This is a genomic window from Trichocoleus sp. ST-U2 (genome assembly GCF_039961875.1).
In the GTDB taxonomy this organism is placed as follows: Bacteria; Cyanobacteriota; Cyanobacteriia; order Cyanobacteriales; family FACHB-T130; genus FACHB-T130.
The window spans coordinates 1-115,343 of sequence record NZ_JAMPJY010000010.1; the positions used below are offsets into that span (position 1 = coordinate 1).

At 46.2% G+C, this 115,343-nt stretch carries 60 protein-coding genes and 1 pseudogene; 36 read left to right on the forward strand and 25 right to left on the reverse strand.

Features of this window, described 5'->3' with window-relative positions; translation table 11 throughout:
* Together NC996_RS09175 and NC996_RS09180 are read left to right on the forward strand one after the other, a co-directional pair.
* Nucleotides 1–581: pseudogene (locus tag NC996_RS09175) on the forward strand (IS5 family transposase); the annotation flags it as partial.
* A 247-nt stretch (nucleotides 582–828) separates the two neighbouring features.
* The gene (locus NC996_RS09180; RefSeq protein WP_190689699.1) at nucleotides 829–1,407 is read left to right on the forward strand and encodes a hypothetical protein; all 579 of its coding nucleotides are present in this window, start codon (nucleotides 829–831) and stop codon (nucleotides 1,405–1,407) included.
* Nucleotides 1,408–1,630: 223 nt separating this feature from the next.
* Here NC996_RS09180 and NC996_RS09185 read toward each other — a convergent pair whose 3' ends face one another.
* Complete coding sequence (locus NC996_RS09185; RefSeq protein ID WP_190677397.1) at nucleotides 1,631–2,212, reverse strand: TIGR00730 family Rossman fold protein; 582 nt, start codon at nucleotides 2,210–2,212, stop codon at nucleotides 1,631–1,633.
* A 362-nt stretch (nucleotides 2,213–2,574) separates the two neighbouring features.
* Entirely contained in the window at nucleotides 2,575–5,148 is a 2,574-nt protein-coding gene (gene leuS / locus NC996_RS09190; RefSeq protein WP_190689702.1) for a leucine--tRNA ligase, read from the reverse strand.
* Between the two features lie 433 nt (nucleotides 5,149–5,581).
* Here leuS and NC996_RS09195 point away from each other — a divergent pair, with 433 nt between their 5' ends.
* Complete coding sequence (locus tag NC996_RS09195) at nucleotides 5,582–5,995, forward strand: gamma-glutamylcyclotransferase (protein WP_190689706.1); 414 nt, start codon at nucleotides 5,582–5,584, stop codon at nucleotides 5,993–5,995.
* A 56-nt stretch (nucleotides 5,996–6,051) separates the two neighbouring features.
* On the opposite strand, the gene NC996_RS09200 is transcribed toward NC996_RS09195, so the two are convergent.
* The 3 genes from NC996_RS09200 to NC996_RS09210 all read right to left on the reverse strand — a co-directional run bounded on the left by NC996_RS09200 (nucleotide 6,052) and on the right by NC996_RS09210 (nucleotide 11,563).
* On the reverse strand, nucleotides 6,052–6,615 hold the full coding sequence (locus tag NC996_RS09200; RefSeq protein WP_242030352.1) for a Fis family transcriptional regulator: 564 nt from the start codon (nucleotides 6,613–6,615) through the stop codon (nucleotides 6,052–6,054).
* Nucleotides 6,616–7,001: 386 nt separating this feature from the next.
* Nucleotides 7,002–7,661 (reverse strand): sigma-70 family RNA polymerase sigma factor, encoded by a 660-nt coding sequence (locus tag NC996_RS09205; protein WP_190432034.1) that lies wholly within the window; start codon nucleotides 7,659–7,661, stop codon nucleotides 7,002–7,004.
* Nucleotides 7,662–7,942: 281 nt separating this feature from the next.
* A complete protein-coding gene (locus NC996_RS09210) occupies nucleotides 7,943–11,563 on the reverse strand; it encodes an NB-ARC domain-containing protein (protein ID WP_190689708.1) in 3,621 nt (1,206 codons plus the stop codon).
* Nucleotides 11,564–11,893: 330 nt separating this feature from the next.
* Between NC996_RS09210 and NC996_RS09215 the strand changes: the two genes are divergently transcribed.
* The 3 genes from NC996_RS09215 to NC996_RS09225 all read left to right on the forward strand — a co-directional run bounded on the left by NC996_RS09215 (nucleotide 11,894) and on the right by NC996_RS09225 (nucleotide 14,975).
* Nucleotides 11,894–12,805 carry a peptidoglycan-binding protein gene (locus NC996_RS09215; RefSeq protein ID WP_190689711.1) on the forward strand — a complete coding sequence of 304 codons (912 nt, stop codon included), beginning with the start codon at nucleotides 11,894–11,896 and terminating at the stop codon, nucleotides 12,803–12,805.
* Nucleotides 12,806–13,021: 216 nt separating this feature from the next.
* Nucleotides 13,022–13,981 (forward strand): peptidoglycan-binding domain-containing protein, encoded by a 960-nt coding sequence (locus NC996_RS09220; RefSeq protein ID WP_190689714.1) that lies wholly within the window; start codon nucleotides 13,022–13,024, stop codon nucleotides 13,979–13,981.
* 100 nt (nucleotides 13,982–14,081) lie between these two features.
* On the forward strand, nucleotides 14,082–14,975 hold the full coding sequence (locus NC996_RS09225) for a hypothetical protein (RefSeq protein ID WP_190689717.1): 894 nt from the start codon (nucleotides 14,082–14,084) through the stop codon (nucleotides 14,973–14,975).
* Between the two features lie 31 nt (nucleotides 14,976–15,006).
* Here the strand turns inward: NC996_RS09225 and purU are convergent, their stop codons facing one another.
* The 5 genes from purU to NC996_RS09250 all read right to left on the reverse strand — a co-directional run bounded on the left by purU (nucleotide 15,007) and on the right by NC996_RS09250 (nucleotide 20,927).
* Nucleotides 15,007–15,861 (reverse strand): formyltetrahydrofolate deformylase, encoded by an 855-nt coding sequence (gene purU / locus NC996_RS09230; protein ID WP_190689719.1) that lies wholly within the window; start codon nucleotides 15,859–15,861, stop codon nucleotides 15,007–15,009.
* Nucleotides 15,858–17,033: a DUF4340 domain-containing protein gene (locus NC996_RS09235; protein ID WP_339380508.1), complete on the reverse strand. Its 1,176-nt coding sequence runs from the start codon at nucleotides 17,031–17,033 to the stop codon at nucleotides 15,858–15,860. The genes purU and NC996_RS09235 overlap by 4 nt, the downstream gene beginning before the upstream one ends.
* Nucleotides 16,961–18,826 (reverse strand): Gldg family protein, encoded by a 1,866-nt coding sequence (locus NC996_RS09240; protein ID WP_190689726.1) that lies wholly within the window; start codon nucleotides 18,824–18,826, stop codon nucleotides 16,961–16,963. Before NC996_RS09240 ends, NC996_RS09235 begins: the two co-directional genes overlap by 73 nt.
* A gap of 244 nt (nucleotides 18,827–19,070) precedes the next feature.
* Nucleotides 19,071–19,874 (reverse strand): ABC transporter permease, encoded by an 804-nt coding sequence (locus NC996_RS09245; protein ID WP_190415002.1) that lies wholly within the window; start codon nucleotides 19,872–19,874, stop codon nucleotides 19,071–19,073.
* Nucleotides 19,875–20,927: an ABC transporter ATP-binding protein gene (locus NC996_RS09250; protein ID WP_190415003.1), complete on the reverse strand. Its 1,053-nt coding sequence runs from the start codon at nucleotides 20,925–20,927 to the stop codon at nucleotides 19,875–19,877. It abuts the gene before it with no gap.
* A gap of 113 nt (nucleotides 20,928–21,040) precedes the next feature.
* Here NC996_RS09250 and NC996_RS09255 point away from each other — a divergent pair, with 113 nt between their 5' ends.
* Both NC996_RS09255 and NC996_RS09260 read left to right on the forward strand, forming a co-directional pair.
* Entirely contained in the window at nucleotides 21,041–23,098 is a 2,058-nt protein-coding gene (locus NC996_RS09255; protein WP_190689729.1) for an S-layer homology domain-containing protein, read from the forward strand.
* A 199-nt stretch (nucleotides 23,099–23,297) separates the two neighbouring features.
* Entirely contained in the window at nucleotides 23,298–24,011 is a 714-nt protein-coding gene (locus tag NC996_RS09260) for a hypothetical protein (RefSeq protein ID WP_190427397.1), read from the forward strand.
* 49 nt (nucleotides 24,012–24,060) lie between these two features.
* On the opposite strand, the gene NC996_RS09265 is transcribed toward NC996_RS09260, so the two are convergent.
* Nucleotides 24,061–24,621: a phycobiliprotein lyase gene (locus NC996_RS09265; RefSeq protein WP_190415006.1), complete on the reverse strand. Its 561-nt coding sequence runs from the start codon at nucleotides 24,619–24,621 to the stop codon at nucleotides 24,061–24,063.
* Nucleotides 24,622–24,758: 137 nt separating this feature from the next.
* Here NC996_RS09265 and NC996_RS09270 point away from each other — a divergent pair, with 137 nt between their 5' ends.
* The gene (locus NC996_RS09270; protein WP_190689732.1) at nucleotides 24,759–25,283 is read left to right on the forward strand and encodes a hypothetical protein; all 525 of its coding nucleotides are present in this window, start codon (nucleotides 24,759–24,761) and stop codon (nucleotides 25,281–25,283) included.
* A 64-nt stretch (nucleotides 25,284–25,347) separates the two neighbouring features.
* Here NC996_RS09270 and NC996_RS09275 read toward each other — a convergent pair whose 3' ends face one another.
* Entirely contained in the window at nucleotides 25,348–26,019 is a 672-nt protein-coding gene (locus NC996_RS09275; protein ID WP_190415008.1) for a HEAT repeat domain-containing protein, read from the reverse strand.
* A 66-nt stretch (nucleotides 26,020–26,085) separates the two neighbouring features.
* Between NC996_RS09275 and ptsP the strand changes: the two genes are divergently transcribed.
* From ptsP to NC996_RS09290, 3 genes are all read left to right on the forward strand, one after another.
* Nucleotides 26,086–28,590 carry a phosphoenolpyruvate--protein phosphotransferase gene (gene ptsP / locus NC996_RS09280; protein WP_190689874.1) on the forward strand — a complete coding sequence of 835 codons (2,505 nt, stop codon included), beginning with the start codon at nucleotides 26,086–26,088 and terminating at the stop codon, nucleotides 28,588–28,590.
* Between the two features lie 21 nt (nucleotides 28,591–28,611).
* On the forward strand, nucleotides 28,612–28,977 hold the full coding sequence (locus NC996_RS09285; RefSeq protein WP_190415010.1) for a Lin0512 family protein: 366 nt from the start codon (nucleotides 28,612–28,614) through the stop codon (nucleotides 28,975–28,977).
* A gap of 161 nt (nucleotides 28,978–29,138) precedes the next feature.
* Nucleotides 29,139–30,413 carry a styrene monooxygenase/indole monooxygenase family protein gene (locus tag NC996_RS09290; protein ID WP_190689735.1) on the forward strand — a complete coding sequence of 425 codons (1,275 nt, stop codon included), beginning with the start codon at nucleotides 29,139–29,141 and terminating at the stop codon, nucleotides 30,411–30,413.
* Between the two features lie 118 nt (nucleotides 30,414–30,531).
* Here the strand turns inward: NC996_RS09290 and NC996_RS09295 are convergent, their stop codons facing one another.
* From NC996_RS09295 to NC996_RS09305, 3 genes are all read right to left on the reverse strand, one after another.
* A complete protein-coding gene (locus tag NC996_RS09295; RefSeq protein WP_190689737.1) occupies nucleotides 30,532–31,851 on the reverse strand; it encodes an MFS transporter in 1,320 nt (439 codons plus the stop codon).
* A 110-nt stretch (nucleotides 31,852–31,961) separates the two neighbouring features.
* Nucleotides 31,962–32,804: an iron-siderophore ABC transporter substrate-binding protein gene (locus tag NC996_RS09300; protein ID WP_199303343.1), complete on the reverse strand. Its 843-nt coding sequence runs from the start codon at nucleotides 32,802–32,804 to the stop codon at nucleotides 31,962–31,964.
* Nucleotides 32,805–33,190: 386 nt separating this feature from the next.
* Entirely contained in the window at nucleotides 33,191–34,144 is a 954-nt protein-coding gene (locus NC996_RS09305; protein ID WP_190689743.1) for a sucrase ferredoxin, read from the reverse strand.
* Nucleotides 34,145–34,990: 846 nt separating this feature from the next.
* On the opposite strand from NC996_RS09305, the gene NC996_RS09310 reads away from it, so the two are divergent.
* From NC996_RS09310 to NC996_RS09355, 10 genes are all read left to right on the forward strand, one after another.
* Entirely contained in the window at nucleotides 34,991–40,507 is a 5,517-nt protein-coding gene (locus NC996_RS09310; protein ID WP_190689746.1) for a non-ribosomal peptide synthetase, read from the forward strand.
* Nucleotides 40,500–45,128 carry a type I polyketide synthase gene (locus tag NC996_RS09315; protein ID WP_190689750.1) on the forward strand — a complete coding sequence of 1,543 codons (4,629 nt, stop codon included), beginning with the start codon at nucleotides 40,500–40,502 and terminating at the stop codon, nucleotides 45,126–45,128. The genes NC996_RS09310 and NC996_RS09315 overlap by 8 nt, the downstream gene beginning before the upstream one ends.
* Nucleotides 45,129–45,413: 285 nt before the next feature.
* The gene (locus tag NC996_RS09320) at nucleotides 45,414–52,097 is read left to right on the forward strand and encodes a non-ribosomal peptide synthetase (RefSeq protein ID WP_190689752.1); all 6,684 of its coding nucleotides are present in this window, start codon (nucleotides 45,414–45,416) and stop codon (nucleotides 52,095–52,097) included.
* A gap of 3 nt (nucleotides 52,098–52,100) precedes the next feature.
* On the forward strand, nucleotides 52,101–56,909 hold the full coding sequence (locus tag NC996_RS09325; RefSeq protein WP_190689757.1) for a non-ribosomal peptide synthetase: 4,809 nt from the start codon (nucleotides 52,101–52,103) through the stop codon (nucleotides 56,907–56,909).
* Nucleotides 56,899–62,922: a non-ribosomal peptide synthetase gene (locus NC996_RS09330; RefSeq protein WP_199303345.1), complete on the forward strand. Its 6,024-nt coding sequence runs from the start codon at nucleotides 56,899–56,901 to the stop codon at nucleotides 62,920–62,922. The genes NC996_RS09325 and NC996_RS09330 overlap by 11 nt, the downstream gene beginning before the upstream one ends.
* A 157-nt stretch (nucleotides 62,923–63,079) precedes the next feature.
* Nucleotides 63,080–64,129, forward strand: a complete 1,050-nt coding sequence (locus tag NC996_RS09335) for a TauD/TfdA family dioxygenase (protein ID WP_190689759.1) — start codon at nucleotides 63,080–63,082, stop codon at nucleotides 64,127–64,129.
* Between the two features lie 43 nt (nucleotides 64,130–64,172).
* The gene (locus tag NC996_RS09340; RefSeq protein WP_190689762.1) at nucleotides 64,173–67,652 is read left to right on the forward strand and encodes a non-ribosomal peptide synthetase; all 3,480 of its coding nucleotides are present in this window, start codon (nucleotides 64,173–64,175) and stop codon (nucleotides 67,650–67,652) included.
* Nucleotides 67,649–73,363, forward strand: coding sequence for a non-ribosomal peptide synthetase (locus NC996_RS09345; protein ID WP_190689766.1), 5,715 nt, complete (start codon nucleotides 67,649–67,651; stop codon nucleotides 73,361–73,363). The genes NC996_RS09340 and NC996_RS09345 overlap by 4 nt, the downstream gene beginning before the upstream one ends.
* 150 nt (nucleotides 73,364–73,513) lie before the next feature.
* Complete coding sequence (locus tag NC996_RS09350; protein WP_190689769.1) at nucleotides 73,514–77,965, forward strand: non-ribosomal peptide synthetase; 4,452 nt, start codon at nucleotides 73,514–73,516, stop codon at nucleotides 77,963–77,965.
* Entirely contained in the window at nucleotides 77,952–78,692 is a 741-nt protein-coding gene (locus NC996_RS09355) for a thioesterase II family protein (protein WP_190689772.1), read from the forward strand. The genes NC996_RS09350 and NC996_RS09355 overlap by 14 nt, the downstream gene beginning before the upstream one ends.
* A 94-nt stretch (nucleotides 78,693–78,786) precedes the next feature.
* On the opposite strand, the gene NC996_RS09360 is transcribed toward NC996_RS09355, so the two are convergent.
* The 5 genes from NC996_RS09360 to NC996_RS09380 form a co-directional block, all read right to left on the reverse strand.
* Nucleotides 78,787–80,958 carry an acylase gene (locus NC996_RS09360; protein WP_190689774.1) on the reverse strand — a complete coding sequence of 724 codons (2,172 nt, stop codon included), beginning with the start codon at nucleotides 80,956–80,958 and terminating at the stop codon, nucleotides 78,787–78,789.
* A 377-nt stretch (nucleotides 80,959–81,335) separates the two neighbouring features.
* Nucleotides 81,336–82,169: an ABC transporter ATP-binding protein gene (locus NC996_RS09365; RefSeq protein WP_190689880.1), complete on the reverse strand. Its 834-nt coding sequence runs from the start codon at nucleotides 82,167–82,169 to the stop codon at nucleotides 81,336–81,338.
* Between the two features lie 8 nt (nucleotides 82,170–82,177).
* A complete protein-coding gene (locus NC996_RS09370) occupies nucleotides 82,178–83,221 on the reverse strand; it encodes an iron ABC transporter permease (RefSeq protein WP_190689776.1) in 1,044 nt (347 codons plus the stop codon).
* A complete protein-coding gene (locus tag NC996_RS09375) occupies nucleotides 83,218–84,213 on the reverse strand; it encodes an iron ABC transporter permease (RefSeq protein WP_347277802.1) in 996 nt (331 codons plus the stop codon). Before NC996_RS09375 ends, NC996_RS09370 begins: the two co-directional genes overlap by 4 nt.
* An 89-nt stretch (nucleotides 84,214–84,302) precedes the next feature.
* Nucleotides 84,303–84,536 (reverse strand): hypothetical protein, encoded by a 234-nt coding sequence (locus tag NC996_RS09380; protein WP_190428132.1) that lies wholly within the window; start codon nucleotides 84,534–84,536, stop codon nucleotides 84,303–84,305.
* A 24-nt stretch (nucleotides 84,537–84,560) separates the two neighbouring features.
* Between NC996_RS09380 and NC996_RS09385 the strand changes: the two genes are divergently transcribed.
* From NC996_RS09385 to NC996_RS09420, 8 genes are all read left to right on the forward strand, one after another.
* Nucleotides 84,561–84,965 carry a hypothetical protein gene (locus NC996_RS09385; protein WP_190531335.1) on the forward strand — a complete coding sequence of 135 codons (405 nt, stop codon included), beginning with the start codon at nucleotides 84,561–84,563 and terminating at the stop codon, nucleotides 84,963–84,965.
* A gap of 6 nt (nucleotides 84,966–84,971) precedes the next feature.
* Nucleotides 84,972–85,397, forward strand: coding sequence for an HNH endonuclease (locus NC996_RS09390; RefSeq protein ID WP_190531333.1), 426 nt, complete (start codon nucleotides 84,972–84,974; stop codon nucleotides 85,395–85,397).
* A gap of 60 nt (nucleotides 85,398–85,457) precedes the next feature.
* Complete coding sequence (gene dhaK, locus NC996_RS09395; protein ID WP_190677463.1) at nucleotides 85,458–86,531, forward strand: dihydroxyacetone kinase subunit DhaK; 1,074 nt, start codon at nucleotides 85,458–85,460, stop codon at nucleotides 86,529–86,531.
* A 56-nt stretch (nucleotides 86,532–86,587) separates the two neighbouring features.
* Nucleotides 86,588–87,217: a dihydroxyacetone kinase subunit DhaL gene (dhaL, locus tag NC996_RS09400; protein ID WP_190689779.1), complete on the forward strand. Its 630-nt coding sequence runs from the start codon at nucleotides 86,588–86,590 to the stop codon at nucleotides 87,215–87,217.
* 21 nt (nucleotides 87,218–87,238) lie between these two features.
* Entirely contained in the window at nucleotides 87,239–88,276 is a 1,038-nt protein-coding gene (locus tag NC996_RS09405; RefSeq protein ID WP_190689782.1) for an LD-carboxypeptidase, read from the forward strand.
* A gap of 395 nt (nucleotides 88,277–88,671) precedes the next feature.
* The gene (locus tag NC996_RS09410; protein WP_190415779.1) at nucleotides 88,672–88,812 is read left to right on the forward strand and encodes a hypothetical protein; all 141 of its coding nucleotides are present in this window, start codon (nucleotides 88,672–88,674) and stop codon (nucleotides 88,810–88,812) included.
* A 200-nt stretch (nucleotides 88,813–89,012) separates the two neighbouring features.
* On the forward strand, nucleotides 89,013–90,539 hold the full coding sequence (locus NC996_RS09415) for a glycosyl hydrolase family 57 (RefSeq protein ID WP_190431858.1): 1,527 nt from the start codon (nucleotides 89,013–89,015) through the stop codon (nucleotides 90,537–90,539).
* A gap of 303 nt (nucleotides 90,540–90,842) precedes the next feature.
* Nucleotides 90,843–91,382 (forward strand): retropepsin-like aspartic protease, encoded by a 540-nt coding sequence (locus NC996_RS09420; protein ID WP_190689783.1) that lies wholly within the window; start codon nucleotides 90,843–90,845, stop codon nucleotides 91,380–91,382.
* Between the two features lie 28 nt (nucleotides 91,383–91,410).
* Here NC996_RS09420 and NC996_RS09425 read toward each other — a convergent pair whose 3' ends face one another.
* Nucleotides 91,411–91,605, reverse strand: a complete 195-nt coding sequence (locus tag NC996_RS09425; protein ID WP_190689785.1) for a hypothetical protein — start codon at nucleotides 91,603–91,605, stop codon at nucleotides 91,411–91,413.
* 49 nt (nucleotides 91,606–91,654) lie between these two features.
* Here NC996_RS09425 and NC996_RS09430 point away from each other — a divergent pair, with 49 nt between their 5' ends.
* The 4 genes from NC996_RS09430 to NC996_RS09445 all read left to right on the forward strand — a co-directional run bounded on the left by NC996_RS09430 (nucleotide 91,655) and on the right by NC996_RS09445 (nucleotide 100,566).
* On the forward strand, nucleotides 91,655–94,795 hold the full coding sequence (locus NC996_RS09430; RefSeq protein WP_190689787.1) for a HEAT repeat domain-containing protein: 3,141 nt from the start codon (nucleotides 91,655–91,657) through the stop codon (nucleotides 94,793–94,795).
* A 179-nt stretch (nucleotides 94,796–94,974) separates the two neighbouring features.
* Nucleotides 94,975–96,615 carry an SWIM zinc finger family protein gene (locus tag NC996_RS09435; RefSeq protein WP_190689789.1) on the forward strand — a complete coding sequence of 547 codons (1,641 nt, stop codon included), beginning with the start codon at nucleotides 94,975–94,977 and terminating at the stop codon, nucleotides 96,613–96,615.
* A 480-nt stretch (nucleotides 96,616–97,095) separates the two neighbouring features.
* Nucleotides 97,096–98,499 carry a reverse transcriptase family protein gene (locus tag NC996_RS09440; protein ID WP_190689791.1) on the forward strand — a complete coding sequence of 468 codons (1,404 nt, stop codon included), beginning with the start codon at nucleotides 97,096–97,098 and terminating at the stop codon, nucleotides 98,497–98,499.
* Between the two features lie 228 nt (nucleotides 98,500–98,727).
* The gene (locus NC996_RS09445; protein WP_190689793.1) at nucleotides 98,728–100,566 is read left to right on the forward strand and encodes a VWA domain-containing protein; all 1,839 of its coding nucleotides are present in this window, start codon (nucleotides 98,728–98,730) and stop codon (nucleotides 100,564–100,566) included.
* A gap of 223 nt (nucleotides 100,567–100,789) precedes the next feature.
* Here the strand turns inward: NC996_RS09445 and NC996_RS09450 are convergent, their stop codons facing one another.
* Nucleotides 100,790–102,214, reverse strand: coding sequence for a WGR domain-containing protein (locus NC996_RS09450; protein WP_190689795.1), 1,425 nt, complete (start codon nucleotides 102,212–102,214; stop codon nucleotides 100,790–100,792).
* Between the two features lie 790 nt (nucleotides 102,215–103,004).
* Here NC996_RS09450 and NC996_RS09455 point away from each other — a divergent pair.
* On the forward strand, nucleotides 103,005–108,536 hold the full coding sequence (locus NC996_RS09455) for an ATP-binding sensor histidine kinase (RefSeq protein WP_190430841.1): 5,532 nt from the start codon (nucleotides 103,005–103,007) through the stop codon (nucleotides 108,534–108,536).
* 187 nt (nucleotides 108,537–108,723) lie between these two features.
* Nucleotides 108,724–109,452, forward strand: a complete 729-nt coding sequence (locus NC996_RS09460) for an iron-containing redox enzyme family protein (protein WP_190430842.1) — start codon at nucleotides 108,724–108,726, stop codon at nucleotides 109,450–109,452.
* Between the two features lie 49 nt (nucleotides 109,453–109,501).
* Here the strand turns inward: NC996_RS09460 and NC996_RS09465 are convergent, their stop codons facing one another.
* From NC996_RS09465 to NC996_RS09475, 3 genes are all read right to left on the reverse strand, one after another.
* Entirely contained in the window at nucleotides 109,502–113,572 is a 4,071-nt protein-coding gene (locus tag NC996_RS09465) for a non-ribosomal peptide synthetase (protein ID WP_190689797.1), read from the reverse strand.
* An 88-nt stretch (nucleotides 113,573–113,660) separates the two neighbouring features.
* Nucleotides 113,661–114,059, reverse strand: a complete 399-nt coding sequence (locus NC996_RS09470) for a hypothetical protein (RefSeq protein ID WP_190689799.1) — start codon at nucleotides 114,057–114,059, stop codon at nucleotides 113,661–113,663.
* A 161-nt stretch (nucleotides 114,060–114,220) separates the two neighbouring features.
* Nucleotides 114,221–114,931, reverse strand: coding sequence for a helix-turn-helix domain-containing protein (locus NC996_RS09475; protein WP_190529713.1), 711 nt, complete (start codon nucleotides 114,929–114,931; stop codon nucleotides 114,221–114,223).
* Between the last annotated feature and the right edge of the window lie 412 nt (nucleotides 114,932–115,343).

Sequence of the window (115,343 nt, forward strand, 5' to 3'; positions counted from 1 at the left end):
TTTTACTTTCGTCGTTGGCAGAAAACTGGAGTCTGGCAACAGATGAATCATCACCTGCGGCAAAAGGTTCGTCAACAAGTGGATAGAGACCCTCAACCAAGTGCAGCAATTGCGGATAGCCAGTCGGTCAAAACGACGGAAAAAAGGGGGAGGTGTACGGCTTCGATGGGGGTAAGTTAGTAAAGGGACGCAAGCGGCATATCATTGTAGACACGCAAGGGTTGCTGTTGAGTGTGGTGGTGACTGAAGCAAACGGTCAAGACCGAGTGGGAGCAGCAGCGGCATTGATGGAAGAAAGCTGTGACGCTTCTAGTTTGGAATTAATTTGGGTTGACCAGGGCTATAGTGGTCAACGCTTCGCTTGTACCGTAGCCAGTATTTGCTGTGCCGAGGTAGAGGTGGTCAAGCGTACAGAATCTGAGTTTAGGGTTTTACCAAGACGCTGGGTAGTAGAACGTACTTTTGGTTGGTTAGGACGTTATCGCCGTCTCAGTAAGGATTATGAACTACTGCCAGAGGTCAGTGAAGCCATGATTTATGGCGCTATGGTACGACTGATGCTCAGCCGTCTCGCCTCTTAATATCAACTTTATAAATCAGCTCTCAGGGCCGCTAGAGCAAAATATAAAGTCTATTCTAGGTGACATCACGCTTGGATCGGATCAACTGAAAACACTCTTGATGATTGTTTCCAAGAATGTAACAACTGATGGAGCCTGGTTCCTCGTTAACCATCCAAATAACCAATTCTTCAAGAGTAATAGCGAAATTCCACTCTGGCATATCGTTTGAGCAAGTTCTGCTGCACCAACTTTTTTCCCGCCTCATATGTTTGCTATCGGCAATCAACAGTATGAATTTGTTGATGGTGCTGTGAGTATGTTTAACAACCCATCTTTTCAGTTGTTTGTCGAAGCAACTCAAAAAGAATATGGGATTGGTTGGGAAACGGGTGCCGATAACCTCTTGCTGATTTCAATTGGTACGGGGTTCAGTAACCAGCCGATTAAGTTGGGTGAGGCAAAAAAATACACGCTGCTCAACTGGGCGGGCTATGCAATCGGAGACTTAATGGAAGACGCAAACGTAGAGCAGAACGTTTTAATGAAGCTGATTGGCTATACACCGAGATCGGAGCACATTAATCGTGAGCTGTCAGATGTTTCCGTACCCTCGATTAACGGGATGCAACAGTTAGAAACTGGTACCTCAAATGCTGAAACGTCTCCCCCTCAGCCGGTTGATGACTCCAACCGCAAGTTGCTCACCTATCACCGCTATACAACCTCATTTACAAAGAAACGCTTTGAGCAGTTGAAATTACCGCCAAACATCGACCCAAACTCAGTGACATCTATCGACTGCGTAGATCAAGTTGAAGCCTTAGTTTCCCCGTTCCAGCGCTGATGAGGGGGTGAAAGGGTGAGAGGGTGAGGAGGAGAATTTCACCCTCTGGGTTATTTCTGCCACCTTGGTCTAGTCCTCTTCTCTTTCCAACGCTCTAGCCCCACTCCCTAGTGCATCACGGCAGAAGTAAGTGATCAGTTGATATCACCCCCTCACCCCCTCATCCCCTCGTTTCCAGGAAGTGGTCAGTTACTTTGCTGTCGCTGCACTAGCGCCTTCTTGGTCAAGTCTCGTTAAGACCAATCCACTTATCGATTAAGAGCGGTTGATATCCAGCCAGCGTATCAAGCAGTAGCATCGGTTCCTGCTCTTCCAGCACAAGCGAACGGTGCTGAGGACGCAAAAACGCTTCGCCAACTGCGCGATCGAAGAACGCAATCAGGTGGTCATAATAACCCTCGATATTCAGCAGACCGCATGGCTTTTGGTGTATGCCTAGTTGTGCCCAAGTCAGCACCTCGCAAAATTCCTCAAACGTTCCATAGCCTCCTGGTAGTGCCACAAAAGCATCCGACAGTTCTGCCATTAAGGCTTTGCGCTCGTGCATTGAACCAACAACTCGCAGATCGGTTAGACCCCTGTGAGCAATTTCCTTGTCCACTAAGGCTTTAGGAATCACACCAATGACCTCACCTCCTGCTGCTAGTGCCGCATCGGCAACTATTCCCATTAATCCAACATTTCCACCACCGTAGACTAGACTAATTCCTCGGAGTGCTAGCGCTTCACCCATTTGCTGGGCTGCCTCCGCGTAGGCGGGTCGTAAGCCTTTATTGGAACCGCAAAAAATGCATACGCTTTTCATCCCGATCGCTACCCCAACTCCTAATAAACCTTACCAAAACATTTGATGTGACATCGTGCCTTGCGTAACACCAAATTCTCTTATCCCAGACACTTGAGTACTTCATCCAGCTGACTCACCTGAATGGGTGATTTTTAGACTTGCAACCAGTTTTATCAAAACTTTCTTCTGATTCCAGAGCAATCTAGTCCAGAGCAAGATTGGTCAGGCAGCTGCTGAAGAACAAGTTTCGCCCAAAGACTTTGAGAAGTTCAAGCACGAAGATTATTGAAGAAGACTGGAAGCTTTGATAATTGAATGGAATTGCGATCGCACTCTTTTTCTGAACCGAGATGGCAAGAGGGCGATCGCGTAGTCTCTTTTCAACCCACCACAAAATTCACTAACTTTCCAGGCACTACAATCACCTTTTTAATTTCCTTGCCTTCGATGAACCGCTGAGCAACTTCTGACTCGCGGGCATACTGTTCTAAAGCTTCCCGATTCGCATCAGCGGGCACTTGAATCGCCCCACGGGTTTTGCCCATGACTTGAATCACCAGCGTGATTTCATCGACCACCAAGGCAGCCGGATCGACGGTAGGCCAAGTTTGGGTGTGTACCGAATCGCTGTGACCGATTGTGTGCCACAGTTCTTCAGCAATGTGAGGGGCAAAGGGAGCCATCAAGTGAATCAGAGTTTCTATCCCTTCGGCATATACTGGCGAGTCTTTGCATTTGGCGTCAGCTAAAGCATTGCTCAACTTCATTAACTCGGAAATTGCTGTATTGAATTGATACTCGCCTTCTAAATCTTCCGTAACGGCTTGAATCGCACCGTGAATTGCCCGTCGCAAGTCTTTTTCGCCCTTATTCATCTCCCCGCCTTTGTCAGGGGAGCTAGAGGGACTCTGTGCGACAAATTCTGCCACCAGTCGCCAGACGCGGTTGAGGAAGCGAAATTGTCCTTCAACGTCGGCATCATCCCATTCCAAATCTTTTTCTGGGGGTGCCTTGAACAAGATAAACATCCGCGCTGTATCTGCCCCGTACTTGGCGAGGACTTCCTCTGGATCGATGCCGTTGTACTTCGACTTGGACATCTTTTCATAGAAGACTTGCAACGGTTCGCCCGTTTCTGGGTCTTTTGGATCGGCTGGGTCTACCTGTGCCCCTGGAATGTATTTGTCAGTGACAGGATTTTTGTAAGTAGTGCCCTGCACCATGCCCTGAGTTAGCAGGCGTTGGAAGGGTTCGTCAAAGTTTAAAAGACCGCAGTCTCTCAAAACCTTGGTAAAAAACCGCGAGTACAACAAGTGCAAAATCGCGTGTTCAATCCCGCCCACATACTGGTCTACGGGCATCCAGTCATTGGTTTTTGCTGGGTCGAAAACTTGCTGTTCGTTCTTCGCATCGGGATAGCGCAAGAAATACCACGACGAATCAATAAATGTATCCATCGTGTCCGTCTCCCGCTTAGCTGGGGTGCCGCAAGCGGGACAAGGGACATTGACAAAAGCTTCCATCTGAGCCAACGGAGACGCCCCGCGACCCGTGAATTCTACCTCTTCCGGCAATCGAACCGGCAAGTCTTCATCCGGCACCGGCACCGTACCGCAGCTGGGACAGTGAATTGCCGGAATGGGTGCCCCCCAATAGCGTTGCCGCGAAATTAACCAATCCCGCAGGCGATACTGCACCCGCGCTTTCCCCCAACCCTCTTTTTCCGCGTACTCAACAATCCCTGTCTTCGCTTTAATTGAATCCATCCCATTAAATTGGTCTGAATTCACCACAATTCCTGGTTCGGTATAAGCCTCCTGTAGAGATGCGATATTTCCCGTCTCTACATCATCTCCTGGCGGCACAATTACAACCTGAACGGGGAGATTCTGCTCCTTAGCAAACCGGAAGTCCCGCGTGTCGTGGGCTGGAACACCCATCACCGCGCCAGTTCCGTACTCGTACAATACATAATCGGCAATCCAGATGGGAATCTCTTCTCCCGTAAAAGGATTCATCGCCTTCCCGCCAGTCGGAATACCGCGCTTTGGCTTATCCTCTGCGGTGCGTTCCAATTCGCTTTGTTGGGCGACTTCTTGGATAAATACTTCTACCGCCTCTTCTCGGTCTGGAGTTGTCACTTTGGCAGTAAAAGGATGTTCTGGCGCTAGCACCACGTAAGTCACGCCATAGACGTTATCGGGACGAGTGGTGAAAACCCCAATTTTTTCATCCAACCCGACAATCGGAAATTCTAGGTAAGCGCCAGTGGATTTACCAATCCAGTTCGCCTGCATCAACTTGACTCGTTCGGGCCATCCGCTCAATTTGTCCAAATCGTTGAGCAATTGCTCGGCGTAGTCGGTAATTTTTAGGAACCACTGCCGCAACATTTTCCGTTCGACTTTGGCACCGGAACGCCAAGATTTGCCCTCGCTATCGACTTGTTCATTTGCCAGCACCGTCTGGTCGATGGGGTCCCAATTAACGGCGGCTTCTTTTTGGTAAGCCAGTCCGGCTTTTAAAAACTGCAAGAAGATCCACTGCGTCCACTTGTAATAATCCGGCGAACAGGTAGCAACTTCGCGGTTCCAGTCAATTGAAAGCCCTAACTGCTGCAATTGATGCCGCATCTGAGCAATATTTTGATAAGTCCATTTTCCGGGAGCAATACCCCGGTCAATAGCGGCATTTTCGGCTGGCAAACCAAAGGCATCCCAACCCATCGGATGGAGTACGCGATACCCTTGCATCCGCTTGAGTCGGGCAATCACATCCGTGATGGTGTAGTTGCGGACGTGTCCCATGTGCAGGCTGCCCGATGGATAGGGGAACATGGACAGAGCATAGAACTTGGGCTTAGTGCTATCTGTGGGGGTTTGATCTAAGCTTTGTTCTGCCCAAGTCTGTTGCCACTTTTCCTCGATTGCTGCTGGGTTGTAACGGGACTCCACGGAAAAAACTCCTGCGGGATTAGTAATCGTGTTTGCCTCAATATTCTGACACAACTGTTCACCATAGTCTGGACGGTAGGCTACACTATCGATTTAAATTTTTCTATCTTTTGCTGACGCTGAAGATATCCACATCCTACGCAGATAGGAGCTGAACTGCACTAAGGATAATCAGTGTTTATTGCAATCCTATTTGAGTGAGTGGATATTTTTTGAAAAAACTGCGTTTGCGGAGCCTGCGTTTTGCCCTTAGAACCCACTAGCGATCGCGTTGCCATGCTCGAAGGACGATAGCCTATATGTATTAGCGATATAGAACGTGAAAAAAGAGTAAGAATAGGAGTTAATAAATCATTTTAAATTACGTTACGGTGTTAAGTAAGAGTAATATTTTTTTAGCAGCAATCTTTTACATATCTATAGCAAGTAGATTTTGAGTAATTTACAAGTTTTTGTTTACGGCACTTTGAAACCGGGAGAGTGCAATTACGAGCGATACTGTGCTGGAAAGGTAATGGAAGAAAAAAGAGCGATCGCATTCGGCGAACTTTTTTCCCTCCCAGCAGGGTATCCCGCGATGCTCCCTGGCAATGCAAAAATTCACGGGTTTTTACTCACGTTTCCCGATTCAACTGTGCTACAGACACTTGATAAGCTGGAAGGTTATGACCTTAGCCGTCCAGAAGCACAAAATGAATATAACCGGCATCAAATTGAGACCTATAAACCATCTGGGCAGCCACTAGCAATAGCTTGGGCTTACTTGATGAGCGTTGATCGGGTTAGACGCCAAAAAGGGATTCTGCTGACCTCTGGATGGTGGAGCCGCTTAAAAAACAATGAGTGATGAGTTCATTCCAAAACTCATCACTCATTGCTCAATATTTTTTAAGTCAAAGCGGATTAATTCTGATATCCCTTGGCGTCAGATCCATCTACTGATGGCTTCACAAATTTTTCTGGAGCCGCGACTGCTGCTTTGGGAATCTCCACTGCGGGATGATTCAGGGCAACCATCAAAGGCTCTGCTGCTGTCTCTGAAATGGGAGCTTTTGCTAGTTGGGGACTCAGGGAGTGATTACCCGGAAGAATTCCTGACAAAGCGCCGACAAACAAAGCTGCGATCGCTGCGCCACCCCATGCAGCAACCCGTTGGGAGCGGCGGCGGTTGATGCGTCCGAAAACTTGATTAACAGCCTGTTCTGCTGATTGCTCGGACTCTGGAACGGGAATTGTTTGTAAACCCTGGCGTAATTTCACCAGTCTGGTATACAAACACTGCATTTTGGGGTCACTTTTAAGCCATTCCTGAACTTGTTTGCGCTCGTCAGCGGTTACTTCACTATCTAAGTAGGCACTGAGCAATTCAAAGCGATCGCGTTGCAAAATATCCATCTCCTTAGAGACTTGTGCGTTTGCAGGGCACCGCTGTCCAGAATCCTTACGATTGTTCAAATCAGAGGTCATTTTCACATCACCAGCAAGTCACACAATAGGAAAGCAGAGCAGTCACTAATCTTTGCCACATTCAGTATATACGTAGAAACTTGTATTTCATTACAATCTTAACTGTTTTGCCAAGAAGTAAAACACAAGTAATGGGGAGCTGACTTAATCCGTGACAACCAAGGGTGGACTTAACTATTTATGCTTAGTCTAGTTTTTAGCAAGCGATCGCACCCAGTAAAAATCTACCCTTTTTTCACGACCTATCTGAAATCGTTTCTTGGAAGCCACACCTTGCAGCACTTCAGCGAACAAGGAAGGCTATCCTACTGCTTTAAAGATAATCGGCAACCCCGGAGGTACGAATCCACCGAATAGCTGAAACCAGATTCTATCCCTAAGTTAGATTAATTTCCGTCTAGGTAGTTTTGCAGCTGAGATTGCAGACGCTGACGCGCTCTAGCAATTCTAGATTTTACCGTTCCCAGGGAGACACCTGTGATTTCGGCAATTTCTTCATAAGCCATGCCTTCGATTTCTCTCAGGACGATGGTAGTGCGAAACACCTCTGGCAGATCGGCGATCGCTTCATGCAGCTGCTCATAAAATTCCCGCGTCGTCATGTCTTCGTCGGGACTTGGATTGTCAGATGCAATTTCCCAATCCATTTCGCCGTCATCCATCAGGCGAGGTGCATCTAACGACAGCGGATGAGACACCCGTTTGCGTTTACGCAGCTCATCATAAAACAGGTTCGTGGCAATCCGGCTCAACCATCCCCGGAACTTGACTGGCTCCTGCAACCGCTTAATATTGCGGTAAACCCGAATCCAGACTTCTTGAGCTAAATCTGCCCGATCCTGCCAATCTGGAGCCAGATGGTACAAAATCTTATCGACATGAGACTGATACCGGCGCAAAAGTTCGGCAAAGGCAGCGCGGTCAGGACGCAGCCCCGCCTGACAATGCAGAATTAGATCGTAGTTTGACAGTTTTTCAGGTTGCACCGGCGCTTGAGAAACCGTTGCTTCAGCTGTTGACCAGGATACAGGAATCGATTGAGTCATGGATGGATATAGGGGTTAAAACATCCTAACCCTCCAAGACGCTGCCACTTTGACAATGGTTCCCGCTTGCGGCGGAATGCTAAATGGCGTTCTACACCAATGTAGCGAATCGAAGGATCAACGTCGGGAGTTATTCATATAAATACGAACTTGTGACACTCCATCCGGAAAAGCAGGGCTTTCCAGGCAGAGGGGCAAAGGCGATTTAGGAGAAAGTCATTTCTAGTCGGAGTTACAGGCGAATATAATTACACCCAGGATTGCAGAAGATGAGGAAAATATCATTCCAACGCTACTGCCCCCAGCGCTTTCAGGGTCGCTTTCTGCGCGTCTGTTAAACCTGTAACGCCAGTAATATTCATACCTTCGTAGGGTCTTTCACTTCTCAAGGTGTTCACGCATTCGCCTGTCGCTACATCCCAAAGCTTAATCATTTCATCTTGCCCAGCACTCGCGAGTATTTGTCCATCTGGACTGAAGACAACTGACCAAACTCCATTGGTATGTCCCTGCAACGTTTTCAAGCATTGCCCTGTACTGACATCCCACAACCTGACAGTATGGTCATCGCTAGCACTCGCGAGAATTTGACCATCTCGACTAAAGGCAACAGACCAAACCCCGTTGGTATGCCCTTGCAAAGTTTTCAAACATTCACCGCTACTGACATCCCACAACCTGACAGTCCGGTCATCGCTAGCACTCGCGAGAATTTGACCATCTCGACTAAAGGCAACAGACCAAACCCCGTTGGTATGCCCTTGCAAAGTTTTCAAACATTCACCGCTACTGACATCCCACAACCTGACAGTGCGATCTCCACTCCCAGTCGCCAAAGTTTTCCCTTCCGGGTCAAACACAACTGACCAAACCCAGTTAGTAAACTCCTGCAAAGTTTTCAGACATTCACCGCTACCGACATCCCACAACCTGACGGTACGGTCGCCACTGCTACTAACCAGAGTCTTACCTTGAGGACTAAAAGCAACTGACAATACCCAGTTGGTATGCCCTCGGCATATTTTGAGGCATCGACCGCTACTGACATCCCACAGCCTGATAGTGCGATCGCAGCTAGCAGTAGCCAAGGTTTTACCTTGAGGAGTAAAGGTAACTGACAACACCCAGTGACTATGCCCCTGCAAAGTTTGTAGAGACGTTGTATGCAGGGTCTTTACACCATCCGAAACATTCCACAACTTCACTGTAGCGTCACCACTACCACTCGCTAAGGTCTTACCTTGAGGACAGAAGGCGACCGATCGCACTCGATTCGTGTATCCCCATAGAGTTCTCAAAACTTGACCCATGTGGACATCCCATAACTTTACCGTTCGGTCGTCACTGCCACTCGCTAAGGTACGACCATCGGGACTAAAGGCAACTGACCAAACCTGACTCGCGTGTCCTTGCAAAGTTTTAAGGCATTGTCCGGTAGTGGTATCCCACAGCTTTACTGTCTGGTCGTGACTGCTACTCGCTAGGGTACGACCATCAGGACTCAAAGCAATTGATTGCACTAAAGAAGTATGTCCCTCCAAAGTTTTGTAGGGGCGAGTTTGAAACTCGCCCCTACTCTTACTGACATCCCACAACTTTACAGTGCAATCATCGCTGCCAGTGGCTAAGGTGCGACCATCAGGACTAAAAGCAATTGACTGTACCCAATGAGTATGTCCCTCCAAGGTTTTGTAAGGGTGAGTTTCAAACCCTCTGCTCCCCGTGCTAACATCCCATAACTTTACAGTGCAGTCATTACTGCCAGTGGCTAAGGTGCGACCATCGGGGCTAAAGGTAACTGTACGAACTAAACTCCCGTGTCCCTGCAAAGTTTTTAAAACTTCACCCGTGTGGACATCCCATAGCTTAATCGTTCTATCATCACTGGAACTCGCTAAGATTTGACCATCTGGGCTAAAGGCAATTGACCAAGCCCAACTGCTATGACCTTCCAAAGTTCTCAGGCACTTACCGTCACGGACATCCCACAGCTTCACCGTTCGGTCGTCACTGGAACTGGCTAAGATTTGACCATCCGGGCTAAAGGCGATTGACAGTATCCAACGGAGATGACTTTTACAGGTCAAAAGTGGCTTCATATCTGAAACTTGCCACAGGTGAATCTCGCCAGTCTCACCTGCTGTAGCTAAAAGTTTTCCATCTGGACTAAAGGCAACTGACAAAATGCTGCCGAAGGTTTCAGTAAAAACTGATTTAGCTAAATCGGCATTCTGGAAATTAACATAATGTAAACTTACATTCCTCAGATAAGCTTGCCAAACAGTTAGATAGGAAAGATCGTAACCACTTAAATCTGTCTGTAGTTGACAAAGTAGATTGAGAAGATTTCCCCCTACATATCCTGGTTCTATAGGCAAATTATCTCGCAATGTGAATAAAGTTTTAGATAAACAATCTATAATCTTGTTTTCGTACCGAAAGATAGCCGTCAACCTATCTAGCAGTGGTTGAACTATAAAGTGTAACTGAGCGTCTCTAATGTAGTCTTTTGTTTGAGCCTTAATGAGAGCATAGCTGTTGAATAATTTTATTTGTTTGTTTTTAATTTCTTCGCAGACCTGCTCAATTAAACGGTTGATCATATATTCCATAACCGCAGGCTGTTGCGTAAAAGTTGCTGATTTTTTCTCTATCAGCGATCGCCGTTGTAGAGATTCCAGCGCTTCCAATAGTTCACGTTGCGATACTGGTGGTACAATATCCTCTCGCAGTTCTAGTAGCGAAACCCACTCTCGATTGATTGCCAGCCAGTACATAATCTGCTTTTCTAAAGTACACAAGCGATTAAACTGATGGTCTAAAAGATCCCAAATATCACCAAAAACTGATGTGCCTTGTTCTAGAAATTGAGAAATATTACCATCAAATAACTCTTGAATAGTCGTAGCAACTATCTTCAAGGCTAGTGGATTGCCTCGATAACGAGTCATTAGGAGTTTTAGCTCTTCTTCTGAAACTAAGAAACCTTTGGCATGAAAAATTTTATACCCTTCTACTTCTGTCAAACCAGCTAGTTGCATAGCTCTAACTGGCAATGTTTTGCCTTCCTTGGATGCTATTCCTTTGGGTTTCTCCCGACTGGTTAGCACCAAGCAGCTTTGATGGTTTGTTTCTGCCACACATCTTAATAGCTGTCCATAACCCTCGTATTCTTCTCGGTAATGTCCAGCGCGATCGCCCTCACGTAAAATCAACTCAACATTATCCAGTACCAGCAGACAGCGCGATGAGCGTAAATACTCAATCAGCCGCGATACTTTACCGTCTACGGTTTCTGGTAAATCAGTTTCTTGTTGGTTGGATAGGAATTTGATGATGTCTGCCAGAATATCTTGAACGGGTGGGGCATTGCGGAGACTTCGCCAGATCAGATAATCAAACTCATTGTGAATTTGTTCTACCAGCTTCACAGATAGAGAAGTTTTACCAATACCGCCCATGCCCAGTAATGCTACTAGACGACAGCGATCGCTCACGATCCACTGTTCTAGGGTGGCGAGTTCTTCTGTGCGTCCATAGAAAAGCGATACATCAACCGCTTCTCCCCAATCTTGACGTTTATGAGCGATCGCTATTAAAGGAGCAATCGAATTAGACACCACTTCTGGCATCTGCTGCAATGACAAGACGCGGCGCGAATACCCCTTCAAGACTGACTGCAAATTATTTTTTGTTACCTTCTCTCCAAATGCCTCTGAGAGTAACTTCCACAACTTAGAACCAGCATCCCTAACATAGCCAGGATCGTAAGTATTTTTTTTTGCAATCTCCTCGTAAGACTGCCCTTCCCAAGATTCCTCAAAGACGATTTTTTGAACTTTGTTTAAGCGTCTTTGAGCTAGAACGCTCTCTACAATTTCTAGCGCTTCTTCAACAGTCATTTAATTAAAACTTGCCTCAGAAGTAAATTTGAGCGATTTTAATCCGACAAATAAGAGGTCGTAGCTGCATTGCCCGATTTAGGTCGCTAAGGAATCTAACTTCAAATACTCTCTTAAGGATTACGTGTAAAAGCTTGGAATTCCCTCTATTAAATCAGTCCTGGCTTTTTGTATACGAGATTGCCAGTATATATTCTGCCATTTTTATAACATTTATCTGACATCGATATGACACTTCTCATGACATTTTCCGACTGTCAAGCCTAGTACGGAAAGCTTAACTTGGGCTTATGCACAAACGAAAACCTTGGTCAAGCAAAAGGAGAAGCAATGCGATTTACAGAAGTGAAAGATACTTATCAGCAACTTTGGCGCACCGTTCAAATAACTGATTTAAGCGCCACTGATGCAGTTGTTTCTAAGATTATGTCCAACCGAGGTCGATACGAACAGGCGCAGCGCGAAAGTGGTGTGTGGTGGCCAGTCATTGCTGCTATTCATAGTCTTGAAGCTTCGCTTTCCTTCAATGGACATCTCCACAACGGCGATCCCCTCAGTTCTAGAACTAGGAACGTTCCAGATGGAAGACCAATTTTAGGATCTCCTCCCTTTACCTGGGAAGAGTCGGCGGCTGATGCTTTGGCAATGAAACGCACAGATGAGGTCAATTTCTTAGATACTCCGGAAGAAATTCTTTGGTACTGCGAGAGATATAACGGCTGGGGTTATCAGACAGGTGCAGGACGCAACTCGACACCGCCACGACGTTCGCCTTATCTTTGGTCTAAGACTAATCACTGGACTAAAGGTAAGTTCACCGCAGATGGTCGCTTCGATCCAAATGCAGGTTCTTTGCAGGTAGGAGTCGCTGCCATCCTCAAGCGAATCGAACACCTCGGACATATCAGCTTCGATCCAGTACAACCTGCTGTACCGCCACTGACGAAAGGGCAACGACCGATCCTCCGCTTTGGTGACAAAGGGTTTTGGGTGGGTGTTGCTCAACATACAGTTAATGGCTGTGGGTTTGAGCCTCTCACTGTTAATAACGATTTTGATTCAGCAACAGAGCGCATCATCATGAAGTTTCAAAGAAGCGTGGGACTGAATGACGATGGTGATGTAGGACCGCTGACTTGGGCGGCGCTGGATGCACACAAGAAGCTACCAGGTTGGACGCCATTGAGCGGTTCTTCACAGCCAGCATCGACAACTCCTGTTGCAGCAGCACCCATCCTTTGAATAGTCCTAAGAACTTAGTCCAAAGATCGCTTAGCCATTTTTAGGAATAAAACTCGCCAGAAATAGCGCAGTGGTTTTTGGATATTCCTTCCGCCTTAAGTACAAACTTTGCAATTGATTAAAGCGTTAATCCCAGAGCGTTGATTAGGGATTTAACGCTTGCTGACTATCTTTTTTTAGCACTCATATCACCTATTCTTTTGGAGGTTTAGAGCCATGCGTTTGCAAACTTTCTACCAGGCCCGACTAAATAACCAAAGTGTGGACTATGGCATCGAAGCGATCGCTGCTGACGAAGAATTAGCCACACATATTCAAGAGGTTTTAATTTGGCTTAAGTTTCTCGATCCACCTACTGATGGCAAGTTTGGTCCGATTTCTTCTAACGCTCTGATTGAGTTTCAGGATGCAATGAAGTCGTCTGAGCCAGCAGTGGCTGAGGAAAGAGGGTTTCTTGGGTTAGTAACAGCCAGGTTATTGATTGAAACTCCTCCCTCAGTCGTCCCTAAGCCTGAAGTGGATCTAACCAAAAATAATTTGGAAGCCCGCATCATCCGCTATATGTTGAAAATGAACTACCGCGTTTCGGTAGGACCGCAAAGGTACAACATTGTTTATGTTGAGGACCTGGATGCGGACGGCAGCCTAAATAGCGATGCTCCCAATCATTTCAACGACCGCCGCATGGTGATTGAGATTCCGAATGAAGTGCCAATTCTCAGGCAAAACTGGGAAGGAACCACAGAACCCGGTACTGCTTACACCCTGAATCCAATGAAAGGACGAGCCAAAGAATTCGGAGCCGCTCGGATTGCTTTTGGGCAGTATAAAGCCTGGAAAGTCGGTACTCATTGGGGTAGTGGTGCTGAGCCACATGAAGCCTTGGAGCAGGTGTCACCCGTCTCCGTTTACCGGGACAAAAACAAAGACTTTATTCGTAAAGGCGACTTTCTGGACACAGGGATGTTTGACATCAATCAGCACTATGGGTTTGACTATCCGCGCAATGACATCGGCTACGCTGGTGCTGGTTGTCTTGTAGGACGCACCCGGCAAGGTCACAGGGATTTTATGGCACTGATTAAGCAGGATAAGCGTTACCAGCTCAATAAAGAATACAGATTCGTGACAACAATCATTCCCGGAGATGACTTAGTGAAGCAGTTCCCAGGCTAGCTATTAGGGCGATCGCTGCCCACCTTAGCAAATTCCGTTAAAAGCTTGCGTAGCGATCGCATACCTTCTTTAAAAATTTTGTATCTTATAAGGTTAAAAAATGACGTTAGCAGACAATTCCGAAAATCCTAAGGTAGAGACAAACTCATCTGTCCAAACTAGCATAGTAAATCCTCCTCCGAATAGGAGCGGATTCCGCGAATTTTTCTGGAATACATTTAAGGGGAAGCAGAATCAACAACCAACTCTTTTAGGACATTTTTTAATTACAAGCGGTTTGCTAACCCTAATTGGACTTGGTTACTTTTCGCTGGAGTGGGAAGCAGATAAAACAGCAAATAATTGGCTAAGTCCTCAAAAAGAACTTACCCCAGTTGATAATGGTTTAAAACCCAGCGCCTCTGACAGAGCCAGACTAACCGAACAACTTAATGAAATTCAGTCACGAATTAATCGATATTCGGCGATGATGGTCTTTTTCTACAAGCACTACTACATCTCAATTTCCCTGACCTCAGCTTCTGCTTTAGTGGCTGGAATTTGTTTGTTTTTTATTAGTAAGGTAGGATGGGAGAAAGCAAATAATGGTTTAATTAATGTTTTTATTGTTACTTCTAGTGCTGTAATTTATTTCGGAGATTTACCGGGAATTTTTAAGCATGATGAAAGTAGCGCAGCAAGTCGGGATTTATATCTGGAACATATTTCTTTAAGAAACGAGGTACGCAGCTACTTAGCTACTGGTGGAACTATTGGTGGCGATCCGGAAAAACCCGATGCGTTTAGTCCCACGGAAACGAGTCGCTTTATTCATTATGTAGACAAGAAAATGGCTGAATTAAATAAAATTCCCATTGGCTTTGATGCTACGCGCATTACTGGTATTGAACGTAATTTAGAGAGATTAACTATTCCGGAAAAGGTTACATCTTCGCCTAAAGTCGTGCCAACTAAAAAGCCTATAGCTTCGCCTAAGCCTTTGCCAACTCAATAGTAAAATCCTTGCACCCTTTAAGTGCGATCGCTTACTCAAAGACTACTGTGCGATTCCCGTATACCAGCACGCGATTTCGCAAGTGCGATCGCACTGCTCTCGCTAATACCACTCGCTCTAAATCTTTGCCTTTGCGAATCAAATCGTCAACCTCATCTCGATGGCTGACTCGCACTACATCTTGCTCAATAATGGGGCCTGCATCCAAGTCGGCGGTGACATAGTGAGCCGTTGCACCGATAATTTTGACGCCGCGTTCGTAGGCTTTATGGTAGGGATTAGCTCCTACAAATGCAGGTAAGAATGAGTGATGAATATTAATAATTTGCGGAAATTGACTAATAAAATCAGGGCTGACGACTTGCATATATTTTGCCAGCACAACTAAATCAATGTTGTATTGCCGCAGTAATTCTAATTGTTTGGCTTCCTGCTGTGATTTTGTTTCTTTGGTAATCGGAATGTGATGATAGTCGATGCCAAATTGAGCGGCTACATCTTGTAAATCGGGATGGTTGCTGATAATTAGTGGAATTTCGGCGGAGAATTCTTTTGCTCTATGACGCCAAATTAGGTCAAAGAGACAATGATCTTGTTTGCTTACCCAGATGGCAATACGGGGTACTGTGTCGGAAAAGTGCAGCTGCCAGTTGGCTTGTAAAGGTTGCGCGATCGCGTTAAATGCTGGACCAATCAACTCACGCGGTAGATTAAAATCTTCTAACTGCCACTCAATTCGGGTGAGAAATAACCCAGCCGCAAAATCGGTGTGCTGATCGGCATGAATAATATTACCGCCATTAGCGTAGATAAAATTAGCAATTTTTGCCACCAATCCTCGTCGATCGGGGCAGGAAACTAGCAGCGTTGCGGTGGGGCTGTTCATGGTGAGAGAGAGGGGCTAGGCTGAGGTGACTTTTCGGTTTTTGAAGTCTCAGTTTTACTATTTTTTGGTGAAGGAGAGGGGCTGGGCTGAGGTGACTTAGCGGGTATTGCTTTGTCTGGTTTTTTGTCTAAAGTATCTTTCTGACTTGCTGGGGAAGGAGAAGGAGTCGGCTTATCTGACTTAGACGGTGTTGCTTTTTCAGCAGGCTGGTTTTTAGTAGTTTTTGGAGAGGGGGAGGGACTAGGTTTATTTGACTGAGAGGGTGTTGCTTTGTCTGAGTTTTTGCCGGAAGTATCTTTCTTAATTTCCGGGGAAGGAGAAGGACTCGGCTGAGGTGACTGAGAGGGTGTTGCTTTGTCTGAATTTTTGCCGGAAGTATCTTTTTTACTTGCTGGAGAAGAAGACGGACTCGGCTGAGGTGACTGAGAGGGTGTTGCTTTGTCAGAGGTTTTATCCGGACTATTTTTTTGAACCGCTTCCTTGGCTTTCCATTCTGACAGAGGACGTTTTACACCATACTCAAAGTCTATCGGGACTAAAAGCACCTCTAGCTGCTGAGGGGTCTGTGCAGGGGGGTCAACTTGAGCATACAAGAAACTACTATTGAAGTTAGGCTTACCCAAAATTATCTGATGAGTTTGCTGATTATTTAGCCTTACTTCTACCGTCGCTTGGGGTTTGTCGAGTCCATATTCTTGTAGCTGGTTAGGGAAGATGGAGAGGGTGCGATCGCTCTTGCCATCTACCAGTAAATTTAGCAAGTATGAAACAGATGGATCGCTGGCTGGGACGTCGCTGGGCGATTTCATCTGCCATTGAGAAATACTCGTCTTGTCCACAGCTTCCTGCGTGACTCGCTCAAACTTCAAGGTTTGTTCCTGACTTTTAACTGTCAAAGCCTGTATCTGGTCTTTTTCAAAAGAAAAGATTTCCTTTTGTTTTGCCTGTGCTGCTTCTCGCTGGGGGGCACCTTTAATTTCATAAAAATAAACGAATCCCCCCAAACTCAGCGCCAACAATATCAGAATCCAAGTTGTTCGTTTTAGCTTCATAATCAACACGCGAGTTGATTTTAGATTAAATCCAAAATCTGAAATTACTAACGTCTGAACCACCAAACCAGTCCGGCTGTAAGGAACCCGATTAAGGGCATAATCAACACAGCTATCCAACCCACTAGATTGGCTTGGTCTTGGGACAAGTTGATGCGACGGTCTTTTACTTCTTTGGGACGGATGGATAAAAGTTGCTCATCCTGTTTGCTTAACCAGCTGACGGAGTTGAGGAATACATCTCCATTGAGTTGCTGCTCGAATAAACCATCGCTAGCAAAATCAGAATTACCGAGGACAACTAGACGGGATTCTGCTGGTTTTTGGTCAGCATTTGCCGTCTTTGCCGGTGAGTTGGTTGGGCTTGGGGACGCGCTAGGGCTAGCAGTTGCGGTTGGGCTGGGAGAAGCTGATGTCGTCGCCGTTGGAGTTGGGGACGGGCTGGGGCTAGTAGTTGCGGTTGGGCTGGGAGAAGCTGATGTCGTCGCCGTTGGAGTTGGGGACGGGCTGGGGCTAGCAGTTGCGGTTGGGCTGGGAGAAGCTGATGTCGTCGCTGTTGGGCTTGGGGACGCACTGGGGGTGGGGCTAGCGGTTGCTCCTGGAGTCGCCCCTGGAGTTGCTGTTGGAGTTGGGGATGGTGCAGACACACTTTGGGGAGGATAGACGCGACTTAGGGCGACGCCGAGAATTAAAGGCCCTTGGCGATCGCTTTCGGGATCAAACTGCAAGCGATCGCTTTCGGGATTGCTCTCAGCCCAACTCTGGTCATTTGTCACCAGCAAAGGCGTCGCCTGGATACCGGCGATGGGAGTCACTTCAATCGGTCGTGCAAACGGGTAGAAAGAACGACCATCCTGAAAATCTTTCGTAATCGGATGTTGACCGTAGCGCGTCACCATAATCACCGCCGGACTCAGTCCCGCCTGACCGCCGGACAAGTCAATGGCAAGACGATTATCCAGCCTCACGCCCCAATCTTTAAGCAAGTTATCCAGACCGGGATTGGTATTCCGGTCTACCATCACCAGTAGCCTACCGCCGCGCTTCAGGTAATCGCTCAAAGCGGTGACTTCAGCTGCAAACAGTGCCCGTTTGGGGCCAGCAATGACGATGAGGTCAGCATCTTGGGGGATTCCTGGAGTTTTCGCCAAATCTAGGGGTTGAGTGGTGTAGCTTTTCTCTCCTAGGCTAGTCACCGCCTGAGAGATGCTTCCTTGCGCCGCTTGTAAGGGCCGTTCGCCGTGACCTTGGAGGAAGTAAACCTTGCCAACGCGATCGCTCGTAATTTGGGCGATCGCATTCGTCACCACTGTTTCTGAAAGGCTCTCCCCGCGCTGCGGATTCACTGTCTGGATGAGCTTTCGTCGTCCCTCCGATTCCAGATAAACTTCCCCTAGAGATTGAAGGTTAAACCTTTGAGCCAGTCCGGGTCGCAGTTGCGGATCGACAAATTCAAAACTAAATTGAGAGCCATATCGTCGGTAATTTTCCAACAATTGTTGGTCTTGAGGATTCGGATTTTCTTCAAATACCCACAACTTGACTGGCTGCGATAAATTTTGCACTAATTGCTGCGACTGGGGGGCAAGGGTAAATAGCTGATTTTCCGTTAAATCCACTCGCACAACACGGCGAACACCCAGAAAATTAATCAGCCCCAAAATCACCAAAACCGCCAGTGTTGCTGCTAGAGCATTGGTTCCCGCCTGAGTTGACCGGCGTCCCCAAAAGCCATTTGGCGAACCGCCCAAAGATAGCAGCCATAACCCAATAATTACAACTCCAGCAACGATTAAACCTACGGGCACAGAACCCCAGCTACTGGATACCAATCCAGCAACTAGACCCGTAATTGTTAGAACTGGGCCAAGCAAAAAGAGATATTTTAAATACTTCCAATTAATGGTTTTCATGTTGGCTAATCAGTAATTGGTAATTGGTAATTGCTGCCAATAGATTTTAGGTAAGTGTTTAGCTTAGGTAACAGTTCATCAATGATAGGTTTGCGGGTGCCGATCTGTTCAATCGAGATGCAGGAAACCTCGAAGGCGGTCTTTGTAGGCGCAAGCCCCACCCTTTAAGGTGTGGGCTACTTGCATCTCACGCATTCGGTCTTCTCATCGCAACCACTCCATTCGCGATTCGCCATTCGTCAATTTAAGAACGCTGATAGCGCAAGGCATCGATAGATTGAGCAGTCAGAAACACGCCTAAGATAATGTAGCTTGCAAACATAATCAAACTGCTGGTATCAACCACACCTTGTACTAGGGTGTTGTAATGTTTGACTAAGGATAAATGATTCCATGCTTCTCCTAACACGCCGCCGGTCAGTTTCGCTAAAAGCTCGATCAGCGAGAAACATAAAATTAGCACAAAGGTAAGAATTGCTGCCAAAATTGTGCTTTCGGTGAGGGAAGAAATAAACATTCCCAAGCTAAGAATCGCGGCGGCAACCAAGATTAATGCTGCATGACCCAATAGCGGCACCGCCGGGGGTAGGGGTGGGCTTGATGCATTAAAAGCGATCGCTTCGTATGCCAGTAACGGCAGCACCATTGTGATAAAAAATGTCACTACCCCCAACAATTTACCCACCGCCACCGCCCAGTTGGTGACTGGCGAAGTGGCTAATAGCTCTAAAGTCCCTCGCTTGCGTTCCTCGGAATACAGCCCCATTGAGAGAATGGGCAGAATAAATAACGATAAAAAGAACATTGCCCCAAGAAAGCTTTGGAGGGTGTTATAGGCGACATCAATGGGGGGAACGGGTGCGCCGATTTGCTGCCCTTGAAAATAAATATCCAAAGCGCGATCGCTCTCACTTTGCAATGCAGTGAGGAAGAATAATCCAGCTAAAAACCAGAAAGCACCCGCGACGATATATGCCAGCGGCGAAGCGAAATAGCCCTGCAATTCCTTGCGATAAATCGCCAAAATATTACTAATAATTACGCCCATTTATTCAACTCCTCCAGATTGCTCATCTGTGGCAACGATGGCAGCAGCTTCTGCTGGCGAGGGAGGGGATGTCCCATTGCCATCGGTTTCATCCGTATCCATATCGACGACCTTTTCTTGGGTTGTCAGTTCGATAAACACGTCCTCAAGACTAGCGCGAGTGCGTCGCATTTCATACAATGCCACCCCCGCCCCAATTAAAACCGCAGCAATATCACGCGCCGGTTCTGTACCCGGTTCTGATACTACACGGATAAGAGTGCGATTGGGCGGTAATTCCTGGCTGGGGATGGATTCGACAAAACGAACTCCGGGCAAAACTAAGAGCATATGTTGCACAGCTTCTACATCCCCGTCGATTTCCAACTCATAGCCCGATCCGCCCGCTAGCTGTGCTACCAGATTTTCTGGGCTATTCGTTGCCACAAGCCGACCGCGATTGATAATTGCCACTCGGCTGCAAGTCATGCTAACTTCCGGCAAAATATGGGTAGAGAGAATGATTGTGTGGCTACCGGCAAGGCTTTTAATTAAGTTGCGAACCTCGATAATTTGGCGAGGGTCGAGACCAACCGTGGGTTCATCTAGAATAATCGCGGGTGGGTCGTGGACGATCGCTTGGGCAATGCCAACCCGTTGGCGGAAGCCTTTAGAAAGCTTGCGGATGAGTACCTTGCGTTTTTCGGTGAGGTTGCAGCGTTCCATTGCTGAATTTACTTGGGATTTGCGATCGCGTCCGGGAACCCCCTTTAGCCGCGCCACAAAATGCAAAAATCCCTCCACGCTCATGTCAGGATACAAAGGTGGCGTCTCCGGTAAATATCCAATCCGCCGCCGTACCGCCATTAAATCTTCATGCACATCGTACCCAGCAATCCGGGCAGTCCCACTGGAAGCGGGTAGATATCCCGCCAAAATCCGCATGGTTGTCGTTTTTCCGGCACCATTCGGCCCCAAAAAGCCCAAAATTTCCCCAGGTTCCACATTAAAGGTGACATCCTGAATGGCTGGGGTCGCGCCATAGATTTTGCTTAAATTTTCAACTTCGATCATTATGGGTCATCGGTCATTGGTCATCGGTCATTGGTCATTGGTTATTGGTCATTGGTCAAAAGCAAACAACTAAGGACAAATGACAAAGGACTAAATTCAAAACTCTTTACTTTATGGGTCAACCAATGCTTTATGTCAACCCAGCAACTGGCAAAGATAACAGTGTCGGGAACTCATCTGCCCCACTGAAGACGCTGACTCGTGCCCTGAAGCAGGCTCAAGCCGGAACTTCGATTCAGTTGGCATCTGGGATTTACAATGCGGCAGGGGGAGAAGTATTTCCTCTGGTAATCCCGGCTGGGGTGACGGTGGTAGGGAATGAATCCAGCAAAGGCAAGGGAATTCAAATCGAAGGCAGTGGGGAATATATTAGCCCAAGCTTTGGCTCCCAAAATATTACCCTGCGGCTGGAAACGGATGCCCAACTGCGGGGAGTCTCAGTGACGAATCGGGGGGCGAAGGGGACAGGGGTTTGGATAGAATCGACATCGCCAAGGCTGGCGAATAATACCTTTACCAGTTGCAGTCGCGATGGCGTCTTTGTCACGGGTACTGCGAAACCGGCAATTTTAGATAATGTATTTACCCAAAATGCCTCCACAGGTCTTTCTCTCGTCCGCAATGCCAAGGGGGAAGTGCGTCGGAATGTGGCAGAGAGAACGGGTTACGGAATTTTGATTGGAGATCAAGCGGCTCCCCTAATTACCGATAATAAGATTTTTGCGAATCGGGCGGGGATTTTTCTGTCTCGTGACGCGACCCCGGTGCTGCGTCGCAATCTCATTGAGAAAAATACACAAGCGGGGCTAATTATCAATGATGGGGCAAAACCGCAGCTAGGGAGCCGTCAAGAGCCAGCAGGTAATATTTTGCGGGATAACGGGGAAGTCGATCTGCAAAATCTGACGCGGTTCGCGGTCGTCTCAGCGGGAAATCAGCTGAATCCAGTGCGGGTGCAGGGAACGGTGGAATTTGTGGCGGCGACGGTTGCCGCTACTTTTACAATGGGACCCGCCCAGTTTAGCGATGTTGCCGGTTATTGGGCGGAAGCGTTTATTCAGGCGCTAGTGGCGAAAAATCTGATGAGTGGCTTCCCGGATGGGACGTTTCAGCCAGAAGCGGCAATGACTCGCGCCCAATATGCCGCAGCGATCGCGAAAACCTTTAACTTGCCGCCACGACCTGGAAATCAGAGCAGTTTCAAGGATATTCCAGCAGATTTTTGGGCGGCGCGGGCGATCGCGAAGGCTGCATCGATGGGTTTTATCTCTGGGTTTCCAGATAACACCTTTCGACCGGGGCAAAATCTAACGCGGGTGCAGGCGATCGCATCTTTAGTCAGTGGTTTAGCACTTACGGGGGGTAATTCTAGCGTCTTGGGAGTTTATGGCGATCGCGCTCAAATTCCCAGCTACGCCACAGATGCCGTCGCTGTTGCCACCACGAGGCGCATGGTGGTGAATTATCCCCAAGTTCAACAACTTGAACCGATGCGAGACATTACCCGCGCTGAAGTTGCTGCACTCATCTATCAGGCATTAGTCACCACAGGGGAAGTCAAGGCGATCGCTTCTCCCTATATTGTCAATCCGGAAGTGAATCCCGACTCCTCCCTTCCCAGCTTCAGCGACATTCAGGGACACTGGGCAGAGAATTCTATTCGAGGATTGGCAAATCAAAACCTGCTGGGTGGCTTTGCCGATGCCACTTTCAAGCCAGACGATCGACTCAATCGGGCGGGATTCGCGGCTTTATTAGTTAAAGCTTTTAACCCCACTTCTAAACGCCCAGCTATCCAGTTTACCGATATCCCCCCGACTTTCTGGGCGCAGTCGGTGATTCAACAAGCTTATAGCGGTGGCTTCATTACCGGATTTCCCGACCAAACTTTCCGCCCTCAGCAGCCGGTTCTGAGAGTCCAGCTGATTGTTTCTCTGGTGAGTGGATTGGGCTTTGCCTCTGGGGATGAAAAACTCTTAGACAAGTACGAAGACCGCGCAGCGATTCCCGCCTATGCCCGCCCTGCTGTTGCTGCTGCTACACAAAGAGGTATCATTGTGAACCACCCGGCACCCGCACAACTCAACCCAAATCGAGAAGCCACACGAGCTGAGGCAGCTGCTATGGTTTATCAAGCATTAGTTGCCACTGGGCGATTGCCTGCTTCCTAGGGGCTTTCGCCTTCGGACAAAAAATCTTGGGCGATCGCAATAAATTATCGCCCGTAGGCAAATGCCCTTTTTGTCCAATACTTCTCCTGAACGAGTGCTGAGAGTGCAAGATATAAATATCACCACTGACTAATGACCGATGACAGCTAAACGCTAATCTGCGATTAATATTATTTCTGGTCTGCCAAGTTAACTTCTGATGACAGAGTCAACACAAGACTCAGCTACTGCCTACGCAACGACGCTGCTTCTTTACTATTGTTTTGAACTGATTAGGGGTTACACGGCTGAGGAATTGGTAGCCCATTGGGTTCGCGACTTTGGTGCCGACTGGGTGCCTCTAGCCGTGATTGAGGCGCTTTATCAGGGACGTTACAAAGCGATTTCTGTCGAGCAAATCTTAAATTTCTGGTCTCGGCGCGGTCAAGCCCTGTATCACTTTAACTATGATTTTGAGCGCTTGGTTTGCCGCAATTTTCCCCAAAATTTGACGGAAGCAGCCGATCCGCTACCAGCAACCTTAGCTTCTAACCCTGAGCCAAGTTTAGAGCGAGTCAAGGCGAAAGACGCGATAAATCCAGTTTATTCATCCTCAACGGAAGCATCTGTGGGTGCCAGTGACGAGGCGATCGCGATCGCCCACCCAATTGCGATCGCCCAGACGCCCTCCCCAGAGGAGGCTGCTGCTTCCGTCCTGTCAGAACCGACAAACACGGACAACCCTAGGGACGTTGCCAATTCAGAAGACGCCAACGCCAGCCTTGCCCTGCGTTCTAGTCACAAAAATTATCAAGCAAATTGGTCGCGCTGGGATGTCAGCAAGCGACCAATACACCAATTCATCCCAACGGCAGATGACTCAGATTTTTACCAAAAACTCAAAGCTGTCGCCCAGAGTGATGAAGAGACTTAAGCCATTGAAAAGGGAAAATTAAAAATGAACACATCCTCATTTTTAATTTTTAATTGTTGGCGACGGTGTCAGCGGCTTTTTCTTGTGGCTTTGCGACGCCCATGCGGATTTCCGAGCAAAAAGAAGCCATTGAGAAGCCGCCAAATCGCTTTAAAATGCTGGCTCGTAGCCGCAAGTTTTCGCTAGCAAACCAGATGCGTTCTTCCGAGTACATCGTTTCATACTCGGTAATCAGCGTGAATGAATTATCGCTACCGATGACATAGCGACCGGCGACCGATGCTTTCTCGGCATAGCCCATGTCGCGGAGCAACTGACCTTCATTGGGCTTTTCCGGGTCGGGAATCGGAACGAGAACGCTAGAACCTGCGTGCTTTTCTTGATCCCACTCCATCGTGCCATCCCAGCTAACGCGAGCGCCTCCCCAAGCTAAGCCTGGGTCAACTTCGTACTGTTCGCAGAGCTTGATCACTTCCGGATCTTCTGCCGAGAGCATCTCGATCTTGATGTCTGACTTGCCACTTTCTGCTTGCTTGAAAGCCAGATGGTGACTAGTACGCTGGGAAAACCATTTGCCTGCACTCAGCTGGAAAAACTCTTGAATATCCATGAATCAAACTCTTCTGGACTAATAATTTTTAACATCACTTTCAATATCTTAGATTGACCAGTCGCTAGAGAGAGTGATAACCGCTGACCTCTACTTTATAAAAGGTTAAAGAGTTTTCGGATGAGTAAACCTGCATCATGTCTAGAATTCATGGCACTCCCAGCGATGACTACATTGAAGCCACCCAGTGCGACGATGTTATTTTTGGGTATGCTGGCGACGATACCCTGGTTGGCAAGTCAGGCAACGATATCATCCACGGTGGGCAAGGAAATGACCTGATTCAAGGGGGAGAGGACGAGGATTCCCTGTATGGCGAAGGTGGGGATGACTTTTTACTGGGGGGTTCGGAGCGCGATCGCTTATTCGGAGGCAACGGTGACGATGTCTTGGTTGGCGGCGAAGGTGACGATCGCTTAGATGGGGGTCCCGGCAATGATGTCTATATTTACGCTCCCGGCGATGGTTTTGACACCATTGAGGATGAGTCGGGAATCGATATCCTGCGATTAGACGAAATCTTCTCGAATGAGATTACGGTTGATTTCGTCCTCGGTGGTTGGCTGTGCGTATCTTATCAGGGTCAGCCCATCGTCAAGATGCGCGGTGTGGAGCATATTCAGGTAGAAGATGGCTTGTTTTCCGTCGCTCACTGGCTGTAAGCAATTAAAAATGTTCCCATTAAAAATTAAAAATGGAGAATCCCCCATTTTTAATTTCAAATTTTTAATTGTTTTCAGATAGCCGCTTCAGGGAGATGGTGGCAGCGGTAGCAACGTGGGGATGACGGTCCTTTTCCAGGTAATTGAGCGCGGAGATACTCTTGGCGCTGGGCAAGTGTCCTAGGGCTTCGGCAAGCCGCTGACGGACAAGCCAATCCTCAGCTTGGGCAAAGCGGAGAATTTGATCGACGGCTCCTACTGCTTTAATTTCACCGAGTGCCGCGATCGCTGCCTGTTGCAACACGACTTCTTCGCTATCTAATGCCCGAACCAGTACGTCGAAAGCGCGGGGATCTTTTAAATTGCCCAAACTAACGGCGGCGCTGAAACGCACCAGCCAATCGGTATCTTCGTAGAACGCCCGCACCAAGGGTTCAAATCCTCTGATATCGCACAGGTAACCTAAGGCACCAGCGGCGTCGGCGCGAATCCCGTAGTCGGGGTCAGTTTCTAGCAATTTCACGAGAATCGGAAAGCATTCTTCGGTCGGTTTAAGACCCAGTGCAAACACCGCCATCGAGCGAATTTGCAGGTTTTCGTCGTCTAAAACCTTTTTGATCAGGGGTACAGCGTCATCTGCCGATACTTCACGCAAAGAGGCAAGCGCCAACATGCGATCGCGTGAATTCGGACTTTCTAGCTGGGCACCAATATTTTCTAAGCTGGGATGAGTCATAAAATCCTAAGCTCTTTAATAAATCTTAACATAATTGAGCGAGTTATCTCAGGAAGTGGTGGAGAGATGGTGGGAATTGTCATCGTATCGCATAGTCGAAAGCTGGCAGAGGGAGTGCAAGCGTTAGTGCAGCAAATGGTTCAAGGTACCGTGTCGCTGGCTCTCGCAGCGGGAATTGACGATCCAGAAAATCCCTTTGGTACGGATGCAATGCAGGTTTATCAAGCGATTGAGTCGGTTTACAGTGAGGATGGCGTCCTCATCTTGATGGATTTAGGGAGTGCTGTACTGAGTGCGGAAATGGCGTTGGAGTTTCTGCCAGAAGAACGGCGGCATCAAGTGAGACTCTGCGAGGCACCGCTGGTAGAGGGAGCGATCGCCGCAGCGGTAACAGCAGCCTCCGGTGCAAATATTGAGCAAGTCATCCGCGAAGCACGAGGAGCATTAGCAGCGAAAGCCTCCCAGTTATCCGGTATTAATCCTTCGGAGTCCGCCGGGGCATTGGTCAGTGCCCCAATAAGTGCCCAAAGTCAGGTAATCCATCTCACCGTCCGAAATCAGATGGGTTTGCACGCCCGTCCGGCTGCCAAATTTGTTGCTACCGCTTCCCAGTTTCAATCTGAGATTACGTTACAAAACATCACATCTAGCAGCGGATCGGTCAATGCTAAAAGCATCAATCAAGTCGTTACGCTGGTCATCCGCCAAGGGAATGAGATAGCGATCGCTGCCTCTGGAGCGGATGCCCAAGCCGCCTTGGCAGCCTTGCAACAGCTAGTAGAAGCCAACTTCGGGGAATCAGTCGCGGAGGTTCGGGGTGGGGAAACCCCGCTTCCGGAGCAACCCCAATTCCCAATTTCTAATTCTCAGTTTTCTGGGATTCCTGCCTCTGCGGGTATTGCCATCGGCAATATTGCGAGCTATCAACCCACCGTTCTCAACGTAAAACAGCAAGCAGACAATCCCGAAGCGGAATGGCAACAGTTACACACAGCAATTGAGCAAACTCGTCATCAAATTCAAACCCTCCGCCACCAAATATCTGCTACGGCGGGAGAAGCACAAGCGGCGATTTTTGATGCTCATTTGCTTTGCTTAGAAGATCCCTTTGTAATCGATCGCACGCGCCAGCTAATTTTCGCTCGGAATTATAGTGCCGCCGCAGCTTGGAAGACTGTTATCGATGAGACAGTTGCAGCTTACGAAGCATTGCCAGACTCGTACTTACAAGCACGCGCCGCTGATGTCTTTGACGTGGGGCAGCGAGTGATGCGATCGCTTACAGGTACAGCACCCGCTTCTATAAATTTGCCAGAACCAGGGATTTTGGTTGCAACTGACTTGACTCCTTCGGAAACGGCACAATTAGATCCCGGCAAAGTTTTGGGAATTTGTACGGTTGCAGGCGGTGCGACTTCTCACAGTGGAATTTTAGCGCGATCGCTCGGCATTCCGGCGGTTGTAGGCGTGGGCGCTGAGTTGTTGCGCTTGCAGAATGGCACGCTCATCGCCTTGGATGGGGAAACTGGCGAGGTGTGGGTGCAACCAGACGACACGCAGTTGCAAGAATTACAAGCAAAACGCAATCGCCAGCAGGCGCAACAACAAGCGTTACAAGCTGCTGCACAGCAACCCGCTATCACCCACGATGGACATCAAATTAAGGTGATGGCAAATATTTTGACAATACAAGAGGCCAAAATTGCTGTAAATATGGGTGCAGAAGGGGTGGGATTGCTGCGGAGTGAATTTTTGTATTTCGATCGAGTCAGCGTCCCGACTGAGGAAGAACAACGAGAAGCGTATGAAGCGATCGCATCCATCCTATCCCCCCATCCCCTGATTATTCGCACTCTCGATATTGGCGGAGACAAACCCCTCCCCTACCTAAACTTGCCACCAGAAGCCAATCCCTTCCTAGGATGGCGGGGAATTCGCTTTTTACTAGATTCCCCAGATTTACTGAAAACTCAGCTACGGGCAATTTTACGCGCCAGTCACCAAAACTCCATTAAGGTCATGTTTCCGATGGTGGCATCCGTGAGAGAAATCCGCGCCGCCAAAGAGATTTTAGCCGCCGCTAAGACAGAATTGCGCTCTTTGGGGATGAGTTTTGATGAAGCAATGGAAGTCGGAATCATGGTGGAAGTGCCAGCAGCGGTGACAATGGCTGACAAACTAGCCGCAGAGGTAGATTTTTTTAGTATTGGCACCAATGATTTAAGTCAGTATGTCATGGCAAGCGATCGCACAAACCCCAAAGTTGCGACTCTCGCCGATGCCTTTGAACCAGCAGTGCTGCGAATGATTCAGCAAACTGTTACCGCTGCTCATCATGCTGGGATTTGGGTGGGAGTGTGCGGTGAATTAGCTTCATCAGAGTTAGCGACACCCATTTTAGTCGGATTGGGAGTTGATGAATTCAGTATGAACTCCCCAGCCATTTCTACGGTGAAAGCAGCGATTTCAAAGTTGAGGATGGATGAAGCGGAAGCGATCGCATCTGCTGTCTTGCAGCTAGATTCAGCCAAAGAAGTCAGAGAATATATTGCAGGTCAGTTGAAAACATAAAGTGTTGTCAGAGGAGTAACGGTGGCTCGTAAACGCTTAATTATCGAGATGGGGATGGGAATCGATCAGCACGGACAGGAACCGACTGTCGCCGCAGCCAGAGCGGTCAGGAATGCGATCGCTCACAATGCTCTACCAGGTGTCTGGGAAGTTGCAGGTTTAAGCGACCCCGACCAAATGATCGTTGAAGTAAAGGTGGCAGTGCCTTACCCAGAGCAAGTACGGGAAGCGGAGGTGTTAGCTGTATTACCTTTTGGGCGCAAAACTCTCACTGTTGAGTCTGGCGGAATGGTCGTTCAAGGTCGAGCAATTGCCTCACTCAATGATAAGAATGACGAAATGCTGATCGCGGTTGCGGCGGTTACCGTTTTGGTGGAAACCGATTAGTTGCGTAGGAAGTGGAAGCGTTTGCCACACTTGGTTTTAGGAGCCTATATCCCGATATTAGAGAGATTCGTATCGGCTAATTTATTAAAGTAACTTGCTGAGTTCTCATTGAAAGCGATCGCGATTTAAACTCAGACCGACTCAACTCCGGAGGATCTCCCATGAAACGAATTGCAATTATTGGCGCTGGTCAAGCTGGTCTTTACTTAGGCATTAGTCTGGTGGATGCAGGCTATGCAGTGACTCTATTTAGCGATCGCACTCCAGAAGCTATCCTCAATGGCAAAATCATGGCAATGCCATTGTTGTTTCCAGATGCGCTACAACTTGAGCGTGACTTGGGACTCAATTTCTGGGATGAGCAGTTTCTGGGTTGCGACCAATTTCATAACAACCTGTGCGACCCACAGGGCAATGTTGCCTTAGTTGTCTCCTCCACTCTAGAAAAGCCTTGGCGAGGTGTGGATCAACGCCTCAAATTATCCGTTTGGATGCAGGAGTTTGTCCGCAGAGGCGGCGAATTAGTTGTTCAGGCAATGACGTTACAAGACTTGGAGGAGGCTGCTCAAAACTACGATCTGGTCGTGGTATCTGCTGGTCGTGGCTCCTTCTCGACCTTGTTCGAGCGGGACGAGCAAAAATCCCAATACGACCAGCCAAAGCGCCATTTAGCTGGCGGAATTTACACCGGACTCAAGGGAGATCCGATGAAGGGACGCACCTTTCAGGTCAGTAATATACCCGGCGCTGGAGAGATGCTCCAGTTTCCGTTTTATACCAACAGCAAAGATTCCGCTTACACTGTTGCCTTTGAAGCCTACCCTGGTGGAGCAATGGATCGGTTTGGCAAGGTCCAATCCGGTCAAGAATTAGTGGAACTCAGCAAACAAGTCATCCAGGAATTGACCCCGTGGAACTACGAAACAGTCAAGGATATGGAATTGATCGACGAGCAAGCATGGGTTCGTGGGGCAATTACACCGACTGTGCGTAAGCCGATTGGTCGTTTGCCATCAGGTGCAACGGTGATGGGGATTGGCGATACAGTGATTTTGCACGATCCCGTTGGAGCGCAGGGAGCGAATAACGCCACAAAGATGGCACATCTGGTCGCGCAACGGATTATCGAACATGGCAACCAACGCTTTGATGAGTCATGGATGCAGGGAGTCTTCGATGAATTCTGGCAATATTGTCAGCATGGGCACGCCTTAACGGATTGCTTGTTGACGCCTCCAGCTCATCTGCAAGAGATTGCGATCGCAATGGCTCAAAATCCAGAAGTTGCCAAGGATTACTTGAACGGTATCAACAATCCACCCAATCTGTCTCCGTGGTTTTTCGATCCTGAAGAAAGTAAAAAATATTTAGCGAAGAAGACGTTGCTGAATTCGATAGAACAGGAAGGGCGACCAGTAGCGCCGATCGCTGGGTAGCGCTGAGGTAAACAGCTAGCGACTAGCGCCACAAGTTCTAATAATGCAGCAATACTGAGAGCGGAAGCGGTTAATGAACGCTTCCGCTTACCTGGCTTGCACCTAAAAAACCTCACCCTCAGCCTCCGCATCTGGAGTCCTCAACTTCTGGCTCAACATCATGGTCAGGTAAGCTGATTTCCACGTCGCGCAACACGCGGAAGCCATACCCACCCAAACCAATCAGCAATAAGCTGATGGAAGTGATGACATACAAAAGCGCCATCCCTGCACCCGATCCCGTGCCGAATAGCCTGCCGAGGATGGGTACAAGAACACCTCCTGGCATCATCGCTGGTTCAAAAACGTGGTCGGCAAGTGGCCCAGCGATTAATAGAGCGATCGCAGAAACGACTTGCTTAATCGCCGACCGAGCAGCAAAAACCCGTCCTTGCACATCCGGTCTTACCTTGCTGAGCAAGATTGCTGTGTTGGAACTGCTCAATAAGGGAAAATTCAGCGATGAGCAGAACTGAGCAGGAAGCCAAATCATTAGCATCTGACCCAAACCAAAAACGGTTTTACTCAGGCCCGCCCCTACCATTGCCATTAAAAAGCCGTGGATGCGGCGCTTAGAGCCGCCCCAGGCACTCAAGAGAAACGCTCCCGTTACCCCACCGAATCCGGCTGCTGAACCGATGCTGCCTAAGACCCTGGCATCATTTCCCGTGCGTGCCAAAATCATCGGTGCATACAAGGCAGCGCCCAGATCGTGAGCAAACCAGAACAAGGACGCCGCGACTACAATGGCGAGCAGACCGGGACGCACCAGAATATACTGGAAGCCGAAGATAATCGGCTGGAAGATCCCTTTATCGTGAGAGGATGTCTCGCTACTTGTGGGTTGGGGGATATGTATCTTGAGAACGGTGCCGATCGCGATCGCAAATGTGACGATATCGATGAGCGAGATCCCGGCAAATCCAATCGTGTAGTAAAGTACACCCGCCAGCGCTGGAGCAATAATAATCGAACTGTAATGAATCGCAGAATCCAGACTGGTAGCACGAGTGTAATGCTGTTTAGGCACTAGCATCGCAATCGATACTGAATACGCCAGCGCTTGAATTTCACTAAAAGCACCGCTAACCGCGCCACTCAAATAAAGATGCCAGATTTGCAAATGGTTGGTCAGGTACAGCCAAAGGATTACCAAGGTACACAAAGCTGTGACTGTGTCGCCAATCATCATCAGGAATTTGCGGTTCCAGCGGTCTACAATTAGCCCAGCAATGGGTGTAATTAAGATGCTCGGCACGAGGGTAAAGAAACCCACTAAAGCGAGTGCTGTCGCCTGACCAGTCAGTTCCCACATCCAGATTTGGATGGCAAAACTGGTCATATAGCTACCGATCGTTGAGACTAGCTGACCGATCCAAATGATGAAGAAGGTTCGCATATTAGTTTTGTTAAGGCGGTTTCCATCCGAGTAGAATATCCCTCCCATTGGTGAATGTAGTGTTTTATCGATTGTGGGCGGTTTTGGATGAATCTTGATTAGGGATTAAACTATTGAGTCAAAGCTGCAACTTTAGGGAATTCCTTGCCCTTGCTTGATTTCTCTATTACCAAATATTTAAACAAGTCATCGAGAACTCGATTGGCTCCGATAATCCCCCAACTGCTAATCCACGCATCGCTATTGACTTGGTATACCTTACCTTGTTTAACCGCATTCAATTGGAACCAAAGCGGATGATTTGTAAATTGGTTTAACTTAGATTCCTTACCTTCTCCGAGTACTAAGAAAATCGCATCACCTTCCATTTTGGGAATTAGTTCTAATGAGAGATTTTCCGAGTTTTTATCTTTATTCTGCGCTGATGGACGGAGCATACCGATATCATTGAGAATGAGTCCACTGAAGGAGCGCTTCATGTAGATTCGGACTTTATCTGCCCAAAAATTAACCACAGATACCTGAATTTGCGAGAAGCGATCGCCCATTTGCTCTTTAAATGTTTCGACGCGCTGATTATAATTCCTTAAAAGCTTTTCGGCTTCTGGCGTCTTACCCAACGCTTCGGCAAATGTTCTCAGCCACTCTTTCCACGTAATACTCCCTTCAGCAAAAACTGTCGGGGCAATTTGTGATAGCTTCTCATAGATTCCTTCATCCCAAGACCAACCCAAAATCAAGTCTGGCTTCAAGAACAAAATTTTCTCCAGGCTTGGTTGCCCATTTATGCCAAGTTTTGTAATTCCTTCGGTTTGATTTCGGAGATAGGAGAGAAACTCCCCATCTCCTAAGGTTGTGGCACCTACAGGTTTGATACCTAAAGCTAAGACGTTCTCCAAGTTTCCCAGCACAATTACCCGCTGCGGATTAACGGGAACCTTTGTTTCTCCCATTGCGTGCTTGACTACTCGTACAGCTTGAGAAGGCAAGTTTAGAGAAACATTAATACTGTTATTCGTCCCATTCTTTTTGGCATTATTCCCACACGCAGAAACGATACAAATTGTTAAAAGTGTTATTAACAACAGTCGGATATTACGCTGAATATAGTTATTCGTTAAATTCCAAATTGGATAACGGTGGAGAATAAAAGAATAAAAATAAATAGCAATTTTACTTAAAAAATAAGCTATTTTTTTGATTGAAAACATAATAATTTGAAAAAATTTTTTAACCACAAAGACGCTAAAAACACCAAACAATAAGATATAGAAATAATTTGCAAATCCAAGTAGAATCTCTATGCCTTAAAAGCATATCTTTAGGAATTCACTTATTACTACGAAATGCTTACCAGGTTTTTCGTAATATATTGGTTGAATTCATACAATTCATTGCTGTCACATTCTCCTTTTAAATGAAGAGTTTTATGTTTATCTTCAATAATGTCGGCTCTATAGACACTCAGAACTCCATTCGGAGTTTTAAAAGTTATTTCAACTTGATTAAAACTTTCATCTTCGCTTCGCTCAATTATCTGATAGGCAACCTGATAGTTAAACCAATCCCAGCCATATTTGAGGATGAGTTCTTTTTCTAAGATTTGAGCTGCCCAAGGTAAAAGTCCCCAACCACGATAGACATTTTTCAAGCACTGAATGTCACCCGTTCGGGTCAGAATGGCAGCAAATGATTTTTGGTTGAGCCTGCCATAATATCTTCCCTCTGGAAAATCAATTGCAGTAGGGGCAAAGCGATGACCGCCAATGTGGCTGGCTTGCCAAACGCGGACACGATCGAGTGATAAGTCAGAGACAGTGGCTAAGGCAGCTTTGTAAAAAGGATTGCCATACTTAGCACAACATTTATCGTGGCTACCGTGGGTACAGACTAAAATATCTCTGGTTTGAATATCTATAGCTTCATGTTTTGGAGCGTTACCTGTTAAACAGTCTTTCAGTAAAGAAGCTACATCATTGATATCTGAAATCAGAAATTCTTGCTTGGTGTAACCTACTGAAAGTCCGGTGTTTGCTCGGAAAATTATCAGTCGCTTGTTGCGATCGCGCTTAGTTTGGTCGCGATGAATCAATACAACCCGAACAGAAAGCTCCTCTGTATCAATTTCCTCCTTCAAGGCTTTTAAATTAGCCGGGAGGAATTTTGAATCAAGTGGATCGGGTGTCCAAGGCGGTGGACACTCAATCAGTACATAGATTTTGTGATTCGTTGCACACCCGATAATCTCTTCTCCAGCTTGGCGTGACTCTTCGGCGCAAAAGAATCCATTCATCGCTTGATTACTTGCGGTGTAACAATTTGTTTGCTTCAAATTTCCTCACGCCCAATCGATGCGCTCACTACGACCTAGTTGGTTATTGAAAGTTATTATCACTAGGTCAGCAACATATAACGTCTTATCTGCCAATGTCAAGGGTATAAAAAAAATTAGTCTATTGAGAACTCATGTCAGTTTTTTCTGAAAATACCCAGTTCAGCGTCCAGAAAAATTTGCACGCCTTGACCGGGAGAGCATGAAACTATAACGGTTTTCCGTTCGCTCATATACAAAGCCTAACCCCCAGCCGCATTCCGTAATAGGGAAGCGGAGCAAATCTCGTTCCTTGTAGGAGAAGGGCTGGGGTTATGTCAGACTCTACTGCACAAACGTCGGGGGAAGCTTTCCGGCTAGTTTAAGTCATGCTTCCCCCAACCCATAGAAGAGCAAAAGCCGGAATTTTATTTCTGAAAAAATTTTGCGATTGCTACTTGCCAAACTTGCAAGCTTTGTACTAAGGTTATCCAAGCTTATTAAAAATGAATGTCAATAGCAGTGAAAAGTTACCGCTAAGAACCCTCTTGAAGAGGAGCGTTGACCCTAACGCCAACACCAGGATTTGTGAGGTTTTTTGCCCTGCCGAGGGTTCCTAAAACTCCCAAAAACGTCGATTTAACAGCAAATACAGATGAAGCGCTCAGTTTTTAATCCAACCACCCGGATTGGAGCTAGAGATGGGCGGTTTCGGTTCGGCAACGCGAATCTTTGACGAGAGAGTTTGACGAGATAGTTTGAACTTTGTGGTCGGATTCAATCGTTCAGGGTTAAAAAAGTCAGGCTTGAAAAAGCAGAAAAAGTAACATGGTCGATTTTTGCCAAGATTTTCTAGAAAACCCGCCTAAGAAAATTGCCACTTTAGCAGACATTCTGCGCTATCGAGCTGTAAACGAACCAGAAAAACTGGCGTTTACCTTCTTGCAGGACGGGGAAACACCAGGCGAGAACCTGACTTATCGAGAGTTGGATCGGCGCAGTAGAGCGATCGCATCCCAGCTGCAAGGGATGGGTTTAAGTGGCGAACGTGCCTTATTGCTTTATCCACCGGGTTTGGATTATCTTGCGGCATTTTTCGGTTGTTTGTATGCAGGCGCGATCGCCGTTCCCGCGTATCCGCCTCGCAACCAACGCAACACGCCCAGAATTCAAGCAATTTTGCAAGATGCACAGGCGAAAATCGCGCTCACCACAACAGCGATTTTTGCGAAAGTGCGATCGCTTCTCGCTCAAAAAACTGACTCAGATGCTTTAAATTGGCTCACCACAGACAACATTGCCAACGGCATCGAAGCTAATTGGGAACCGCCAAGCATTCATCAAGACACATTAGCTTTTCTGCAATACACCTCCGGTTCTACAGGGATACCGAAAGGAGTCATGCTCAGTCATGGCAATCTACTGCACAATGCCGCCATGACTTACCGACTCATGGAACATTCGCCCAGTAGCAAATTTGTCTCCTGGCTGCCGATCTATCATGACATGGGACTTATCGGCGGCGTACTGCAACCCTTATATGGCGGGTTCCCTTGCTACTTAATGTCCCCCGCGTCTTTTCTGTTGAGTCCGTATCGCTGGCTGAAAGCGATTTCTGACTACCAAGGGACTACCAGCGGTGGCCCGAATTTCGCTTATGAACTGTGCGTTCAGAAAATTACACCTGAGCAAAAAGAAACCCTTGATTTAAGCAGATGGAGTGTCGCTTTTAACGGTGCAGAACCCATCCGCCAAGATACTTTAGAGCGGTTTGCAGATGCCTTTGCTTCCTGCGGCTTTTTAAAAACCGCTTTTTATCCCTGTTACGGGATGGCGGAGGCAACCCTAATCGTTTCTGGTGGTATCAAGGCAGCGGTTCCGGTCGCGAAAACTGTTCAAAAAACGGCATTAGAACGCAACCAAGTCATTGATGCTGATGACGACGACAATTCCCAGCCTCTGGTCGGTTGCGGGAACACCTTACCAGAACAGGAGATTGTTATTGCTAATCCTGAAACTTTAACCCGATGTGCGCCAGATGAAATTGGTGAAATTTGGGTTTCAGGCCCTAGTGTAGGTCACGGTTATTGGAATCGACCAGAGGAAACGGCGCAAACCTTCCGCGCCTACCTCGCAGATACGGACGGAAAGCCTTTTTTAAGAACAGGCGACTTGGGCTTTTTGCACAATGGGGAACTGTTCATCACAGGTCGAGCCAAAGATTTAATTATCATCCGGGGTCGCAACCTTTATCCCCAAGACATTGAACGAACGGCAGAATGCAGCCATCCAGGATTACGTTCAGGCAGTGGTGCAGCTTTTGCGGTAGAAGTCGGCAATGAAGAACGGCTTGTCGTAGTGCAAGAGGTAGAATTTCGCTCGAAACCGAATGTTGAGGAAGTCACCGCCGCCATTCGTCAGGCAGTTGCAGAAGAACATGAGATACAAGTTTATGCGGTAGTTCTGATTAAAGGTGGCAGCATTCCCAAGACTTCTAGCGGGAAGATTCAACGCCGCGCTACTCGTGCGGAGTATCTTGCAGGCGAATTGGATGTTATTGGTAGCAGTATTTTAGAGAATTCCTATCCTGTCGAAAATGAAGATGCTCTCACCCGCGAGGAGTTGCTGGCTGTTGAGTCGGAAGAGCGTCAGCAGCGATTAGAGGCTTATCTGCAAAGGCAAGTGGCGCGGGTGCTGGGTGTTGCGTCGTTTGAATTAGATTTTCGGAACGAACCGCAGAGTACGCAGAGAAAGCAGAGGAAGAATCATCGAGGAAATATTAGTATTGAGCAGCCTTTGAGCCGTTTTGGTCTCGACTCGTTGATGGTTTTCGAGTTGAAGAATCGGATCGAGGTTGATTTGGGGGTAGCTGTATCGATTGCGGATTTGTTCGAGGGAGTTAGCATTACCCAACTGGCAACGCAGATACTCGACCAACTTACTCAGGCGGTTCCGTCTGCATCGATACCTTTGTGCAGAGTTGAGAAAACTACTGACGAGTATCCGCTTTCTTTTTCTCAAGCTAGATTGTGGTTTGTCAATCAACTGCAACCGGGAACTCCGGCTTATAACATTCCCATCGCGGTTCGCCTGACAGGACGGTTGGATGTGCCAGTGCTGGTTCGCAGTATTCACGAAATTATCCGGCGACACGAAATCTTGCGGACAAGCTTTGCCCTAGTGGAGGGCGAACCCGTGCAAGCGATTTCTGGGGAAAGCTGCGTCACCTTAAATTTACCAGAGGTGGATCTGCGGCAATTGCCCGATGCTGAGAGACAAGCGCAAGCGCAACAATTTGCGATCGCAGAGGCTCAAACGCCCTTCGACTTGGCACAACCCCCGTTATTCCGGGCAAAACTGCTGCATCTAACCGCAGAAGAGTCGATGCTGCTGCTCACACTGCACCACATTGTTGCCGATGGTTGGTCGGTTAAAGTTTTAGTCCGAGAATTGACAGCACTTTACGAAGCTTTCTCGACCGGAAAGCCTTCGCCACTCGCTGAACTTCCCATCCAATATGTTGATTATGTCGATTGGCAACGACGGTGGTTCTCCGGTGAGAGGCTAGAAATTCATCTGAATTATTGGAAGCAGCAGTTAGGGGGAGAACTTCCCGTATTAGAGTTGCCGACTGACCGAGCGCGATCGCCAATACAGACTTTTCGGGGGGCGCAGCAAACGTTAGTGCTGCCCAAAGCCTTGACTGAGGCAATCAAAATGCTAGGTCAGCAGGAGGGTGTCACCTTATTTATGACCTTGCTGGCGGCGTTTCAGACGTTGCTTTACCGTTATTCAGGACAGGAGGACATTTTAGTCGGTTCGCCGATTGCCAACCGCGATCGCGCTGAGCTGGAATCCTTAATTGGGTGCTTTGTCAATACTTTGGTGTTGCGTACCGATTTGGCAGGAAATCCCAGCTTTAAAGAATTGCTGGGACGGGTGCGAAAGGTGGCAATTGATGCTTACGTTCACCAAGATTTGCCTTTCGAGAAGCTGGTGGAATTACAGTCGAGTCGAGATCTGAGCTATAACCCGATATTTCAGGTAATGTTCGTCCTCCAGAATCCCGCATTTTCGACGGTTTCGTTACCAGAGTTAACTTTCAAAACTTCGGAAGTTGAGAGTGGAACCGCAAAGTTCGATTTATTCCTATCAATGATAGATACGGAACAGGGATTGAGCGGGACGCTGGAATACAACACCGATTTGTTCAACGCGGACACCATCACCCGAATGTTAGGGCATTTCCAAACCTTACTGGAAGGAATTGTTGCCGATCCAGAGCAGTGTTTATCAGATTTGCCGCTATTAACTGCATCTGAGCGTTATACTTTGCTGGTGGAATGGAATGACACTCAAGTTGATTACCCCCAACAGTGTATCCATCAATTATTTGAGCAGCAAGTAGAAAAGACACCAGATGCGATTGCATTAATCTTCAACAATGTAGAGACAGGATTCAGTGAGTCTCTAACTTACTGCGAGTTAAACAACCGAGCGAACCAGTTAGCGCACCACCTGCAACAGATGGGCGTGCAGCCAGATGTTTTGGTTGGCATCTGCATGGAGCGATCGCTGGAAATGGTAGTCGCTCTTTTAGGCATTTTAAAAGCAGGTGGCGCTTACGTACCTTTAGACCCCACGTATCCGAAAGATCGCTTAGCGTTCATGTTGGCAGATGCCCAAGTGTCACTGCTGCTAACTCAACAATATTTGGTTAATCAATTACCGCAACATCAAGCGATTATCTGTTTAGATCCCGAATGGGAAACGATTACCCAAGAGGGTACAGAAAATCCTATTTCATCTGCTACACCAGAGAACCTGGCTTATGTAATTTATACCTCTGGTTCCACAGGAAAGCCCAAGGGAGCGATGAATACCCACCTGGGGTTAAACAATCGCTTGCGGTGGATGCAAGACACTTACCAATTAACAACAACCGACCGAGTTTTGCAAAAAACTCCCTTCGGCTTTGATGTGTCAGTTTGGGAATTTTTCTTGCCTTTCTTAACGGGTGCTAGCCTCGTTTTAGCTAAACCAGGTGGTCATCAAGATAGCGGTTATTTAGTCCGACTGATTGCCAAGCAAAAAATCACGACATTGCACTTCGTTCCCTCAATGCTGCAAGTATTTTTAGAGGAGTTGGGGGTAGTAAAATGTAACAGCCTTAAGCGGGTATTTTGTAGCGGTGAAGCTCTGCCTTTTGATTTACAAAAGCGCTTTTTTATCCGTCTAGGCGCAGTAGAATTACATAATCTTTACGGGCCGACAGAAGCGGCAATTGATGTTACTTTTTGGGATTGCCAGCGTAACAGCCAACGGCGAATTGTTCCCATCGGTCGTCCGATTGCCAATACACAGATATATCTCTTAGATTCGCATTTACAACCTGTCCCGATTGGCGTTCCGGGCGAGTTACACATTGGCGGTTTTGGTTTGGCTAGAGGTTATCTGAATCGACCAGAGTTAACCCAAGAGAAGTTTATTCAGAATCCTTTTAAAGACCTAACCCCCCAGCCCCCTTCCCTACAAGGGCAGGGGGAGAATTGCTCCCCTCCCCTGCTAGGGGAGGGGTTGGGGGAGAGCCGCCTTTACAAAACCGGAGATTTAGCCCGCTATTTGCCAGATGGAAATATTGAGTTTCTGGGGAGAATTGACCACCAAGTAAAAATTCGGGGTTTCCGTATCGAATTGGGAGAAATTGAGGCGGTGTTGTTACAACATCCCCAGGTGCGAGAAACGGTGGTGCTTGCCAGAGAAGATATGCCCAACGACCGCCGCTTAGTCGCTTATGTAGTTCCGAATCACGATGCTGAACTTTCGATTAATGAATTGCGCGATCGCTTAAAACAAACGCTTCCTGAATACATGGTGCCTTCGGCTTTTGTATTTCTAGATACTCTACCGCTGACACCCAATGGAAAAGTCAATCGTCGCGCCTTACCTGTTCCAGAAAATCAGCGTTTAGAGTTAGCCGTTTATCAACCTCCTCAATCGGAGATTGAAAAAACAATTGCGACTGTTTGGCAAATGGTACTGAACTTAGAGAAAGTCGGGATTCACGATAATTTCTTTGATATCGGGGGACATTCATTACTGATGCTTCAGGTGAATCACAAACTGCGGACAGTTTTTAACCAAGAGATATCAGTCGTTACTTTATTTCAAAACCCAACCATTTATTCGCTGGCGCAATATTTAAGCCAACAAAAGCCTTCTTTTGAAGAGATGCGCGATCGCGAAGTTGGACGCGATAGTGTCCTGCGCGCTCGAAAGCAAATAGAGGCTATCAATCGCCAAAAAGAACTATTGAGCAAGCAAGGTAGAAAGATTCATGGATAGCGCTACAAATTACGATTCTCTGGAAGGCATCGCCATTATCGGCATGAGCGGACGCTTTCCCGGTGCGAAGAATGTCGAAGAATTTTGGCAAAATTTACGCGATGGAGTCGAATCAATTTCGGTCTTCACCAATGAAGAATTAATAGATGCTGGAATCGCTCCAGGTTTATTCGATAATCCCAATCATGTAAAAGCTGGTGCCGTATTAGAAGATGTTGAGTTTTTTGATGCTTCTTTCTTTGGTTTTAACCCCAAAGAAGCGGAAATGACCGACCCGCAACACCGGATATTTTTAGAGTGTGCTTGGGAAGCGCTGGAAAATGCTGGTTACGACACCCAAAGATGTGAAAGTCGCATTGGCGTTTATGCGGGGGCTAGCTTAAATAACTATTTATCCTTTGATTTAAATGGCGACCAAATCGGGTCAGCCAATAGTTTCCAAAAGTTAATAGGCAACGATAAAGGTTTTCTCACGACTCGCGTTTCTTACAAATTAAATCTTAAAGGGCCAAGCCTGACTGTTCAAACAGCTTGTTCCACTTCATTAGTGGCGACAACTCTGGCTTACCAAAGTTTATTAAATTACCAATGCGATATGGCATTGGCAGGTGGAGTTTCGATTCGGGTGCCGCAAAAAACAGGTTATTTATATCAAGAAGGGGGAATTTTATCTCCGGATGGTCATTGCCGCGCCTTTGATGCTGATGCACAGGGAACCATTATTGGGAATGGTGTGGGAGTGGTCGTTTTAAAAAGATTGGAGGATGCGATCGCAGATGGCGATCGCATTCAGGCGGTAATCAAAGGTTCCGCCATCAATAACGATGGTTCTGAGAAAGTCGGGTATACAGCACCCAGCGTCAACGGACAAGCAGACGCGATCGCAGAAGCACTCGTCCTCGCTGGAGTCGATCCGGAAACCATCACCTATATCGAAACTCACGGAACGGGAACCGTCTTAGGCGATCCGATTGAAATTACCGCACTGTCTAACGTTTTTCGTGCCAATACCGAGAAAAAAGGCTTTTGTGCCATCGGTTCCGTCAAAACCAATATCGGTCATCTGGATGCAGCAGCAGGAGTCACGGGACTCATTAAGACGGTTTTAGCGCTGAAACACAAGTTAATTCCACCCAGCCTAAATTTTCAACAGCCAAATCCTGAGATTGATTTTGCCAATAGTCCCTTTTACGTCAATACCCAGCTGAGGGAATGGAAGGCTTCAACCCCGCGCCGTGCCGGAGTCAGTTCTTTGGGGATTGGTGGCACCAACGCTCATGTGGTTCTCGAAGAAGCGCCAACGGTAAAAGCATCGGGTTCTTCGCGTCCCTGGCAATTAGTGGTGCTTTCCGCCAAAACGGAATCGGCACTGGAGACGGCTACGGCAAATTTGGCATCTCATCTCAAGCAGCACCCCGCTCTCAATTTGGCGGATGTTGCTTACACCCTGCAAGCGGGTCGTCGGGCTTTTGAACATCGCCGGATCTTGGTTTGCCAGACGGTTGAGGAGTTAGTAAACCAATTGGAAACCCCCCATCCTCAAAGTGTTTTAACTCACTTCCAAGAGCCTACTGAACGCTCTATCGCCTTCATGTTTCCCGGACAGGGAGCGCAGTATGTGGATATGGGGCGGGAATTGTACCAAACTGAGCCGATATTTAGCGAACAAGTAGACCGTTGCGCTGCCTTTCTTCAACCTCATATCGGGATGGATTTGCGATCGCTACTTTATCCCAACCAGCCTAATCCGGAAGCAGCCGCAGAAAAACTCAAACAAACTTGCTTTGCTCAACCTGCATTATTTGCGATTGAGTATGCCTTAGCTCAATTGTGGATGTCGTGGGGCATTTCTCCCCAAGCGATGCTGGGTCACAGCATTGGCGAATATGTAGCGGCTTGCCTTGCAGGTGTCATGTCTGTTGAAGACGCTTTAGCTTTGGTGGCGATTCGTGGGCGACTGATGCAGCAATGCCCAGCCGGAGCGATGCTTGCCGTTTCCTTGCCAGAAGCAGAGGTGAAAAGCCTACTGAATGAGAAGTTATCTTTAGCCGCCAGTAACGCACCTTCCTTGTGCGTCGTTTCGGGAACCCTTGACGCTGTAGATGCAATTGAAGCGCAACTCACGGCTAAAGGGGTCGAGTGTCGGCGTTTGCATACTTCTCATGCCTTTCATTCCCAGATGATGGATTCTATATTGGAGCCATTCATTGAGGAAGTGAAAAAAGTTCAGCTGAATCCTCCTCAGATTCCCTTTATCTCAAACGTTACGGGAACTTGGATTACAGCAGCAGAAGCCACAAATCCCGGTTATTGGGCAACGCATCTACGGCAGACAGTACGTTTTTCTGAGGGAATTTCTACATTACTGCAACAGCCAAATCGCATCCTCTTAGAAGTTGGTGCGGGGCGTAATTTATGTACCTTTGCTAAACAGCATTCTCATGAAGCCATTGGGCAAGTAGTATTGCCTTCGTTACGCCATCCCCAAGAGCAAAACTCAGATATCGCCTTTTTACTCAATATATTAGGGCGGCTTTGGCTAGCAGGCGTTTCGGTGGATTGGTCTGGTTTTTATGCTGGCGAACAACGTCACCGCGTGCCTTTACCGACTTACCCGTTTGAACGTCAGCGTTACTGGATTGAACCCCAAACGCAAGCCCCAGCAACCAGTCCAGGTGAAAGCAAACTAGGGAAATCGAAGATTACTGACTGGTTTTATGTTCCTTCTTGGAAGAAAATCCCCCTGGTCAAAACGGGAGAGATTTCATCTGCTTGCTACCTGGTTTTTGTTGATGAGTGTGGGATCGGTTCTCAAATCGTCCAACGATTGCAACAAGCTGGACAAGATGCGATTTCTGTCCGGGTTGGAGAGCAATTTAAGCAACTTAATAGCAACGCTTACACGATTAATCCAGCTTGCCAGGATGATTATCACGCCTTGATTCAAGCCGTGCGGGAACAAGGGAAAACCCCGAATGCGATCGCGCATCTCTGGAGTATCACCCAATCACCGCCTCAGTCCTTGGAAACTAGCCAAAATCTCGGTTTCTACAGTTTGATTTATTTAGCGCCAGCGCTAGGACAACAACCTGTTAGCAATTCCATTCAACTTCTAGTTGCCAGTAACAATCTTCATGACATTATTGGCGACGAGCTATTGTGTCCTGAAAAAGCAACCATCATCGGTTCATGCAAAGTCATTCCTCAAGAGTATCCTCACATCAGTTGTCGTCAAGTGGATGTGGCAATCTCGGAATCAGGAACGAACAACTTAGTCGAGCAACTGATAGCAGAATTAGGGGCAGATTCAAAAGACTCCATGATTGCCTACCGTGGCAATCATCGCTGGGTTCAGACATTTGAGCCAGTCCCGCTAGAAAAAGCCAGCCAAACCCGGTTACGACAAGGGGGAGTATATCTCATTACAGGTGGCATGGGAGGGATGGGCTTAGTCTTCGCCGAATACCTCGCCAAGACAGTACAAGCCAAGTTAATTCTAATCGGACGTTCTGCACTGCCTGCAAAAGAGCAGTGGCAGCAATGGCTAGCAACCCATGATGCGCTCGATCCTATCAGCCGTAAGATTCAGAAATTGCAGGAATTAGAAGTATTAGGTGCTGATGTCCTGGTAGTTGCTGCCGATGTTGCGAATGATGAACAAATGCAGAATGCGATCGCGCAATCCCTAGAACGTTTTGGTGAGATTCACGGGGTTATCCACGCCGCCGGAGTTGCGGGTGGTGGCATGATTCAACTCAAAACACCAGAAGTTGTTGAAAGCGTTTTTGCTCCGAAAGTGATGGGAACTTTGGTGCTAAATGATGTCCTCAAGGATGTTAATTTAGACTTCGTGGTTCTCTGCTCATCTCTTAGCTCAATCCAAGGCGGATTTGGACAGGTAGACTATAGTGCTGCTAATGCCTTTTTGGATGCCTTTGCTCACCGCAATCATTTTAATGCTCGCACAATCTCAATTAACTGGGATGCGTGGCAAGAAGTCGGCATGGCGGTCAATACTGCCGTTCCTGAAAAGTTCAAAAAGTGGCGTGAAGAAAGTCTAAAAAGTGGGATTTTACCCGCAGAAGCTGTGGATGCCTTGAGCCGAATTTTGGAGAATTCACTTTCTCAAGTGGTCATTTCAACGCAAGATTTATCCGATGTCATTGAGCAAGGTTCTAACTTTTCTTTATCAAGTTATGACGCTCAAACATCAGATGAGTCTAGTCAATTATCGGCAACTAGACATCCCCGATCTCTCCAAGCAAATGCCTATGTTGCTCCTCGCAATGAGATTGAACAAGGGATTGCGAATATCTGGCAAGAACTCATCGGAATTGAAAAAATAGGAGTTTACGATAACTTCTTTGAGTTAGGCGGACACTCTTTACTGGCTGTACAAACGATTTCCCGGCTGCGTGAAGCCTTCCAAGTGGAATTACCGCTGCGTACTCTGCTTTTTGAAGCTTCTACAGTCGCTGAACTCGCTATTGAAATTGCTGAAAAACAGCCTAAACCCGAACAAATTGCCGAGATTGAGCAGATGTTAGCGGAGGTAGAAAATCTCTCCTTGGATGAAATACAAGCGCTGGTTGCTAAAGAATCACAAGCAAGCTTTCGTTAGTAAGCAGAAAAATTAGAGTAGTCATATCTAATTTGCGAACATTATCTCTGTTAACGAACCGCCAAGACGCAAAGAGCGCCAAGGAAGAGAGGAAGAGAAATGGAAAATCTTAAAAATTGTTTATGGTGCTATATAGCAATCCTATTTGATTCGCGAACTCATCTTCTCTTTCCTCTGCGCCCTCGGCGTCCTCTGCGGTTCGTTAAAAAAATCTCACGAATCAAATGGAAATGCTATATACTCTCACTTCTTTTTCAAGCACTAAGTTTTTATAGGTGATTAATTATGAATAATATTTCTCAAAGAATTGCTGCTTTATCTCCGGAACAACGGGCGCTACTAGAACTACGACTTAAACAAAAGGGTTTGAGTCCTGTTAAAACTCAAGGAATTTCTCAACGTAAAGATTCCAGCTCGTTGCCTTTATCTTTTCATCAACAACGGCTGTGGGTTCTTCATCAGCTAGAGCCAGATAGCCCTATTTACAATGTTCCCATTGCTATACGATTGACCGGATTTTTGAATGTAAAAGCACTAGAAAAAAGCCTAAGTCAAATTCGGCAGCGTCACGAAGTTCTGCAAACCCGTTTTATAGCGATGGGGGGGCAAGCCGTGCAGGGAAAGCTTTCAGATTTGGCGTTAAATCTGCCCGTAATTGATTTGCGGGATTTGCCTGAAAACGAACGGCAGCAGTTATTAGAAGATGTGAAAAAGGAGGAAGCGCAACGACCTTTTGACCTATCACAAGAACCACTGCTGCGAGTGAAGCTGTTGCAGCTGAGTGAGACAGAACACCTGATGCTATTCACGATGCACCACATTGTTTCTGATGGTTGGTCTCGCGGTGTGATTATTCAAGAATTGGCAGAATTATATGAAGCTTTTTGTCAAGGCAAGCCCTCACCTTTGCCTGAGCTTCCGATTCAGTATGCCGACTTTGCTGCATGGCAACGACAGCAGCTTGTGGGAGAAGTTCTAGAAACTCAGCTTAACTACTGGAAGCAGCAATTAACGGGTGCTTCCCCAATTCTGGAACTCCCTACAGATAGACCGCGACCAACTGTTAATACTTTTAGGGGCGCTAGACAATTTTTTACCATTTCTCCACCGCTTGCCTTATCGCTGAGAACGTTAAGTCAGCAGTCAGAAAGCACGCTATTTATGACGCTATTAGCGGCTTTTAACACGCAACTTTACCGCTATACGGGGCAGCAAGATATCTCGATTGGCACTCCCATGACCAATCGCACCCAAAAGGAAATCGAGCCTCTGATTGGGTTCTTTGTCAACACGCTGGTTTTACGCACACTGCTGTCTGAAAACATGAGTTTTCGAGAATTGCTGGCGAGGGTGCGCGAAGTGGCGCTACAAGCCTATGCTCACCAGGATCTGCCCTTTGAAAAGCTGGTAGAGGAACTACAGCCAAGCCGCGATCGCAGTTATACACCCCTGTTCCAGGTGATGTTTGCCCTCCACACTGCCCCCAAAACAGTGTTGCAGTTACCAGGTCTGAGTTTGAGTCTTATGGAGGTGGAAACTGGCACCGCCAAGTTTGATTTGACGCTAGAGATAACGGATACCGAACAAGGACTAACAGGGTCATTAGAGTACAACACTGACTTGTTTGATGAAGCCACAATTACTCGGATGCTGGGGCATTTTCAAACGCTGCTGGAAGGTATTGTGGCGAATCCCGATTGCCGTTTGTCGGACTTGCCGTTATTGACGGAGGCGGAAAAATATCAGTTGTTGGTGGAGTGGAATCAGACTCAGACTGATTACCCCGCTGATAGCTGCTTTCATCAGTTATTTGAACAGCAGGTCGAGAAAACACCGGATGCGATCGCGCTAACCGCACGCTCCGCGAACGCCCTCGCATTTGAAGAGCAACATCTCACCTACAAACAATTAAATGAACGTGCGAACCAACTGGCGAATTATCTGCAAAAACAGGGGATAACAACGGAATCTCTGGTTGGCATCTGTGTAGAACGCTCTTTGGAGATGATGGTCGGACTCATCGGCATTCTCAAGGCAGGGGGAGCTTATGTGCCGTTAGACCCCTCCTATCCCCAAGAGCGCCTATCTTTCATGCTGTCTGACGCTCAGATGCCCGTGTTGTTAACTCAACAGCATTTGGTCGAAAAGCTACCTCACCACACCGCTAAAGTTATTTGTTTAGATGCAGAGTGGGATTGCATTGCTCAAGAAAGTATAGCCAGTCCAGCCAGAGAAGTTAACGCCGATAACCTCGCTTACGTCATCTATACTTCCGGTTCCACAGGTAAGCCAAAAGGAACCTTGATTCCCCATCGAGGACTGGTTAATTACTTAAGTTGGTGTTCGCAAGCTTACGCCGTCGAAGCTGGGAAAGGCACTCCAGTTCACTCTTCCCTGAGCTTCGATATGACGATTACCGGGTTATTTTCACCTTTATTAGTGGGGAATCGGGTAATCTTGCTGTCTGAAGTGCAGGGTATCGAAGCTTTGAGTATGGCGCTACGGCAGGGTAGTGACTTTAGTTTAGTTAAAATTACCCCGGCTCAGTTAGATTTGCTGCGTCATCAGTTAACACCAGAAGAAGCGGCGAGTCAAACTAAAGCCTTTATCATTGGCGGCGAAAATCTTTTAGCTCAAAGCCTTGAATTTTGGCAAAAATTTGCTCCGGATACTGTATTGGTAAATGAATATGGGCCTACAGAAACTGTTGTGGGATGCTGCATTTATCAAGTTCCTTTAGGCAAGTATCAATCTGGATCGATTCCGATTGGTCGTCCGATTGCGAATACGCAACTTTATATTTTGGATAAGAATCTGCAACCTGTCCCGATTGGCGTAATTGGTGAGCTACATATCGGCGGTGCAGGAGTGGCGCGAGGGTATTTAAATCGTCCAGAACTGACAGCAGAGAAGTTTATTCCGAATCCGTTTAAAGACCTAACCCCCCAACCCCCTTCCCTGCGAGGGAAGGGGGAGTCCGGCTCTCCTCTCCTAGCAGGAGAGGGGCTGGGGGAGAGGTCGCGCCTTTATAAAACGGGGGATTTGGCGCGTTACCGAACTGATGGCACGATTGAGTATCTGGGAAGATGCGATCGCCAAATCAAGCTCAGAGGCTTTCGGATTGAACTGGAAGAAATCGAGTCGGTGTTAGCACAGCACCCCCAAATTCGAGACGTGGTGGTGCTAATTCGGGAAGATGAATCGGGACCTAAATTGGTGGCTTATGTTGTTCCTAAATCAGCAGCAGTCCCCACAGTTAGCGAATTGCGCTCTTACTTACAACAGAAACTGCCAGAGTATTCGATCCCATCTGCCTTTGTGACTTTGGAGTCTTTACCGCTCACTCCCAACGGCAAGGTAGATCGTCAAGGATTGCCATCTCCGGGGGTAGCCAGACCCAACTTAGACGATGCGTTTGTGGCACCTAGAACGCCCGCAGAGCAGGTGTTAGCGGAAGTTTGGCGCGAAGTTCTCAACCTGGAGCAAGTTGGCATCCACGACAACTTCTTTGCTTTGGGTGGAGATTCAATTCGGAGTATACAAGTGCGATCGCTTGTGCAAAATCGCGGCTTAAACTTCTCTCTCCAACAACTCTTCCAATATCAGACAATTTCTGAACTCGCACCACATCTAGAAGCGAATGAAATTGAAAAGACTGCTTCCGTTGCACCTTTTAGCCTCATTTCGGAAGCAGATCGTCAAAAATTACCCAATGAAATAGAGGACGCCTATCCCCTCACCAAATTGCAAGCGGGGATGCTCTTCCATAGCGAATACAGCCCAGAAACAGCAGTTTATCACGACATTGCGAGCTTCCAGGTACAAGCAACTTTTGACCTCGAAGCACTGCAAACAGCGATTCACCATTTAATCAGTCGTCATGCAGTGTTACGCACCAGCTTCGATTTAACTAGCTTCAAGGAACCCCTGCAACTCATTCATCACACAGTTAAAATTCCTCTGCAAGTAGAAGATTGGCGTCATCTTTGTGACACCAAACAAGCAGAAGCACTCACGAATTGGTTGGAAATTGAAAAAAGCCGAAACTTTGATTGGACTTGTCCCCCGCTTCTGAAATTCCAGGTACATCGCCGTAGTGAGTCAACATTTCAACTCACTCTCAGCTTCCACCATGCTATTCTCGATGGCTGGAGTGTCGCTTCTTTATTCTCCGAGTTGTTTCAACAGTATTCTGCCTTGCTGAAAGGCGAAAAAGCTCTGGCAACGCCATCACCTGTTAGTAACTTCCGAGATTTTGTATCTTTAGAACGTCAAGCGATCGCTTCCGAAGAATGTCGCCGCTTTTGGAGCGAAAAGTTAAAAGACAGTACCGTTACCAAACTGCCTCGCTGGTTTCCTAGCGCTGAAGAAACGCCTCAAAAGAAACCTTGCGTGCAGGAAATTTTCCTTTCTTCTGAAAGTTCCGCAAATTTAAAGCAACTCGCTAAATTTGCAGGCGTTCCCCTAAAAATTGTTCTACTTGCAGCACATCTAAGAGTATTAAGTTTATTGAGCGGTCAATCAGCAGTTTTAAGTGGCTTAGTCTCCAATGGCAGACTAGAAAAAAAAGATGGTGAAAAGGTTCTAGGACTGTTCTTGAACACACTACCATTTTGCCAAGAATTGCCAGGAGGAACCTGGATAGACTTGGTAAAAGAAACTTTTGCCTCTGAGCAGGAATTGCTACCTTTCCGACGCTATCCCCTGCCAGAGTTGCAGAAAGAGCTAAGTAGAGAATCGCTTTTTGAAACAGCTTTTAACTTTACGCATTTTCATGTTTATGAAAGCGTTTTAGGGTTGGAAAACATTGAGATATTAGACGCAGCGTTCTTTGAAGAGACAAATTTTGCTTTAATTGCTAATTTTGTCTTGAATCCGATAAGCGATCGCGTTCAAGTCAAGCTGGAATATCAAGCCTCATTTTCTCAAGAAGAAAGAGAGGCGATTAGGGGATATTACGCTAAGACTCTTGAAGTCATGGCAAGCCAACCTTCGGCACGTTATGAGTTATCCACTCTGCTTTCTGAGCAAGAACAGCATCAGTTACTCGTAGAATGGAATAATACTCAGGTTGATTACCCGAAAGATGCGTGTCTTCAGCAACTGATTGAAGCTCAGGTAGAGAAGACACCAGAAAATATTGCTGTTGTCTTTGAAGGTAAACAATTAACTTATCAGGAGTTAGATCAACAAGCTAACCAAGTAGCGCATCACTTGCAAAAACTAGGGGTAAAACCAGAAGTTTTGGTTGGCATTTGTATGGAACGCTCCCTAGAAATGGTGGTGGGATTACTTGGCATTCTGAAAGCGGGTGGAGCTTATGTTCCTCTTGCGCCAGCCTATCCCCAAGAGCGCCTAGCTTTCATGCTGTCAGATTCTCAAGTAACCGTGCTGTTAACTCAACAGCATTTAGTTGAAAATATTCCCAAACACAATGCTCAAGTTTTATGCCTTGATGCCGATTGGGAAAGTATTGCCCAAGAGAGCTTAGAAAATCCTTCTAGCAGGGTGACGGCAGAAAATTTAGCTTACGTTATTTATACCTCTGGTTCCACAGGAACTCCTAAAGGGGCAATGAATACCCATCGGGGTATCTGCAATCGCTTATTGTGGATGCAAGATACTTATCAACTAACACAAACTGACCGAGTTTTACAGAAAACTCCCTTCAGCTTTGATGTTTCTGTATGGGAATTCTTTTGGCCTTTGATAACGGGTTCTCGTCTGGTTGTCGCTAAACCAGGAGGACATCAAGATAGCGCTTATTTAGTGGAGCTGATTGCTGTTGAGCAAATCACTACCATTCATTTTGTGCCACCAATGCTTCAGGTTTTCCTAGAAGAGTTGGAAGTGCAAAAATGTCAATGTCTCAAACGAGTGATTTGCAGTGGTGAGGCTTTATCCTACGAACTTCAGCAACGCTTCTTTGCGCGATTGGACGCCCAATTACACAATCTTTATGGTCCAACGGAAGCGGCAATTGATGTTACTTATTGGACTTGTCAACGGGAAAGCGAATTACCTATCGTTCCGATTGGTCGTGCGATCGCGAATACTCAACTTTATATCCTCGATCGGCACCTGCAACCTGTCCCCGTTGGTGTACCTGGGGAACTCCACATCGGCGGCGTTGGCTTAGCGCGAGGCTATCTCAATCGTCCTGATTTGACAGCAGAGAAGTTTATTCTTAATCCGTTTAAAACCCTAACCCCCCAGTTCCCTTCCTTAGCAGGGGATGGATTGGGGGAGAGTCGCCTATACAAAACTGGAGATTTAGCGCGTTATCTACCTGATGGCAACATTGAGTTTCTCGGCAGAATTGACAATCAGGTAAAACTGCGGGGTTTCCGCATCGAATTGGGAGAAATTGAAGCAGCGCTAATGCAGCACCCAGCCATCCGAGAAACGGTAGTTTTGCTGCGGGAAGATAACCCTGGTGACAAGCATTTAGTCGCTTACATTGTGCCAAAAGAACAAGCACCCAGTATTCACGATCTACGCGACTTCTTGAAGCAGAAACTGCCGAGTTATATGGTGCCATCTGCTTTCATGTTTTTAGAGGCTTTACCTCTAACTGCAAATGGCAAAATCGAGCGTCGAGCATTACCTGCACCGGAAAATCTATCTTCTTCGGCAGTTGTGTATATTGCTCCCCGGAATCCGGTTGAAGAAAAGCTAGCGCAACTTTGGGTTGAAGTTCTCGACCTTGAGCGGGTAGGCATTCACGACAACTTCTTTGAGTTAGGCGGTAACTCTTTAGTCGCAACTCAACTGATTTCTAAGGTGCGTCGCACATTTCAAGTAGAAATTCCTTTGCGAAATCTATTTGAGTTGCCAACAATTGCTGGACTTGCTGAAAGCATTTCACAAACCAAAGAGAGTAACGCTGATGCTCAAGAAACGGCGATTCAGCCAATTTCCAGAACGGCTCGACGCGGTTCCCATAATCAATCAAAAAAGGGAGAGTAAACGATGACATTGCATTCTTCCTGGGACGCTACAACAGACATTCAAGAAACAGACATTCAAGAAGACGATATTTTCGTTCTTCCGACTTCTTTTGCACAAGCAAGATTGTGGTTTCTGGATCAATTTGAACCAGGCAGTCCTTTCTACAACATTCCTGCCGCTGTCCGCCTTACAGGGAAGCTGAACATTGCTGCTTTAGAGCAAAGTCTCAAGGAAATGGTGCAACGCCATGAAGCTTTGCGGACGACGTTTGCGGTTGAAGATGGTCAGCCAGTGCAAGTTATCCGAGCCAGCTTAACTCTAAACTTGCCGATTGTAGATTTAACAGCGCTACCAATAACTGAGAGAGAAGCTGAGATTTATGCAAGAGCAAATGCAGAGATTCAACAACCTTTTGATTTAACTAAAGTTCCTCTGTGGCGAGTCACGCTGCTACGACTAGATGAAGCAGATCATGTGCTGCTACTGACCATGCACCATATCATCTCCGATGGTTGGTCTTTGGGGGTATTTCTGCAAGAAATGGCAGCACTTTACGAAGCCTTTTCTAATAGAAACCCCTCACCGCTTCCGGAACTTCCAATTCAGTATGCAGACTTTGCTGTTTGGCAGCGTGACTGGCTTCAGGGGAAAGTTTTGGAAACTCAGCTCAATTACTGGAAACAACAATTGAGTGGTTCTTTGCCAGTGCTACAACTGCCAAGCGATCGCCCTCGACCTGCTATTCAGTCTTACACAGGGAAAAAGCAATTTTTTGTCCTATCCAAAACCTTGACAGCAGCGCTTAAATCTCTAAGTCAGCAAACGGGTGTGACTTTGTTTATGACAATGCTGGCGGCATTCAAGACGCTAGCACACCGTTACACAAACCAAGATGACCTGATTGTGGGGAGCGCGATCGCAAATCGCAACCGAGCAGAAGTTGAGGGACTCATCGGGTTGTTTGTCAATACCTTGGTGCTGCGAACCGATCTCAGTGGCAATCCCACTTTCCGAGAGTTACTCAATCGCGTTCAGAAAATAGCCTTAGGTGCTTATGCTCACCAGGATTTGCCGTTTGAAAAGCTTGTAGAAGAACTGCAACCAGAGCGGGATTTGAGCCAAAATCCCCTATTTCAAGTGTGGTTTGCTCTTAACAACGCTCCTATGCCAGCGATGCAGCTAGCGTCGGGACTAACTCTAACTGCTTTGGAAGTGGACAGCGGGACGGCACAGTTCGATTTGAGCCTGGATATGGTCGAACGAGGAGAAGAACTGATTGGCTCGTTTGAGTACAATACCGATTTGTTCGACGCAACCACGATTACTCGCATGGTGGGGCATTTTCAAACCTTGCTGGAAGGTATTGTTGCTGATTGCGATCTCCACCTATCACATTTGCTATTACTGACAGAAACCGAACAGCATCAGTTGCTAGTTGGTTGGAATGACACCCAAGCGAATTACCCTCAAAATCACTGTATTCATCAGTTATTTGAAGCGCAGGTAGAGAAGACCCCAGATGCAGTTGCCGTTGTATTTGAGAATCAACAACTAACTTATACAGAACTCAATGCCAAGGCGAATCAACTAGCGCATCACTTGCAAAAGCTAGGGGTAAAACCAGAAGTTTTGGTAGGCATCTGTGTAGAACGCTCCCTAGAGATGATTGTCGGAATTTTAGGCATTCTCAAAGCGGGTGGGGCTTATGTACCGCTAGACCCTGCCTATCCTTCAGAGCGCTTGACTTTCATGTTGTCAGATACCCAAGTGCCTGTGTTGCTAACTCAACATCTGCTGTTAAAGAGTCTGCCTCAACACAAAGCAAAAGTTGTGTGTCTCGATGCAGACTGGGAGGTAATTTCACAAAATAGTACCAAGAATCCACTTACCAAAGTGACTGCCGAGAACCTGGCATATATCATCTATACCTCCGGTTCTACTGGCAAAGCGAAAGGAGTGATGATTCAGCATAGCAGCCTGGTTAGTATCTATCTAGCTTGGGAAGAAACTTATCAACTTCGCGCTGCACAAAGTTGTCACCTTCAGATGGCGAATTTCTCCTTCGATGTATTTACAGGAGACTTCGTTCGCGCCTTATGTTCTGGTGGAAAGTTAGTTTTGTGTCCCCGTGAATTCCTACTAGAGCCGCCAAAGCTTTATGAGTTGATGCTCCAGGAAAAAATTAACTGTGCGGAATTTGTTCCGGCTGTTTTGAGGAGCTTAGTTCAATATGTAGAGGAGAACAACAAACGTCTCGATTTTATGCGGCTGCTAGTTTGTGGTTCTGATAGTTGGTATGTACGAGAGTATGAAATAATCCGCCAATTTTGTGGAAGTCAGACGAGACTGATCAACTCTTTTGGCTTGACAGAAGCCACGATTGATAGTTCTTATTTTGAAGGAACGGCTCGTTTATCGAGTGAGCAGTTAGTACCAATTGGACGTCCCTTTACCAACACTCAGCTTTACATCTTAGACTCCCATTTACAGCCGCTACCTATCGGCGTTCCTGGCGAACTTTATGTTGGCGGTGCTGGCTTGGCGCGGGGTTATCTCAACCGTCCTGAGTTGACACAAGAGAAGTTTATTTTTAATCCGTTTGGAGTAATAACCTCACCCCCTAGCTCCCTCTCGGCAAGCAAAGAGGGGGGGCAAGAAATCTGTAATGAGCCAGAGTCCCGTCTCTATAAAACTGGAGATTTAGCGCGGTTTCTGCCTGATGGGAATATTGAGTTTATTGGCAGAATGGACTATCAAGTAAAAATTCGCGGCTACCGGATTGAGCTAGGAGAAATTGAGGGGGTGTTAAGTCAACATCCTGCGGTGCGTGAGGCTGTGGTTTTAGCTGGCGAGCATGAACCAGGAAACCAACGCTTGATTGCTTATATAGTGAGCAATATTAATAATGTTGAATTAGGACAAACGCACGGCTGTGCGTCCCTACAAGATTCAGAATTAATTAAAGAATTGCGTAGTTTTTTGAAGGAAAAGCTACCGCATTATATGGTGCCATCGGCTTTTGTGGTGTTGGAGGCTTTACCGCTAACACCTAATGGTAAATTAGATAGGCGATCGCTTCCAGTTCCAGATCCCACTCGTTCCCAAGTTGAAGCCGCTTACACCGCACCTCAAACCACAAGGGAAGAAGTTCTGGCGAGAGTTTGGTCGCAGGCTCTGGGAATTGATAAAATTGGCATTCACGATAACTTCTTTGAGTTAGGTGGAGATTCTATCCTGAGTCTTCAGATAATCTCTAAAGCCCGTGATGCCGGACTTCAGCTAAGTCCAAAACAAATTTTCCAATATCAGACGATTGCAGAGTTAGCGGCGGTAGCAGGTACAACGCAGACGACAATTGAAGCCGAACAAGGTATCGTAACTGGAACGGTATTTTTAACAACTATTCAACAATGGTTCTTTGAGCAAAATCTACTTGATGCTCACCACTGGAACCAGGCAGTTTTGCTAGAAACTAGGCAAAAATTGGATGTTACTTGGTTGGAGAAGTCGGTACAGGCATTACTGAGACATCACGATGCCCTTCGATTGCGCTTTGTTAAGGATGTATCCGGTTGGCAACAGTTTCACGCTGATGTTGATGAAGTAATACCATTTATCAAACTAGATTTGTCTAACCTGCCAGAAAGTCAGCAAAAACAAGCGATTGAAGATACGGCTAATGAACTTCAAGCTAGCTTAAATTTATCTGAAGGGTCGCTGATTCGAGTTGCTTTATTTGAGCTTGGCAACAATCAGCCGAACCATTTGCTGATTATCATTCATCACTTAGCGGTTGATGGTGTTTCCTGGCGAGTTCTACTAGAAGATTTACAGACAAGTTACGAACAAATCAGTCAAGGCAAATTCATTCAACTTTCAGCTAAAACAACTTCGTTTAAACAGTGGTCTGAAAAATTACGAGAGTATGCAAATTCAGCCGCATTAAAGCAAGAACTAAATTATTGGCTGACAGAATTGCAAAAACCGATTTCTTGCTTACCCATAGATGCTAACGGAATAGATGCTAACGGAATCAATACAATGGCTACGGCTCAAACTGTGTCCGTTAGCTTGAGCCAAGCAGAAACTCAATCTCTACTCCAAGAGGTTCCCAAGGTTTATAACACTCAAATAAATGATGTGTTACTCACCGCTTTGGGACAAGCTTTTTCGCAATGGATGGGAATGGATTCGGTTCTCGTGGATCTGGAAGGACACGGACGAGAAACGTTCTCAGAATCAATTGATTTATCACGCACTGTAGGCTGGTTTACTTCAGTCTTTCCCGTGCTGCTGAATGTGGGTAAAAATTGCAAACCCGGAGAAGCTTTAAAAGCAGTTAAAGAACAACTCCGCCGGATTCCCAATCGTGGCTTTGGCTATGGTGTGTTGCGCTACCTCAGCAGCGAAGAAGTCGCCTTGGCACTAAAAGCATTGCCTCAAGCGGAGGTAACTTTCAACTATCTTGGTCAATTCGACCAAAGTTTACCGTCATCCTCGCTATTTAAAATCGCCTCTGAATCTACTGGAAACCTTTACAGCCCAAGAGGAAGCCGAGCCTATCTATTAGAAATTAATGGATTAGTTGCAGTCGGTCAACTGCGCCTGGAATGGAGTTTTAGCGAATCGGTACATCGCCGGGAAACGGTGCAGCGACTAGCTGAGGGATATATAGAGGCGCTGCGATCGCTTATTGCCCACTGTCAATCTCCAGAAGCAGGCGGCTACACTCCCTCAGACTTTATCGCCGCTAAAGCTAGTACCAGCGACTTTGACAAGTTGCTCGCCCAAATTAGTCAATCTACCAAAGGCAGCCGCCATGAAAGTTGAAAATCTAGAAGACATTTACGAACTTTCACCGATGCAGCAGGGGTTGCTGTTTCATACGCTGTATGCCCCAAAATCGGCAATGTATTTCGAGCAGTATAGCTGGACGGTGCAAGGAGATTTTAATGCCCTCGCGTTTAAGCAAGCTTGGCAACAAGTAATCGACAGACATCCGATTTTGCGGACTGCCTTCTTTTGGCAAGATTTGGAAAAGCCTTATCAAGTGGTGTACCGCCAAGCTGAAGTAATTTGGGAAGAACAAGATTGGCGGCATTCGCAGGAGTTGCAAGCAGAACGGTTAGAAATGTTTTTGCAAGCAGATCGCGATCGCGATTTCGACCTTTCCCAAGCCCCCCTGATGCGTCTCGCCTTGATTCGGTTGGCAAATGATACCTATCAAGTGGTTTGGAGCCATCACCACATCCTTTTAGATGGTTGGTCGGGTCCCCTGGTATTTCAGGAAGTTTACGCCTTTTATCAAGCCTTCTGCCAAGGTCAAGAATTACACCTGGAACGCCCCCGTCCGTTCCGGGAATACATTACCTGGCTACAGCAGCAAGATTTGTCGAAAGCGGAAGCGTTCTGGAGAAAGACACTGCAAGGCTTTACCGCACCGACTCCTCTAGGACTAGACCGGATGCACAATCAGGCGAGTCTAGAAAACAACGAGAACGAGCAGCAAATGAAGCTATCGCAGGCTGTCAGCGCTGCTCTGGAAGCCTTAGCACGTCAGCATCGCTTAACGATTAACACCTTAGTGCAAGGCGCTTGGGCGATTCTGCTGAGTCGCTACAGTGGCGAACAGGATGTAATTTTTGGGGCGATTTCTTCTGGGCGTCCAACCGATTTAGTGGGGGTGGAATCGATTGTCGGGATGTTTGTCAACACCTTGCCGATGCGGGTAGATGTCAATCCCGAAGCCGAACTTTTGCCTTGGTTAAATCGTTTTCAAGCTCAACAAGCAGAAATGCGTCAGTACGAGTACAGTCCGCTTGTCAAAATTCAGGGATGGAGTGAAATTCCTGCCAACGTATCTTTCTTTGAGAGCATTGTCACCTTAGAAAACTATCCCGTCGAGCCTGAGCAATGGGAAGAGAATCGGAACCTGAAGATAGACAATTTGCGGATTTTTGAAAAGACAAACTATCCCCTAACCATCATGGCAGGAACGGGAGCGGAATTGTCGATCAGGATTCTATGCGATCGCTCCCGTTTTGATACCGCCACAATTAGCCGGATGTTGGGACATTTCCAAACATTGTTGGAAAGTATTGCCGCTAATCCTAATCAGCGTCTTGGCGACTTACCAATTTTGACCGCCGCAGAACGGTATCAGTTGTTGGTGGAGTTTAATCAAACTCAATATTATTCGACAGACCTAACCCCCCAACCCCCTTCCCTGCGAGGGAAGGGGGTGCATGACGCCCCTCTCCTTGCAGGAGAGGGGCAGGGGGAGAGGTTAACCCAAGAGTATTGCTACCCGACTAAATCCCAGATGGGGCAGTGCATTCATCAGTTGTTTGAAAAACAGGTAGAACAAACACCGGATGCGATTGCGGTAATTTTTGATAACCAACAGCTAACTTATACCGAACTCAATAGTCGAGCGAATCAATTAGCGCATCACCTGCAAAAACTCGGAGTGAAACCCGAAGTTCTCGTTGGCATTTGCATGGAACGCTCTTTGGAAATGGTGATTGGACTTTTGGGTATTCTCAAAGCGGGTGGTGCTTATGTGCCGCTAGATCCCAAGTATCCCCAAGAACGCTTAGCGTTCATGTTAGAGGATACGCAAGCATCCGTCTTGTTGACGCAACAGCAACTCATTGAGAGTCTTCCAAACCATAATGCTAAGGTTGTCTGCCTGGATACCGATTGGCAACTGGTTGCACAACAAAACTCGGAAAATCAGGCTCAAGAAACGACAACCGCAGATAACCTCGCCTACATCATTTATACTTCTGGTTCTACTGGCAAACCGAAAGGGGTTGCGATCGCACATTACAACACTGTGGCGCTAATTGATTGGGCGAAAACAGTGTTTACACCAGCGGATATGGCAGGGGTTTTGGCTTCTACTTCTATCTGCTTCGACTTGTCAGTTTTTGAATTGTTTGTGCCCTTAAGCTGCGGTGGTACGGTCATTCTGGCTGAAAACGCCTTGTATTTGCCGACTTTACCAGTGGCGGATCGGGTGACGTTAATCAATACTGTGCCCAGTGCGATCGCTTCCTTACTCCGAGATAACGCCATCCCTGCTTCAGTCCGCACCATTAATCTCGCAGGCGAACCCCTGCCAAATAATCTGGTGCAGCAACTCTATCAGCTAAACCACATCCAGCAGGTATTTAATCTCTACGGGCCTTCGGAAGATACCACCTATTCAACATACGCCTTAATCGAACGCGGTAGCCAGTCAAATCCGCCGATTGGTCGCCCGATTGCCAATACACAAACCTATGTATTAGATAACTCTCTACAACCTGTCCCCATTGGCGTTGCTGGCGAACTCTATCTTGGCGGTGCAGGACTGGCGCGAGGTTATCTCAATCGTCCAGAACTGACAGCCGAAAAGTTTATTGTCAACCCGTTTAATCAAAACCTAACCCCCCTGCCCCCTTCCCTACGAGGGAAGGGGGAGCCTGACGCCCCTCTCCTACTAGGGGAGGAGTTGGGGGAGAGGTTCCGCCTCTATAAAACAGGAGATTTAGTTCGTTATCTTCCTGACGGCAACCTAGAGTTTTTAGGTCGAATTGACCATCAAGTGAAAATTCGCGGCTTCCGCATCGAATTAGGGGAAATTGAGGCTGTATTGGCTAAACATCCAGCCATTGAGCAAACCGTTGTCTTAGCTCAAGAGGACGACCTGAATACTCACCGCCTCGTTGCTTATTTGACAACAAAACAACTTCCTCAAGATTCAGATAAATTGCCAGAAACACAATGGCATTCTGAGCAGGTATCGGAATGGAAAACAGTCTTTGAAAAGACTTATCACCAAAATTCCAATATTCAGGAAGATACTTTGAATATTAGTGGTTGGAATAGTAGCTATACAGGCTTACCAATTCCCGCCGAAGAAATGCGGATTTTGGTTGACAGCACTGTTGAGCAAATTCTCGCCTTAAAACCCTCTCGCATTCTTGAAATTGGTTGTGGTTCTGGTCTACTTTTGTTCCCCATTGCGCCTCATTGTTCCCATTACTTGGGCACCGACTTCTCTCAATCTGCACTTGACTATATTCAGCAGCAATTAACAACGCAAAACCTGCCCCAAGTAACGCTAGATAGACGACTGGCAGATAACTTTGAGGGAATAGAAGCGGGTGCCTTCGACGTGGTGATTATTAACTCCGTGATTCAGTATTTCCCCAGCACTGACTATCTGTTGCGCGTCTTGGAAGGCGCTGTAAATGCTGTGAAACCAGGTGGTTCTATCTTCATTGGGGATGTGCGTAGTTTGCCGCTATTAGAAGCTTTCCATACTTCTGTACAACTGCATCAAGCTCCCTCTAACCTTTCTATAACTGAATTACGGCAGCGCATCCAAAAACGCTTGCAACAAGAGCAGGAACTAATTATCGATCCGGAATTTTTCAGGGCACTGAAGCATGAATTTTCCAAAATTAGTCACGTCCAAATTCAACCCAAACCAGGTAAATACCAGAATGAATTGACCAAGTTTCGCTACGATGTGATTCTTCGAGTCGGTGCTGAAGTCGATTGTTTGCAAGATTTCCCTTGGCTAAATTGGCAGAAGCAAAATCCGACTCTTGGTATTCGTCAGTTACTGGAAGAAACCAACCCAGAGATTTTGGGAATCACGGGAATTCCTAATGCGCGTCTGCTATCTGAGATGAAAACTTTAGAATTGCTAGCTGAAAATGATGGAGGAGAAACTGTTGCCGATTTGCGAAAATCACTGCAAGAAAGCAATACAGAAGATGGGATTGAATCTGAAGAGATTCTAGCTCTAGGTCAAGACTTATCTTACTGCATTCAGCTTAATTATTCTGGCGATCATTACGATGCAGTATTTGTGCATAAAACCTTGGCATCTCCAGACAAATTACCAGCATTCTTGGAAACAAGTGGCAAACTAAAACCTTGGAGAAACTATGCGAATAATCCGCTGCAAGGAAAACTAACTCGTGAATTGGTTCCTCAATTGCGCGATTATCTACAGGAAAAGTTGCCGGAATATATGGTGCCTTCTAACTTTATCCTGCTGGATGAATTTCCCCTAAATCAGAATGGTAAAATCGATAGGCGATCGCTCATTACTCTTAGCCAAATTCGCCCAGATTTGGAAAAAACTTTTGTTGCGCCGCGTACACCCATTGAGCAAGCAGTTGCCAATATTTATGCCCAAATTCTAAATCTACAGCAGGTAGGTTCCTCTGATAACTTCTTTGAATTAGGCGGTCACTCGTTACTCGCCATGCAAGTAACTTCCCGGCTGCGGGAAACTTTCCAAGTCGAATTACCGCTACGGACTTTATTTGAATCACCAACTGTTGCAGAATTAGCTGAAGTAATTTCCTCAACTCAGCAAGCAAAACAAATAGATTCTAGTTCCATTCCGCGTGTTTCCCGCAATCAGCCACTACCACTATCTTTTGCTCAACAAAGACTGTGGTTTCTCGATAACCTAGAACCCGGTTCGCCTGACTATAATATTCCTGCACCAGTTCGCCTGGTAGGGCAATTGGACGTTGCAGCGCTAGAGCAAAGCTTTAACGAAATTGTGCGGCGACACGAAATATTTCGTACCCGTTTCGTGATGGAAGGGCAACCGATTCAAGAAATTGCTCCTACTCTGACAGTGACATTTCCTGTTATCGATGTTCAAGCGTTTCCAGAGGCGGAGCGAGAAGGAAAAATTCAACAACTAATTTCCCAAGAAGCATTAAAGCCCTTCGATTTAACTCAAGCACCGCTGTTTCGGATTCAACTGCTGCAACTCGGTGAGGAAGAACATATTTTAGTTCTCATCCTGCACCATATCATCTTTGATTTGTGGTCAATTGGAGTGATGTTGCAAGAAGTGACTGAACTCTACAAAGCTTTTACGACTGGGGAAATTTCTTTGCTGCCTGAATTACCGATTCAATACGCCGATTTTGCGGTTTGGCAGGGGCAATATCTCCAGGGAGAGGTGCTGGAAAAACATTTAAGTTATTGGAACCAGCAGTTAGGCGGTAATTTACCAGTTTTAGAACTCCCAAGCGATCGCTCTAGATCCGCCGTTCAGTCAAATCGAGGTGCCATCCATTATTTGGCTTTCCCCAAAGATTTGAGCGATGCAATTCAAGCTTTTAGTCAGCGGGAAGGAGCTACCTTATTTATGACGCTTTCGGCGGCGTTTAAAACCTTGCTCTATGCCTACACGGGACAGCAAGATATCCTCATCGGCTCCCCGATTGCCAATCGCGATCGCGTTGAACTAGAGCCACTAATTGGATTCTTTGTCAACACTTTAGTTCTTCGCACTGATTTATCTGGAAATCCCAGTTTTCGAGAATTATTAGCACGAGTGCGCGAAGTCACTTTAGGCGCTTATGCTCACCAAAATTTGCCCTTTGAGAAGCTAGTAGAAGCGCTACAACCCAATCGCAAACAAAGTGAATTTCCCTTATTTAAAGTCTGGTTTGCGCTGGAAAATGCCCCCATCCCAAATGTGAAACTGCCGAAATTAACGCTTAGTCCAGTTGACTTTTACAGCGGTATCGCGCGATACGACTTAAGGCTGGGGTTAACGGAGACAGCCGCAGGTTTAAGAGGCTCATTAGAGTACAAAACCGAGTTATTTGATGCCGCAAACATTGCTCGAATCGTCGGAAATTTAGAAGCTATTCTGCGACAAGCCGTGGCCCAACCAGACATTCGATTAGAACAACTTGCAAGTGCGATCGCGCAAGCTGAACAACAACAGCAAATCGCCCAAGAAAAAGAACTAGCACAGACAAGTCTGCAAAAGTTAAAGCGAGTCAAACGCAAGGCAATGCACGGATAGAAACGCGCGGAAATCAATTTCCGAGCTAATAGCAGAAGTCCATTAAAACGGACTAATACATTCAAGATTTAGTCGCTTTAAACCGACTTTGGCTATGAGCCAGGAATTTAAATTCCTGGCAGTACTACGGAAAAAGCACACTTTTGTAAGAAGTCTAATGAAACCCTCAGAATCGCCCAAACTCAGCCTTAAAAAAGTAGGAACTGCCCAAAGAAAATCAATTACTGTCTCTGAGGATGAATTGATTAAAGCAGCACCTCTACAATCTAACCAACCTTTACCGCTCGTTATCGAACCAATGGTAGACGGATTGGATTTAATTACTTGGGCGCAGAATAATCGTTCGTTCCTAGAAACTCAACTTCTCAAGTACAGGGGAATACTCTTCCGCAACTTCAAAATTAAGGGGATTGAAGTATTCGAGCAGTTCGTCAAAGCCACTTCTGATGGTAAACTTTTACCGTATCAAGATGGTTCGTCGCCGCGGACTCTGGTGAAAGACAATGTTTATACTTCCACCGACTATCCAGCCGACCAAACTATCTTTCTTCACAGCGAACTTTCCTACGCTAATACCTGGCCTTTAAAAGTTTACTTTCACTGCGTAAAGCCTGCGGAACAAGGTGGAGAAACGCCAATAGCGGATATTCGGAAAGTATGCGATCGCATTTCCCCTAAAATACGCGATCGCTTTCTCCAAACACAAGTGATGTACGTTCGCAACTTTGGCGCTGGACTCGGACTTCCCTGGCAAAAAGCGTTTCAGACTTTAGATAAAACTGTTGTCGAAGCATACTGTCATGAGAACGGCATTGAGATGGAGTGGAAAGAAGGCGACAAGCTGCGAACTCGCCAAATTCGTCCGGCGGTAGTTAACCATCCGAAAACTGGCGAAGCGGTTTGGTTTAATCATGCAGCTTTCTTTCACGTATCAACGCTAGAAGCAAAAATTCGCCAAGCATTGTCAGCCTTTTCAGAAATTGAGCTTCCCTACAACACTTATTACGGGGATGGTTCTCCCATTGAACCCGAAGTTTTAGAGGAAATTCGTTCTGCTTATCGCCAAGAAACGGTGATGTTTCCTTGGCAATCCGCAGATATTTTGATGCTCGACAATATGTTAACAGCTCACGGAAGAACACCTTTCGTTGGTTCGCGCCAAGTTGTTGTAGGTATGGCTGAACCTTTTAGCAGTAGCGATATTTAATACGTCATAGATGAGTTTTAAAATGGAAAATACAGTTTTAAAAATGCCAAACGATACTATTCAGGGATTCCAAATTTCTCCCCAGCAAAAGCGCCTTTGGGGATTGCAACAACTTGATTCCAATCAAGATTATCAAGCGAGGTGCTATCTTTTAATAGAAGGATATCTCAATGTAGAGATGTTGGAAACATCCCTGCAAAAAATTGTCAATCGCCATGAAATCCTTCGCACCCATTTTCGCTGTCTACCGGGAATGACGATTCCCCTACAAGTTATTTCAGATAGCAGCGCTATTCACTGGCAATCTATTGATTTGAGTGCTGGGAATCGCCAAGCACAAAGCCTTCAACTTGAAGTGCTTTTTAGCGGAATAAGTAATCAGCACTGCAATTATGAACGAGATTCCCTATTAGATTTAACCTTAATTACTCTGTCAGAGCAGAAGCATATTTTGCTGATTAATTTACCTGCTTTTTGTGCCGATGCTGCAACTTTACAGCATCTAGCAAAAGAAATTAGCCGGACATACGCTGCTTGCTGTCTCAGTACGGAACTCGACGATGAAATAATGCAGTATGCAGATATCTCCGAATGGCAGAATGAATTGCTAGAAGGAGAAGACACGGAAGCGGGACGAAACTATTGGGGAAAACAAGACTTTTTTGCACGGTTAAATATCGAGCTACCGCTTGAAAAGTTAGTTTCAGAACCAGCAAATTTTCAACCGCAATTTATTACCCAGGCAATCAATCCCGCTCGAGTAGCCAAAATAACCGCATTAGTGAGTAAGCATGGAACTTCTGTGTCGTCATTCCTGCTGACTTGCTGGAAAATTTTGCTTTGGCGACTTACTCAACAGTCAGATTTGGTAATTGGGACAGCTTTCGATGGACGAAAATACGAGGAGTTAGAATCGGCGTTGGGATTATTTGCCAAATATTTACCAATTGAAAGTCATTTAGAAGCTAAGCTTTCTTTCGGTGAATTGCTGCAAAGAGTTCATCAAGCGCAACAAGAAGTTTACCAATGGCAAGAATACTTTAGCTGGGATTTGAACGCATCGCCAGATTCATCATTTTTCCCAGTTTGTTTTGAATTTAATCAAGCGGCTGATAAGTGTTCTGCTGATAGCGTTACCTTTTCAATTGAACGGCTGTACACCTGTATTGAGCGCTTCAAAATCAAACTGGCTGGCGTTGAGCGGGATGACTCTTTGAGTATCGAGTTCCACTACGACGCAAACTTATTTGATGAAGCGGATATTCAGCGATTAGCTGAAAACTTTAGCACTTTAGTTGATAGTATCCTCGAAACTCCAGATGTTGCGATTAGTGAGTTAGGTATTCTCAGCAACGTAGAACGCCAGCAACTTCTAATTGAGTTTAACAATACCAAGATTGATTTTCCTCAATTTCAGGGAATACATCAACGATTTGAGCAACAGGTTGAAAAAACGCCGGACGCGATCGCGCTCGTTTACGAAGGCGAACAACTCACTTATCAACAGTTAAATCAACGCGCAAACCAACTCGCTCATTCCTTGCGAAAGCTGGGTGTTGCACCAGAAGTTTTAGTCGGTCTTTATCTAGAACGCTCCCTAGAGATGGTTGTTGGACTGTTGGGAGTGCTGAAAGCTGGGGGAGCTTATATCCCCCTAGATCTCACCTTGCCATCGGATCGTCTAGCGTTCATCCTGCAAGATACTCAGGCAAAGGTGTTGTTAACGCAACAACAGTTAGTCAAAAACCTTCCCGACTCGACAGCTACCGTTTTCTGCTTAGATTCCGAGTCGCAAATGCAACAAGAGAGCGATTGCGCTACCGCGCAGCCTTCGGATCGCAACTTAAAATCAGTTGCAACAGTCGAAAATCTTGCCTATGTAATTTACACCTCTGGCTCTACGGGAACACCCAAAGGTGTTGCGATTGAACATCGGCAAATTCTTAACTATCTCAATGGCATTTTGGAAAGATTGGATCTTCCCGATGGTGCCAGTTTCGCAATGGTTTCTACCTTTGCTGCGGACTTGGGAAATACAGTCTTATTTTCCTCTTTGTGTACGGGAGGATGTCTGCATATCATCTCCCAAGATCGCGCTGCGGATGCTGAAGCGCTATCGCAATATTTTCAACAGCATCCAGTTGATTGCCTTAAAGTCGTTCCTTCTCATTTATCGGCTTTACTGTCATCCTCTCAACCAAAATTTCTTTTGCCTCGTCAGCGATTAGTTTTGGGTGGAGAAGCATCTAATTGGGGTTTGATTGAGAAAATCCAGAACTTAGCTCCATCATGCCGCATTCTCAATCACTACGGGCCAACAGAAACAACGGTTGGAGTTCTTACCTATCAGGTAGAGAGTGGGAACGTAGCTAATGTTTCAAAGACCGTTCCACTCGGTCGTCCTTTAGCAAATACCCAAATTTATATCCTAGATAATCATCTCCAGCCTGTGCCTATTGGTGTATCTGGCGAGATTTACATTGGTGGAGAGAGTTTAGCGCGAGGCTATTTAAATCAGCCGGAACTAACCGCCAAAAGATTCATTTCCCACCCATTTTTCAATAATTCAGCAGTCATATCAAGTTCCCTTCATGAACCAGCATTCCCTCTGAACCCCACCCCGCCACAGCCTACGGCTCCGGCTCCCCTCCCCGCAGGCGGGGAGGGGTTGGGGGTGGGGTGCTTTCCTGATGCGGTAAACGGATTTGATATCAAAAGTCAGGAGTCAGAAGAAAACTCAAAACTCAAAACTCAAAACTCAAAACTTTATAAAACTGGAGACTTGGCTCGCTATTTACCGGATGGAAACATTGATTTTCTGGGACGAATTGACCATCAAGTAAAAATCCGGGGCTTCCGCATCGAATTGGGAGAAATTGAGGCGGTGCTAAGGCAGCATCCCGCCGTAGAACAGGCTGTGGTTGTAGTTCGCGAGGATTTGCCTGGGGACAAGCGTTTAGTTGCTTATTCGGTTTTGAGTCAGCAGCAGGGGAGTAGAGAAGAAGCCAGTCAATCAAATCTAATGGGTGACTTACGTTCTTTTGTAAAAGCGAAGTTGCCGGAATACATGATACCTTCTGCTTTTGTGATTTTAAAGACTCTGCCTTTAACGGCTAACGGGAAAGTGGATCGAAAAAAACTGCCAGCACCTGAGCAAATTCGCCCAGAGTTAGCAGGAACGTTTGTTGCTCCCCGCACCAATGTTGAGGAGGTAATAGCTGGAATTTGGGCTGAAGCAATTGGGATTGAACAAGTGGGTATTTACGACAATTTTTTCGAGCTAGGAGGACATTCGCTGCTAGCAACTCAGGTGATTTCCCGATTACGTGACGCCTTTAATGTGGAGTTTCCCTTGCGGCAGTTTTTCGACTCTCCCACTGTCGCGGATTTAGCAGTCGCGATCGCTCAAAAACTAGCTGAACAAACCGATGAGGAAATGATGGCTCAGATGTTAGCAGAGCTTGATGAAATATCGGAGGAAGAAGTCCGAGAATTTTTGGCTAAGGAAGGAGTAGGCAAATGAGTAATTTAAGCGAAGCGAAGCGCGACGACTTCGTCGTTCGCATCGCCGGACTTTCTCCAGAAAAACGCGAGTTGCTGCTCAAACGGCTGAATCAGAAAAAAGAGCCGATAGCAGCAACCCAAATCCCCCGCCAAAACCGGGAATCTAGCTCGTTTCCCTTGTCATTTGCCCAACAGCGATTGTGGTTTTTTGACCAATTAGAGCCGGGAAATACCAGCTATAACATTCCTGCGGCTGTGCGGGTTAAGGGAACGCTGGATGCGATCGCTCTGGAACAAAGTCTCAACGCAATTATCGAGCGTCACGAAGTCCTACGGACTGCCTTCACGACAGTAAATGGGCAACCTGTTCAAGTCATTACCCCTGATTTAAAATTAACGCTTCCAGTCATCGATTTGCGGGAACTTCCCAACACGGAACGAGAGCAAGCAGTAAGGCAATTCGCCATCGCAGAAGCGCAAAAACCCTTTGACCTCACACAGGCACCTTTGCTACGAGTTAGCCTGCTGTATCTGAGCGAATTCGAGTACGTGGTGTTATTTACGATGCACCACATTGTTTCAGATGGGTGGTCAATGGGGATATTTATTCAAGAGTTAGTCACCTTTTATAAAGCTTTCTCTAGTAGCAAGTTTTCACCCCTTCCTGAATTAAGTATTCAATATGCAGACTTTGCAGTTTGGCAGCGACAGTGGCTACAAGGAGAAGTTTTAGAAACCCAGATTGCTTATTGGAAAAAGCAATTAGGAGGCAATCTTCCCGTACTAGATTTGCCAACAAACAGACCGCGACCTGCGGTGCAAACCTTCCAAGGTGCAGAGGAAAAATTTGTTTTGTCCAAGGCGCTGACTGAGGCACTGACTAAACTAGGTCAGCAGCAAGGAGCGACTTTATTCATTGTTTTGCTGGCGGCGTTCAAAACGTTGCTTTATCGCTATACCGGACAGGAGGATATTTTAGTTGGTTCGCCAATTGCCAACCGCAACCGTGCCGAACTAGAAGGAATTATTGGCTTTTTTGCGAATACTTTAGTTCTGCGGACTGATTTATCGAATAATCCTACTTTTAAGGAGTTGTTAGGACGGGTGCGCGAGGTGGCGTTGGGAGCATACAGCCACCAGGATTTGCCCTTCGAGAAACTGGTAGAAGTGTTGCAGCCGGATCGGGATTTGAGCCGTAATCCGCTGTTTCAAGTGTTATTTGCTCTCCGTAATGTGCCGACACAAACTTTAGAATTACCGGGAGTTTCTCTCAGTCTTGAAGAGATGGAGAGTCAAACGGCAAGATTTGATTTGCTACTCAACTTATCTCAGGAAGCAGGAGGTCTTACAGGAGTATTTGAATACAACAAAGAATTGTTTAATGCCAGCACCGTACAGCGGATGGCAGGACATTTTCAAACGTTGTTAGAAAGTATTGTTGCCAATAGCGATCGCTCTATCTCCACTTTGCCATTTTTAACGCAACCCGAACGGCATCAGTTGTTAGTGGAGTGGAACAATACTCACACGAACGACTCGACGGATCGCTGTCTGCACCAGTTGTTTGAAGAACAAGTGGAACGAACACCAGACGCGATCGCCATTATTTTTGAAAACCAGCAACTCACCTATGCCGAACTCAATGCCAAGGCAAATCAACTAGCGCATCATCTACAAAAACTCGGCGTGAAGCCAGAAGTTTTAGTGGGAATTTGTGTAGAACGTTCCCTAGAAATGGTCGTGGGATTGCTGGGCATTCTCAAAGCAGGTGGAGCCTACCTACCCCTAGATCCAGCCTATCCCCCAGAGCGTCTTGCTTTCATGTTAGAGGATGCTCAAGTTTCGGTGTTATTAACCCAAAAGCGGCTGTTAAATACCCTACCCTCGCATAATGCCGAGATTGTATGCTTGGACGATTGGGAAAGCCTACAAATCGGCAGTCCAAATTCAGTTAAAAATTCCTCCAACTTAGCTTACGTTATCTACACTTCCGGCTCAACCGGACGACCCAAAAGCGTACAAATTTCCCACGCCTGTGTAGTCAACTTTCTAATTTCCATGCGCCAGCCACTAGGAATAACCCAGCCAGATATTTTATTGGCTGTCACCTCCTTATCTTTTGATATTGCGGCGCTGGAAATATTCCTCCCCATAACTGTAGGCTCTCGCGTTGTTGTAGCCACCCGTGAAATCGCCTCTGACGGCGCACAGTTGTTAACAACATTGACCGATTCTGGGGCGACCATCATGCAAGCAACGCCTGCTACTTGGCGACTGCTTTTGGCAGGGGGATGGCAGGGTAGTAAGGGCTTGAAAATCCTCTGTGGTGGCGAAGCCTTACCGCGACAACTCGCCGCTCAATTGCTCGTACGAGGCGATCGCTTGTGGAACTTGTACGGTCCCACCGAAACCACGATTTGGTCTACTATCTATCCGGTTGAAAGTAGCGACGCTTGCGTTTCCATCGGGCGTCCCATTGCCAACACGCAAGTTTACATACTCGATACCCATCTACAGCCGGTCCCAGTGGGTGTTACGGGTGAACTGTATATCGGCGGGAAAGGTTTATCCAGAGGCTACCTAAATCGACCTGAACTGACAGCAGAAAAGTTCATTCCCAATCCATTTTTAGAGAAGTCAGAAACGTCGGAATTATTGTACAAAACTGGAGATTTAGCCAGATATCTGCCGAATGGTGAATTGGAATATCTGGGACGCATCGACCACCAAGTTAAAGTGCGTGGCTTCCGGATTGAGTTGGGCGAAATTGAAGCGGTACTGAACCAACATCCAGGCGTGCAGCAAGCCGTAGTGATTGCCAGAGAGGATAATTCTAACGACAAGTATTTGGTTGCTTATGTCGTACCGAAGCAAGAAGCTGCAACGACACCCGTACAACTGCGTTCCTTCCTTAAGGAGAAGCTACCTAATTACATGGTGCCTTCTGGCTTTGTACTGCTAGAGGCAATTCCTCTCACACCCAACGGAAAAATTGACCGTCGCGCATTGCCAGAACCCGACACCGCTAGACCAGAGTTAGAAAGCGCCTATATCGCTCCCCGCACCGCCATTGAGGAAGTTGTCGCAGGGATTTGGACTCAAGTTCTCGGTTTAGAGCAAGTCGGTATGCGCGATCGCTTCTTTGACTTAGGCGGACACTCGCTGCTGGCAACTCAGGTAATGTCTCGCCTCCGGGAAGCCTTTCAAGTTGAAATTCCCCTGCGTTCTCTGTTTGAGTCGCCTACGGTAGCAGGTTTGGCAGAACGGATTGAAACAGCTTGTCGCGCCCAAGAAAATCTTCAGGTTCCGCCTCTGATGCCAGTTGCGCGGGAGGGGAAACTGCCCCTCTCCTTTGCTCAACAGCGATTGTGGTTCCTCGACCAATTAAATCCGGGCGATGCCTATAACATTCCCGCCGCAGTGCGTCTGGTCGGTGCGCTCAATATCATAGCGCTAGAGCAAAGCTTTCAGGCGATTATCCAGCGTCACGAAGCTTTAAGGACAATCTTTGCGACAGAAGCAGGACAACCCATTCAGGTAATTATCCCCTCTGCGACTTTTAAACTGCCAGTAATAGACCTGCGAAAATTGCCGCCGACTGAAAGAGAAGCCTCTGTGCTGCAACTTGCCACGGAGGAAGCGCAACGACCTTTTAACCTCACTCAATTGCCCTTGCTGCGCGTCACTTTATTACAACTGGATGAAGCAGAGAATGCGGTACTGCTGACCATGCACCACATCATTGCTGATGGCTGGTCGATGGGGGTACTGATTCGGGAAGTGGCGGCACTCTACGAAGCCTTTTGTGCCGGGAAACCCTCGCCACTACCGGAATTGCCCATACAGTACGCAGACTATGCAGTTTGGCAACGACATTGGCTGCAAGGGGAAGTTTTGGAAGCCAAACTTGATTACTGGAAGCAGCAGTTAGGTCACAATCCGCCCCAGATGAAACTACCCACCAAACAACCGGCTGCTTCTACTTTTCAAGCTGCCATTCAATCCTTTGAGCTATCTCCAAAGCTGTCTGGGGCACTAAATGTACTCAGCCGCCAAGAAGGTGTAACTCTCTTCATGACGCTGCTGGCAGCCTTTCAGACACTGCTGCACCGCTACACCAGTCAGGATGACATCATTGTTGGCACCGATGTCGCCAATCGCACTCAAGTTGAAACTGAATCGTTGATTGGTTTCTTTGTCAACATTTTGGTCTTACGCACCGATCTGCGTGGCAACCCCAGTTTCCGCGAATTGCTGAAGCGAGTGCGCGACATTACTTTAAAAGCTTATGTCCATCAAGACTTGCCTTTTGAGAAGTTGGTTGAGGAACTGCGTCCTGAAAGGAATTTGAGCCGCACTCCCCTGTTTCAAGTGTTGTTCGTGATGCAAAATACACCCGTACCTACTTTAGAACTTTCGGGTTTAACTTTAACCCCAATCGAAGTAGAGGGCGGGACAGCAAAATTTGATTTAGTGCTATTCGTGTCTGAAACAGAGGATGGCATTGTTGGCAGTTGGAAGTACAACGCCGATTTATTTGATGCGGATGCGATCGCGCGCCTATCCGCTCATTTTGAAACCCTCCTGAACAGCATCGTCGTGCAGCCGGATACGCGCCTTAATCGTTTAGAAATACTTACCGAAGCTGAAAAGAAACAACAAGCCATGCAAGAAGTCAAACGCGAAAAGAGTAACTTCAGCAAGTTCAAAAACATCAAACCAAAAGCAGTTACTCTGCCCAAAGGCGAATTAGTCAAAACCGAATATTTACAAGCAGGGGAAACATTCCCCTTAGTTCTCAAACCTGCGGTAAACGAGGTTGATATCGTTGACTGGGCAAAAAATAACCAAGAATTAATCCAAACGAAGTTATTACAACATGGAGCAATTCTATTCCGAGGCTTTAACGAACCTTTAGTTTCTATTTTTGAGCAATTTGCCCAAGCCATTTGTCCCCAATTATTTGGGGAATACGGAGACTTACCCCGCGAAGGAGTTAGCGGGCAAGTTTACGGTTCCACCCCTTATCCGGCGGATAAAGCTATCTTATTTCATAACGAGAGTTCGCATTTACACCGCTGGCCTTTAAAAATTTGGTTCTTCTGTGTCAAAGCTGCACAGCAAGGCGGAGAAACTCCGATTATTGACTGCCGAAAAGTTTACCAGCTACTCGACTCCAAACTTAAAGAAAGATTTGCCGAAAAGCAAATTATGTATATCCGTAACTATACAGATGGATTAGATGTTAGCTGGCAAGAGTTTTTTAGAACAACCGATAAAAGTGTGGTAGAAGATTATTGCCGGAAAGCTGCAATCGAATTTGAGTGGCGAGAAAACAATGAGTTGAGAACTCGTCAAATTCGTCCGGCGATATTCAAGCATCCAAAAACGGGAGAAACGGTATTTTTTAATCAACTTTTCTTACACCATGTCTCCTGCTTAGATCCAGCAGTCCGCGCCTCTTTATTATCTGTGTTTGGAGAGGAAAACCTGCCCCGGAATGTTTATTACGGAGATGGCACTACTATTGAAGATTCTGTAATCGCAGAACTTCAAGAGGTTTATCGACAGGCATCTGTTAGTTTTCCTTGGCAGGAAGGAGACATATTAATGCTGGACAATATGTTGGCTGCACACAGCCGTAACCCATTTGTAGGTTCGCGGAAGATTGTGGTAGCGATGGGAGAAATGATGAGTGATGAAGAACGTTGCCGTCCTGCTGGGGAATAAATTCCCCGTCTGATAGCTTAAGTCTGTTTTAACGAACTGAAAAATCTAAATATTGGTCGGTTTAAGTAGACTTTCGCTATTAGAGAGGAATTTAAACCCCTGGCGGGTAAGTGGAAACAAGAAACATATTAAAAACGAGCAATTTTAACAATGCAAACAATTAATGGATTTCGGGTATCTCCTCAACAAAGATATCTTTGGTTATTGCAACAAGATAGCGCCGCTTATTGCGCCCAATGTGCCATTTTGATAGAGGGCAATCTCAATGCAACAGCTTTGAAAGAAGCTGTGCAGCAAATCATCAATCGTCATGAAATTCTGCGGACAAATTTCCATCGAGAACCAGGGATAAAAGTACCAATTCAAGTAGTTAGCGCTCGCTATAACATCACCTCTTGGCATTCCATCAATCTAAGCAATTGTAATCCACAGGAACAAGAAGCAAAAATCGAGGCAATTCTTCAAGAAGAAAGACGCTCAATTTCTACTTTCGAACCTACTGGTTCGCTACTGCGTGCATCTTTAATTACTCTGTCGGATGAAAAACATATTTTAATTGTTACGTTACCTTCTCTTTGCGCCGACAGTTGGACATTGAAGACTCTGGTACAAGAAATTAGTCAAGGATATGTCGCCAGTCTTCAAGGTGAGGAAATAGCCGAAGAAGAAGTTGTGCAATACGTGCAATTTTCCGAGTGGCAGAATCAATTGCTTGAGGATGAGGAGGATTTATCTGGCAAAGAATACTGGAAGCAGCAAGATTTCTCTAAGTTGGCTAATTTGAAGCTGCCTTTAGAGGATAAATTGCTTGGCTTACCCGCTAACTTTGAACTCCAGTCCGTCGAGTGCCAGATTGAGCCAGATTTGGTTGCCAAAATTACAGCGATCGCGCAAAAATACAATACTTCTATTTCAGCCGTCTTACTCGCTTGCTGGAAGACTCTACTTTGGCGACTAACTAGACAACCAGATATTATCGTTAGCACTGCTTTTAATGGTCGAAAATATGAAGAATTGGAGTCAGCACTAGGACTGTTTGCCAAATTCTTACCGCTTCGCACTCATCTAGAAGACAGCTTGAGATTTAGTGAAATCGTACAGCAAGTTCAGCAGTCTGTAAACGATGCCAATAACTGGCAAGAGTATTTCTGCCAGGAAAATATTAGCCCTGCAACCTTATCCGGCTTTCCCTTCGGTTTCGAGTTTGAAGAACAGCTAAACAAGTATTCTGCTAGCGATTTATCATTTGCGATTTACCAGCAGTACGTCTGCTGCGATCGCTTCAAAGTCAAACTCTCTTGCGTGCGTCGGGATGAGTCGCTGAGTGCAAAGTTTGACTATGATGCTGGCATCATCGGTATAGAGGCGATTCAAGCCTTGACAGAACAATTTCACAGCTTAGTGGAAAGTGCTGCTAACAATCCAGAAACCGCAATCAATCAGTTCAATATACTGAGCGATCGCTCTCGACACGAATTATTAGTTGAATTCAACAACACTCAAACTGATTACCACCAATCCAAGTGCATCCACCAACTGTTTGAAGAACAAGTAGAACGCACGCCAGACAACATTGCCGTTGTATTTGAAAATCAACAATTAACCTACCGCGAACTCAACGATCGTGCCAACAAAATAGCGCATCACCTGCAAAACTTGGGAGTTAAACCAGAGGTCGTCGTTGGTATTTGCGTTGAACGTTCTCTAGAAATGGTGATGGGAATGCTAGGCATTCTCAAGGCAGGCGGTGCATATCTACCGCTAGATCCGGCAATGCCAAAAGAACGCCTCGCCTTGATGTTGCAAGATGCTCAAGTGCCAGTGTTGTTAACTCAGAAACGGTTTTTAGAAATTCCCCAACACAGTGCCAAAGTCCTTTGTCTAGATACAAATTGGGAAACCATCCCAGTCCAAAGCCAAAATTCCATCCAAAAGCCCTCAAACCTCGCTTATGTAATCTACACCTCCGGTTCCACTGGCACACCTAAAGGAGTTGCCGTCGAGCATCAACAACTGCTGAATTACGTCAACGGTATTATTAACAGACTAGATTTGCCAGCAGGTGCCAGTTATGCAATTATTTCCACTTTTGCTGCCGATTTAGGTCATACAGTTGTTTTCCCGGCTTTGTGTACGGGTGGGTGTCTCCATATAGTCTCCCAAGAACGCGCAACTGACCCAGAAGCACTGACAAATTACTTTCAAAAACATCCCATTGATTGCCTCAAAATTGTTCCTTCTCACCTATCGGCTTTACTGACAGCTTCTAACCCCGCGCACATCTTACCTAGAAAGCGATTAATCCTTGGTGGTGAAGCTTTAACTTGGAATTTGATTGAGACAATTCAAAAACTAGCTTCCAACTGCCAAATCTTCAACCATTACGGGCCAACAGAAGCAACAGTAGGCGTACTTACCTATCAGGTAGCAGATCGGGTAGCAGATGGGAAAGCGGATCGTATTTCTGAAACAGTTCCTCTAGGTCGTCCAATCCCGAACACGCAGATTTATATCTTGGATGCTCATCTTCAGCCAGTTCCAATTGGCGTACCGGGTGAGTTATACATCGGTGGTGCTGGTTTGGCGCGAGGTTATTTAAATCAGCCGGAACTGACAGCCAAAAAATTTATTATCGACTCCTTCATCGAGAGAGATGAGTTCTCTATTTTGAGGAATGAGTTACAAGACGTCCCACCTAACTCAAAACTCAAAACTCAAAACTCAAAACTTTACAAAACCGGAGACTTGGCTCGTTATTTACCCGACGGAAACATCGAGTTTCTCGGACGAATTGACGACCAGGTGAAGATTCGGGGTTTCCGGGTTGAGTTAGGGGAAATTGAGGCGGTACTGTCTCAATTTCCTGGGGTACGCCAGAGTATTGTTTTGCTGCGAGAGGATGTGGGACAACGTTTAGTGGCTTATATCGTTTCAAATTCAGCACTCATTAACGATCTGCGTTCCTTCCTCAAAGAGAAGCTACCCGAATACATGGTGCCTTCTGCTTTCGTAGTTTTGAAAGCTTTACCGCTTACCCCAAATGGCAAAATAGACCGTTCGGCATTGCCAGCACCGGAGACAATAAAACCCGTAGCAGATACGTTTGTAGCTCCTCGCAACAGCGTTGAGGAGGTACTTGCCGGAATTTGGGTTCACCTTCTCAAACTTCAAAAGGTCGGGATTTATGACAATTTCTTCGACCTAGGGGGACACTCTTTACTCATCCCTCAGTTACTTGCCAAGGTGCGAGAAACTTTCCAGATAGAACTGACCTTGCGCGATTTTTTTGATGCTCCTACCATCGCCGATTTAGGGAAAAACATCGAAATGAAACAGGGAGTCATTCCTTTTGTTTCTCCCGCCTCGAATTTAAATCTAGACGCTGAAGCTGTCCTAGATCCGACAATTCGCCCTGACTCTATACCTGTTGAGTTAGTCACTGAACCAAGTTGCATCTTTTTAACTGGAGCAACTGGGTTTTTAGGAGCTTTTTTACTCTCCGAACTTTTGCAACAAACACAAGCAGATATCTATTGTCTGGTACGTGCTACTAATGCAGAGTCTGGGAAAGAACGGCTACAAAATAGCCTGGAATCCTACTCACTTTGGGATGAAAATTTCAGCTCCAGAATTATCCCGATTATGGGAGAGCTGTCTAAACCGCTTTTAGGGCTTTCGGATGAACAATTTCGAGACATGGCTAGTCAAATCGATGTCATCTATCACAATGGTGCCTTAGTTAATTTTACTTACCCATACTCTGCCCTTAAAGCCGCCAATGTACTGGGAACTCAGGAAGTTTTGAGATTGGCAAGTTTAATTAAACTTAAGCCAGTGCATTTTATTTCTAGCACTAATGCTGTTTCTCCGGCGGGCGGTTCTGGAGTCAGGGTCATTCGAGAACAGGATTCTATCAATCCTGAGGAAGTGATAGATACTGGTTACGCTCAGAGTAAATGGGTTGCCGAAAAGTTAGCAACGATTGCACGCGATCGCGGAATTCCGGTCTGTATTTACAGACCCGGACGGATATCTTGGCATAGCCAAACTGGGCTTTGCAACAAAAGCGATAATACCTTCAGATGGGTAAAAGGTTGTATCCAACTCGGTAGCGTTCCCAAGCGTGATGCAATGGTGAATTTAGTTCCGATAGATTATGCGAGTAGAGCGATCGCTTATCTATCCAAGCAGCAAGAATCCTTAAACAAGGATTTTCACATCGTCAATCCCTATCCCGCCCATTGGAACCAGGTTATTAATTGGGTTCGCTCGTTTGGCTATCCCCTTCAGGAAGTTTCATACGATCAATGGCACAGCGAACTATTGGAGGCGGCTAAAACATCTTCAGGAAATGCCTTGTCTCCCCTAGTGGATTTTATGAATCAACCAACATCACAAGAACCAGCCTCCACTCCGGCAATTTTACAGTTTGACTGTCAGAATACCCTAGACGGGCTTGCCGGTTCTTCTATTGTTTGTCCGCCCTTAGAGGCTGAGTTGTTTGCGCCCTACTTTTCCTACCTAATTGATAACGGTTTGCTGGATGCTCCCCCAGTGGGTGAATTCGCTGCAACAACCCTTAACAATCATGTATTGTTCTAAGCCAAATCCTCTCTCCAGCCTGCGCCTGTTCTGCTTTCCCTATGCTGGAGGTGGGGCGCTCAATTTTCGCACCTGGTCTCAGGGTCTACCTGTGGGTGTCGAAGTTTGTGCTGTCGAACTTCCCGGACGAGGAAAGCGGATTTTGGAAGCGCCATTTACTCAGGCTTTACCTCTGGTGCAGGCGATCGCTCGCGCCCTTTTGCCATACTTAGACGAGCCATTTGCCTTCTTCGGTCACAGCATGGGCGCACTCGTCAGCTTCGAGGTGGCTCGTCTACTCCGCAGAGAGTACGGGATGAGTCCAGTCCATCTGTTTGTATCCGGTCGCAGCGCCCCTCAACTCCCGGCAAAAGAGCCGCCCATCCACGCCCTGCCAGAACCCGCGTTTATCGAGGAACTGCGCCGTCTTAACGGGACTCCCAAAGCAGTGCTAGAGAATGTGGAACTGATGGAACTGCTTCTGCCCATCCTGCGGGCAGATTTTGCCGTTCTCGAAACTTATGTTTATGCTGCTGAACCGCCGCTTCAGTGTCCTATCACTGCTTTTGGTGGTTTACAGGATGTCAAAGTCAGCGTCGATCGTCTTGAGGCTTGGCGACAGCAGACAAGTGCTAAATTCTCGCTACAAATGCTTCCCGGCGACCATTTCTTTGTGCAATCAGCTCAACCCCTGCTGCTTCAATTCCTTTCTAGAGAACTGAACTCAATCAGCACGGTTGGAAAGTAACACTCACGACTTCGCTTTTGATGAGGAGCGATCGCTTCTGGAAGCATAAAGGCCCTAGCACTGATGCTAGGGCCTTTATTTTCATGAATGCGCCTCAGAATACCTTGCGCTCATCCAAATGAGCAACGATATCCTGACGCGATCGCCATACCGGACGCAACTGTTTTCGGGCGGCTAGCGGTAACTGATCGCTAAGATGGGGCGATCTGGGTTGAGTTGCATTGCCGTAGCTAATGAGTGTCATCGCCTTGACTGGATTGGAAAACTCGACCGCAGCAATATAAGAATCGCCCTCAACCGCTTGAAAGCGCCCATCTTTCGTCGGGGCATAATTGACAACGCGGAAGATGCCAAGGTCTCCAGAACCACCATTGGCAGGCAGATCCACACCATTAGACCGCAGCCGGAAAACTTCACCCCAAGGTACATCTATGGCTTTATAAGCCGCCTCTACTTTTGCTGCTGCGGTAGAAAGCACCTTAACTGCGCTTTGAGGATCTGCCAAGCCGTCGGGTGTGGTGCGCGGGGACTTCTCGTTCCAGGGACTACTAAATGCATTATCGAATTCCATCTCTTCCGCCCAAAGGTAAAAGAGTACCGCACCCCGACTATCCGCATCCGTATTTCGATCCCAAGCTTGCAGCACATCAGCGGCTCGACGCGCTAATTTATCTCCATACTGCCGTGCAGCGGGAATTAGATCATCCAGGAAACGATCTGCCAGTTCCATGCGTGTCGAGTGCTTGTACTGAATCATTTCCTCAAAAGAAATTTGTTTATCCTCATCCAGCATTCTTGCGGAACGTTGCGCTCGAAAGTGCATGAAATGCGGTGCCATGTAGGGCGGGAAATCTGCTGGATTTAACGCTACTGGGAAAGTCGTTGTCCACGGTGGATCGTTGGTATTTTGCAACCAGCCGCTAGGTGGGTCAATGACGCGGGGCAAATCGCGGTAGGGATGAGTTTTCGTCCATAAGCTTTTAGAGGTGTCGCCAGGAATCATGCCTTCCCAGTATTCAAAGTCTCCAGATGTGCGAATTGGCACCTGACCGTTAAATAGGTGCATGATATGTCCCTCGCGGTCTGCATACATCACCGTGAACATCGGAATCTGCAACTGCTTTAGGGCAGCCTCAAATTCAGGCAGTTTAGTGGCACGCGCCATCGAGTACCACTGCTCCAACGCACCGGGTTGCTCAAGCCCCACAACCCGCAATGCCACGGCTTTTCCCTCCTTGCCTGCGACAACAGGGCCGTGGAGGGAACGTTGTACGACCAGTGATTCTGAGCGCAGTGTGCCATCATCCTGCTTTACCTTCAAGATTTTCTTTTCTGTCTCAAAGGCTTGAACCTTACCGTCGAAGCGATAGCCGCCGTCTTTTAGTTCCAGTTCGTAAGCGTCCCACCCGTCATGGGTATTGACTGTGTGAGTCCAGCCGAGATTATTGTTGAATGCGATCGCGAGTACGGGAAGTCCAACGAGTGTCGCCCCATAAGCATCAATTCCTGGTGCCGTAATCTGGGCTTCGTACCAGACAAATAAATCTGACCAAGGCAGGTGCGGGTTTGCCAGTAGCATCGCGTTTCCGCTTGCAGAATGCTTCGGCGCGATCGCCCACGCATTAGAACCCATTGATTTGTTATCGGCAAGGCTTTGAACAATCTGCGGATTCACAATAAATGTGAAATTCATCACCCGCTGTTCGTGAGCCAGGATATCTACTGGCTGGACTGGCAGCACCGCCTTCACTTCATCATCAATCAGTTCGGGATGTTCCTTGGCATAGGCATTGATTCCTGCGGCAAAGGCATCCAGATAACTGCGGAAAGCCGGACTCTGCGACTCATACCACTTGCTGGCACGTTCGGGAATTCCCATTGTTTGTACCCATTTATCTGACTCTAGGTACTCTTCTCCCCAGTATTCGGCACTTCGTCCCCGTGCCTGACCGTAGAGGCGCAACAGCAGGTTGCCATGACTTTGCATCTGCGCCCAACCAAAGGCACGAAATGCACTTCCTGCATCCTTGCCGTAGATATGCGGTACGCCGTAGGTATCCCAGAGAATTTCAGTCGAGGCTGCTGGTAAGCTTAGACTCTGGCTCCCCAAAAATAGAGTAAAGATGAAACCTAATATTAATGGGAAAATTCGCAAAGATTTTCCTCTAAAACCTCCGATTGCGTAGCGCCTACTATTTTTTTGGAACTTATCAAGAGAACGCAAACGCTCTTTAATAAAACACCACCTTGAAAGAAAATTTAACATTACGTTCTTGACAAATTGATAATTTAAAAAACAAAAAAATACGGCTTCAAATTTTATTTTTGTATTAACAAGTGTGATTAGAAGGGAGCAGAAGTTGCTTCACTTCTATTCAACCAAGTCCGCCTACGCGGACTCAATTCAGCCTGGGTCAGCAGGCTTTGTTTGTGCAGCCCCAGACTTCCAGCCTGTTGGCGATTTGCTGCTGGCGATTTGCAAATACTTGATGAAAAATTTTATCATCATTTTCCTAACGAATAGTTGAAAAATGATTCTCGTTAACTGCAAAAGTTTAATGTGTTGTGGCGCAGTTGCACGCGGAAGTGAAAGCCTGATAGCTTCGCTTGCGCCAAGGGCGATCGCGACTTGTTTCTACGCCCTCAGTTTCCAGTGAAGCGATCGCCCCTCACCGCAGCCTCTTGGCTTATCTTCAGCTTCCGCCCCAGCGGAATACACATCGGTGTTCCGGCTACGGGATCTTCCACGATGCGACAACCCAGCCCAAATACTTCGCGCACCATTGCTTCTGTCATCACCTGCATCGGGGTTCCGTGGGCATAAACGCAACCTTCTTTTACCGCTACTAGGTAATCTGCATAGCGACAAGCTTGGTTTAAATCGTGCAACACCATTACCAGCGTTCGTCCTTGCGTCTGGTTCAACTCCAAAAGCAAATCCAACACCTCAATTTGGTGCGCCAAGTCTAAGAAAGTGGTGGGTTCATCTAAGAGTAAAATCTCTGTATCCTGAGCTAGCGCCATTGCAATCCAAGCGCGTTGTCGCTGTCCACCGGAAAGAGTATCTAGCGATCGCTCTGCCAGTTCGGTCATCCCAGTCGTCGCCAAGGCTAACGCGACCAACCGCTCATCTTCTTTTGACCACTGCTGCAACCAGTTCTGATAAGGATAACGCCCCAGCGCTACTAAATCTCGCACGGTTAACCCTTCCGGTGCCACTGGCCCTTGGGGCAGAATCCCCAGTTGCTTAGCGACCTCTTTCGTCGATAACTTGAACAAATCAGCCGCATCCAGATAAACCGTCCCGTTCCGTGGCTTGAGCAATCTCGCCAAACCCCGCAGCAGTGTAGACTTCCCGCAACCGTTAGCACCCACTAAAGCGGTTATTTTCCCTTCGGGAATCGCCAAATCAAGATTTTTGATAATTGGCACACCTTCATAAGCCAAGGTGAGCCTGCGGGTGGAGAGTCGGTTCATCTTTGGGTTCATCGTTTGCGGTTTTGCACCAACAGATAGATAAAGTAAGGAGCGCCAATCGCGGCTGTAATTACACCACAGGGAAGCTCAGTCGGAGCAAATAGCGATCGCCCTAGTAAATCAGCAACCACTACAATCATTGCCCCAATCGTTGCCGAGACAGGAATTAACCCCTCATGAGTTGAACCCACCAATTGACGGGCGATGTGCGGTGCCATTAACCCAACAAAGCCAATCGTACCAGCGGTAGCAACCGCCGCCCCCGTCAACGCGGTAGCGATCGCAAGTAACCAGCCGCGTTCCCATTCCACCGAACTACCCAGCCCTTTGGCAACATCATCTCCTAAATTCAAAGCATTCAGCTGTCGCGCTTTCCCCAAAGCCAAGGGCACCAACACCGCGAACCAAGGTGCAACCGACCATACCTCCTCCCAACTGCGACCGTAGACACTCCCCGCCAACCACACCAACGCCTGACTGACACTATTAATCTCACCAAATGTCACCATCAAGCTAGTCAAAGCACCAATCACTGCGGCAATCCCGACGCCAATCAAAATCAGGCGAACCGGAGAACTCCCCTTATCCCATGCCAAAAAGTAAATCAGAAAAGCGACAGCTAATGCTCCCCCAAAGGCTGACACCGGCAATACTGCAATCGGGACACTGGGAAACAAAACAATCAGACTAACAGCCGCCAGACTCGCACCCGCGTTAATCCCGATGATGCCTGGGTCGGCGAGGGGATTGCGAGTAATGCCTTGCAAGATCGTACCGGAAACCGCCAATGCCACTCCCACAAGAGCCGCGACTAAGGTCCTCGGCAGTCGCAGTGTATTGATAATGAAGGGATAGTCAGGGTTTCCGGTTTCCAGTCCGAGTAAGGTTTTGATGACAGAGATGATGGGAATTGGATATTCCCCGTAAGAAACACTGACAACCATCGCCGCCAGGGTAACGAAGACCAGGATACTCAGAATACTAGGGATACGCCGATCGATACGGAAGGATACCGGAAGCGCCTTAGAACGAACGACCAACCAGTTGTTCATTTTTTCACCTTGAAGCGGGCAAGATAAACGAACAAGGGCGCACCCACGAAAGCAGTCATGACTCCGACTGGAAGTTCTTGCGGCTTAATCAACAATCTGGCACCGATATCCGCTGTTAACAGTAAAATGGCTCCAAAAACCGCAGAATACGGCATAATCCAGCGGTAATCGACGCCAACCAACAAGCGGACAACGTGGGGGACAACTAAACCAATAAATCCAATCGGACCAGCGGCGGCAACGGCACTGCCTGCCAGTAATATGACACTGAAAGCAGCGGCAACTTTTACCCATGCGGTTCGTTGACCTAAGCCTTTGGCAATATCTTCACCGAGATTCAAGGTGGTGATTTGTTTACCTAAAGCGAAGGCTAATATCAGTCCGAGGGTGATATAGGGCAGCACTTGCCAGACAATCGTGAAATCCCGCCCCGCAATCGATCCAGCCATCCAAAAGCGGATTTCATCAAGGGTGCGTTGGCTGAAAATCAGGATGCCGGTTGTCACTGAAGACAGGAAGGTACTAATCGCTGCACCGGCGATGGTGAGGTTGAGTGGGGTGAGTCCACCGCGACCCAAGGAACCGAGGAAATAGACAGCGATCGCAGCGGCACCGGCACCCAGAAAGGCATACCAAGCATAAAAACTCGGATCGGTTGTATCGAAAGCAAATACGGCGATGACCACTGCCATTGCCGCACCTGCGTTGATTCCCAGGATTCCGGGGTCAGCTAAGGGGTTGCGGGTGATGCCTTGCATAATCGCACCCGCGATCGCCATTGCGGCACCAACCAGGATGGCGATGAGCGATCGCGGTAGCCTAATCGTCCGAATAATCAGGTGATCCGCAGACCCATCAAACGCTGTCAACGCTGCATAAATGGTGCTTGCAGAAATGTCGGCTGCACCATAGCCAATACTGACCACCAGGCAAATTAGGAGAATCAGGAGGCTCAGAATTAAGCCGACAAGCAGAGAGGGTCGTGGCTGTATAAATCCTAAGATTTCCCCGATTAACCGATTTTTTACTATTTTCTGGATTGGTGCCAAATCTATCGATGCCTTTTGCCTTGTGTTTATTGCTATAGCAACCCTAAATATGCTGTCGTAACGTCAAGCGCCTCGGAACGATGAGAAACCGCCGCTTTGGTGCGCTCAACCAGGAAACTAGAAATTACTTTAGACTTATTGCGATTATTTATCAATATCTTTGCGGAAATTATCCTTGAATTGCCAGTCATACAAGGATTCCAGATTTCAACAACGGCAAACCCCGCAGTTGCCTGGTGAGTCAAAGTTGCAGTCTGGCATAACATTGAGAAAACATCACCAGGCTGGATATGGCAGTTGAAACTGTTACACTTCAAATTCCAGAAATACTCTATCAGCGTTTAGTTAATACTGCTAATGCAACGCAGCGCCCTGTTGAAGAAGTCATGCTTCATGCCTTACAAATAGGTAGCCCCCCGGAATGGGATGATGTGCCAGAGGAGTTTCAGGCTGACATTGCTGCCTTGGATAAACTTGATGACAAGATGCTATGGCAGATTGTTAATAGCCGCAAAACAGCAGTAGAGATGGAACGATATAATACCCTGCTTGAGGGCAATTCTAGCGGTACGCTGATAGAGGGAGAACGCTTAGAACTAATGGCGCTGCGGCACGAGGCTGACCTTTTCATGTTAAAAAAAGCTCACGCAGCAGTATTACTCCGATGGCGGGGACATCGCGTGCCAACCCCTTAAGATATCGTGTCTGCATACATACCGGAAAGTTTACGAAATCAAATCGCGGATAGCGATCGCGGGCGTTGTTGCTATTGCTTAACCAGTGAAGCCAATAGTGGAATTCCCATGACGCACGATCATATTCAGCCTGTCTCTAAAGGTGGAGAGACAAGCTTTGAGAACATTTGTTTAGCTTGCCGTTCATGCAATGAATTTAAGGGTGACTCAACCGAGGCGATAGATCCTTTGACGGGCGAAACTGTGACTTTTTTCAACCCACGCACGCAAATATGGTCTGACCATTTTGCCTGGAGTCCTGACAGCACAAGGGTTGAAGGTCTTACAGTGATTGGTCGGGCTACAATTGTTCGTCTGCGAATGAATAACCCAGTTATCATTGCCGCTAGGAGGCGTTGGGCAGTCAGTGGTTGGCATCCTCCGACTGACTAATCTTGAACAAAAGCTAATTTAATTAACTTAAAAATTAATTCCCAGCGAAATTAAGACGATATGAAAAAACTCATCAACAACTCCGATAATGTAGTGCGCGAAAGCCTGGAAGGAATGGCAGCAGCGCATCCCGATTTAATTAAAGTCCACTTTGACCCCCACTTTATCTATCGCGTCGAGGCACCCATTCCTGGCAAAGTCGCCCTCATCTCCGGGGGGGGTAGCGGACACGAACCGATGCATGGCGGTTTTGTCGGTTTGGGGATGCTGGATGCTGCTTGTCCGGGTGAAGTCTTCACTTCTCCTACTCCTGACCAGATGCTAGAAGCTGCCAAAATGGTTACGGGGGGTGCGGGTGTCCTCAATATCGTCAAGAATTACAGCGGCGATGTGATGAACTTCGAGATGGCAGCAGAACTGGCGCACTCAGAGGGCATTTCGGTACTCAATATCTTGATCGATGATGATATCGCGGTCAAAGATAGCCTTTATACTCAAGGGCGTCGGGGTGTCGGCGCGACGGTACTCGCTGAAAAAATCTGCGGTGCTGCTGCCCAACAAGGTTACGATCTCACGCAGGTTGCCAACCTCTGTCGCCAAGTTAATCTCAACGGGCGTAGCATGGGTATGGCGCTGACTTCTTGTACCGTCCCCGCGAAAGGTAGCCCGACTTTTAGTTTGGGGGATGATGAAATAGAATCCGGCATCGGCATTCACGGAGAACCGGGACGACAGCGAATGTCCTTGAAGTCAGCCGATGAAATTACCGAGATGCTAGCGGTTTCTATCATCGAAGACAGAGATTACACCCGCACTGTGCGCGAGTGGGATGCAGATAAGGGAGAATGGGTGGAACAGGAACTCATTGACCCTGCGTTTGAAAGTGGCGATCGCGTTCTTGCCTTTGTCAACAGTATGGGCGGCACTCCCCTTTCTGAGTTGTACATTGTCTATCGAAAATTAGCAGAAATCTGCGAAAAGAAAAAACTTCAAATTGTTCGTAATTTAATTGGCCCTTACATCACCTCTTTGGATATGCAAGGATGTTCCATCACTCTACTGAAGTTAGATGATGAGATGATTCAACTTTGGGATGCACCCGTGAAGACACCAGCTTTAAGGTGGGGAATATAAAAGAGTTTAGAGTTGTAGAGACGCAACAAATCGCGTCTGAGTTTAGAGTTTTGAATATGGTCCGTAAAGAACAAATCCTGCAATGGTTACAAGCCGTAGCAGTAGTTGTAGAACAAAATAAGGATTATCTAACCGAACTGGACGCGGCAATTGGAGATGCTGACCACGGCATCAATATGAACCGGGGTTTTCAAAAAGTGGCGACTCAGCTACCCAGTGTGGCAGATAAGGATATTGGCAACATCCTCAAAACTGTCAGCATGACGCTCATTTCCAGTGTTGGGGGTGCCAGCGGGCCGTTGTATGGCACGATGTTCCTACGAGCTAGTACGGCAGTCGCAGGCAAGTCAGAACTGACCGATGAGGAGATGGTGACGCTTTTCCAAGCGTTTGTGGAAGGTATTGTGCAACGGGGTAAGGCGAATTTGGGTGATAAGACCATGCTGGATTCTCTATCACCTGCTGCGGATACTTTTGAGCAAGCTGTCGTGGCTGGTGCAAGCACCCTAGAAGCTTTACAACAAGCCGTAGCTGCGGCTGAGGAAGGGATGAAACAGACGATTCCCTTGGTAGCGAAGAAAGGCAGGGCGAGTTATTTAGGCGATCGCAGCGCCGGTCATCAAGATCCGGGTGCCACCTCTACTTATCTGATTCTCAAGACGCTGTGGGAAACTGTCAATAGCTAATCGTAATTCGTTAATCGTCATTTGTCATTCCTTATTAATCGCCGCCAGTTTCTTAAAACCGTTGCGCTTTCCGCGATCGCAACTGAGATCGCAACTGAGTTTCCGCAGATTGCGATCGCAAATCCATTTTTAAAAACCGACTCAAAACCACCCCGCCTCAAAGTTGGCGATACGGTGGGATTAATTAATCCCGCCAGTCCCATTGACGCGAAAGACATTGCACAGGTACAGCAAACCCTGGCAAGTTTGGGGTTAAAGGTTAAGTTAGGGAAGCATCTTCTCGACCGTTATGGTTATTTGGCAGGAAGCGATCGCGATCGCGCATCTGATGTAAACGCTATGTTTGCCGATGCTTCTGTAAAAGCGATTGTTGCTGTGCGTGGCGGTTGGGGTTGCAATCGGATTTTGCCACTGTTGAATTATCCCCTCATCCAAGCTTCTCCCAAAATCCTCATTGGTTACAGCGATATTACTTCGCTGCTGTTAGCAATTTATGCCAAAAGTGGCGTTGTCACTTTTCATGGCCCCGTGGGCACATCCACTTGGAATCCGTTTACAGTAGATTATGTTAAACGCATTCTATTTAATGGGGAAGCTGTCACAATGCAAAATCCCCCGAATGCTAGCTTTAAAGCAGAGATAATTACGCCTGGAAAGGCTAGGGGAAAATTAGCCGGAGGCAACTTATCAGTGCTGGCGGCAATGGTGGGGTCATCTTATCTCCCAGATTGGAAACAAAGTATCTTATTTGTAGAAGAAATTGGGGAGGAAGCTTATCGGATAGACCGGATGCTGACTCAGCTAAAACTCGCCGGTATTCTAGAGCAAATTTCTGGGTTTATTTTTGGGCAATGTACCGATTGTCAACCCAAAGATAATCAACCTTCCCTAACTTTATCGCAAGTCTTGAGAGAACACATTCAACCTTTAGGAATTCCAGCTTGGTATGGTTCGCAGATTGGTCACATTAAAGATAAATTTACTCTGCCAGTCGGCGTGCAAGTAGAAATTGATGCCAATCAGAATACAATTCGGATGCTAGAGTCATCTGTTAAATGAGTTGGATTAGGTTGCTCTTATCCGGCTTGCATCTTAAATAGGCTATAGCAATCCTAATTCATTCATAAAATATTGGAACTCTCTTCTTCCTCTTTCTGCGCGCTTTTTGCATCTTCGCGGTTCCTAAAAAAAATACAACTGCAAGACAACTGCTATAATCGCTCTATTCCACCTGAATGGGGTTGAATTTATAAATTTAACCTATCGTTTTACTTAGAGTAATTTTGTTGATACAAGATGTCGGTTAAAACTGAGTAAAAGCTTTAACATTAAATTCATTGAAACGAAAAACGGGTAATAAGACTTTTAACCCCTTAGCGGGATGCGGATTTAAAAATTATTAGTAATAATAGAGAATAAAGCCCACAATAACACTTTTACTTAGTAGGTAAATTATGGCAAGTGCAGATGACCGCAAGAAGCGAATTATGGAACATTTATCCCGGAGTTCGGGGGATTTTATCAAGCCATCTCCTAGAAACTCAGAGGAACGCAAGCAGCGAATTTCCGATCATGTTCGCCGAACCAAAGGTTAAAGCAATCTGAAAGCGATCGCCTGTGGCATCGCTTTACTGACCGCGCATTATCTTAGTGCGATTTTTGTATCGTTTTTGGTACTGTAAATGGTTGAAGAAATTTCTTTTTGACTATTTACAGTACCAAAGACAATATAATTATTTGACTAATCCTTTATATAATAATTAAATAAATTCATCTAATATTAGAGCAATCTGTAATGGTTTCCTCATCTCCTAAAACGACGCTTCCCGTTTTATCCGAAGTAATTGATGGATTGCCTAACATTTCCGGATGGGAAAAAGAAGTTAGTGCTGTCGTCAACCAGGATAACCCTGTATTTTTACCTACTACGAATATTCGGTTAGAAGATGTAACGGCTGGATTTGCGATCGCGCTCCATATGCACCAGCCTACCATCCCTTCTGGGGCGAATGGCGAACTCCAGAGCAACCTGCAATATATGTTTGAGCATCCCTACGAAGGAGACAACCATAATGCAGGGCCATTTGCCTATTGTTATAGCCGTATGGCAGATTTTATTCCCGAATTGGTTGCGAATGGTTGCAATCCCCGCGTCATGCTAGATTTCTCCGGGAATCTATTCTGGGGACTGCGACAAATGGGACGAGGAGACATCTTAGAAAATCTCAAGCGCATCACCTGTAACCCCACTTACCAGCCTTATGTAGAATGGCTGGGGACAATGTGGAGTCATGCGGTTGTTCCTTCTACCCCGATTCCCGATATCAAATTACATATTCAAGCATGGCAACATCATTTTGCAGCCATTTTTGGATGGGATGCACTGGCGCGAGTGAAAGGATTTTCTCCTCCAGAAATGCACCTCCCCAACCACCCAGATACGCTGTATGAATTTGTAAAAGCGCTGAAAGAATGTGGATACCGTTGGTTAATGGTTCAAGAACATTCTGTTGAAACCCTAACTGGTCAATCTTTGTCCTATAAGCATTTACCTCACCGCTTGGTGGCGCGAAATTCTAATGGCGAAACGATTAGTATTACGGCACTAATTAAGACTCAAGGTTCCGATACAAAATTAGTGGCGCAAATGCAGCCTTATTACGAAGCTAAAACCTTATCTCGGCAGCAATTAGGTAAAGTTTCGGTACCCCCCATTGTTACCCAGATTGGAGATGGTGAAAATGGCGGCGTGATGATGAATGAATTTCCTAGCGCCTTCAACCAAGCCTGGTATCAAATGGCAAATGAAGGCGGAGGAAAAACAGGCGTTGTCGGAATGACAGGTACAGAATACTTGGAACTCATAGAAGCCGCAGGTTGCACGCCTGAAGATTATCCGACTTGTCAAGCAATTGGTCAACACCAAATTTGGGAGCGAGTACCCGCCGAAAATTGTACCCCAGAAGCGGTTGCTAATGCGATTGCAGAATTAAAGCAGATTAATCCAAACTTTCACATGGATGGCGCTTCTTGGACAAATCATCTGAGTTGGGTGAAGGGATATGAAAATGTCTTGACTCCGATGAATAAACTCAGTGCTTTATTTCACGATAAAATCGACCGATTGCTCCAAGGGGAAGCAGAATCAAGCCAGAGTTCTGCTGGGGAATCTGTTACCCAACAATCTAGCTATCGAGAGGCACTGATGAATAATCTTTTGCTTCAAACAAGCTGTTTTCGTTATTGGGGACAAGGAGCTTGGACTGACTATGCTCGTGAAATATACCGACGAGGTGAAACACTTCTTCAGGATACTTTCTAAGGCGAGAGGTTGTCTAAAACGAGAGGTTGTACTGGCTGGTGCCAAGGTTGAGAGATTCTTGAACCCGCTTCAAAAGCTTACGGTGTACATACAAGTCGGCAGACCTCTCCTCAGACCCCTCTGCGAGGCGGAGTTACAGAATCAATCCTCTAGCGATTAGGAGAGACCCACGCAGGCGATCGCCCTCGACAAAAGCACTTGCCATAAGCCAGAGTTGTAACACCATTCAGCAGCCATCAGAAATTAACGAATTGAGCAATAATCAATCTGCTGGGCGCTCAATTAATGAGACAGGAAAGCAAGATGAAACGATTTCTAACCGTGGTAGTTTCTCTAACTGGGCTGGTTTCCTACGCAGCCGTAGCGGGGGTGTCAGAGGCGGCTAAGGCTCAGGACGCGGCTTGCTTCATGGTGGCACCGGGGGGCAGAACGATAGATTTGGGGAGTCTCTGCGGCACCGATGAGGGGAACAAACGAGTCTTTCAAGCCAGAATCAAACGTCGCGCCGGTGGCACACCCGTCATTGATGTAACTTTTAATGGCGGACAGACTTTTGAGATGATTGTAGACACCGGGGCTAGCGGCACGATGATTACCCGCCGGATGGCATCAGCGTTGCGAGTGGTGCCGGTGAAGACTGTCAAGGCAGATACAGCGAGTGCGGTGGGAGTTGAGTTTCCCGTCGGCTATGTGCAATCGATTGCCGTGGATGGTGCTGTCGCCAGCAAAGTGCTAGTAGCGATCGCTGGCCCAGAACAAGATATGGGATTGTTAGGACATGACTTCTTTGGCAATTACGATGTCACGATTAAACGCGATGTCGTTGAGTTCCACCGTCGCTAATGTTGTGTGGTGAGGCTATGCGGTGAGGCTAAATTTGGGGGAGAATCGCTCTTTTGGCACGTTGATAATCGCGATCGCTTAAGCGATTTTCCCACTCTGCGCCTACGCACCCGCCTAATTTTTGCATACCTCCAACTTGAGTTGGGTTTTGTATTTGAGTCAACCGAGAACCGCGATAAACAGCGTTGACGAGTTCCCCAAAGAAGGCGATCGCTTTTGGCAATTATCTAGTACATTTATACTATTTACACCGCAAGCCTTGAGACACTCGTATGGAACTCATCCAACGGACTACGCTTCTCTACCAAGCCGGGAGTTCAGATAAAGTCTACGAAGTCGATCTCTGCAAGACAGGTGAAAACCGCTACCTCGTTAACTTCCGCTACGGACGACGCGGTACAACTCTCAAGGAAGGTACAAAGACGGTTCAGGCTGTACCCTTAGCCCAAGCGCAGCGAGTGTTCGATAAGCTGGTTGACTCCCAAATTCAGAAGGGCTACCGGGATGTCACCGCTGGGGCAGTTAACCCGGCGACGCCAGCCGCACCAGTCCAAACTGCAAGTAATATACCAGTCACCAGCGACCCACGCCACCAAGCCATCCTCAACCGTTTGGCGAACCGGGACAATCGAAAATGGCCTCTGGAAAGGGCAATTTGGCGGGCTGGAGAACTTAAAATTAGAGAAGCGACGCCGTTGTTAATTCAACTCATTAGAACTGGCGAACCTTTGAGAGATTACTGCATCGCTTGGGCTTTAGGTTGGTGTGGGGATGAGAGTGCCATTCCCTTCGTTAGAGAACTTTCCCAGCATAAATCTGTTGCTGAATTTGTCCGCCGCATTGCCTGGGAAGCACTATTTAAATTATCAGATGAACAGACACAAGGGCAGATGAGTTCTGAGAAGATAGAACAACTGCCGTTAGAATTGCGCGATTTAGCTCGAAATGGAACAGCAGAAGCATTTACAACTGCACTTCGCGATTATTTAAATAGCAGCGACTATAGGCGTTTTGCTGTCCTCGATACTATTTATCAAATCGATAACAAATACGTGCGTCCAGCACTACTCGATATTTTATGCGAAACACCTTTTAAATCTAACTACTTCCAGCGAATTCGCCATATTTTTAAGATAGCTGAGTATCGCCATGATGCAGAAGTTTTCGGAATCCTTGCTTATGCCTTTGAGAAAGAACCGGGGACGTTTAATAATCAGCAAACGGGTTGGCAATGGGACTCAGTGAAGCGCGAATATTATAGTACCGGGAAACGTCACACTGAAGAACTCAAGAGTCCGCAGTCGAAAAAAGCTTACAGCCAACAAACTCGTGAATATCTGCGGCGGCGAGTTTGGCGTACTCTTAAAACTTTGGGTGCAGAAAGCGATTCTAACTATATCAATCTTGCAGTCAATATTCTCCTACAGTATTCGGATGATGACGCTCAACCAGCCAAGCAGTCAACTTTCAGGAGATGGAACGGACAACGCCGTTCCTATGAAAGCTTTACTAGAGGTTGGGATACTTATGCTGGCTACCTAATTTTTAATCATATTCTTTACGAAAACAGTCCCCGCTATGCCTCCCATCCTAAAGCATGGCGTTGTCAAGATGGTTACAAACCGGGAGATCCAGAACCGCAAGTAAGAGAAGAAGCTTTTTCCGAACTTTGGCAGCAAAACCCAGCAGCACTTGTACAGTTATTAATAGAAAGTGATTGCCGTCCCGTTCATCATTTTGCAGTTAAAGCGTTGCGCGTCTGCAAAGAATTTTGCGATCGCCTTGACACAGACACATTAATCAAATTCCTGAATAAACCCTACGAAATAACCGCCGAATTCGGCTTTTTACTGGCCCGCGATCGCTACAACCCCGCCCAGCCCAACAGTACATTAGTCCTGGCTCTTGCTAATTGTGCATTCCCAGAAGCACGTACACAAGCCTATCGTTGGATCGAACAGCAACGAGAATTCTTTTTTGAATCCAGCGACTTTATCGCGGGTTTAGTGACCAGTCAACAAGCTGATACCCGTGCTTTTGCACGAAGGTTACTAAGTTCATCAATTTTAACCGATACCACCGCCAGGGTACTCATCGGAAGAATTATTGCTGCTGTGTTGGCACTAGAACCTACGCAAACAGATAGTTCAAGAGAAATTAGTGAAACTTTGTTGCTCTGTTTTGCGCCGCAACTGCGTAATTTGGGGTTTGGTGTAATCCTTGATTTACTTAATCACCCGATGCAGGAAATTCAAGAATTAGGTGCAAGAATTCTATTAAATCATGATATTCGTGCTGTTGATCTACCGCCAGATTTAATTGAATTACTTCTTGCCTCTCCTTATGAGTCAGTACGCGGTATTGGGGTGAGGATTTTTGGACAACTACCTGATGAGAGATTGTTAAGTGATCGCATCCTCATCGTCTCAATGGCAATTAACGCTGTCGCTGATATTCGTAACGCAATCCGTCCGGTGATTCGGCGTTTGGCAAGCAATCATCCAGATTTTGGCACCGAGTTAGCAGCTGATTTTATTGATGTCTTAATTACGCCAGAGAGACACGAAGGTGTCCACAAGGATGTAGTACAACTGATGCGAGAAGACATACCAGAATGGATGTCTAATATCAGCAAAGAACGCGCGATGCAGCTACTTCGTGCTAAATCATCAGTCGCACAGGAATTAGGTGGTTTGGTATTAAGAGAAAATAGCGCTCGCTTCCTCCCAGACTTCGAGATAAGCGAGATAGTCAAACTTGCCAATCATGAAATTCTTTCAGTTCGTGAAGCAGCGCGGGAAATGTTCTTGCGAAGTTTAAACCGCATCCGCAGCGACTCTCAAGAAATGTTATCAGCAGTACGCCTACTAGAGTCCAAGTGGGAGGATTCGCAGGAATTTGCCTCCAGAATCTTTAATACCGAATTCGTTAGAGAAGACTGGACTCCCGAAGTTATAGTCAGCCTCTGCGATAGCATTCGTGAAGATGTCCGTTCCTTTGGACGCGATTTAGTCACGCGCAATTTTCAAGAAAGTGATGGGCAAGAATACCTGCTCAAATTCAGCGAACACCCCTCCGCCGATATGCAGATATTTGCGACTAACTATTTAGAAAACCATGCCGTAAATAATTCCGAACGTTTGAGGAAACTAGCGTCCTACTTTGTCACGGTTTTATCTAGTGTTAATCGCGGCAGAGTTGCCAAAAAGCGCATCTTTGCCTTTCTGGATAATGAGGCACAAAAAAGCGAAGAAGCTGCCAGAATTATCGCTGAAATTCTCACGCGGCAATCTGCCACGATGGCAATTGGCGACAAAGCATCAGCAGTTCAAATAATGCTGAAAATTCAAAAGGCATATCCTCAGATATGCTTACCTATTCAGGTAAAAGCTGTTTCGGAAGTGAGAAATTAGAGATTTACCGAACCGGAAAGGCGCAGAGAAGATGGGAGAATCCTTAACCAGCGTTACGCAAAATATTTATATTCTCTGAGTGTTTCCTTTATGTCTTGGTGGTTGATTAATCTTCTAACCACCAAGGCGCGAAGACACTCAGAAATGGCTAACTCAAGCAAAAAAATAAGAGGTAAATTATGGAATTTAACTACAGCTACAACGGAAGTACAGAAGTTAGCGATCGCGGTTCCAATACCCAAATGTCTTTCTCTCCCGATACGAAGCGTGAACCCACTTACTTTATCGGAGAATTGCGTCAGAATGTCGCCTTTCGGGAAGCGATTAGTGCCTTGCATGATGTTGTCGTCTCCGATATGCGGTTCAAACCCAAAGACAAAACTGCATATAAAGAATGGGCAGCAAAACAACAGGATCTAGACTGGCAACTCATCGCCGCGCAACACCAAGAAGTTGCGAATAAAATCAAGCCGTTGCAGGATGAACTCAATCAATTAAACCAGCATAGTTACCAGCGGCGGGAACCTTTCTACAAAGCACAACGCCGCTATTTTAATTACCTTTTTCAAAAAGACCGCGATGCTTGGTTTGTTCTCGATCCGGTGATTACAGTTCATCCCGATGAAGTATTTTTTGAATGTTTCAGTCAGGATGAATCAAGTTATGGTCGTCTCGGTGCCAGCTACGAGGTTTTTAAAAATATCAATGAGTTTGCCTGCGGTACGACTAATATTGATTACTCAGCGGCACTTTACGACGAGTTTCAAAAAATCCGCAGTTACAAAAATACCAAGTTTGAAATAGATCCCTCTGGTTTTGAGGTTCAAACTACCCACGAAGAAACTTTTAAAGAAGTCAAAATCGATTTACCCGACAGTTGGGTAAGAGGATTTTTGCAAGTTAGTTCGGCGATGTCTTTACCAGCAACGCGAGTTGATTTGCATCCGATGGATATTTACAATATGTGCTTTGTGCTGCGTCGCCACAAGGAAAAACAAGGGCCTCGCAGTATGCGCTACCATCTTAAACCTGGGGAACCCGTGCGGATAACGTTCGATCCGTGGGGAATTGAAATCGTTTGTGCGCGATCGCTCTACACTGGATCGCAATCACAAGAAATCCGCCTTTGGGGACGCCGCCGCCTCCACATCCTCGAACGTCTCATCCCCGTGGCGAAAAAGTTTACCGTTCACCTACTCGGTACGGGTATGCCTTCCTTCTACGTCGCTGACTTAGGCGATATGTCCTTTACCCTCGGTTTATCGGGATGGACGGCAAACGACTGGGCGCAATCTGGTAACTTTGACTTGATGGCACCCCGCGCCGACATCGACAAATGGACGCAGCAACAAATTTTCGAGGCGCTGAAGAAGAATTGGGTAGAGAGTCCTGACTCGCTTGCGGAACGCCTTGGTTTAAACCGTGCCGTAGTTCTTGGTACTTTAAGTGCTTATACACAAGCGGGACGTGCGATTTATGACTTAAATAAGCAAGTTTATCGAGTGCGGGAACTGACGCGAGAACCTTTACCGATGGAACGCCTGCGCTTTGCCAATGAGCGAGAAGAGAAGGCAACCCGTTTCTTGATTTACAATGCTGTGCAGGTGACTAATGTTACCAGCGATGCTACGAGAGCGTTTACTTTACAAGGTAATGTTTCAGACAAAGATAAAACCTTGAATCCCTCATTGACAGTTGACGCAGATGAGCGTATAATAGCCGCAGAATGTACTTGCAACTGGCATCAACAGAATAAGCTGTACAAAGGGCCTTGCGAACACATTCTGGCGTTGCGAATGCAACACGCCCGTCAGTATTGACGAATCACGCGCACCTAATCAGTTGGTAAACAGCCTTGCAATCCGGACGATGGATCGTCGTCCTTGCGTTTAGCCTAGCGATGCACCACTAGCCTGCTCTTAACTGTGCGGTCATTCAGGGCTACCCCCTTTTCCGGTGGGACTTCCCTGAAGTGTAAGAAGGGGGTAGCCCTGAGACCGCTTGAGTTGAGCAATCTAGTCCAGAGGGATTTACGAAGGGGCAACCAACTGACAGCGGCGCGTGATTTTATTATTTTTAGCTACCAACGCCCCCACAAGCTGAAGTCTGGGGCTATACAAAAAAGTCCACCTGCGCGGACTAGATAAATATCCTCATCGTTCCCAGTCAGATGTTGGGAATGCTTTTCGGAAACCCCAGCCTCCATTACTACCAGGTTTCAGGGATTATTCCCCGATTGCTATTAAGTACATCTGTACTATAATGTTCAAAATGGTATCGCTACTTCAACCCCAACAAATATGTCAGATCAGCCTCGTACCCGCCAGGAACTCTACGATCGCATCCGACAAACGGGAAAAGAGGAATTCATCCTCGAAGAGATGATACGTTATGGGTTCTGGCCTGCACAAGGTGAGATACCGCAAGATCCAGCCGATGACATTCGGCGGATGGGAGAGATCCGGAGAGAACTGGATGAACTGCGACAGCAGAGTTCGCGTCTTCACAACGAAAAAGAACTTCGCAAGCAGCTACTCAAGCAACGCCTCGCCGAGTCGCGGCGAAAGCGACAGGAGACGAAAGAACGGCGGGAACGGGAAAGGCAAGAACGAGCGGAAGAGTGGCGGCAAAGAAAAGAGCGAGAAATCCTTTATCTCGGTGAAGATGTCTCAGGTGGACTTAACTATACTGAGTGCGATGAGGAAAGGTTGCGAAGTTATGGATTACCTTTGTGCGGTACACCCTACGAAATTGCCGCTGCAATGGGAATTACTGTGGGACAATTGCGCTTTCTCGCTTTTTCCCGCAAGACTTCGACAATTTCTCACTATATCCGCTTCAAGATTCCTAAAAAAACGGGTGGAGAAAGGCTAATTTCCGCACCGATGCCACGCTTGAAGCAGGCACAGCATTGGATTTTGGGCAATATTTTGGAAAAGCTGGAACTGCACGATGCAGCTCATGGTTTTAGACGCGATCGCTCTATTGTCAGCAACGCTCAACCTCACGTAAAACGTGATGTAATTATCAATTTTGACCTAAAAGATTTCTTTCCCTCAATTTCCTATAAGCGCGTGAAAGGACTTTTTCAATCATTCGGTTATTCAGAAGCTGCGGCAACAATTTTTGGGTTGCTGTGTACGCAACCGGATATCGAGGAGGTTGAATTAGACGGCAAAAGTTACTATGTTGCGCTTACAGAACGCCACTTGCCGCAAGGTTCGCCAGCTTCTCCAGCAATTACTAATCTAATGTGTCGCCGCTTAGATAGACGACTTACCAATATGGCTGACGAATTGGGTTTTGTTTATACTCGCTACGCTGACGATTTAACTTTTTCTGCTTCTGGTGACAGTCTCCGCAATATCTGCAACATTCTCAAACGCACTCAGTCAATCGTGACTCACGAAGGGTTTACGATTAACGAACAGAAGACTAGAATTTTGCGGAAAAATCGGCAGCAGGAAGTTACTGGCGTTGTGGTGAATGATTATCCAAATATTTCTAAAAAAGAGCTAAAACGTTTTCGTGCTACTTTGTTCCAAATTGAGAAAGATGGCTTAGAAGGTAAGCATTGGGGACATTCTGATAATGTGATGTCTTCGATTCAGGGTTATGCCAATTTTGTCGCTATGGTTAATCCGCAAAAGGGTGTTGAGTTTCAAGAGCAAATTCGACGAATTCGAGATAAATACAGACGCTAATACTGAAAAAAAAATTATCACGGGTTAGCGATATATCTGTAGGGGCATGCCAATGCCATGCCCCTACAAATTTTGATTTTTTTGAAATTTAATAAATATGCAATTTTTTCCCTAAAAAATCCGAAATTTCCATCTCTACTCTTGTAGTTTATCTAAGTCACAAATCACCAAAACGGCATTTTCAACTCGACGCTAGAAACTGCACAAAATATCTAGAGGACGCTACAAATGAAAGCAACTTACTCCCTGAGTCAATCGCTTATTGCAGCCGCTACCCCGTCCACTGTAGACCTGATTGTTAGTTTCAAGGCTGAAGAAGAAACCTGCAACAAAGTACCGCGTCTTCCGCTTAATTTGAGTGTAGTAATTGATAGATCGGGTTCGATGGCGGGAGCGCCACTTAAGAATGCTATTCAAGCTGCACAAAGGCTTGTGGAATATTTGACACCGGAGGATTTTCTTTCAGTTGTAATTTATGACGATACGCCGGAAACGATTCTTCAGCACCAACTGGTTCAGGATAAAGCTGTCATTCGTTCGCTAATTGGTAAAGTAAAAGCTGGCGGGTGTACTAACTTGAGTGGCGGCTGGTTGATGGGATGCGACAATGTAAAATCTCAGCAGTCCACAGAACGCATCAATCGCGTTTTATTATTAACAGATGGACAGGCAAATGTTGGGATTACCGATTCTCAGGTATTAATTAACACTGCAAGACAACAAGCTGAACAAGGAATCATTACAACAACTTTAGGGTTTGGAACTTATTTTAATGAAGATTTGCTCATCGGTATGGCAAATGCTGCCGGGGGAAACTTCTATTTCATCCAATCGCCTGACGATGCTACTGATGTATTCAGAATCGAACTAGAAAGCCTCACGTCTGTTGTCGCGCAAAATCTGACGGTGACGCTGCAACCAGAGGATTCTGTACAAATTACCGGGATTCTCAACAATTACCGATCCAATCCGATTGGCAACAATCTGGAAGTTTTCTGCGGCGATGTTTATGAGGTAGAAAATAAGCAGTTAGCTGTAGAATTGTCAATACATCCGCAAGCAAATCTTGGGGTAAAAAATATTGCCACCGTTGCTTATAAATATCAAGCGGTTGTCGATGGCAGCATTCAACAATTCACTGACGAAATCCCGATTAGCCTAACCGTTGCTGATGCTGAGTCAGCCAACAATGTGCAGCCAAATGCAGCGGTTGTAGAGCAAACAAGTAAGCTGAGGATTGGTAAGGTAAAAGATGAAGCGATCGCACTCGCTGACAAAGGAGATTATACCGCCGCATCCCAGAAACTTCGCAAGACAATTGAGGATCTCAAGCTCAAAGCATTGCATGAATCCTTTGAAGTTGCCGAAGAGATGGAACAACTGGATTATTATGCACAACGCCTGGAGAGCAAAAAGTTTGATAGTGTCAGTCGCAAGGAGATGCGAGATCAATCTTACCAAGCTCTTACACGCGATCGCGGCGATTTGAAATTACGCGGACTTGCTGCGAGTGCCAACAGCTTACAGGCGGTTTCCAGCGTGGATGCGGGAGTTTTGGTGAAATGCGATCGCATTAGTGGTAAGTTGCGGATTCACGTCATTTCTGACGGTTACAATCCTGATTTTAATGTGCAATTCCCTCGTAATATTCGGGAAGAAGGTGTCACCTACATTGTTGATGAAATTAATCTATCTGCTAACGGTAGCTTTTATCGCGTCTCCGGTAACATTCGCCGCTTAGTGCAACCTGGACAAGAACGCGCCGCATCATCTCAAAATGGTACATCTTCTTCCAGCCCAAAACGACAAAAGCTGAATGCACCTGCTTCTGCTGCCGATTTAGAAACAATTGATACTGTAGGTGATGGAGTTCTCGTGCAGTGTGTGAAAGAAGGCAGTAAATTGAGAGCGAGAGTCGTGTCCGATGGGTACGATCCTAACTACAATATCCGCTTTCCCCGCGACATTCGCGAAGAAAACGTTCTCTATGTGGTTGACGAAGTGGAAGAGGCAAAGAATGGCGGATCTTATGTCGCTTATGGAAAGATTTGCAGGTTAGTTCAATAGTAATTTTTTAACGCAAAGGTACGCAAAGGATAGCGCAGAGGTAGGCAAAGAGTGTCTGTGTTCTTTGCACTATCCTTTATCCAAGATTCTTTTTCAATCGTGTGTCTGCTGAAGAAGCCATGTAGGTTGGGTTCCACTATCATTCAAACCAACAACTATAGTCGTAACTATTTAATTTTGCGTTTCCTAGGCTCAACCCAACCTACTGAATCATATCTTTGAACTAAACCAATTTCTTAATATCCCCAAAAGCGCGATAAAATCCGCCGCGAGAAGATTCGCGCACCTCTTCCACCAGATAACGCGCACCTTCAGAGCGAATATCCTGAGGAAATTGTACTTTCCAACTAGGATTGTAACCGGGAGAAACAGCGCGTATCCTTAACTTCCCGCCTTCTTTGAAACATTCCACAATTACACCTTGACTAGTGTTCGATGTCGTTTCTAAAGTATTAGAAGGAACGGCTGCGGCAACGGAGGTAGGTGCTTTAATATTAATAACCTGGGGAACTGTACCCGCTTGCGCTGCTTTGATTACGGCTTCACTGGCATCGATGCAAGCAAGAGAACCATCGGTGGTGACGATGTAGAGATGGTCATTTAAAAACTGCATGGAAAAAGCAGAACCGCAGCCAGTGGCTAGTTTCCAAAGACGCTCTCCTTGTTGACTAAAACAATAAATTGAGGAGCAATTATCGCCTGCAAAGACATATTTACCTTCTTCAGCAGTCGCGCAAGAATAAACAGGCGCATCACATTGATATATTGTGCTAACTTCCCCTTTCTTAGTGAAGCAATAAACTTGATTCTCACTAGTACTAGCATATACAAATGCTTCTTCTTGCCAGCCAAATAGTACCTCACCGCGAGTTTTCTGGTTCCAGATTTTCGTTCCATCTTCCCAGTCATACATGGTTACGCCGTTGCTGTGTCCGTGATAAATTCCAATCTCATCGCAGCGCACCATCCAGCCATACTCGCCACTACTTTTTTTAGTCCATTGAGACTCATCTTCGTGATTGATAGTTGTAACATTTCCAGCGTCATCAGAAACACCGAGAATGGCATCTTTAATATCAAGCCAGAAGATATTTACATTGGGGGCAATTTCATAAGCGACACGCGGAATTTTTCCGGTCAAATCGTATACTTTGCCATCATCGCATCCCGCATAAAGCCAGCCTTCATCAGCGACAATGCACTTCACGCCGTCAGGAAGCCGAAACTGATTTTGCACAATTCCCGTATGGCTGAGAGCGAAAATTTGACCCCCTTGATTGCCAACCCAACAGCGCAACTTGTCAATAAAGATGCCGAAAGCAGGGGAAGAAGAGGCAAATTTCCAAACTACAGGTGCTTGGTTTGCAGTTGAGCGATCGCTCTTTATTTCCCGTCGAGTCACGGGACGTTTACTTCGCACTCCCATAACTGCTTGTTCGTAACCCTTCTTCAGTTTCTCGTTAATCTTTTTAGTCGCCTCAGCTTTGGCTTTTTCCGGTGTTGGATAGATTTTAACCTGAGTTTGTCCTGAGTCGCCAATGCGACCGTAACGAATTGATACTTCCGTACCGTTGACAATTACTTCATAAAATTTGTGAGAACTACTATCTGACTCTGACAATTCTAGATACGTTTTCTCTTGAGTCATTTTTTCCTCCAATTCTGTATGTATTGATAAATATCTGTCTCACCTCAAATTTTCCATTCTTAATCCAGTATTCTGCCGGATTAAAAGGGTAAAAATCAATTTTAAAAAATAGCAGAAATCATTTTTTGATTTTGCCTTTAGCATTAATAAATGACAATCAGTAATATCTCAGCCCAAGCTCACTTCCTTGGATTCGTATATGTATGTCAACTTTATATCAAATAAATATAGTAATTGAAGTAAAATTAAGAAAAAATTCTATTTGTTAACTTTTTATAAAAACTAGACACAAAACATTTTTTATTGATAAATACAGATTTATATATTCTTTCTAAAATCATTAACATCCCAGTCTTTTCGGTTGGTCTTGCAATCCTTAAAAATTCACCACTGGCAGGCGAATCTCAAGAATAAGTTTTTTGAACGAGGATTAGATGCAGTTCCAGATGGCAAGCAATGTTTTTACAAGCATTAAAATACACTTGGTTAGACTCTTTTAATCCTTTTTACTCAAACTATCTCTAACATTTGGCTACATTTATTTGGACAAGTCAAGAAAGCAATTAGTATTTTAGGTTACATTTTTTAGAGTGTCAGAAAGATGACTTTCCCAAACTGTGTATACACTGATATTCACTGAGGAGCAAACTATATTTCCGTATAAATACGCTTTCAATTAATCGAATAAAGTTTTAATTTTACTTCAGCACAATAGGCTGATCTAGTGTTCACTTACAAAAAGCGTCTCTAACTGGACTGGATCGCCTACAAATCCGTAAATGGAATAATTATGAGAACAATTCCGGGATATCAGATTTTTGAGCTAATTTATGAAAGTAGCAAGTCGCTTGTGTATCGAGGATGCCGACTTCAGGATAATTTGCCTCTTATTCTTAAAGTTATCAAAGAAGACTATCCATTACCAGAAGAAATTTCTAGGTATAAGCAAGAATATGAAATTACCCGTTCGTTGAATATAGATGGTGTTGCTAAAGCGTATGATTTAAAATCATATCAAAATACTCTAGTAATGCTCTTGGAGGATTTTGGGGGTCAATCTCTAAAGATATTGATGGACAAACAAAATTTTACAGTTTTAGACGCTATGAAAATTACTATAAAAATTGTTGAAACTTTAGCTAAACTGCATAATTTAAACATTATTCACAAAGATATTAATCCATCTAATATTGTTTTTGATCCAAAAAGTAGGCAAGTCAAATTTATTGATTTTGGGATTTCCAGCGTTTTGTCGCGGGAAAACCCTACCCTAAAAAATCCCAATGTTTTAGAAGGCACTCTTGCCTATATGTCGCCAGAGCAAACTGGCAGAATGAATCGTTCGCTGGATTATCGTACTGACTTTTACTCCCTTGGCGTTACCTTCTACGAGCTTCTCACTGGCAGACTACCTTTTAATGGTACTGATGCAATAGAGTTAGTACATAATCATATTGCGCTTACGCCAATTCCGCCTCATAAGCTTAATCAAAACATTCCCAAAGCAGTTTCGGACATTGTTATGAAATTGCTGGCTAAAACTGCTGAAGATAGATATCAAAGTGCTTATGGAATTCAAGCGGATTTAGAATATTGTCTAACTCAATTAGAAATAAATAACCAAATTCCAGAGTTCTCTCCCGGTCGTCATGATATCTCTAATAAATTTCAAATTCCTGAGAAGCTCTATGGCAGAGAGCAAGAAATTAATACTTTACTAACAGCATTTGAACGAGTGAGCCAATTCTCGTTTGGTAAGCCAATGCCAGGGGATATTGAGATGATGTTGGTGTCGGGTTATTCTGGCATCGGCAAGTCATGTTTAGTGCAAGAAATTTATAAACCAATCACTCAACAGCGAGCTTATTTCATTTCAGGGAAATTTGACCAGTTTCAGCGGAGTATTCCCTATTCTGCTGTCGTCAGCGCCTTTTCTGCCTTAATCCAGCAACTTTTAACGGAAAGCGAAGCACAGCTCAACCAGTGGAAAGAAAAACTCCTAGAAGCCCTTGGCTCTAACGGGCAAATTATTATTGATGTTATTCCTGAGGTAGAACTCATTGTCGGTTCTCAGCCTAGAGTTCAAGAATTAGGGCCAACTGAATCCCAAAACCGCTTTAATTTAGTCTTTCAAAACTTTATTCGGGTATTTTGCCAACAAGAACATCCATTAGTCATCTTTCTGGATGATTTGCAGTGGGCTGACTCTGCCACGCTCAAATTGATGGAGTTGATGATGACGGATGATCAAACGCACTATCTATTTCTCATTGGAGCATATCGGGATAATGAAGTCAGCTCCACTCATCCCTTGATGATGACGCTGGATAGTTTACGCGATGATGGAGCTATCATCAACCAGATTAATCTAGCACCTTTAGAACTTGAGCATATTACCCACTTGATTGCTGACACCTTGCATACGGATAGGGAATCAGTAAGATCCTTAGCTTCCCTCATCCTGCGTAAAACAGAAGGAAATCCCTTCTTTGTCAATGAATTTCTAAAAACCCTATATCAGGAAAACCTGCTTACCTTCACCCCCCCTCAGACCTTTCTTACTCAGGGGGAAGAAGAGGCAAGTAAAGCCCTATGGCAATGGGACATCGCTCAAATTGAAGCGTTGGGTATTACTGATAATGTTGTCGAATTAATGATAGGAAAATTAAAAAAATTGCCGAATTCAACACAGCAGGCTTTACGGTTAGCAGCTTGTGTCGGCAATAGTTTCGATTTAAATACCCTGTCTATCATTTATGAGAAATCAATTTATGAAACTTTTAAAGACCTTTTGCCAGCTCTGAAAGAAGAATTAATTAAGCCTACTTCTGTGTTGGAAACGATCGAAGAGGAAGGGGTTAGTTCTCAACTATTAGTTTTTAATTATAAATTTTCACACGACCGCGTGCAACATGCAGCTTATGCACTGATTGATAACTCGCTTCAAAAAGCAGTTCATCTCAAAATTGGCAATCTCCTTTTAGCAAGTACGCCTTTGGAAGACCAGATAGAAATAATTTTTAAATTAGTCGATCATCTAAATATCGGTTCTGACTTAATTGTCGATGAAGAGGCAAAAATTGAATTAATAATATTGAATTTGGAAGCAGCTCGAAAAGCGAAAGATGCAACCGCATACAGCTCAGCACTTCACTATTTGACTGCTTGTATGAATGTTTTACCAAGCGATATTTGGGTAAAACGCTACGATTTAGCTTTTTCATTGCATAAAAAACGAGCCGAAATTGAGTATTTAAACGGTAATTTTGCTCAGTCTGAAGCCTTGCTGGAGCTAACCCTATCTCAAGCAAAATCAGTCCTCGACAAAGCTGAAGTTTATAATATGCTGATTGTGCAGCATACCATGCTTGCTAAATATCAAGAGGCAATTCAAGCAGGGCGTAATGCTCTTAGTCTGCTAGGAATTGACTTACCTGAAGGGGAATTAGCAACAGCAGTTGAGCTAGAACTAGACGAAGTTAATAAGAAATTAGAAAACCAAGAGATTGCGTCTTTAATTAATTTAGAAAGAATAAAAGTTCCCGAAGTAAAAGCAGCAGTCAAATTATTGGCAAATATGGGACCTCTGGCATATTTTGTTAATTTTGACCTTTGGCAGCTAGTTACGGTTAAAACAGTTAATCTTTCTCTCACCTATGGTTATGCATCAGGAGCAGCGTATAGCTACTCTTGTTATGGAATGATACTTAGCACAATTTTAGGGAATTCTCACTCTGGTTATGAGTTTGGGGTGCTAGCAACTAAACTAAGTAATAAGTTTAATAATGTAGCTCAAAAATGTGCAGAACTTGTGGTTCTTGCCAATTATTTGAGTAATTGGGTGAAGCCAATTAAGTTTAGTCATACAATTAATGATGAGGCATATAAAACGGGGCTAGACTTTGGAGATTTGCAATGGGCAGGTTATACTCGTCTTCACAAAGTCATTGCTTCCTTCCATCAATGTAAAAGTTTAGAGCAAAGTTTAAAACAGATACCTCAGTCTTTGCTATTTTGCCAAAAGAGTAAAAATCAATGGGCAATTGATATAATTTTAGGTTATAACCTAGCGGTGTCGAACTTGATAGGCATGACTGCTGGAACCTTATCTTTTGAAAATGATGGGATTAGCGAATCCAACTTCTTGACAAGTTGCGAACAACATCAAAGTTCGGCGGCAATTTGTGAATTTCATATTTTAAAAACCCAAATTCTTTACTTATACGAAAAACCGGATTTAGCTTTGAACAGTAGCTTGTTAGCTTCAAAGCTACTTACTTCTATCTTCGGTCATATCTCAGTATCTACACATAACTTTTATGACTCACTGATTCTAGTTGCTCTTTATCCGAATGCTTCAGAATCTGTACAAAAACAATCTTGCGAGACGTTAGCAGCAAATCAAAAGCAGATGAAGATTTGGGCAGACAACTGTCCAGAAAATTTTCTACACAAGTACCTGTTAGTAGAAGCTGAAATTAGTCGCATCACTGGCAATGATTTAGAGGCAATAGACTTGTATGAACGCGCCATTGAGTCCGCAAAAGAAAATGAGTTTATTCAGAATGAAGCTTTAGCGAATGAACTCGCTGCTAAGTTTTGGTTAGCGAAAGGAAAAGAGAAGTATGCTAAAGTCCATATTACAGAAGCTTATTACGGCTATCAACGTTGGGGAGCTAAGCGCAAAGTAGAAGATTTAGAGGAAAAATATCCGCACTTTCTGACTAAAACATCTATTCTGCCTCGCGTCAAAGATACTCCCACGACTACTGGACATTCCTCTACGGGTAGTAGTTCTAATACGTTGGACTTCACCACTGTGATGAAAGCTAGTCAAGCGATCGCTGCTTGTATCGTGTTGGATAAGTTACTGGCTTCTTTAATGAAAATATCTATCGAGAATGCTGGCGCACAAAAAGGTTTACTACTCTTGGTAAGAGATGAAAAACTGCTGATTGAAGCCCGTTCATCGGTTGAATCAAAAGAGGTTGTTGTTCGGCAGTCAACTCCGCTTAAAGGTTGTCAAGAGTTACCTCTGACAGTGATTAATTATGTAAAGAGAACTCGCTCAGATGTGGTTCTAAATGATGCAGCTAGTGAGGGAAAGTTTATTAATGACTCTTATATAGAGCTAAATAAATTGAAGTCCGTTCTCTGTATGCCTATCCTTAATCAAGGGAAATTAATCGGTATTCTCTATTTAGAAAATAATCTAACATCCGGAGCTTTTACTCCCGATAGGATAGAAGTTTTAAGAGTACTTTCAGCTCAGGCAGCAATTTCTCTGGAAAATGCTATGCTTTACAATTCGATGGAACAAAAAGTCCAAGAGAGGACGCATGAGCTAAATGAAAAAAATGTACGGTTATCCCAAACTCTACAAGAACTTAAGCGTACTCAGACGCAATTAATTCAGACCGAGAAAATGTCAAGCTTGGGTCAATTAGTAGCGGGTGTTGCCCACGAAATTAACAACCCAGTTAACTTTATCTATGGCAACCTTGTCCACGTTAATGAATATACTCAAGACTTACTAAACCTAATGCAGCTATATGCCAAGCATTATCCCAATCCGGTGTCTGAGATTCAAGACGAAGCGGAGGCGATAGAAGTAGATTTCTTAGTTGAAGATTTACCAAAAATGCTGTCGTCGATGAAGGTGGGGGCTGACAGAATTCGTCAAATTGTCCTGAGTTTGAGGAATTTTTCGCGCCTTGATGAGGCAGAAATGAAAGAGGTCGATGTTCACTCAGGGCTAGATAGTACGTTGTTAATTCTGCAAAACCGCCTGAAAGCTAAGACAGAAATTCCCGCTATTAAAGTGATTAAGGAGTATGGTTCGCTGCCGCTCATAGAGTGTTATGCAGGTCAGCTTAACCAAGTATTTATGAATCTTCTGGCTAATGCGATCGATACTTTGGAAGAAGCCATGAATAATGGTTCAAAAACAATAGGAGATTACCAGGAAATAGCCCAGGCATCTTGTTTATCTTCCTGGGAACGAAAAGAACAAAATTCTCATAACCAATTGCGAATTAGCGATTACCAATTACCGACAATCCGGATTCGCACCTGTGTCGTAGACGAAAGTCGGGTTCTGATTGCCATTGCTGATAATGGCCCTGGGATGACAGAGGAAGTCAAAAAACGTATTTTCGATCCTTTCTTTACTACAAAACCGATTGGTAAAGGGACAGGGCTAGGGTTAGCAATTAGTTACCAGATTGTGGTGGAAAAACACGGCGGTCAATTACAATGTTTTTCCACACTTGGGCAGGGAACTGAATTTATTGTTGAGATTCCGATCCGTCCGCAACATTAACCTTTGTCTTCAGAAGCCGATCTCCTTTATCAGATAGAGGACAAGCAGCATTCTCAGTAATTTTGCTTAAACATTTCTTTATGTAAAGCTCATAGTTACGCACATTCACATACGCACATTCACGGTGGACTAGGGATGTAGAGAAAGGCTACCACTGAGGGGTAAGGTTAGCGGGAAGAGATAAGTCATGCAGCTCCTAGACAATTGCTCGATTGCTACCGAGAGAAAAGTAGGACTTCACCAATTGTATGTAGAAGATATCGTGAGATGCACCACGCTATCAGAAGCAGTGCTGATGGTAAATAAGGCTTATGATTTCCACCGTCATCCTTACTTTATGTGGATGCAGGCACCCTCTACCTCACGGGCACAATTTCTTTGCACACAGCTACCAATTTGTTTTGCAATTGAGTCATTTTCGCAATCATTAGCGGCAGTTTTGGCTCGGACTCCAGTATTAGAACGGCGACTTTCGGTGATGGAAAACGTGGCTGAAGAACATGGTCACGGCAATTTATTGACCTCTCACAAATACACCTTCCGCCAATTTTTGCGGGCTTTAGGTGCCACTCCAGAAGATTTAGAAATACCCTGTCCTGCATCAGTGTTAGCTTTCAATCATTCACTTCTGGGCTACTGTCTGACGCAATCAAGTGAAGCGGGTGGAGCCGCTTTGGGGATGCTGGAGCATCTGTATTCGAGTGTTAGTGGGATGATCGCCCGCACGATTAACGAGCGAGGTTGGGCAGCACCGGGTAGCCAGTCACACTATACTGTCCACGAGGAACTTGACGTAGAACACGCACGAGAACTGTTGACTTTGGCAGAACCCAGTTGGGAGGAGCCACGCAACCGCGCTCATGTTGCTCAAGGGCTGGTGCTGGGTGCCCACTACTTATGGGCTTTGTACGAATAGTAAGCCACGGTAAGAGCGATCGCTACATCACAGAGTACAGCGATCGCTCTTATCTTCCGACCTGTGCATTCTCAATACAGGTTCTTAACTGTTCGGTGAGAACCTGGACATGGGGTTTCTTGAGCATGGTTAGGTGATTGCCAGGAATGTTATAAATTTCCACTCCTCCTCCAGCTAGCTCGCCCCAACCCATACTTGGATCTTGATTCGCAGCGATATTTTGTTCGCTATTTTTCAAAAGAGTAATTTTGCTAGGATAGACTTGCGGCACATAGCTAAGCGCTGCTTGACTATTCGCTTGAAAAACCCTAAGTATCGATTTACTTCTTAATTCTTTTAATATTCGTTTTTTAGATTCTTTAGAGATTAGCTTGCTTTGGGGCTTGTCGGTAGCAGCAATCAGATAAAAATAATCCATAAAATAAGGCCATATATATCGCGCTCCTGTGGTCAGGAGAAACAATAAACCGTCCCAGAAAGAAGGTTTATTGTTAGAAACTGGGGCTGAAGTATCCAGTACAGCAAGTAGAGCTACTTTTTGCCCAGATTTCTGCAATTGTTGAGCCATTTCAAAAGCAACCAAACCGCCAAAAGACCAACCTCCTAAAAAATAAGGGCCATTCGGCTGCACTGCACGTAAGGCATCAATATAATAAGCCGCCATATCCTCAATCCGAGTTAATGGGGATTGTTCTCCGTCTATACCCAGAGGTTGTAACCCGTAAAAGGGTTGCTCTGTTCCTAAATGATATGCGAATTCATAATAAGGAAAGACAACTCCAAAAATGGGATGAACGCAGAAGAAAGGTGGATTTGAACCTTTAGGCTGAATGGCAACCAAGGGCGACCAAAATGGAGAATCTGTTTCTGGAGATAGCGTGCTGGCTAGACCTTCAATAGTTGGATTTAAGAAGAGAGTAGATAGCGGTAATTCGCGTTCAAATTGCTTTTTTATCTGCTCCATGAGGGTTATACTCAGCAGCGAATTCCCCCCTAAATCGAAGAAGTTATCGTGAATACTTACACGCTTGATGTTAAGAACTTCTGCCCAAATTTTTGCAAGGGTTGATTCAGTAGGATTACGAGGCTCAATGTAAGCTTTATCTAAGGATGGGTTAGTCGAATTATCGTGTTCTGGTAAGTTATGACGATCGAATTTACCATTAGGTGTTAAAGGCAGAGATTCTAGCACGACAAAAGCTGAAGGAACCATATACTCTGACAACTTCTTCTTTAGAAAATCACGGAGTTCAATGATTGTAGGGGTAAAGTTTTGGGCTGGTACGATATAAGCGACTAAACGCTTATCACCAGAAACTTTCTCTATAGTAATTACTACCGTTTCTCTGACTGCTGGATGCTGAGTCAGCACTGCCTCAATCTCTCCCAGTTCAATGCGGAAGCCGCGAATTTTCACCTGGTCATCAAGGCGACCTAAAAACTCAATTTTGCCGTCTGGTTGATAACGAGCTAAATCGCCAGTTTTATAAATTGTAGAGATACGAGAGTTTTTGTCTCTATAAGAGTTAAAAGGATTAGGAATAAACCGTTCAGCAGTTAAATCGGGGCGATTGAGATATCCCTGCGCCAGTCCATCACCGCTGATGTACAATTCGCCAGTAATTCCGATGGGTAACGGCTGTAAATGGGCATCTAATATATAAATTTGAGTATTAGAAATTGGGCGACCAATGGAGGGTTTGTGACTGTCGTTGCTAATTTCTGCAATCGTCGCCCAAACAGTTGCTTCTGTTGGCCCATAAGCATTAAAAAACTTACGATCAACAGCCCAGCGCTTTACAATATTCTGCGAACAAGATTCGCCTGCACAGATGATAGTTTGCAGCGCAGGAAGTTTTTCTGGTAATACTGCGAGTACAGTAGGCGGGAGCGTGGCGTGAGTAATCGCATTCTCGCGCAATAACTTGATTAAGGGTTGTCCAGGCAGAAGAGATTCTTTTTTGGCTAAATAGAGAGTTGCTCCCGATCGCAATGCCATGACAATCTCGAAGATTGAGGCATCAAAACTTAAGGATGCAAATTGCAGGATGCGATCGCTTGGCTGTACCTTGAAAACTTCGAGCTGAGCTTCTGCTAAGTTAGATAGCCCTCTGTGCTGCACTAAAACGCCTTTTGGTTTTCCAGTTGAACCAGAGGTGTAGATGACATAAGCTAGATTTTCAGATGTTACGTTGCTGCTTGGGTTGTGTTGGGGATGGTGAGCGATCGCATCCAAGTCCGTATCCAAACAAACGACAGACAAACTGTCTTGGCAATCCCCCCAACAGGTCTTCAACAGGGAGGATAGATGGGAATGAGTTAGCAAGATGGATACCTGAGCGTCCTCTAGCATGAAGCTAAGACGTTCTTGTGGATAGGTCGGATCTAAAGGCAGGTATCCTCCTCCCGCTTTGAGGATGCCTAACAGTCCTACAATCATCTCTAAAGAACGCTCTACACAGATACCAACTAGAACGTCTGGAACTACCCCCAATTGTTGCAGGTGGTGTGCAAGTTGATTGGCTCTGATGTTGAGTTCGCGGTAGGTTAATTGCTGATTTTCAAAGATGAGCGCGTTCGCGAAGCGTGCGTTTAGCGCAATCGCATCCGGGGTCTGCTCTACTTGTGCCTCAAACAACTGATGAAAACACTGGTTTTGCGGGTAATCTCTTCTGGTATTATTCCAATCAATTAAGAACTGTTGCCGTTCGGCTGCTGTTAATAAAGGCAACTCGCAAAGGCTTTGCTCTGGATTTGCGACGATACCTTCCAGCAGCGTTTGAAAATGCCCCAACATCCGGGTAATGGTAGCATCATCAAATAAATCGGTGCTGTAAATTACCTGTCCTTTGATAGCTTCCGGCGATTCCCACAGGTGAAACTCTAGGTCAAACTTAGCGCTGGGGTTGTCAAAATCTAGATGCGAGAGTGTTAACCCAGGTAACTCTAGCGCCTCGATAGGTGTATTTTGCAGGCTAAATGCAACCTGAAATAATGGATGCTGGCTCAGGTTACGCTCTGGATGCAGTTCTTCTACTAGCTTCTCAAAGGGTAAGTCTTGATGGGCATAAGCGCCTAGCGCCACCTCCCGGACTCTGCTCAGCAATTCCAGAAATGTTGGATTACCGGATAAATTAGTACGCAGCACCAAACTATTGACAAAAAAGCCAATTAAACCCTCAATTTCGCGGCGGTTGCGGTTAGCAATGGGTGAGCCGACAACAATATCTTCTTGCTGTGTATAGCGGTAAAGTAAGGTTTGAAATGCCGCCAAAAGGGTCATGAAGAGAGTAACGCCTTGGCGCTGCGAAAGTGCCTCTAGTTCCTCACTCAGGCTTTTCGGTAACTCTAGAAATTGCGTTGCGCCTTGATAGGTTGGAGCCGCTGGGCGAGGTTTGTCAGTGGGCAAGTTAAGTGAGGGAAGATTGTTCAGTTGCTGCTTCCAGTAGGCTAACTGAGTCTCTAAAACTTCACCCTGTAGCCATTCGCGCTGCCAGTCTGCAAAGTCTGCATATTGGATCGGTAGTTCTGGCAAAGGCGATCGCTCGTTATTGCCAAAAGCGGTATACAGCGTTCCGAGTTCCCGAATTAGCACCCCAATCGACCAGCCATCGGAGATAATGTGATGCAGATTCAGCAAAAGTACGTGTTCTGAGGAATCTAGCTGTAGCAGCATCACTCGCAGTAACGAGTCTTGAGATAAATCAAAAGGACGCGATCGCTCCTCAGTGGCTAGTCGTCGAGTTTCCGCTTCCCGTTCGGTTGCAGATAGATGCCGCAAATCTATAAGGGGCAAAGGTATGGTTAAGCTGGGAGCAATGACTTGAACAGGTTGCCCATCGAGCATCCTAAAAGTGGTACGCAAAGCTTCATGGCGACGCACGATTTCGTTGAACGTCTCCTCCAGCGCCCAAGCGTTGAGCGAACCCGTCAGGCGAAGTGCAGTCGCTACATTGTAAAAGGTATTGCCAGGGAATAGCTGGTCGAGAAACCACAGCCGCTGCTGGGCAAAAGATGCCGGAAAGACAAAAACCTCCGCTTCTTGCTCAGTTACTTCTTGCTCAGTGTTGAGTGCTTTCTCATCAACCGTGAGGTCGTTGTCGGTAAAATTCTGAGTCATCCGCAGATTGTACCACTGGGCATAGTTGTTCGATTATGTTGCCCATTTCCCCGCTTTCTGATCTTCACGGAGGCTGATTAGGCTGCGTCTATTCCGCGCAAAGACGGTACAGAAGATTCATCAACTGTTCCCCATCTTCCAGATAGGTCACGTACTCGCTTTCGCTTATCTTAACGTCCTTACCTTCCATATCTGAACCGTAGCGCTCAGCCATGACGACAATTGGCGTAGTGTTGAGCAGTTCCGCCCCCTGACATATACGCCGTCCCAGGTTAATAACCTCGTCTATCGGCATATCGAACTGGTTAATCAAAATCAGACTAGGGCGATCGCGCACACCACGCGCTAGGGCGATCGCGTCTTCTTCCTGTAGCGCCTCAATCACGTGGTAGCCCCAGATGGAAAGGTTATATTTCAGGAGCGGGCGTGTATCGTCATCTAGTTCAAATATCAGAATTGTCGGTAGCCTATCTTTTTTCTGGTTCATTTGTTGTCCTTTTGCTCCTCTTTAGACCGTTACTTGCAGACTGAGGAGAAGAGACCCTCTTCCAGCCTGACTTAATCTCTACGCAACCTGTACGCGATTGGATGAGGAGCAACGAAAGTGCTTCACTTTCTGCCGCACGAGTGAAGGTGAGAACCCTTTGATCAGCCATCTCTGTCCTTGGCTCCCAGCAAGCGATCGTATTCCTCTCTGAGAACCTGGAAACACTCGCACGCAGTCGCTTCCAGCCCCGCCTGATCCAGGATCTGGACGCGACCCCGGTTGTACCGAATGAGATCCCTCTCCTGAAGCTTTTGGGCGGCTTGGGTGACACCAGCGCGGCGCACGCCCAGCATGTGACCGAGGAACTCCTGGGTAAGCTTAAGGTCATCCGAATCAATGCGGTCTTGGGCTTCGAGCAGCCAGCGTGCTAAGCGTTGATCGAGAACATGGAGGCTGTTGCAGCCAGTGGTTTGCGATATCTGGGCAATCAGGGCTTGTGTGTAGCGCAGCAGTACGTCACGCAGCCCCTTATTGCGATCAAACTCCTCCAGCAGCACCCCTGCATCCACCTTGATCGCACTGCCCGCCATTTGTACGATGTATTCAGTCTGCGTGGTCTCCCTTCCGCCCATGAAGGCATTGACGCCGACCACTTCACGGTTGCCGACTAGACCCGCCTCAACCGTGGAGCCGTCAGTCATGGTGATGGTAATCGAGATCAGGCAATCGATGGGGAAATAGAGATCCTCGATAGTTTCACCAGGATGGTGGAGTATCTTGCCCTGTTCCAGCGAGACTCGCTTCAAGTTGGGAGCAAGCTTCTCGTATACCTCACGGGGTAGGACGCTAAGCAGTCGATTTTCAGTAGTCATCTGGAAAAGTGTTAGAAGTCTTATACAAGTAATTAGACCTCTTGCAGGACTCTCATTGCAGGACCGTACAAAAAAAAGTCTGTAACGATAACCTGAGTTCAGGTTAATTAGGCTCTGAAAGCGCAGAGACCGGAAAGTTTTCTAATCCATTTAGTTGAAGAACAGCAACCAGCAATGTGCAATCCTTGATTAGCCTAATCGCCAATTTTCATTCAGGATAGTTCTAAACGGCATCGGCATTCAGTACGGTTTCGTACTAATAAACCCGATGGATTGAGGAGATTTTTCTTAGCAATGATTGCAATCCGGGTTAAAAAGACAAAACAAAGATTTATAAAGATTTTGAAAGGTAAAAGATGGATAATTTTCGATAAATATTTATCATATTTTAGTCTGTGCAGCATTCAGCCTT

Coding starts and splice junctions, on each gene's coding strand:
- NC996_RS09180 (WP_190689699.1), top strand. CDS start 829: ATGTTTGCTATCGGCAATCAACAGTATGAATTTGTTGATGGTGCTGTG.
- NC996_RS09185 (WP_190677397.1), bottom strand. CDS start 2,212: ATGAAAAGCGTATGCATTTTTTGCGGTTCCAATAAAGGCTTACGACCC.
- NC996_RS09200 (WP_242030352.1), bottom strand. CDS start 6,615: ATGACCTCTGATTTGAACAATCGTAAGGATTCTGGACAGCGGTGCCCT.
- NC996_RS09205 (WP_190432034.1), bottom strand. CDS start 7,661: ATGACTCAATCGATTCCTGTATCCTGGTCAACAGCTGAAGCAACGGTT.
- NC996_RS09210 (WP_190689708.1), bottom strand. CDS start 11,563: ATGACTGTTGAAGAAGCGCTAGAAATTGTAGAGAGCGTTCTAGCTCAA.
- NC996_RS09215 (WP_190689711.1), top strand. CDS start 11,894: ATGCGATTTACAGAAGTGAAAGATACTTATCAGCAACTTTGGCGCACC.
- NC996_RS09220 (WP_190689714.1), top strand. CDS start 13,022: ATGCGTTTGCAAACTTTCTACCAGGCCCGACTAAATAACCAAAGTGTG.
- NC996_RS09225 (WP_190689717.1), top strand. CDS start 14,082: ATGACGTTAGCAGACAATTCCGAAAATCCTAAGGTAGAGACAAACTCA.
- purU (WP_190689719.1), bottom strand. CDS start 15,861: ATGAACAGCCCCACCGCAACGCTGCTAGTTTCCTGCCCCGATCGACGA.
- NC996_RS09240 (WP_190689726.1), bottom strand. CDS start 18,826: ATGAAAACCATTAATTGGAAGTATTTAAAATATCTCTTTTTGCTTGGC.
- NC996_RS09245 (WP_190415002.1), bottom strand. CDS start 19,874: ATGGGCGTAATTATTAGTAATATTTTGGCGATTTATCGCAAGGAATTG.
- NC996_RS09250 (WP_190415003.1), bottom strand. CDS start 20,927: ATGATCGAAGTTGAAAATTTAAGCAAAATCTATGGCGCGACCCCAGCC.
- NC996_RS09255 (WP_190689729.1), top strand. CDS start 21,041: ATGGGTCAACCAATGCTTTATGTCAACCCAGCAACTGGCAAAGATAAC.
- NC996_RS09260 (WP_190427397.1), top strand. CDS start 23,298: ATGACAGAGTCAACACAAGACTCAGCTACTGCCTACGCAACGACGCTG.
- NC996_RS09265 (WP_190415006.1), bottom strand. CDS start 24,621: ATGGATATTCAAGAGTTTTTCCAGCTGAGTGCAGGCAAATGGTTTTCC.
- NC996_RS09270 (WP_190689732.1), top strand. CDS start 24,759: ATGTCTAGAATTCATGGCACTCCCAGCGATGACTACATTGAAGCCACC.
- NC996_RS09275 (WP_190415008.1), bottom strand. CDS start 26,019: ATGACTCATCCCAGCTTAGAAAATATTGGTGCCCAGCTAGAAAGTCCG.
- ptsP (WP_190689874.1), top strand. CDS start 26,086: ATGGTGGGAATTGTCATCGTATCGCATAGTCGAAAGCTGGCAGAGGGA.
- NC996_RS09290 (WP_190689735.1), top strand. CDS start 29,139: ATGAAACGAATTGCAATTATTGGCGCTGGTCAAGCTGGTCTTTACTTA.
- NC996_RS09295 (WP_190689737.1), bottom strand. CDS start 31,851: ATGCGAACCTTCTTCATCATTTGGATCGGTCAGCTAGTCTCAACGATC.
- NC996_RS09300 (WP_199303343.1), bottom strand. CDS start 32,804: ATGGGAGAAACAAAGGTTCCCGTTAATCCGCAGCGGGTAATTGTGCTG.
- NC996_RS09305 (WP_190689743.1), bottom strand. CDS start 34,144: ATGAATGGATTCTTTTGCGCCGAAGAGTCACGCCAAGCTGGAGAAGAG.
- NC996_RS09310 (WP_190689746.1), top strand. CDS start 34,991: ATGGTCGATTTTTGCCAAGATTTTCTAGAAAACCCGCCTAAGAAAATT.
- NC996_RS09315 (WP_190689750.1), top strand. CDS start 40,500: ATGGATAGCGCTACAAATTACGATTCTCTGGAAGGCATCGCCATTATC.
- NC996_RS09320 (WP_190689752.1), top strand. CDS start 45,414: ATGAATAATATTTCTCAAAGAATTGCTGCTTTATCTCCGGAACAACGG.
- NC996_RS09325 (WP_190689757.1), top strand. CDS start 52,101: ATGACATTGCATTCTTCCTGGGACGCTACAACAGACATTCAAGAAACA.
- NC996_RS09330 (WP_199303345.1), top strand. CDS start 56,899: ATGAAAGTTGAAAATCTAGAAGACATTTACGAACTTTCACCGATGCAG.
- NC996_RS09335 (WP_190689759.1), top strand. CDS start 63,080: ATGAAACCCTCAGAATCGCCCAAACTCAGCCTTAAAAAAGTAGGAACT.
- NC996_RS09340 (WP_190689762.1), top strand. CDS start 64,173: ATGCCAAACGATACTATTCAGGGATTCCAAATTTCTCCCCAGCAAAAG.
- NC996_RS09345 (WP_190689766.1), top strand. CDS start 67,649: ATGAGTAATTTAAGCGAAGCGAAGCGCGACGACTTCGTCGTTCGCATC.
- NC996_RS09350 (WP_190689769.1), top strand. CDS start 73,514: ATGCAAACAATTAATGGATTTCGGGTATCTCCTCAACAAAGATATCTT.
- NC996_RS09355 (WP_190689772.1), top strand. CDS start 77,952: ATGTATTGTTCTAAGCCAAATCCTCTCTCCAGCCTGCGCCTGTTCTGC.
- NC996_RS09360 (WP_190689774.1), bottom strand. CDS start 80,958: ATGTTAAATTTTCTTTCAAGGTGGTGTTTTATTAAAGAGCGTTTGCGT.
- NC996_RS09365 (WP_190689880.1), bottom strand. CDS start 82,169: ATGAACCGACTCTCCACCCGCAGGCTCACCTTGGCTTATGAAGGTGTG.
- NC996_RS09370 (WP_190689776.1), bottom strand. CDS start 83,221: ATGAACAACTGGTTGGTCGTTCGTTCTAAGGCGCTTCCGGTATCCTTC.
- NC996_RS09380 (WP_190428132.1), bottom strand. CDS start 84,536: ATGTTATGCCAGACTGCAACTTTGACTCACCAGGCAACTGCGGGGTTT.
- NC996_RS09385 (WP_190531335.1), top strand. CDS start 84,561: ATGGCAGTTGAAACTGTTACACTTCAAATTCCAGAAATACTCTATCAG.
- dhaK (WP_190677463.1), top strand. CDS start 85,458: ATGAAAAAACTCATCAACAACTCCGATAATGTAGTGCGCGAAAGCCTG.
- dhaL (WP_190689779.1), top strand. CDS start 86,588: ATGGTCCGTAAAGAACAAATCCTGCAATGGTTACAAGCCGTAGCAGTA.
- NC996_RS09410 (WP_190415779.1), top strand. CDS start 88,672: ATGGCAAGTGCAGATGACCGCAAGAAGCGAATTATGGAACATTTATCC.
- NC996_RS09415 (WP_190431858.1), top strand. CDS start 89,013: ATGGTTTCCTCATCTCCTAAAACGACGCTTCCCGTTTTATCCGAAGTA.
- NC996_RS09420 (WP_190689783.1), top strand. CDS start 90,843: ATGAAACGATTTCTAACCGTGGTAGTTTCTCTAACTGGGCTGGTTTCC.
- NC996_RS09430 (WP_190689787.1), top strand. CDS start 91,655: ATGGAACTCATCCAACGGACTACGCTTCTCTACCAAGCCGGGAGTTCA.
- NC996_RS09435 (WP_190689789.1), top strand. CDS start 94,975: ATGGAATTTAACTACAGCTACAACGGAAGTACAGAAGTTAGCGATCGC.
- NC996_RS09440 (WP_190689791.1), top strand. CDS start 97,096: ATGTCAGATCAGCCTCGTACCCGCCAGGAACTCTACGATCGCATCCGA.
- NC996_RS09445 (WP_190689793.1), top strand. CDS start 98,728: ATGAAAGCAACTTACTCCCTGAGTCAATCGCTTATTGCAGCCGCTACC.
- NC996_RS09450 (WP_190689795.1), bottom strand. CDS start 102,214: ATGACTCAAGAGAAAACGTATCTAGAATTGTCAGAGTCAGATAGTAGT.
- NC996_RS09455 (WP_190430841.1), top strand. CDS start 103,005: ATGAGAACAATTCCGGGATATCAGATTTTTGAGCTAATTTATGAAAGT.
- NC996_RS09460 (WP_190430842.1), top strand. CDS start 108,724: ATGCAGCTCCTAGACAATTGCTCGATTGCTACCGAGAGAAAAGTAGGA.
- NC996_RS09465 (WP_190689797.1), bottom strand. CDS start 113,572: ATGACTCAGAATTTTACCGACAACGACCTCACGGTTGATGAGAAAGCA.
- NC996_RS09470 (WP_190689799.1), bottom strand. CDS start 114,059: ATGAACCAGAAAAAAGATAGGCTACCGACAATTCTGATATTTGAACTA.
- NC996_RS09475 (WP_190529713.1), bottom strand. CDS start 114,931: ATGACTACTGAAAATCGACTGCTTAGCGTCCTACCCCGTGAGGTATAC.